The organism is Amphritea atlantica, from assembly GCA_024397875.1.
Classification (GTDB): domain Bacteria; phylum Pseudomonadota; class Gammaproteobacteria; order Pseudomonadales; family Balneatricaceae; genus Amphritea; species Amphritea atlantica_B.
Genome location: CP073344.1, coordinates 655,687 through 771,029, shown reverse-complemented (window position 1 = coordinate 771,029; position 115,343 = coordinate 655,687). Strand labels below are relative to the sequence as shown.

Sequence of the window (115,343 nt, the reverse complement as noted above, 5' to 3'; positions counted from 1 at the left end):
ATGATGAAATACCAACTGCCATAACTGCTGAAACACTCGCGCAACAGGAAGTAGACAATCACGCCAATCAGCGGTCCTTCCAGGGTACCGATACCACCCAGTACAGCGATAAAGATTGCCGCAGCGGTCCAGTTGAGCGAGAAGGTTGCCCCCGGGGATACCTGCAGCGTATTCATATACGCCACCGCACCCGCCGTGCCGGTAATAGCCGCAGCAACCACCCAGAGAATTACTTTGGTGCGCAGCACATCAACCCCGCTGGCAGACGCCGCCGCCTCACTGTCGCGGACACTGAGCAGAGCCAGCCCGAGCCGTCCGCGCATCAGCCACCAGATAACCGCCAGTGAGCCAACCCCGACCGCCAGTGCAGCCCAGTAAACCCCGGCATTGCGCAACCAGCGACTGATACCGGCCATAGTGGTAAGAGGAATACCGCCACCGGCTCCCAGCCAGTCGCTGTTAAGCACAGCGATGCGGGCCATCTCCGCCAACACCCAGGTAGCTACCGCAAAATAGGCGCCCCGTAAGCGAAACATGGGTACAGCAAAGATAAGGGCAAACAGTATTGATACGATGACGGACGCAGGCAGAGCCAACCAGGGGTTGAGGGAAAAGGTCGTAGAAACCGAGAACATCGCATAGGCTCCGATACCCACAAACACATGCTGCCCCACCGAAACAATACCGCCATATCCGGCTAACAGATTCCAGGCCAGCGCGATGGCATAGAAAGTAAACAGTTCAACCATCAATCGCTGGGTCGAATAGCCTGTAAACCAGGGCAACGCAATCAGTACGCCCAGCAATCCCAGCAAAATGATGCTTTTGATCCAGTAGGTTTTATTCACTGAGACCCCGGTGGTGTTTTCAGCTACTGCAGTCGCAGACAGATTTTCAGATTTCATGATTTACCCCCTTTAAACAGGCCCTGTGGGCGGGCAATCAACGCCAGCAGAAATACCAGATGACCAAAAAAGGGCCCAAGACCGGTATCAATCCGGGCTCCAAACAGCTGAGATACGCCAATAATCAGACCACCCATAAAGGTTCCCCAGAGATTACCCAGCCCACCCAGCACGACTGCTTCAAAGGAAAAGATCAGACGCTCAGGCCCCGATGCCGGAGAGAACGGTGTGCGCATGCCGTAAAGTACCGAGGCGATACCCACTGTCACCAGAATTAATCCGGTCATATAGGCGAACAGACGTTTGTCATTCACCCCCACCAGGCGGGCGGTTTCCTGATCATCAGCCACGGCCCTTACAGCAGCCCCCACAGGGGAGCGGTGGATCAGACGGTTGATAAACCAGAACACGGCGATACTGATCACCGCCGAGATCAACGGCAGAACACCGATACTCATACCGCCGAGTTCGACACCCTGAAGCGCCAGATCACCGGCAGGCAGACTGCGGGTATCGGCACTGAACCCCTCCTGTAACAGGTTCTGAATCACAATCGACAGACCAAAGGTCAGCAGCAGCGGCGAGAGCGGATCCCTGCCGACGACGCGATTAAACAGCACAACCTGCAACAACCAGCCAATCACAAACATCAGAGGCAGCAGCACCAGTAAAGAGGCCAGCGGTCCAAGATCAGTGCTCATGACAATAACGCTTGAGAGATAAGCGCCCAGAACAATAAAGTCGCCGTGGGCGATATTGATCATCCGCATCACCCCGAGGCTCAGGCTCAACCCCATACCAAACAGCGCATAGAGCGCCCCGAGTAACAGGCCATTAATCAAAGTTTCGATAAAAACCAGCATATCAAACTCCAAAGTAGGCGTTAGCAACCGCATGATGGTCGGCATCAGCGGCCGGACCATCGAGCACCACACGCCCTTTCTGTATACAGTAGAAACGATCCGCTTCAGCCAGCGCACGCTGTACATTTTGCTCAACCAGCACCACTGACATGCCGTCTTTACGCGCCCTGTTCAGCAAGCGATAGACCTCATCCACGGCATAGGGAGACAAACCGAGCGAGATCTCATCGCACAGCAGTAAGCGGGGATTGGTTACCAGTGCACGGGAGATTGCCACCAGCTGTTGCTGACCACCGGACAACTCCGTGGACATGCGGTTCTGCAGCTCTGCCAGCGCAGGCAGCTCCTGAAACAGCAGCTCGGTATCCCACTTACCGGGACGTCCGTGATGCTGCGCAAGTTCGATGTTTTCCCGTACCGTCAGACTGGGAAACAGCCGCCGTCCTTCCGGCACCAGAGTGACTCCCCGGGCAAGTTGCTGACGTTCAGACTGCCCCCCAACCGGCCGACCTTCAAACAGTACACTTGCGCTATCGACCTTTAGCGCGCCAACCAGTGTGCGCATCAGGGTGGTTTTACCCGCTCCGTTAGCGCCGATCAGGGAGATACACTCACCCTCTTCCACCCTCAGGTCGACATCGAACAACGCCTGAAACAGGCCGTAATACGCCGACAGGCTGTTAACCTCTAACATCATCACCTCCCGCCTGGGCTACCACAGCGTCCGCTTCTTCATCTTCAAGATCAGAACCGAGGTAGGTTTCACGCACCGCAGGCACATCGAGCACCTCTTTCGGAATACCGTCGGCAACAATCCGCCCCTCTGCCAATACCACCAGTCGTTCAGCTACCGAAACCAGCGCATGCACCAGGTGTTCAATCCAGAGCACGGTGACACCGCTTTGATTGATCGACACAATCAACTCCAGTAACTCGCCAACCTCGGCATCCGTAAGCCCACCAGCAACCTCATCCAACAGTAACAGACGCGGTTGTGTCGCGATTGCACGCGCCAGTTCGAGGCGTTTCCGTTGCAGCAGGGTCAGAGAATCCGCCCCATTATTGGCTAGTTTCAGCAAACCGGTCTTAAGCAATGCAGCGCGAGCAGACTCGCGCGCCTCATCACCGTGCAGACCGGCACCAAACGTGGCCGATACCAGGGTATTTTCATAAACTGACAACCCCAGAAAGGGTTGGGGAATCTGGAATGTCCGTGCAATTCCCCGGTGACAGCGTGCCGCTGCATCAAGTCCGGAGATATCCTCCCCCGCCATCTGAATAGAGCCGCTATCCGCCACATGCTCACCGGAAATAACACCAAACAGGGTTGATTTACCTGCTCCGTTAGGCCCGATAACGCCGACAAACTCACCTTCATTGACCGTAAGGCTCAAGCCGGGAATAACCACATTTTTCCCATACGCCTTACGGATATCACCCATCTCTAAAATCATCATCCCACCCTGCAATCAAAGCGCTTCGAATGGTCGTTCGATGGCAATTTCCGGCGCGGTTTTATTATCTGTGACATAGATCTCAGGCTTACCACCCTCTAACCGCCACTGGCCACCCGCAACCCGCATACTGGATACGTTCTTCGCCGGGCCATGACCGAAATCGAGCTTGCCTATAACAGTGTCCAGCTGCAGGGTACGGATAGCATTCGCCACCGCCTCGGGGTCTTTCGGGTCACCACTGAGTTTGAGTGCCTGAATACCCACCTCAAACAGGGCGTGTACCACTCCGATTGGCTGAGTCCAGCTACGCCCGGTTTCAGCCTGATAATTTGCAGCCAGCTCCGCCGCAGACTGACCGGTCAGGCTTGAGCTGAAGGGATACGCGGGGGACCACCAGATCTCAGTGGACATACGGTCTGCGGACTTACCCAGAGCAGCAACGCCAGAGGGAAACAGCAGCGCTTTAGCGGGAGTCATCACTTTTGGCTTAAAGCCCATCTGGGCGCTCTGGGCAACAAAGGAGGCCCACTCAGACGGGCTGAACAGACCGGTAACGATCTCAACCCCATCCTTTTTAAAGGCCTGAATATGAGCGGTAAAGTCATCCGCCCCTAACGGGAATTTACCCACCTCATGAAGCTCAAAATCCGCTGTCTTAAACACCGCTGGCATGCCGTGATCGGCATCACCCAGCGCCATCCCCGGCACGTCATTTGACCAGACCATGCCTACCTTCTTGTTCGTCGGAATAGAGTTCCAGAGACCGGTATACACCTCGGCGATATCTGCAACACCCCAGAAGAAATGAAATGCAGATTGGAAACCCACATCAGGTTTCCCCCCCATCGGAAACATCCACGCTTCCCAAGGCCCCATCGTGCTGATGCTGGGAACGCCATTTAGCTCACATTGCTGTGGGACATTTGGACCGATCGATACCTGAGACAGCATCAGATCCACCTCTTCAGCATTGATCAGATCCGCAGCCTGGTTAGACGCACGATCCGGACTGCTCTGGTCATCACGTACCAGAATCTCAACATCGTAGTGTTTGCCACTGATGGTCAGGCCATCTGCAAGCAGGCCGCGTACCTGATCAATAATGAATTCATCTGCTTCTGCAAACGGTGAAAATGGCCCTGACTGAGGACTGACATAACCAATTTTGATAACATCTGATGATGCCATCGCATCCAGTGGACTCATCATAGATGCGGCAACCGCCAGGGCCGCAGCTGACTTTAGGAAGTAACGACGCCCTATTGCAGGGCGGCTTTGCAATTTTTCTTTATTATTGTGCTTCATTCCTGCTCACTCCGATCTGTTTAACTCTCTGAATGGGGCTATTTGCTCCACCTGATGTCTATTAAGCTACACCTGAGTTCAAAACGGATCTTGTGCAGCCCGGAGAGTTTTCTTGGTCAGAACGGCACTCTTGGCTGAGCGGGAATTAAACATTTGCCAGGCCGGAAATGGGCTTTTAAACTAACATGAAAGGTATGATATTTATCAATAGAACCGTCATAAGTCCCTAATCGGGGAATGGATATTGCATTAAGAGGACGTATACAAACCAAAATATATGCTTAGCTGCTCATAGCACTTAGCATTCCGGAGGAGTAAAAATGGCGCATCCATTGTCTTACCATAAAAACAATACGGACATAGATGGAAGAACCAGTAATCAGAGTTCAGTGTTTACCACCGATAACCAGAAGGGCTCAGAAAAATTAGACTTCTGGAAAGAGGTCGTCTGTGACAGAGTTGCGCCACTGGATTTCACTGTTGAAGCAAACGGTACATTCGAAGGTGCACTGCGCTGGACAAGGATCGACGAGATACAACTGTCTGATATCAGAGCGACACCCCACGTTGCCCTGCGGACATTATCGAGTGTCAGAAAGTCCGACTCAGATGCATTCGTATTTAATCTGTTGCAGACAGGCAGATGTGATGCCTCACAAGATGGCAGGTCAGCCCGATTAAATAACGGTATGGGATGGTTCTGTAGTGCCGATCGCCCCTATGAGTTAAATTTTGATCAACCGTTTCACCTGACATCGGTGCAGATCCCCAGGCATATGATCAACCGCAATATCTCCGGCGCAGACAGACTGGTTGCCTACAACCTGTCTCACTCCAGTCAACTCTATCCTTTGGTACAGAACTATATTCTGCAACTGGCACAGCAGCGACCACAGTTTGATAAAATAACCTCAGAGAAGGTGGCATTGAATCTCGCGGAGCTGATCAGCACACTGATCGGCGAACATCTGAGCAACTATGAAGCGCCACTATCGAACTCAAAGGTGGCCTCTCTGTTACGTATACGCGCCTTTATTGAAGCCAACCTGCATGATCCGGATCTGTGTCCAACCCGGGTTGCCGAAGCGATGCGCATGTCGACCCGATATATTAATCAGCTGCTTGAGGCGGAAAACACCTCTTTAAGCCGCTACATCTGGCAACGACGGGTGGAGAGGGTCGCTACTCTGCTAAAGAACCCGGTCAACGCAGGCAATAGCCTGTCCTCATTTGCCTATGCCTGTGGTTTCAATGATATGACCCACTTCAGCAAGGCATTTCGCAAGTATTTCGGTATGAGTCCATCGGAGTACCGGAGTATCTATAACGAATAGCGTTTCAACGAGATTTTCCGCCAGATCTTTATTTGGCTTTCCAGTTAACGGGTTAGCTATCAGTTAAATTGCTGAGAGTTCTGTCATCTGAATTTATGCCTGAGCGATGAAACCGCTAGCCTCCACCAGCACTATCAAAACAGTTATGCATAAACAGGGTTCTTATAAAGAACTTATCGATAGAACTTATCGATAGAACTCATCTAAGAACTTATCCAAGAGTTCAGTTTGAAAGGTGACGCCAACCAGACCTGTTCGATGCTACCGATAGGCAGTAAACCGGTTACAAAAAATTCAGCGATATCTTAAAATATCGCAGCCCGTTGCCCGGGGTCGGAAAGTTAAACAAAACCGGGAATTCAGTGAGTTATCAGTAACCATTTCTGGCGCCTGACAACCCTGATGGAACGCAGTTTAGCGACGCCGGAACAGCGGCTGTGGCGTTGATACCGAGCGGGCATAGATCAGATCAAACACTTCGAAACCTTTTAGCGCTTCCTCAGCAGACTTATCTTCACGGATAGCAAAGGAGCTGAAACCACAGTGACGCATCGCCGCTAACTGATCCCTTAAGACATCACCAACGGCACGCAACTCACCTTCGAAACCATGGCGTGCGCGCAGCAGATAGGCCTGACTATAAGCACGACCATCACTGAAGCGGGGGAACTGAAGTGCGATCAAAGGCAGAGAGTCAAGCCAGGGCTGCAGCACATCAGGGTCATCCTCCGGATGAAGCAGCACACCGAAGTGCCCCTGCAATCTTTGACCAGACTCATCCAGCGCCTGCAGGCGCTCAAGTGATACGATCTGATAATCGCGGTTATCGGTCTCATCTTCCCCCGGCATCGACCAGAGATCATCATGCAGAACAACAGACACACCGTTCACCGTAGCAATGGTGTTTTTCATGCGGAGGCCTCCTCAAGCTTTATCTGTACAGCATCAGTTTGCGCCTGATAAACCCGTTCTTTGAAGGGGTCAAGGCCGATCCGGCTGACTGTTTCGATAAAGGATTCTTCCGCTTCACGATAGTCCAGATAGGTCTGCAGCAAGCGGTTTATCGCTTCTGGCACCTCTTCTGCCCTGAAAGCGCGGCCAATCACTTTACCCAGGGAACTGTTCTTTCCCTGAGCACCACCAATGGTTATCTGGAAAAACTCCTCACCATTTTTATCCACCCCGAGGATACCGATGTTGCCGATGTGATGATGACCACAGGCGTTGACACAGCCGGAGATATTCAGCGTCAGCTCACCCAGATCATGGAGGAAATCGATGTTATCAAAACGGTCCTGAATGGCACGGGTGACTGGCAGTGAACGGGTGTTCGCCAGAGCACAGTAATCACCACCGGGGCAGGCAATCACATCAGTCAGCAAACCCACATTCGGCTTCGCCAGGTTAATTTCTGTCAGTTTTTTCCATAACGGATAAAGATCCTGTTTACGGATATCCGGCAGCACCAGGTTCTGCTCATGGGACACGCGGATCTCACCGAAGCCATAGTGCTCTGCCAGATCAGCGACCGCGTTCATCTGCTCACCGGTAACATCCCCGGGAGGCGCACTGCTGCCAGGCTTGGTTGACAATATCACCGAGGCATAACCAACCACTTTATGGGGCTGGGTATTGCGCTGAACCCATAAACCAAATTGAGGATCACGGGCCAGCCAGGCCCCATATTCAGGATCAATCAGATCGAGTCGTTCGTAAACCGGTGGTTCAAATCCTGCGGCCACCCGCTGATACTCTTTCTCTGTCAGCTCGGCGTCACTGTCTTTGATCAACTGCCATTCACGTTCAACCTCTTTGGCAAACGTGTCCACGCCCAGCGCCTTAACCAGAATCTTGATGCGCGCCTTATACTTGTTATCCCGGCGGCCATAACGGTTATAGACCCGCAGAACCGCTTCGGTGTAGGTGAGTACGTGTTGCCATAGCAGACCTTTTTTCACCAGCTCATTGAGGATCGGCGTTCTGCCAAGTCCACCGCCAGCCATAACATCCAACAGCATCTCACCGTTGTCACCCCGATAGAGATAGAGACCAATATCATGGGCGCGCACCGCGGCACGATCACATGCCGAGGATGAAATAGCGATCTTAAATTTGCGCGGCAGAAACAGAAACTCAGGGTTAACCGTAGACCACTGCCGGAGGATTTCAGCCATAGGACGGGGGTCCATTACCTCGTCACCAGCCACTCCGGCAAACGCCTCAGTAGTGATGTTGCGCACACAGTTACCGGAGGTCTGGATGGCATGCATATCATGATCGGCGAGTAACTGCAGGATATCCGGCACCTGCTCCAGCTCAATCCAGTTAAACTGCATATTCTGACGGGTAGTGAAATGACCATAACCACGGTCAAATTCAGTGGCTATTTCAGCTAATACCCGCAGCTGATCTGCTGACAGCGTGCCATAAGGGTTCGCCACCCTGAGCATATACGCATGCTTTTGCAGGTAGAGTCCGTTTTGCAATCGCAGAGGTAAAAACTCCTCTTCACTCAGATCACCCGACAATCGTCGAGACACCTGATCACGGAACTGGCCTACCCGCGCCTGTACCAGCGCCCGGTCATATTCATCATATCTGTACACAACATCAGTACTCGTTCAGCTACTTTAGCCGCTCAGAATATACTGAGGTGTTAACCAGACACAGGCTCAATCTTTTTATTTTTAATCGAGACAGATTAACGTTGCGGCACCAACACCGCTGACAAAAGATTAAGTGCATCAACCCGACGCTTATCCCATGGATGGGAAAAACTGAGGCGCATACAGTTGCGGAACTGCCCCGATACAGAGAATAGCGGTCCGGGGGTAATAACCACCCCACGATCGAGCGCTTCGGGGTAAGCCTGCAATGTATCCACGCCTTCAGGCAATTCAGCCCACACCGATAAGCCCCCCTGCGGCAGGCTTATTCTCAAATCCCCGGGCCAGGCCCGCAGGTGTGCAATCAGCCGGTTTCGCCGTTCACGCAACTCATGGCGCTGACGGCGAAGATGGGCACCAAAACTACCATCCGCTATAAACTCGGCAACCCCTTGTTGCAGATAACGACTACTGCTCAGCTGGGTTACCAGTTTCAGTTTGATAATCCGCTCATGCCATCGGGCACCTGAGATCCAGCCCAGCCTCAAGTCCCGGGATAACGATTTTGAAAATGAGCTACAGAGGATCACACGGTTGTGTTCATCCAACGCTTTCAAAGGATCAGGCACCACCCCCAAAGCGGTATCGGCATAGATATCATCTTCGATAATGGCGAGATCATGCTGTTCCGCCAGCGCTAATAACCTCTGGCGGGCATCTTTCGGCATCAGCGCACCACCCGGGGTAGAGAAGGCTGGCGATACGACACAGGCTTTAACTTTCCAGCGTTTAAGCACCTCTTCCAGCGCCTCAATATCCATCCCCGTAGAGATTGAGGTAGGTACCTCAACAACCTGAAGACCTAACTGTTCGAGCAGCTGTAAGACACCGTAAAAACCAGGGGACTCCACCGCAACCACATCACCCTTTTCGCAGGTCGCCATCAGCGCCAGAAACAGGGCATGCTGGCAACCGGAGGTAATACACAACTCATCAATATCAACCTGCCAGCCCCGGCGTAACAGGTGCAGGGCCAACTGTTCACGCAAGCCCACATCCCCGGCGGGGGTATCATAATACTGGTAATCATCCCCCCGCTGACGCCGTAGCGCTCTGGCGACTGAGCGGTTCAGGGTAACAATTCCCGAAGGCAGTTCCCCTGCATGCAGATCCGGTAACAGGTCAAAGGCCGCACTGCGACGCATAATATCCAGCAACAGGTCACTCACTGTTACCGGCCGGGGAGCCTCGATGCGTGAACGACTGATCGGCTCCTTAACTGTTTTGGCATGTAGCGCAACAAAGTAACCCGCTTTAGACCGGGCTTCCAGCAAGCCCTGCGCTTCAAGCCGCTGCAGCGCATGCTGGACGGTTGCTTTTGACAGCGAGTGCTGTTTGCAGAGCTCCCGGATAGAGGGCAACCGATCCCCCATCAGCCAGCGTTGCTCCTCGATCCCCTTTAAGAGCCAGCTTTCGAGCTGTTGATAGAGATATTCTGCTGTCATCAGCCTATGTCCTTTTTTATTGAACTGCACGTCTGAATACATATTCAAACTGTACCTATTAACTATATTTTTTTTATACCTGTTCCCATATGAATTACAACCGTAATCTACCGCAATCACAAAATTTAGTAGATTGCCGCCATGCAAAAAATTCCTGTTATACAAGATTCAACGCCTCCCTTTGCAACCGATGGTAAGTTTCACGTTCGACTTACAGAGGGACGTTTTCAAAACCTCAGACGTCTGACCACCTGGCCAATGATCGCGCTTTTCTTCGGTCTCGCCTGGGTTCAGGTTGATGGTCAGCCGTTTCTGTTTTTCTCCTTCGAACAGCGCCGCATTACCCTCTTTGGCAGCGCACTGTCCTGGCATGATCTGCCGTTGCTGGCCGGATTGATGATTGCCGGGGCAACGCTGCTGTTTTTTATGGCGGTGGCCTGGGGACGAGTCTGGTGTGGTTTTGCCTGCCCACAGAGTGTCTGGACCTGGCTGTTTATTCGTATAGAACAGCTGACTGAAGGTCGTGCAAGTGAACGGTCTAAGACTGATCATCTGCCCCTTAGAGGCACACGACTGTTACGTCGGGTAGTCAAACATCTTCTATGGATTTTCCTGGCGGTTCTTACGGCAGCGACCTTCACCGGATATTTCGTCCCTATCCGGGAGATTGTGGCGGATGGTTACAATCTTGAAATGTCCGCAACCCTGATTGGCTGGCTGACGATTATGGCGGCGCTGACCTATGCCAATGCGGGTCTTGTGCGGGAAAAAATCTGTCTGCACGCCTGTCCCTACTCACGTTTTCAGAGTGTTATGTTTGATAATAATACGCTCACCGTCAGCTACGACGCCAAACGCGGTGAACCCCGGGCAAACCGCCGTAACGCCGATGAAAACAGCGGCGACTGTGTTGATTGCGGCATCTGTGTTCAGGTCTGCCCTACCGGTATCGATATTCGTAACGGCCTGCAGGCTGCCTGTATCGACTGCGCAGCCTGCATTGATGCCTGTGACAACGTAATGGATAAGCTTGACCGTCCACGGGGGTTGATACGTTTCGCATCCGAACGGCAACTGGAAGGCAAACAATCTCTCTTCCTGCGCCCGAGACTGGCCGGTTATGCGGCGGTAACACTCTGCGCAATCTCGGCGGTTATCTACGGCTTTACTGATACGAAAAGCTTGCTGGTTGAAGTGCGCCGTGATCGCACAGCGCTGTTTACCCAACTGGATCAAAAAACGGTCTGCAATAACTACCGTATCAAAGTAGAGGTATTTGCCCGTGATCAGGAGTTAATTAAGGTGTCCCTGTCAGGAAACCCGCAGTTTACCCTCAACGGGCCTGAAATCATTAAACTCAGCGATAACAACTCAGCCTGGTTACCCTACCGTGTTTGCGGCAGCAGTATCGAACAACCACATGCCAGACTGGCATTTGTCTTCACCGGCAACGGAGTATCTGCGACAAAAGAGACAACCTTCCTGTCGAAACTGATTTAGTCGGAACGACTTTTCTTTAGCAGAGCCTTTCTGATCTGATAACAGGGCATGACTGGTGACCGGCTGTTACAGTGCAGCCCCACATCCCAGGCCTGAAACTAAAAAGCCCGGCTACTATAGCCGGGCTTGATAACCGATTCAGAGACGTTCTATTCACTGGAGGCTCTTTTGCTATCCATCAGTTTCGATAAACTAAGTGACGTTGATTTAACCTCCCGCGTGACAACGTAAATCACATAGCGGTCAATTCCTATCTCTTCATCGAGTAACTGTTCCATTAAATGTTGAAAATCTGACAGTGTATAGCTGATGACTTTCATTACATAGTCAGAGCCACCGCCGGTCGCACTGCATTCTACGATTTCATCAACACTCAGAATACGTTTTTCAAAACGCTCAAAATTTGACCGGTTATGTGCCTTTAATGAAACAGTTACAAAAACCTTCGTCAGGTCGAGAATTTTATCAACGGCAATATCGCCCCGATACCCCTTTATGAGGCCCGCCTTTTTAAGTTTGTCCAACCGAATCCAGCATGGCGTTGGCGAAAGGCTGACCAATTCCGAAAGTCTGGATTTGCTGATCTGTCCATGCTGCTGCACGGCACTCAGAATACGGATATCCACCGCATCTAATATGACTTTTTTCATATTGTTAACTACACATTTAATCCGAATCCCCTAGATTCGAGTCTAACCACCTGAATGAGCCAGATCAAATGTTATATGTGCTAAGAATAACTGGCGCATGAATCCTGTCAAACAAAGGCTAATCTATCTGATTTGAAAATTGCGTCAACGCAGCGAAAAGATAAAAAAAAAAGGCCCCACCGGGGCCAGAAAATGCATCTTCATGCATCAAGGTAGTAAATCTGTCTGCAAAGTATCGAAGATACCGGAAGCCAATATAGTTAAACCGGTCAACGCCTCTGCCGCTCTAATTGAGTAAAAGCGGATCACCGGTTTACCGGACTGATCCGCTTACAACTTTAATGGCTCATCCCCCTGGAACGATGGTCAATGTCCCGGGAAGACAACTGTTTTGTTGCCGTTCAGAAAGCAGCGATGCTCTACATGCAGCTTAATTGCCTTTGCCAGCGTGACCCGTTCGGTATCACGTCCTTTTGCCACCAGACGCTCAGGTGTGTAGGTGTGATCCACCGGTTCCACACCCTGAGTGATGATTGGTCCTTCGTCCAGATGTTCGCTAACGTAGTGTGCTGTAGCCCCGACCAGTTTAACGCCTTTCTCATAGGCCTGATGGTAAGGTTTGGCACCTTTGAAGCCAGGCAGCAGCGAATGGTGGATATTGATAGCCCGCCCATGCAGCTTCTTGCACATATCTTCAGACAGTACTTGCATATAGCGCGCCAGCACAACGAGATCGGCTCCGGATTCCTGAATGATCTCCCACATCTGCGCTTCCTGCTGCTCTTTGGTTTCCGCAGTAACCGGCAGGTGGTAGTACGGGATATTGTACCAGTCAGCCTGTTTTTTCAGATCAGGATGGTTGGAGATGATCGCCGGAATCTCGATATTAAGTGCACCGGTACTATGACGATGGAGCAGATCCTGCAGGCAGTGATCATACTTGGATACCAGCAGCACTACCTTCGCAGGAACCGCCAGATCACGCAGTTCCCATTCGACTTCGAAAGCTTCAGCCCGGTCGGCAAGCTGGTTACGCAGATTCTCTTCCGAAAATTCACCGTCACCCCGGTAATTGAACTCGACACGGAAGAAAAAACGGTCAGTATCGGCATCATCAAAAGTATGCATCTCGTATGCATAACAGTCATTGCGATACAGACTGCTGATTATCAGATCAAGCACACCCAGCTTGGTTTGAGAACTGCCGGTAAGGATATAGGTTGGTGTATTTGTAGTCATTCTACAGGTCCTTAAATTTTATTATTCGCCAGACTGACGTTGCAGGAGATGAGGTTGCAGGAGAGATCCGTTTCGGATGATCCTCTCCTGAACTTCCCGTCTTGCCGCATAGTCAGCTGGCTGATTTATTAATACCGGGATGACCCGGATATCCGGATGCATTCACTACCTGAAAAGCCTGGAAGTGGACGCAGCCGGTCATCTCTGTGCAGTGAAACGCAGCGAGGCCTTCATGGCTCAACCTGCAGAATCAGATCGCCGCAATGGTCTTTTTAGGATCAAAGAATGGCATTTCGACAACGGTGGCTGTCGTTTTGCCGCTCGGCAGCTCAACTTCAAACGTTGTGCCAAAGTCTGCAAACGCTGAGCTGACCATAGCCAGCGCAATGTTTTGTTCCAGACGTGGAGAGAACACCGCAGAGGTCACTTTACCCACCTGCTCTCCCTCTTTTTCCAGCATCCAGCACCGGGTGTTAGGCCCTGTCAGTGCCGGACCATCAATCACCAGGCCAACCTGTTTGCGTGAGACACCCTCGTCACGGATACGTTTGAGAGCAGCTTTACCGATAAAGTCGGCTTCGATATCCAGCTCTACCAGACGATCAAGGCCCAGTTCATACGGATTGGTATTGATATCCATATCGGCATGGTAGGACAGCATACCGCCCTCGATACGACGAATTGACGATGTGTGACCTGGCTGAAGACCGAACGGAGCACCCGCTGCCATAATCTTTTCCCACAGCTCATCACCCTTCGAGCCATCCTGCAGATACAGCTCATAGCCCAGTTCGCTTGACCAGCCGGTGCGGGATACGATCAGAGGGATACCGTCCAGATCATATTCACGTAGCCAGTAATACTTCAGATCGGTGATGCCGTCGCCAAACAACGCTTTCATGATTTCACCGGACTTCGGCCCCTGCAGCTGCAGCGGTGAAACATCCGGTTCACGAATTTCAACATCCAGACCCGAGTTAATCGCGACGCCTTGCGCCCACAGCAAAATATCGCTGTCTGCCAGCGAGATCCAGAAACGGTTTTCTTCAAGACGCAGCAGGATCGGATCGTTCAGAATTCCGCCCTCAGCATTGGTAATCAGCACATATTTGCACTGCCCTACCGCACACTTGGACAGATCGCGGGGTGTCAGTAGTTGTGCAAACTGTGCTGCATCAGGACCGGTAATTTCTACCTGACGTTCAACCGCAACATCACACAGGATGGCATCGTTGACCAGGTTCCAGAAATTCTGCTCGGGATTGCCAAAATCACGCGGGATATACATATGGTTATACACCGAGAAACCGGTAGCACCCCAGCGCACGGTTGCATCAAAGTAAGGGGATTTACGAATCTGCGTTCCAAAGCCAAATTCTTCTTTTTGTTGTGTAGCCATTTTCCAGTCCTCATCGACTGCAGTCCCGTCCAATACGGTAAAACTGCACAGTGCTAAAATCGTTTGATCAGGGTAAATGATATGAGGAATTCTCAGATAGAAGGGCCTAAAGAGATGGTGAAAAAATGGAAAAACGGTCTTATTTTTCAGCTCGTATTAGTCTGTTTGGTCTATGCTTGAGCGCAGGGCTGAATCCAGGAAAAAAAAGCATGCGAGCGGCACGAAGCAGTCGGCACTGGCAGCAGAAAGTGCGGTAGCCTCCCACCGGCTAATCAATAATAAGATGAAGATGACACTGCGGTAGCTCAGGTATGAATACAGAAGAAAATCTGGAGAAAGAATAAAGCCTGAACCCTTTACGCTGACGTTGCCCGAAGGAGCACTCATCCGCTTATCTGGATTCAGGCCTGGTCGCTCCCCGGCGATGGGGGAGCAGGATGCACAAGGCTGTCTTTATATCAGAAGACTGACTCAGCATTCAAACTTCAGACTTCAGTCCCTTGTAAATGCTGAAACACATCAGCAGCAGAATTGCGGTAAAGGGTAAACCGGTCGCAATGGATCCCGCTTGCAGGGCTTTAAGCGCCTCTGAGCCACCACCATACAGCAACACTGCCGCGATCAGTCCCTGCAGCACAGCCCAGAAGATACGCTGGGGGGTTGGCGCATCCACTTTACCACCGGCAGTGATGGAGTCGATGACCAGAGAGCCGGAGTCAGACGATGTGATGAAGAACACCAGAACCAGTACGATAGCCAGTATTGAGGTGATCTGTGTCAGTGGCAGATTCTCAAGCATGTGGAACATTGCCAGTGATACATCACCCAGGCCGTTACTCAGCTGACCAATACCACCCTGCACCTGATCCAGCGCCTGAGCACCGAATGCAGACATCCACACAGCAGATACCAGCGTCGGAACCAGCAGCACAGCCGTCATAAACTCACGTACAGTCCGGCCCCTAGAGATACGGGCAATAAACATACCCACGAACGGTGACCAGGAGACCCACCATGCCCAGTAGAAAACGGTCCAGCCGGTGTAAAACTTCTCATCCTCGCGTCCTATCCAGTTACTCAGGGGAAGAATATTTTCCGCATAGCTGCCCAGTGTGCCCAGGAAATTTCCGAAAAAGACGGTCACTGAACCCGCAATAATCACAAACAGAAGCAGAGCCGCAGCAATCCCCATGTTGATGTTACTCAGGAGCTTAACGCCGCCGTCAAGGCCACGCATCACCGAGAAAATCGCAATCCCAGTGACGACTACAATAATGGCGATCTGGGTAGAGATGGAGTTTTCCACTCCGAACAAGAAGTTAAGTCCGCTGGAAGCTTGAGACGCCCCCAATCCCAGAGACGTTGCCAGACCGAAAATCGTTGCCAGGACTGCTACGATATCGATGACATGGCCAATAGGCCCCCAGGTACGTTCTCCCAGTAGCGGGAAAAATGCCGAACGAATAGTCAGCGGCAGGCCTTTATTGTAGGTAAAAAAGCCCAGTGCCAGTGCCACTACGCCGTAGATCGCCCAGGGATGCAATCCCCAGTGAAACATCGTCGCGCCCATGGCCATGGAGGCCGCTTCCGGAGTATTAGCTGCCGCACTTAATGGCGTACCCCACCAGTCGGTATAGTATGCCACCGGCTCTGCGACACTCCAGAACATCAGGCCTATGCCCATACCTGCGGCAAATAACATTGAAAACCATGACATTCTGCTGAAATCAGGTTTCGCTGTTTTCCCGCCAAGCCTGATCCTGCCAACAGGTAACAGAATCAGAGAGATACAGAATATAACAAAGATGTTACCGCTGATCATAAATAACCAGTCAAAGGTTGTGGTAGACCATACCCGCGCACCTTCCAGTATTGTTTTTGCATCTGCCGGAAACATTAGTGCCAGTACGATAAAGGTGATAATCGCCAGTGCACTGGTTGTGAACACCGGGTTATGGATATCCATCCCCAGAACCTGAACGTTATCCTGCCCCGCTTTATAGTCAGTCGTATATTGCCCGGGCAAAGGTTTGCTTCGAACTTGCTCATTCATTTTAATAATCCAGATTGTTTTTATTATGCAGTCGGCGGTAAGAATTTGCAGTATTCCGCATCCAAAAAGAATTAGAAATAACACAATTCATCCGTTAAAAATTTTTAGCAATATCAGGACTCTGAATGTCACTGTCTATTGTGGCTTTTATCGTAGGCAAGCCACTCGCTGCTGTAAAACGACATTTTCTAACCAGATTGCTTAGCTTTATGAGGGCTGTTTTGTATAAGCAGCAAGGTTCTTACGCAGATGACTTTTCTGAGAGGATTACAAACAAAGCCATTGATAATTGAGAAGTTAAAGATTATAAAGTCTATAATAAATTGAATATAAGCGGGACCGTTATATAACAAACAATAGAAACCAATCTCAGTTTATTTTTTAAACTTTTTTAACAAAACCTAAACAGATTCGCACCTTTAAGAGGAAACACTTCCAAAAGCTTTTAAAAAATCAAACATCTACGCTGTAACGAATAGATTAAAGATTAATTATCAACATATTTTAATGACTTTCATTACTGACGGTCTGATGCATAATAATAAAAAATTTTTATTCGACATAATAACTGATGCAAGTATGCTCTGGCATACCAGCCGGGATGAGGTTTACCGCTAGGGGCAGACCCCATCCCTCATTGTGACCTTCATAGAGCCAGGTTAACTTAGTCGTTCGGAAACCCGAGCCTCCGGATACTAACAACCGCCCTACTCCAGTTTAACGAGTATCAGACCGTAAGCCCCTGAGGCTCTGGAAGAGAGTATGAACGACAACACGCGGTCACTGTATTTGCCAGTAAACAAGCAATCGTCATCGGGCCAACACCTCCAGGGACAGGGGTGATCGCTCCGGCGACCTCTCTGGCTGTTTCGAAATCCACATCGCCAACAAGCCGGGTCATGCCGTCGCCCTGTTCAATGCGATTGATACCCACATCGATCACTGTCGCGCCAGGCTTGATCCATTCGCCCTTAATAAACAGAGGTTGTCCTACAGCAGCGACAACAATATCTGCGCCACCCACCAGCTCCGGCAAATTTCGCGTACGCGAATGCGCAATTGTCACTGTACAGCTCTCTTTCAATAACAATTGCGCCATCGGTTTGCCGACGATGTTCGACCGCCCTACCACTACCGCATTCAGACCCGACAAGCTACCACAATACTCGCGAAGCATCATCAGACAACCCAAAGGAGTACAGGGCACCATCGCTTTCTGCCCTGTGGCTAGCAGACCGGCATTAGAAATATGAAATCCATCCACATCTTTGGCGGGATCGATCGCATTAATCACTAATGCTTCATCAAGGTGTTCGGGCAGAGGCAGCTGAACGAGAATGCCATGAACATTCGTGTCTGCATTAAGCTGATTAATCAGTGTGAGCAGCTCGGTTTCAGATGTATCTGCTGATAGCTTGTATTCATAAGAGTTCATACCGGCTTCAATAGTCTGCTTTCCCTTTGAACGTACATAGACCTGAGATGCCGGATCCTCACCTACCAGCACCACCGCCAGACCAGGGGTAATGTTATGTTTTTCTTTCAGGTATGAAGTATGCTCGGCTACCTTTTCACGTAATGCGACGGCAAAATTCTTGCCATCAATGATCTGTGCAGTCATGTGTTTTCTTCTCGTCTCGCGCACACCGGAAATCAATTGAAAACCGGTAAAGTGGCGCATTTGTTCCTGTTATGTATGTAGTGTGCCCCCTCTTCAGGGGCTGACTACTTATCTCTATTGAACAATGTTAATCTGCTGAAGCTGGCCGGCCCGCACTGCCCCCATTTTCAGAGACCCAGACTGCATTGTTCTTTATCCCGCCAAGCGGGAAGAAATGCACCTGCTCAATACCGAAATCCGGATGGCGCTCCTTATGAGCGGCAAGCTCGGTCAGTAATTCGGTTGGTTCATAGGGCAGAAGCAACTTCGTCACATCCTTTGCCCGGCGCTGCAGTACCCGCATGCTCGGACCTACACCGCATGACAGCGCATACTTGATCAGGGTGTGCAGCTTCGCCGGCCCCGCCAGCCCAATATGGATAGGCAGATCAACCCCTTCCGCTGCCAGCCTGTCAGCCCATGCAATAACCGGAGCAGACTCAAAGCAGAACTGAGTAGTAATCGCCACGCGCGCATCCGTCCGCTCAAAAAAAGCCTTTTTCCACTTCATGGCTTGCATCACCATTCTATCTGAACCATCAGGATCTATATCGCGGTTGCCTTCGGGGTGACCGGCAATGTGCAGATTTTTGAATCCATCGAAGAGCCCCGTTTCGAGCATCTGCATAGAATCTTTAAATTCACCAACCGGGCGGTTAAGGCCGCCGCCCAGGAGGAGCGCCTGATTTACCCCTGCCTCGCCCTGATAGCGGGCGATCCATTCAGCGAGCTCCTTATGCCCGGTAATTAAGCGAGCGGGGAAATGCGGCATGACCTGAAAACCCTCATCAGCCAGACGCCGTGCAGTGCGGACCATATCCTCAATGGGTGTACCATCGATATGCGCAATATAGACGCGTGTACCGGTCGGCAGAATATCGCGGAAACTCTCCACTTTGTCTGCGGTATGAGGCATGACCTCAATCGAATAGCCACTTAAAAAATTCTCCAGCAAGCTGGATGTCTGAACCTCTGTGCTGGCATCAGTTGATTTGTGAAGAAAAGATAACAGCCCCATAAAATCGCCCTTATGTTCTGGTGGGTGGTCAAACCCTGTTATTTATTATAAATGAGCATCTGCAGACTGTTTAAAAGCAGTTTTTGCTCTCAGCTATAGATCAAATCAACATCTGATCGTCAACTATAGTCTGCAGAAAGCGCTCATTTTTTGAGCTTTTCAGTTTGTAGAAATCAGGTCGCCGCAATTGCCTTTTTCGGGTCAAAGAACGGCATTTCGACAACGGTGGCGGTTGTTTTTCCGCTAGGCAACTCAACGTCGAACGTGGTACCAAGGGCCGCAAACTCTGCGCTAACCATGGCCAGTGCAATGTTTTGCTCCAGACGCGGAGAGAACACCGCTGATGTCACCTTGCCTACCTGCTCACCCTCTTGTTCCAGCATCCAGCACCGGGTGTTAGGTCCTGTCAGTGCCGGACCATCAATCACCAGGCCAACCTGTTTGCGTGAGACACCCTCGTCACGGATACGTTTGAGAGCAGCTTTACCGATAAAGTCGGCTTCGATATCCAGCTCTACCAGACGATCAAGGCCCAGTTCATACGGATTGGTATTGATATCCATATCCGCATGGTAGGACAGCATACCGCCCTCAATGCGACGAATTGACGATGTGTGACCTGGCTGAAGACCGAACGGAGCACCCGCTGCCATGATCTTTTCCCACAGCTCATCACCCTTCGAGCCATCCTGCAGATAAAGCTCATAGCCCAGTTCGCTTGACCAGCCGGTCCGGGATATGATCAGAGGAATACCGTCCAGGTCATATTCACGTAGCCAGTAATACTTCAGATCGGTGATGCTGTCGCCAAACAACGCTTTCATAATTTCACCGGACTTCGGCCCCTGCAGCTGCAACGGTGAAACATCCGGTTCGCGGATTTGAACATCCAGACCCGAGTTAATCGCAACGCCTTGTGCCCACAGCAAAATATCGCTGTCTGCCAGCGAGATCCAGAAACGGTTTTCTTCAAGACGCAGCAGGATCGGATCGTTCAGAATGCCGCCCTCAGCATTGGTGATCAGCACATATTTGCACTGCCCTACCGCACACTTGGACAAGTCGCGGGGTGTCAGTAGTTGCGCGAACTGAGCCGCATCAGGACCGGTAATTTCTACCTGGCGTTCAACCGCAACATCACACAGAATGGCATCGTTGACCAGGTTCCAGAAATTCTGCTCGGGATTGCCAAAATCACGCGGGATATACATATGGTTATAGACCGAGAAACCGGTAGCGCCCCAGCGCACGGTTGCATCGAAGTAAGGAGATTTGCGAATTTGTGTTCCAAAGCCAAATTCTTCTTTTTGTTGTGTAGCCATTCACTAGTCCTCATTTTGTTCAATCCCGTCCGATACGGCGAAATTGCACAGCACTGAAATCGTTTGATCAGCGTAAATAATATGAGAAATTCTCAGATAGAAGGGCCTAAACAGGTGGCGCAAAAATGGATAAACGGTCTTGTTTTCGGTCCGCATTAGTCCATTTGGTCTATCGCGGACAATACCGCGTTATACCGGCAGAAAAACCATTAATATCGTTGTCGATAAACCGCTATCAAATCAAAAAAAGGGGGGCTGAACGATCAGTCAGTCTGTCAACGGATGAGGCCATTTTCAGAACCGGTGAGACTCCGGCTTTAATAGAGGTTTACTCCTGATTAACCACCTGCACTACAGACATCATCAGATCCTGATCCGGGCAGAATCCATACAACAAGCACATTTGAATATCTGTTCTGCACTGGTTGAGAGATCGGGGTGCGGTAATGGAGAAATGAAGATTTAATTCAGGCCTGTCCGTTGCGGACAGGCGAACATTCACGTGTAAAAAGGGGAAACTCAGTTCTCAGACGAACCCGCCTCCTCCACCAGCCACTCTCGAAACTGCCGGGCAATGTCCCGTTCACTATTTAAGCCCGCACTCACCACATAATATGCCTGGTCACAGTGCATCGGGCGATCGATCGCTACTTGCAGTTTTTCTGAAGCCAGCTCTGCCTGCAGCAGCTCTTTACTACCAAGCAAAAAGCCTTGTCCAGACAGGGCCGCTTCAAGTGTCAGCAGGCCGTTACCAAAACGAAGCTCTCGCAGGGAATCAGTGTGTTCGGCTTGCTGCTGTAAAAACCACTCATGCCAGCCGCAGGACTCCTTAAAACGTGACAGTGTGCTGTCCCATAACAATGTTTGTTTGGGTAATGATTCTACACTCTCAAGACTGGCAACAAGCTCTGGCGTAGACATGGGAACTAAATCAAGACTCATTAAGCGCTGTGGTGCAAGATCCTTATAATCGCCATAACCCAGTCGTACAGACACATCGATCCCCGCACGCTTTAGTTGCGAGCCTTCAAACTCACTATTACGACACTTATCTACGGTATGCAGGCTGGCCTGTAATCGCACTTCAGCTTCAGGGCAGCAAGCATAAAAACGATGCAAGCGTGGCACGATCCATTTCGTGGCGAACAAGGGTTCTGCACACACGGTAACGACACTCCGCTCTTCGCTAAAGAGACGGATATTGTCTACGGCTTGTTGCAATATTTTGAAGCCTTCATGCAACTCTGGCAACGCTGCACGTGCGGCAGGGGTCAGGCTGACCCGACGATGGTGGCGAACAAACAATTCGACGCCCAGATAAGCTTCCAGCGCCTTGATCTGGTGACTGATTGCCGCCGGGGTAACATTAAGCTCCTGAGCAGCCTTAGCGAAACTTTTGGTTCGGCTGGCAACCTCAAAATATGAGAGGGCTATCATAGGGGGGAGTCGTGACATAGCGTCTACCCTTTGGAAAAATCAGGAGCCATTAACAGGGTTCCGCAGGAACCCTTAACAGGCTGCTAACTATAGTAGCTTATCTCGTCCATGACCATCTTTTACCGACAGCTATGCAACAACTCGCCGCCCCCGCTATTGTTAATTACACGCTTCAGGTATCAGTAGCTGACGCAATGCAAATTTCTGAATTTTACCGGTTGACGTTGTTGGCAGGCTACCAAGAACAATCCTCTTAGGCGCTTTGAAACGACTCATATTACTGCGGCAGAAATCAATTATAGCGTCTTCACTTAGCTCGCTGCCCGGACGTAGTTGTACAAACGCCGCAGGCACTTCGCCCCACTTCTCATCCGGCATAGCGACAACAGCGGCAAGTTCAACTTCAGGGTGACGCTGGATGATATCCTCAACTTCCAGTGAGGATATATTTTCACCGCCCGAAATGATGACATCTTTGGAACGATCGGTAATTTTGATGTAGCCATCAGAATGCACTACCGCTAAATCACCGGTATGGAACCATCCGTCGGCAAATGCCTCCTGGGTCGCTGCCTCGTTATGGAGATATCCCTTCATAACAATATTGCCCCGGAACATTATTTCACCAACAGTTGTCCCATCGGCCGGTACCGGCTGCATTGTCTCGGGATCTAACACCGTGATCTCCTCCTGCAGCGGATAGCTTACCCCCTGCCGGCCGTTAAGCACCACCTGCTCTTCGAGTGTGCACTCGGCCCATTCATCCTGCTTAACACATACCGAAGCGGGACCATATGTCTCGGTAAGACCATAGACATGAGTCAGTTCAAATCCAAGTCGCTCCATCCGTTCCAGAACCGAAGCTGGCGGCGCAGCACCTGCAATCAGCCCATAGACCTTGTGATCGATCGTGGTTTCCTGAGTTACCGCAGCATCGGCAATCATCGAATGTACTATAGGAGCACCACAGTAATGAGTGACATGATGCTGTCTCATGAGTTGATGAATTCTTTCCGGATCAACTTTACGCAAGCAGACGCTGGTTCCACCGATCGCAGCCAGCGTCCAGGGAAAGCACCAGCCATTACAATGAAACATTGGCAGGGTCCACAGATACACCACCTTTGATGGCAAGCTCCATGAAAGTGTGTTGCTTACCGCATTCAGATAAGCACCGCGATGGTGAGTTACCACGCCTTTGGGGTTACCGGTTGTGCCGGAGGTATATCCCAGCGCAATCGCATCCCACTCATCTGCCGGCAGTTCCCACTCCAAGTCTTCTGGCTGTTCAGCCAATAATGCTTCATATTCAAGATCGCCGATAAACCGCCCTTCGCCATAGCCAGGGTCGGAAACGTTGATGACAATAGGTGCAGGTCCTTCCACCAGAGAAAGGGCTTTTTCAATGACATCCGCATACTCAGAATCCACCAGCAAAAGCCGTGTGCGACTATGATTAAGAATGAAGCCAATCGCTTCTGCATCCAGGCGAATATTGATTGCGTTCAACACGGCCCCCACCATGGGCACACCAAAATGCGCCTCATACATCGCAGGAATATTTGGCAGCATGACTGATACAGTATCTCCTCTGGATATACCAAATTTCTGCAACAGGGAAGCTAGCTGGCAGCATCGCCCATAGGTTTGGCGCCAGGTATAGGTTTTATCGTCGTATATGACAGCAGATCTGCCCGGATATACAGCAGCGGCCCGCCTGATGAAGCTGAGTGGCGACAGCGCCACATAATTAGCGGTTGTTTTATCCATCGCCTGATTAAAAGCACATAACTCGGTCATTTCATTACCACTCTTATTTTATGACTAATCAGCTACTTATCTTCAAGTTAAGTATTTACCTGGTACAAGTAGAATTTGGCTGATGGCGTCAGTATCTATTCAAAAATTCGTTGAAAGCCTGTGAAACTAAAGAATCAACCGGGCTATCCTGAAATGAAAAACCTTAACGAACCGGCTTTTCCCAGATGGGCGCTCGCTTGGCAAGAAAAGCATCTATACCTTCGCCTGCGTCAGGGCTCATCATATTATCGGCCATAATATTGCCGGCAAATTCGTAGGCGTCGGAGAGCGACATCTGTCTCTGTGGATTGAACATGGATTTACCAAACCGAACAGCAGAAGGACTCTTACTAAGGATTTTCGCCACTTTTTCCGCAACTGCGTCATCCAGCTCCGTATCGTCAACCACAGTGCTGATCAGCCCCCATTCCAGCGCAGTATCGGCATCAATAATATCGCCAGTCACCAGCAGGTCGAATGCCCGCTTAGGTGAGATATTGCGTGACAATGCGACTGCCGGGGTTGAACAGAACAAACCCACATTGATGCCCGGCACTGCGAACCGGGCCGACCTGGCAGCGATCACCAGATCACAGCTGGCGACCAGTTGACAGCCTGCAGCAGCGGCTATACCACTCACCCTGGCAATGACCGGTACCGGCAGATTAACGATGCTCTGCATGACATTACCGCAACGACGAAATAGTTCCTGATAGTAGCTATGCGTCGGATTACTGCGCATCTCTTGCAAATCATGCCCGGCACAAAATCCACGTCCCTCAGCACTCAGGACGACACACTGTACGGTGGGATCGGCGGCGATATTGTCTAATTCACTTTGCAGTAAAGTCAGCATCGCTTCGGACAAGGTATTTAATTTATCCGGCCGGTTTAAAGAGAGATAAACGGCACCGTTCTGATCGCTGCGCAGCAAAATACTCTCGTTTGACTGATTAGTACTCATAGAAACCCTCACAAAACATCAACAGTTAAGAATGATTGATCTCAACACTGGCCGTAACAGAATTCCTGATAAAACAATTTTTATGTGCATTCGCATGAATTTTAGACATTGTTTGCTGATCAGGCTGTTTATCACCTCCGAATACCACGCTGGGAGAAAGGACGATGCGGGTAATTTCCATGCCGCCTTTGGCGTTCTTTTCAAGGTATCCCTTAGGGGAGTCTTCATATGACTCAACATAAAATCCCTGAAACTCTGCAATCGCTAAAAAAAACAGCATATGGCAGCTGGAGACTGCGCTCACCAACATCTGTTCAGGATCCGCACAACCAGGATCACCTTTAAATTCCTCTGAGGCAGAGACATTAAGTTGCTGATTGCCATTCAGACTGACCTGGTGATTACGCGAGTAAGTACTGGGATCTGAAAGGTGGAGGTTTCGCTGCCAGTTTATTTTTGCTTCATGTACAGACATAACGAGAGGTCTCTTTGCTGAATTACGTTAAGCCCCACTTTAGGAAAAGCACCTATCGGTGTAAAACGATGTTTCCTAATCGAAACGCTTAGCATAGCTAATCCAAGCCAGTATTCAGTACTACCTGTGATAATCAATTTATAGTGGTCTCAGGCCAATAAATGCCATGCTCTTGCATTACAAAATCTAAACGAAATAGATAGAACTCATCGTTTTACCGGCTACCGCCATCACGCTAAGATCGCTTTCTAACTGATAACGGTTAACTTTCCAGATATCTGAGCAAGGTAGCCAAACAACAAAGAACTGGCCTGAGAGCAGAGCAGGATTAACCGTTATTCACCACTGCGGGTTTGGTACGGCTTATTTGCCAACCAATCAACAACCCCGCTTACCTAAGTTACCCCCATTCTCACCCATTGCGTGGTAATCGGGATCAATGGAGCAAGCCAGGCATGAAACAGATCGACGTTGAGTACGCAATCATCGGGGCCGGGACCGCAGGCCTGGGGGCCTATTCCAGAATAAGTCGTCAGACCGATAGCCTCGTCATAATTCAGGATGGCCCCTATGGCACCACCTGCGCGCGGGTAGGCTGTATGCCGAGCAAGCTTCTGATCACCGCTGCTGAGTATGCTCACCATATCGAAACCAGCAGTTTTTTCGGCATTAATACAACGGGCACTGTGGATGGTCGGAAGGTGCTGGAGCGACTACGCCGCGAGCGGGACCATCGATTTGTAGCGCGTAACCTGAGTTATGTGGAGAAAATCCCGGCACACCACAAGATCGAAGGCAGGGCTACCTTTATCGGTCCGGGCCACCTCCTTGTCGGCCAGGATACCGAAGTCAGAGCTAAGAAAGTCATTCTTGCCTGCGGCTCAAGGCCTGCGATTGATGATGTCTTCCAACCCATTATCTCGCGGGTGCTTACCAGCGATACAATTTTCGAGATAACAGATCTGCCGCGCTCCGTTGCGGTCATCGGTCTGGGTGTCATTGCCCTGGAACTCGGACAGGCACTCCATCGTCTGGGGGTTAAAACCTCACTCTATGGGCGCTCCGGCTCAATCGGCAGTCTCACACACCCGGTTATGAAACAGGAAACCCTGCAGATCTTCAGTAAAGAACTGGAGATCTATCCCAGCGGAACCATAGAGAAAACATGGGAAGATGAGCAGGGAGCCTGGATCCAGTATGAACAGGCAAATGGCGAGAAAGTGACCAAGGTGTTCGACCAGGTACTGGTTGCCGCTGGCAGAGTACCGAATGTAGATCGCCTGAACCTTCAGGCCGCGGGTGTCGAATGCACTCTGTCCGGCGATATGCCGTTCGACCCTGAAACCCTGACCTACCCCGGTCATCCCATTTTCATTGCCGGCGATGCAACCGACATTTTACCCGTCTGGCATGAGGCCTTCGATGAGGGACGCATAGCCGCCGATAATGCACTGAACTACCCGAATACAGTGGACAGCAAACGTAAAACGCCGCTGATGATATATTTTACCGACCCTCAGATAGCAATCGTTGGCCAGACATACCGACAGTTACAAGAGCAGGAAATTGTCATTGGCGAACTGACTTTTGATAGTCCCCGGCATATCGTCTGGAATAAAGTCGATGGGCGCATTCAAGTGTATCTGGACGCACGCACAGGCAAGATCCTTGGAGCGGAAATGCTCGGTTATCAGGCTGAGCACCTGGCACATATACTGGCACTGGCCATCACCCATCACATGACCGCCGATCAGGTACTGGAGATGCCCATCTACCACCCCAGTGCTGAAGAACTGTTACGCGATGTCTTAATCGATGCCCTGAAAAAACGATAACCAGGAGTACTCAATGCTTCTCCGCTTTGGCGGCCGACAACCAGAAGAGTAATCTCACAGCAGACAAAACCCGCGTTCCGGTGCCGACCCAGAAGCAGAGAATACGATAACTCCTGGGTCATGCATCCAGCGCGGCAGGTTCAGCGATCCGGTTATTGCTTCTGCATCACTTGCAGTTCCCCGATGATGCAGGGCAATTGCCGTTGCCGGCAGAGCAGATCAGCATGACTGCCTGAATCATCGGCCGTGGTGCCGGCCATTGCGTTAAACGCGTGGTCTACTAGTATTTATTCATTGCACCTCTATCGACTACTCGCCAGGGAGTGGTAATCAATTTCTATCCGGAAGCCAGACTGTAGTCCTTAAAAAGTGTAATCCTTTAACTGATAACTTATGGAGGATCTGCAATGAACGTTTTATTTCGGACAGTAATCTCAGCGTTGTTCGTCGCCATGCTTCTGAGTACGCCCCAGGCATTCGCAGACAGCAACAATGAGTACGCTGTCACGATCACCAATATCACCCGTGGCCAGACATTCACACCGATTCTGGTGGCCAGCCACAGAAACCACGCATTCAGTTTGTTTACCGCTGGAGAGCCTGCCAGCGAAGCGCTGGCGACACTGGCCGAAGGGGGGGATACGCAACCCCTGATGCTGCTACTGGAGGCCAACAAACAGGTCATTGATTTCACCGATTCTGGTTCGCTGCTAACGCCCGGTGAATCCGTCACGGTAACGGTCGCGGCCGGTTCGGGTGCCAGAAACATCACCCTTGCGGCGATGCTGATACCGACAAATGACAGTTTTATCGCGCTGCAATCGGTGAAGGCGCCGGGTGACGGTGAGTCGGTTACTTATTGGTCTCCGGCCTATGATGCTGGCAGCGAGCCGAATGATGAGCTTTGTTCTAACATACCCGGCCCCGTGTGTGGTGGCGAAGGCGTCTCTGCGGGTGTGAGCGGTGAAGGCTATGTGCATATCAGTGCAGGTATACAGGGAATCGGAGATTTGCTGCCTGAGCTGTATGACTGGCGAAATCCGGTGGCCATGATCACGATAAAGCACAAAGGCTGAATCCTGCTCAGCCCACACCAGGCTTTATTCTCTTTACGTGTACCCTGCTCAGGATATGCCAGTAGGAGCACTGACGCAGACACAGCGGGTGCAGGAGGACCAGCTAGCGGCAAATTCTGCGAGCCGAGCAAGCGCTGCAGAAAATGTCGCTAGCGAACCCGAACGCCTCGGTTTGAAAAGATCCGTAATGTGGTCTCACTGCGTTCGGCTCTCACCCTCCCCTCATATTTCAGACACATACAAATCGGGTCATCAGAGCTGGCTTTATTGTTTTAAATTTATCCAGAAAGAAGCCTGGCGAAAGCAATCATGACTCCTGCATTCCTGCTACGACACTAGTCTCGTGACCTTCTGTTTGAGGAGGTTATATTTATGGTTCGGTTGATCAGTTTCAACACAAATACTCAACAGATCATCTATAAAATGATGCAGAGCCCGCCGCTCAATCTGCCTGATCTTTTCCTGCTGCTCCTCTGTTAGCATGTGATACATACTTGCCGCTCCAAAGTCGCCAAAAATAATATTGGCGTGTTCGTCAAACAGGGTGTTATGGGCATACAGATCACCATGACAGACTTGCTGGTCATGCAGATGGGTAAAGACACTCGCCATCTGCTGCACAATTTTATCGATCTGTTCGATGGATAACGAAACACCCTCGGGGAAGTTGTCACGGGTACAACTCTGAAAGCATGGCGGCAACCCTAAGTTGCGATAGTGAGGTGGAATCAGGTTCATGACCAGCGCCAGATCGCCATTTTCATTCACCTGCGCCAATGGCTGAACCAGATTTGGATGGTCTCCGGCCTTTAAACAGGCGTGCAGTTCATCTTCCGGATAGCCATCAGAAGTGACCTCACCTTTAAACACTTTCACCGCAATAGCGTCAGGAAAACGGGTTTGATCCTCATTCCACACCGCCTTTGAAATCACACCTGATGCCCCCTGCCCCAACACTTCCTGCAAGGCAAAGCTGGATGGGCGTATTAACGGAACAGATTCAATCCTGAGGTCTGAGCGACTGAATGGATTACCCGAGAACGCAATCCAGGCTAGTTTCGGCAGGTCAAGCAGCTGCTCAGGGCACTCTCTCAGCTGGTTAGCAGAGATACGCACTAACTCAAGATTTGTTAACTTAGCCATACTCTGTGGCAGATGGGTTAAGCGATTACCCGCTAATGCTAACTTTTGTAACCGGGACCGCTCACCCAGAGTCTCTGGCAGGGTTTCAATCCGGTTATCCGTTAAGATCAGCCAGCGTAATCTGGGCGGTAATGCATTTTCCGGAACCCGGTTTATTTTATTCGCTTTAAAGCCCACCATCTCCAGATTGGCGCACTCACCCAGCACCTCTGGCAGTGTCTCAAAGCGGTTGTTTGAAGCAAACATGATTTTAAGCTTGTGCAGCTGCGTCAGTTCATCCGGCAATGAATCCAACAGATTGTGGGACAGATCAAGAATTTCCAGAGTATCCGCCAGTGACAAAATCTCCACTGGGAAGGTGGTTAAATTTTCTGACAATTTCAGATGCTGAATACCCGCTAATTCGCCGGATTTTAATTGCGCAAGTGTATGCAAAATAGTGAACCCATGGTGAGCCTGATACAAAATTGCGGCTAGTATACAAGCGTTATAAGGGGGTCTCTAGGGGAATGGAGGATAATGTTCGGGCTTAGCTGTTTCACTAAACGACGAAGCCCAGCGGCATGAGCTGCGCTTCTGAATTAGATGGCGGTGAGGGAGGATTACTCGTCGTTACACTCCTCGCCCTTCGGGCTATCGTCGCAAGCTCCGATGTGGTCTCGCTTCGCTCGGCTCGAACCCGCGAGGGTTATTCACAGAAAACGTTCACCCTTTCAGGGCCATCGTCGCAAGCTCCGATGTTGTCTCACTGCGTTCGGCTCTCACCCTCCCCTCTCATATTCCAGACACAAAAAAGCCCAGTCGTTAGACCAGGCTTTTTCGTTTTGAATTAGATGGCGGTGAGGGAGGGATTACTCGTCGTTGCACTCCTCGCCCTTCGGGCTATCGTCGCAGGCTCCGATGTGGTCTCGCTGCGCTCGGCTCGAACCCACGAGGGCTATTCACAGAAAACGTTCACCCTTTCAGGGCCATCGTCGCGAGCTCCGATGTTGTCTCACTGCGTTCGGCTCTCACCCTCCCGACAAATATTTACTTCGCTAAAACGACGAAGCCCAGCTGCAAGAGCTGGGCTTCTAAATAATGGCGGTGAGGGAGGGATTACTCGTCGTTGCACTCCTCGCCCTTCGGGCTATCGTCGCAGGCTCCGATGTGGTCTCGCTGCGCTCGGCTCGAACCCACGAGAGATCTCACCCTCCCGACAAATATTTACTTCGCTAAAACGACGAAGCCCAGCTGCAAGAGCTGGGCTTCTAAATAATGGCGGTGAGGGAGGGATTCGAACCCTCGATACCTTGCGGTATACACACTTTCCAGGCGTGCTCCTTCGGCCACTCGGACACCTCACCACGTATGTTGTTTACGCTGTCTTTTCAGACTTATAACCTACACGTTTGCGTGTGGGTTACCGTCGCCGTAAACATCGACGTTATCTCTGATGCCGATATCAGAGGCCGCGTACTTTAATGGAATTCAGGACTGAAATCAAACATCTGGGACGGTTTTTAGCGACTTTTTTTGGAATCCCTTAAAACGCTAACCTGACAGGGATTTCAGCGACTTAAAAAAAGAAAAACCCGTCCGGGATTACTCCACAGACGGGGGAAATCTGGCTTTAAAAAGGTCGGGGACGGGACATATCCCCAGGGCAATCCTTTTAGTCAGCCTGACGACGCAGAAACGCTGGAATATCCAGGAAATCCATGTCATCGGTACCTGTTTTACGTGACTCTGAAGCTGGTTCCGGTTCGACCACAGGGTTATCCTGTGCCCGTACAGAGTCGTTGCGGTTACGCATGACGGTTGGCAGTTCAAGCTGGCTGTAATCACTGACAGCGCTGGCAGCACGACGCGAACCTCCGGCAACGGATGCAGCATTGCTGACCACGCGGATATCCTGCTGTTCAGCACCGCCCAGCCCGGTTGCGACAACAGTTACCTTAATCTCATCGGACATCTCCGGATCGATAACGGTGCCGATCACGACGGTCGCACTATCGGAGGCAAACTCTTCGATCACCTGACCGACATCGCTGAACTCACCCAGTCCCAGATCCAGACCGGCCGTGATATTCACCAGAATACCCCGGGCTCCCATCAGATCGACATCTTCCAGCAGCGGGCTGCGTACCGCCGCTTCAGCCGCCTCAATGGCACGGTTCTCACCGCGAGCCGAACCGGTGCCCATCATCGATGTGCCCATCTCGGACATAACGGTGCGCACGTCAGCAAAGTCGACGTTGATCATACCCGGACGGATAATCAGATCAGAGATCCCCTGCACCGCGCCTTTGAGGACATCATTGGCTTCGTCGAACGCTTTCATCAGGGTGCAGTTTTTACCCAGCACCTGCAGCAGTTTTTCGTTGGGCACGATAATCAGCGAGTCAACATGCTCTGACAGCTCTTTGATTCCCTGATCGGCGATCAGCATCCGCTTTTTGCCTTCGAACGGGAATGGCTTGGTCACCACGGCTACAGTCAGGATACCCAGTTCTTTCGCGACTTCCGCAACGATTGGCGCAGCACCGGTACCGGTACCGCCACCCATTCCAGCGGTAATGAAGACCATATCCGCACCGCTGAGCATCTCCATAATCTGATCACGATCTTCCAGTGCGGACTCACGACCGATATCCGGATTGGCGCCTGCTCCCAGCCCCTTGGTGATCTCGCCACCCAGTTGCAGGACGTTGCGCGACCCCATATTGTTGAGTGCCTGTGCGTCGGTATTGGCACAGATAAATTCAACCCCATCGACATCCGATGAGACCATGTGCTGCACGGCATTACCGCCACCACCACCTACGCCAATCACCTTAATGACGGCGTTTTGCGCTATGTTATTAACTAATTCAAACATGTCCCATTCCTCCAGGTTCAGTGCCCAACCCGCACCTGTTGTATTGCTTTTTTTACGTGCTAAAAATTCCCCTGAAACCAGGCTTTCATCCGGTTCAGAACATTTGGTCGCTCTGGTAAATCCTCATCAACCGGGACAGCGTCCCCCTGCTGATGGCTATCCTGTTTGGCGTATTGCAACAGACCGATGCCGGTGGCATAGATTGGGCTGTTGAGGATATCCCCCATGCCCCGCACACCTTTTGGCAACGCCAGTCGCACCGGCATGTGGAAGATCTCTTCCGCCAGTTCTACCGCCCCTTCCATCTTTGCAGTGCCGCCGGTGAGTACAATACCGGCAGCCACTAAATCTTCAAAACCACTGCGACGTAACTCAGCCTGTATCAGCGTAAACAGTTCGTCATAGCGGGGTTCAACCACTTCAGCCAGCGCCTGACGGGACAGATCCCGGGCCGGACGGTCGCCGACACTGGGCACCTTAATGGTGTCCTCTGCGCTGGCCAGCTGCGCCAGTGCGCAGGCGTACTTAATCTTGATCTCTTCAGCATGAGGCGTCGGTGTACGTAGCGCCATGGCAATATCGTTAGTCACCTGGTCTCCGGCGATCGGAATCACCGCGGTATGTCGGATAGAACCACCGGTAAAGATAGCGATATCGGTGGTGCCGCCACCCATATCCACCATACAGACACCCAGCTCTTTCTCATCATCGGTCAATACCGCGTAACTGGATGCCAGCTGTTCCAGCACCGAACTGTCCACCGCCAGGCCGCAGCGTTTGACGCATTTCTCAATATTCTGCACAGCATTCACCGCACCGGTCACCAGATGCACTTTAGCTTCCAGTCGTACCCCGGACATCCCCAGCGGTTCGCGGATTCCTTCCTGGTTATCGATGACATATTCCTGCGGCAAAATATGCAGGATCTTCTGGTCTGCGGGAATTGCCACCGCCCGGGCAGCATCGATCACCCGTTCCAGATCATGTTCCATCACCTCACCGTCGCGTACGGCAACGATACCGTGGGAATTCATGCTGTTGATATGACTGCCGGCGACACCTACGGTGACCGAGTGGATTTTACAACCCGCCATCAGTTCGGCTTCTTCCACCGCCCGCTGAATAGAGTGCACGGTGGATTCGATATTCACCACCACACCCCGCTTCAGCCCCCGCGACTCATGGGAACCAATACCAACGATATCGATCGTGCCATCCAGGCCAACCTCGCCCACCAGACACACCACTTTCGAGGTGCCTATATCCAGTGCCACGATCATATTGCTCGTCATTGCCATATCCAGTCACATTTTAGCTATCCGTTTCTCAACTGAGAAAACGGGAATTTTGCCGGCTGTTTTTATTCCGGCCTGAATGTTATTTGACCAAACCCGGATCTTTTTACCCGGTAAAATCATTCTTTTTTACTGTCTGTAATATTATTTACAACTACAGCAAAAAATAAACCAAATAATTGCTAAAAATGGGTATTTCTTTAATACACAACATTTTAGCGGAAAATAACTGTAAACGTTTGAAGCTTTTTATCTATATCGGCAAATTCTTGCCATCTTTAGCGACAGATCCCCTGCCGCATCTGCCGTTGCGGCAAATATAACACTTCTTTGACTACCCCTCTATTTTTATCACATATCGCGACTTTTTTGTACAAAAAATATACAAATATCAAAATTTAATTTTGAATATAAATATACATATCAACATTTAATTTTGATGATTTTTAGAATTTTCAATATTTAATATTGATGATTTGTAGAAATTTCAAAAACCATTTTTGATTTTTCACAAAAAATCAAAAGACCATATTGACTAAAAAACGGCATAAAAACATGCCGATGTCATTTTATTCAACTAGAGTATATATTTTGATGTGAAAACAATCGCGGGAATCAGCGCTGATCGGAACGGTAGTTATAACCGGTGTCGACATTGCGCCAGTCCTGTAACTCCGGAGTCTGTTGCAGGTAGGTTCTGATTGATGTCCGGCCATCGGCAAGGTAGCTGCTGTCGAGGAAGTTATCCAGCACCTCACCACCCTGCGAGGCCGAGGCCTGCAGGCAGAAAGCCAGATAGCGGGGAAAAGGCAGGATATCATCCCGCCAGATCGGCCCCGCATAGTAACGTCCCACCCGCAGTTCATACTCCTGCGGCGTGATACATTTATTGAGACGGTATTCCAGATCATCATAACCGGTACACATGCGCCCCACAGAAGGCCCGCACGGTGTCTGGGCCCGGTCTAATGGTACAGTTGCCACTTCGATCCAGCGAAACCGGTGCTCGCGTTCATAGAGTTCGACAAAATCTTCCGCAGAGCACTCAAACTGGCTGCAGATGATTTCACTCCCCTCGCAAGGCTGGGTCGAGCAGGAGGCCAGTTGCAGACTCTTCGCATCGGCCCCATGGCGGCTGAGAAACACAATGCCGACTTTATTAAAAATACGTCGATAACCGGGCACCCGCACCAGCCGGAAGTTCTGGAGTGCCGGCACCGTCTGACGGGCAGAATGCTCTGATAACAGTGAACCATAGCCAACCACGGAGATCATCAGTCCAGAATCTCCAGCTGCTCAGCATCCGGGTCTGACTCTGACGCATTATCCGTCAGTTTTTTATCCAGCTCCTTCTTATTCTTCACCCCCAGCTTATGCAATGACGCGGCCTGATTCACCAGATTCCCCTTGCCACTGCTGAGTCGCTTGTGAGCGGTTTCATAGGCGGCCTGAGTGCGGCCAAGGTGACGTCCGATATCTTCCACCGACTCAACAAACCCTACGAACTTATCATGCAGTTCTCCGCCACGGCGGGCGATCTCCTGAGCAAAGCGATTCTGCCGTTCATAACGCCAGATATTATTGATGGTACGCAGAGTGACTAACAACGTGGATGGACTGACCAGAATAATGTTGCGCTCGTAGGCAAAGCTGAATAACTCTTTATCCTGTTGCAGGGCTAACAGAAACGCCCCCTCCACCGGGATAAACATCAGCACAAAATCAAGCGAACGTACCCCTTCCAGGCTCTGATACGCTTTATCACTCAGCCCCCGGATATGACCACGGATCGACTGCAGGTGCCCGGCTAATGCGCGCTCCTGCACTGCGGGCTGATCGGCAGAACAGTATTTCTCATAAGCACTCAGCGAAACCTTGGCATCGACAATAACGTCTTTATTATCCGGCAGACGGATAATGACATCCGGCATATAGCGCTGCCCCTCTTCATTGAGAGAGACCTGGGTTTCATACTCATAGCCTTTACGCAGTCCCGACTGCTCCAGCACCCGCTCGAGGATTACTTCGCCCCAGTTACCCTGGGTCTTGCTCTCACCCTTGAGGGCATTGGTCAGGTTAACCGCATCAGCACTCATCTGCTGATTAAGCTCTTTCAGTTGGGTTATCTGCTCATACAGGGAGCGACGGTCTTTGGCTTCCTTATCGTAGACATCCTCTACCTTGCGCTTAAACTCTCCCAACTGATCACGCAACGGCGTGAGCAAAGAGCCGAGAGAATCTTTATTTGCAGAGGTAAATTTAGCCGACTTCTCTTCAAAGATTTTATTGGCCAGATTCTGAAACTCACTTTTCAGCTGATCGCGCGCCTCGGTCAACAACTGCAGTTTCTCAGACTGTGACTCCCGTTCACTTTCCAGACGGCTTTCCAGTTCGGCAATGCGCGCCTGACGCTGACTCAGTAAGCGCTGCAGGTTATCCAGCTGTTCCTGCTGCTCTGCCAGTTGGTCATCCAGCTCATGCTTGTGCGCCTCAACCTGCTGCAGCCGCACCTGATCCAGCTCCAGCTCCCGTACCCTGGCACTGTTTAATCGCAGCTCCTGTTCCAGATACTGAGATCTGTCGCCCGCCATCGTCTGATCAATCTGTAAACGTTCGAGCTGCTCCTGAAGTTTCTGCCGCTCCATCTCATATTGCTGTAGCTGAGCGTTGTGCTGACTACTGAGTTTCTGTCTGGTCAGTTGCGACCAGATCAGCCCCAACAGCAGGCCCAGTACGACGCCAGTCGCTGCAGTTATCAAGGGGGTACTCAACAGTTCAGTCAGTTGGGCAGAGGTCATCGTCATTCCTGATTGATAGAGAAAATAAGCTTACCAGAAATGATATAGCAGACCGATAGACACCAGGGTCAGTGGCAGCATGATAAACAGATTCACCTTGTCACCGAACAGGCGTTGAGTAATACCCACTGAGATCGCCGGAAATGAGAGGAAAACGCTGCTCAGAGGTATCCACCATTCCAGCAGGCGGAAACCATACGCCAGCGCACCGATCAGCGTCAGCGCTCCCAGATTACCGGCCAGAATTACCATAACCGCGCCATTCCGACTTTGCATAAATGCGGGCTTGTCAGCATCAGCCAGCTTATTCAGCTGTCCGGCACTCAGTGCGGCAGACATAGAAACAAAACCGGTACACAGAAACAGAATCAGGGGTTCCAAGGGGTTACTCCACTATTACAGATATTTAAGAACGGCCATTGTAAGGGATTTTTCATCCTCAACCTATGGCATATACCGGGATGCTGCCGAAAAAATGCCACGGTTCAGCATTATCCGCCAGGTAACACGCGATTATCCTTATATGCCTCAAAAGTGATATTATCCCATGCCAAATTCGCCCGGAACCAGGCCGCGTTAACGCTCTGGCGGTCCGGGTCAGACACGTGATGTTGAGAGAAACAGAATGACCCAGTATCTGGTTGATGAGACCATTGAAGATTACGCCTTTATTCATACCGGTGAAGAGCCGCCCCTGCTGCAGGAACTGATCGATAAAACCAACGAAAATATGGGCTGGCCTCAGAAACTGTCGGGACGTTTAGTGGGCCGAACCCTGAAACTGCTGAGCGCGATCCACCAGCCTAAGGTAGCGCTGGAGATCGGTATGTTTACCGGTTACTCAGCGCTGTCTATCGCTGAAGGGATGCCCGAAGATGGTCGGCTGATCTGCTGTGAAACCAACCCCCGGGCGATAGAGTTTGCTCAGACTTTCTATGACCGCAGCGAACACGGCCATAAAATTGAAGTGATCTTTGGCCGGGCGCTGGAAACCATCGAAAACCTCGACCTGGAACTGGACTTCACCTTTATCGATGCCGATAAGCGTAACTATCTCAACTACTACAACCGGGTAAAAGAGATGACCCGTCCCGGCGGACTGATCATTCTGGACAATGTGCTCTGGTCGGGCAAAGTGGTGCAGCCAGAATCGGAAATCGACGATATTCTGGTGGAAACCAACCGGGTGATCGCTCAGGACCCGGATGTGGAAAACGTCTTCCTGACCGTCAGAGATGGTCTCAACGTTGTCCGCAAAATTCGCTAGAGATGATCCTGGCTAAGCGCCTGACAGATATGTACTCCGTTAAACTGTAGTCGACAGGACACCGTCATATGCGTTTTATCATTCGAGACACCAGCAATGGGTTCCAGATTGAACCCTGCGATAACGAAACGGCCACGCCGCCCGGCGCTGCAGATTACCTTATCGAGGACGCCGACACCCTGCTCAGACGCTATGTAGCAACAGACCGGGATGATCCGCTGTTTGCTACGCTGCAGCAGCTTCGCAGCGCTTTTCTGAAAGATCTGGATGCCATTGAAACCCGGGCGGAGATCTATGGTCTGATTCACTGGCTACTGGATGATAACGGAATCAGTGCTCAGGGCGCCTCTCTGGAAGAAACCGCCGACCGGCTCTGTGATATTGATATTGCCACCGACAGTGACCAGTATACAGATATCATCTTTCATCTGAGGGATGCGGTCGATCGGCTCTATGAGATGGAGTTGGACGATATTTAATCATTAGCATAACTTTGTTAGTAACAGGGTTTCATGTTTTAACAGGGAGGAGTAAATGCGCAAACTGCTGATAGCGACTGCTCTCCTTATCCTACTGATCACCGGTCTCTACGCTGCTCTGCCTGCGATTGCAGAATACAGCGTGCGCCAGGCACTGGCCGGGCAACAGATCAATGCCAGCTTTGAGTTACAAAGACCCGGCCTTAACCGCATCGAGATCAGCAAACTAAAACTGGAAAAGCATACACCCGATACCTCTTTCAGCCTCACCGCCGAAACAATCAGCCTGCGCTTTACCCTCTGGCAGTTATTTAATACCCACCGGGTTAAAAGCCTGACTATCGAAGCGCTGCAACTGGATCTTCAACTTGCGACAGGCTCGGCAGACGCAACCGGGCAACCAGCAGCAACGATCCCGTTGCCAGCTCCCCCACTGCCCTCCTATCTGTTAAGTCAGATACCCGCCGACAGCGTTGAGCTGGCACATTACAGCGTCAGCATCAGCAGCCCTGATTCAAACAACTTTCTGCCGCTGATTTTTTCCGGCAACCTGTCAACCGATCGAGACCGGCTCACCATAAGCGTTGAGCAGATCGAAAATGCACCGCAGCTCACAGTGAAACTGATCGCAGATCATCAGGACAAAGGCCAGCTGACTCTGTTCACCCGAGAGAATACGGCCATTGAAACGCAGTTTTCACTAGCATATCAGAACCCTCTGCTCAGCGTTCGCAGCGAAACAATCCTCTATCCGGAACAACTTCAGACGTTGCTACAACAGCCGCTGTTAAGCGCGCTGCCCGGGCTCTCCAACATCACCGCTCTGCCGGAGATATCCGGCACGGTTAGCGCTACCGGCCGTAGCGAAATCCCGCTGAACAGCCGTTTCAGTGCGGCCCGTCACCAATACCGGTTAACCAGCCAGGTTTCCCTGCAGCAACCGCTGCCCGAACTGGCACAACTGGATATACAGCAGAACTCAGACCTGACACTGGATAACGGTGAACTGGCACTGACGATAGAGAGCTTATCTGTCAGCGGTAAACAGTTTGCAACCCTGGGAAAGCAGACCGGTGCGCCAATAGTCAGCAGCGCCGCTATTCAGGCTGAGCTGGTTAACCCACTGCAACTTAAGAGCTCAGTGGAAAAGCTCAGACAAGCCGGTATTAGCGCCCTCGACCTTCCCCGGACCGATCTGCGTCTCAGGTTGCAACCGGTCACGATTAAAACACCCGGACAAGCGGATATGCAGATCAGCACCACACCGCTATCGCTGTCACTCTCTGAGATCAGCATCAATGAGCAACGCTTACAGGCCGAGCTGCACGCTGCCAGAATAGAGGGGAGCTATGACAACCACCTCCTGCCTCAGATCCGACTCCACAACCGTGCTGCAATCAGCCCGGATTCAATCATCAACCGTTTCACCCTCAACGTACAGGATCACCTGCTGGCCAGCGATACACAGATAAGTGGATCAACCACCACTCAGTGGGTAAACAACCACACCACCGGTTACTGGAAAACGGCGGTGCCCCTCAAAGGTATCGAAAAACTGCTGCGCCGTTTCAGCAAAGAGATCCCTCCGGAACTGGTATTCACCGCGGGCACCCTGCGGCAGCGGGGCTGGCTGGACCTGGCTAACAACAGCATCGCACTACGGATGTTAAACCGGACAGAAAAAGCCAGTCTCAGTTTCGATCAGACCCATCTCTACGAGATCGATTGGAATTCAGAAACGGTTAAGAACCATAGGGGTAAATTAGAGGATACCGGTCAGCTGAAGATTGCCTTTATCGATGTGGGTGTGCCACTGCAAAACTTCTCCGGACGTTACCGCTTTGAACAAAGCCCGGCGGGCCGACAGTCGGCACAACTAAACAGTAGCACTGTCGAGCTACTCGGTGGTACGGTGACTACCCTGCCGGTGAAACTGTCACTGGATAATCCCGATTTCACAACAGCAGTAGCAGTCACCGGAATCGACCTGGCGCAGCTGATCGCTCTGGAACAGCAGGAGGGACTGACCGGCAGCGGCACCCTCAATGGCCAGATGCCGATCCGGTTCAGTGAGGGCAAGCTGACCATTGAGGGAGGACAGGTTTTCAGCACCCCGGCAGGAGGCTGGATCAGATTCGAACCACCGGCGGAGTTTCTGGCCCTGACCAAGACAACTCCTACGCTGGAAATCGCGTTTGATGCGCTGCGTAATATGCGCTACGAGCGTCTGGGAATTGAACTGGATTACCAACCGGATGGGGAAGCCCTGCTGAAAACCCATCTAAAGGGACACAACCCGGACTGGAACCGGGGACAGCCAGTGGACTTTACAATTAATATTGAGGAAAACATTCCTAAATTGCTACAAGCCCTTCAATTTACAGACAAATTGACGAAAACACTGGAAAAGCGATACCGTTAACAAATGACATTCAGGCAGGGCTGCCACAACGGCATCATGAACATGCTTTACTATTGACGGAGAACAGCATATGTATATGCCAAAAACACTACAATCGCTGACATTGTGCAGTCTGATGCTGATGCTGGCGGCCTGTACACCAACAGTGCAGGTCGCCGTTCCCAATGAGCCTATCACCATCAACCTCAATGTTAAGATAAAACACGAGATACTGGTTAAGGTCGATAAAGAGATCGATAATCTGTTAGAAGAAAACAGCGAACTATTCTGAGGAGCAGCACAATGAAGCAGATAAAAAATATCCTGACATTCGCGACCCTGCTGCTGAGTCTGGTAATCACCCCCGCTGCCTGGGCGATCAGCCTGGATGACGCCAAGCGCCAAGGACTGGTTGGTGAACAACTCAACGGCTATCTGGGCGCCGTAAAAAGTACCCCGGAGGTCAATACGCTGGTTAAAACCATTAACAACAAGCGCCGGGAAGCCTACGCCGAAACCGCCCGGAACGCTGGCGTTGAAGTTAATATTATTGAACTGCGTATTGGTGAACGGCTGATTCAACGGACACCGGCGGGTCAGTATGTTCAAACCCCTAACGGACAATGGTCTAAAAAATAAACTTTAGATGAACAGGACTATAATGTGAGCACCGTTGGAGTATCAGGTAAGCCCTCATATCGTTCAAATAACACACTCGGCTTCTTCATCTGCGTCATTAGTCTCGCCGTTGCAGAGGTCTATATTGAACCGTTAATCGCTCAGAGTAACTGCGCGCTGTGTTCCGTCGTTCGCATCATACTGTTGCTGATGGCCGGACTGTTTCTGATCGGATTTCTGGTCAACCGGAGTTTCTACTTTCAGCGATTGCTGGCGACACTCCACCTGCTGTTGATAACCGCAGGCCTGGTGACCATTGTGCGCAGCCTGTTTGCCGATAGCAGCACTGTTGCTGACAGTTGCCAGCTGAGCACCTCAGCACTGCTGGAAAAAGGCAGTCTCAACGCGCTGCTCACTACATTTAACAATGCTGGTATCTGCCCCGTGCCTGACTGGCAACTCTATCAGCTGAGCGTGGCCCACCTGTCACTTATTATCCTGCTGTTTCTGCTGCTGATCGTCTGGAAAATCATGATTAAAAAAGCCCAGAGAAACCTGTTCTTCTGATGAAAAAAACTGCCGTAATACTGACCGCAGGGCTGACACTGTCAGCCCCCCTGCTGGCGGAATCAACAGAGCCGCTATCGAGGGAACAGAAAGCCCTGCTCGGCAGTGAATCAAATCCGGGAACCTTCAACTTCTATCTGGAAAACGACCTGTTTGCCGATACTGACCAGCAGTACACCAACGGCATCCGTTTATCATGGACTTCACCGGACCTGAGCAGCTATCTCGATGATAAAAGTCTGCCGGTATGGGTCAGGCGCTATAACCGCTATATTACCGCGCCGCTGGGTTTGTTTGACGATACGCCGCTGAAACAGGATGAGATCGTTCGCAACCTGGTGGTTACTCTGGGGCAGCAGATGTTTACCCCGAAAGATAGCAAGCGCACGACGATTGATCCTGATGACCGGCCCTATGCCGGCTGGCTCTATCTGGGTATGGGTTATCACCTGAAGCATAAGCAACGAATGGATTCTGCCATTATGAATATCGGTCTTATCGGTCCGGCATCACTGGCAAAGGAAGCACAGGATTTAGTTCACGATGTCCGCGGTATCGAAAAGTTTGACGGCTGGGATAACCAACTGAGTAATGAACTGGGGCTGCAACTGGTCTATGAGCGCAAATACCGTATGCCGGTCCAGCGCATCAAAGGCGACCTCGAATACGATGTAATCTGGCATGGCGGTGCCAGTCTGGGCAACGTTGCCACCTATATGAATGCCGGGGCCGAACTGCGCCTTGGCTGGTCGCTGCCGGATGATTTCGGCACGTCATCCCTGCGCCCCGGGGGCGATAACAGCGCGCCCGGCAGTCAGGACCCTCGCACCCAGAAAACCACCGGCTACAGCCGCGACCAGAACTTCGGTCTGCACGGGTTTATGGCCATCGATGGTCGCTGGGTATTGCGGGATATCTTCCTCGACGGCAATACCTTCAGCAACAGCCATTCGGTGGATAAAAATAATCTGGTAGGTGATATCACCCTCGGCGCAAGTATGCTGATAGAAGACTGGAAAATTTCCTACTCCCGGGTGTTCCGCAGTCAGGAGTTTGATACTCAGAATGAAACCCACAGCTTCGGCTCTGTTTCGGTATCTTATAGTTTTTAAAAACTATTTAGAAAATCACCACAGAGCACACAGAAAACACCGAGAAAAGCTTCTCTCTTTTAATAACGCATTCCTCTGGGCGCTTAGCATGCCCTTTGGGCTCTGTGTCCCCGGTGGTAAATCGCTTCTTTATCAGATTTCAGAAATAAAAAAGCCGGATCAACTGACCCGGCAAATAAAGAAGGTGATCTTAATCAGAACGACTGTGTCACCCGGATCCAGGCACTGCGGCCCGGCTCAGTCACCTGATAGCTGGTGCCTGTTGTGACATCACCCCTGCTTTCATGCACGGTGTAAGCCTTATCCGTGAGGTTATCCACACCCGCGATCAGGCTTAAACCACGATTAAACGCATACTGCGCGTGCATATTTACAACGCCATAGCCCGGGGTCTTGCGCACATCCTGACCGCCACAGTTAGCACTGCCACTGAGACAGATATCATTCTGACCGGCGACCAGTTGCCACTCAACGCCCATTGTCAGGCGATCTTTCTGATAATCCAGCGAGCTATTCAGCTCAAGCGGCGCAATACGTGACAGAGAGGTCTCATCATCAAGATTGTTACCCACCGTCCAGGCCAGTGAGCTGCCCAGTTGCCAGTTTTCATTCAGGGGATACGCTGCTTCCAGCTCCGCTCCATATAACTCGGCACTGACATTGCGATAGATATCCCGGCTCTTCATACCCGCCGCAACAGTTTGCTGCACAATGTAATCGTCCACCCGGTTATACCAGCCGGTAGCAGACCAGTTAACGCTATCCAGGTCGCCCTGCAGACTGATCTCCAGCTGATGGTGTTTTTCCGGTGCCAGTTCCGGGTTACCGATCCAGTCACCGCTCATGGTAAAGCGGGCCATATAACGTTCAGTGGCATCGGCGGTGCGCACACTGCGTGACAGTGTCGTTTCAACGCTGTACTGATCATTCAGACGGTGAGTCCAGCTGGCAAAACCTCCCAGGTTATGCTCAGTCCGCTCTTCACCAGCACCGGCCTCGGCTCCGGCCAGTTGCCAGATATCATCCGAGCTATAGGCTGGCATGCCCGCAGTCTCGTCTCTGCGGGTGGCTTCAGCTTTTATCAGGTCATAGCGCAGGCCGCCTTTAACAATATCATCGGCTCCGAGGACTTTTTCGCCTTCAGCAAACAGCCCCGTCTGCTTAATCTCTGCGCCTGGCCACATGATCCGCTGGGTAACACCCGCGGCATTCTGCAGCTCAGCATTACGCTCATTATTCTGGAGATCCATACCAAACGTCCAGTCGACGTCAGCCGCCCGGGCATCAAAGATCAACCTGCCCCCTTGCGTATCAGATGTTGAAGGAGCCTGCATCTGCATCATTCCGGCAGGACGCAGGCTGTAGTTATCCATGTTGTGCTTCACATCAGCGTTATACAGCTCCAGCTGCATCTGCTGCAAAACGCCCTGCTCAAACTCGTGGGTCAGTTTAAAACGGGTGGTGTCGGCATCGGCATAGGGTGAATCCATACCCGCACCGGCGAACAACACATCGTCCTCCTCCTGTGTCTCATAGCTGACCTCGATGGTGGTCAGATCGGTCAGGCGATACCCCGCCAGCAGCGATTTTGACAGGCTTTCAAAGGATGAACGGACCTCATTGCCATCACCGTCCTTGTAGTTATCTGCTTCGGTTTTATGGCCAATAACACGGATATAACCCTGATCAGATCCAGCGGCAACATCGGCCCCCAGCTCATAGCGGTCACCATTTCCGTGATAACTGACACTCAGTTCACCGCTATAGCCTTTAGCATCGAATGCGGGCCATTCTCGCTCGAACAACACCGTCCCTCCCGGGCCTCCGCCCCCATAGACGACGGTGCGATTGCCTTTAATTACCGTCACACTGTCATAGCTGTCGACCGTACTATAAGAGGTTGGCGGGTCCATCCGGTTGGGACATCCGCCATGGATATAAGCGCCATCCAGCAAAATATTCAGCTGAGTCTGACTCAGCCCCCGGATGACCGGATCGATCGCCCGCCCGCCCATGCGAATACCGGATATGCCACTAAGACTCTGCAGCAGTTCACCGCCATCGGTAACAGGCGATGCCTGTACTGCAGCGGTCTCACTCTGCAGGGTATTTTCAACCTGAGGCAGGCCCGACGTGATCTCAATGACCAGAGGTTTATCATCATGTCCGGCAAATGCCGGTGCGGAAATAGCGGCAGCAATCGCCAGCGATAACGTTGTTTTGATCATACAGGGGTCCCTAGAAAGGCAGTTATAAACTTGGCGCTATTGTAAATTCACTGCCTGCAGCTGGGGTGTGACCGGATGCCGCACACCGGTGTGTCATATTGCCGCATTCAGCTTTACTGTTCCGTAGCGGAAACCGGCCTGACACTATCGGCGCATCTGTTTCCAATAATGGAATATCGACTATTTTTTAATACATCAGCGGGCCAAAAAGCTGTATGATACGCGACCAAATCAGAGAGGCGGCTTCGCTTAAACTGAGCAAGGCTTGAATAAAGCAGGGCTCGGATAACGTGACGCCAATTAAGCCTCCATAGACGTTTTATACTTTTTTATTTACATACCTACTTTCAATTTTGATCTTCGCAGGACACACACCATGAGCGCAGATAACATCCAATCCCTGGCACAGCTGGAACAGACTGATGCATTTATTGGCCGCCATATCGGCCCAAACACCGAAGAGCAACTGTCTATGCTGGCCGAACTGGGACTGGAATCCCTTGATCAGCTGATAGAGCAGACCGTGCCCGGCAGTATTCAGCTGAAGCAGCCGATCAATCTGGACGAATGCCGTACCGAGGAAGATGTACTGGCAGAGCTGAAACAGATCGCCTCAAAGAACATTATCAATCGCTCCATGATCGGTATGGGTTACACCGATACCATCGTGCCCAATGTTATCCTGCGTAACGTGCTGGAAAATCCCGGCTGGTATACCGCCTATACACCCTATCAGCCTGAGGTCGCTCAGGGACGTCTTGAAGCACTGCTGAACTATCAGCAGATGGTACTTGATCTCACCGGCCTGGATCTGGCCAACGCTTCACTACTGGATGAAGCCACCGCAGCCGCCGAAGCGATGACACTGTGTAAGCGGATGTCCAAGGCGCGTAAAGCCAACGCCTTTCTGGTGGATGAGAACCTGCACCCACAGAGTATCAGCGTCATTCAGACCCGCGCCGAGCCGCTGGGCTACGAAGTAATTGTCGGTGATCTGGATACCCTGATTGATGAGCATGAACCGTTTGGTGTGATCGCTCAGTATCCAGGCACCTATGGCCATGTTAAAGACCTGTCAGAACTGATCGAAAAAACCCACGATAAGAAAGCGCTGTTCTGCGCCGCTGCCGATATTATGAGCCTGGTGATGCTGAAATCACCGGGCGAGCTGGGTGCCGATGTGGTATTCGGTTCTGCTCAGCGTTTCGGTGTACCGATGGGCTTCGGTGGTCCACACGCGGCCTTCTTTGCGACCCGCGATGAATACAAGCGCTCGGTCCCCGGCCGTATTATCGGCGTCTCGGTCGACACTCGCGGTAATCAGGCGTTGCGGATGGCAATGCAAACCCGCGAGCAACATATCCGTCGTGAGAAAGCCACCTCTAACATCTGTACTGCGCAGGTGCTGCTGGCCAACATGGCCGGATTCTACGCCACCTACCATGGCCCTGAGGGTTTGAAAACGATCGCTGGCCGCATCCACCGCATGGCCGATATTCTGGCTGCAGGTCTGGTTAGCGAAGGCGTTAAACTGGTTAACACCACCTGGTTCGATACGATTACCCTGGATCTCGGTGAGCAGCGTGATATCGCCTATGAAGCTGCGCTGACACTGGGGATCAACCTGCGTAAAGTCGGTACTGATCAACTGGGCATCACCTGCGATGAGAAGACCTGCCGTCAGGATATCCTGGATCTGTGGCAGGCGATTCTGGGCGCAGACAACAGCCTGGATCTGGAGGCTATCGATGCGCAACTGGTGGCAAACGGTTCTGCATCGATCCCGGCTGAACTGGTGCGCACCTCTGCGATTCTGAGTCATCCGGTGTTCAACACTCACCACAGTGAAACCGAGATGCTGCGCTACCTGAAGCGTCTGGAAAACAAAGATATCTCGCTGACCCATGCGATGATCGCGCTGGGCTCCTGCACCATGAAGCTGAACGCCACTGCCGAGATGATTCCGGTCAGCTGGCCTGAGTTTGCCAACCTGCACCCCTTCGCACCGATTGATCAGGCGGCTGGCTACAGCGAAATGATCAACTCGCTGGAACAGATGCTGATTGCGATCACCGGTTTCGATGCGATCTGCATGCAGCCTAACTCCGGTGCTCAGGGCGAATACGCCGGTCTGCTGGCGATCCGCAACTTCCATATCGCCAACAGCGATGATCACCGCAACATCTGCCTGATTCCAAGCTCTGCTCACGGTACCAACCCCGCCTCTGCCGCACTGGCAGATATGAAGGTGGTGATCGTCAGCTGCGATGACAAAGGCAACGTCGATATGGCCGATATGCGGGCCAAAGCTGAACTGCATGCCGACAACCTGGCCTGTCTGATGATCACCTACCCGTCGACTCACGGGGTGTACGAAGAGAGCATCCGCGAAATCTGCGAGATCATCCACCAGCACGGTGGTCAGGTGTATATGGATGGCGCCAACATGAATGCCCAGGTGGCGATCAGCCAGCCGGGTGAAATCGGTGCTGATGTATCCCACCTAAACCTGCACAAGACCTTCTGTATTCCCCATGGTGGCGGCGGCCCGGGTATGGGTCCTATCGGTATCAAAGCGCACCTGGCACCGTTCGTAGCCAACCACCCGGTACAGAAAATTGATGGCCCGAAAGCGGATAACGGCGCCGTATCTGCAGCCCCCTGGGGCAGCGCCAGCATCCTGCCAATCACCTGGGTCTATATCGCCCTGATGGGTCAGTCAGGACTGCGCAAAGCCACAGAAGTCGCGATCCTGAATGCCAACTACATGGCCAAGAAACTGGGTGAACACTTCCCGGTGCTCTACACCGGCCGTAACGACAAAGTCGCGCATGAGTGCATCATCGACCTGCGCCCGCTGAAAGAGATCACCGGTATCTCTGAAGAGGATGTGGCCAAGCGTCTGATGGACTATGGCTTCCACGCACCGACCATGTCATTCCCGGTGGCCGGCACGCTGATGATCGAGCCAACTGAGTCCGAGCCGCTGTGCGAACTGGACCGTTTCATCGAAGCGATGGCGGCTATCCGTCAGGAGATCGCCGATGTTGAAGCCGGTATTCTGGATGCCGAAAAGAACCCGCTGAAAGGCGCACCCCACACACTGGAAGACCTGATCGATCCGAACTGGGATCGTCCCTACTCCCCGGTACTGGGCGCCTTCCCGCTGGCATCCGTTAAAGCCAACAAGTTCTGGCCAACGGTTAACCGCATCGACAACGTATACGGCGACCGCAACCTGTTCTGCGCCTGCCCGTCGATTGAGAGCTACTCTGAAGAGTGAGTTTTTTGTCTATTAACAATTAAATCTGTGACACGCTGAATTAAGTTTGTGACAAGAGTTTAAACCAAACGGGCCCACGGCCCGTTTTTTTTGTGAACTTGATTAAAGATATAACCTGGCAGGCTTAGCGATGTATTTGATCACTCAAAAAGGCTGTTACCTCTGTTCAATCATAAAGACATCAAAGAACTTTGTAAGCTCCTCGTGTGCCGTGACGGGTAAGATAGAAGCGATATGCTGATCAGGCCTCACAATCACCACACAGCCCGCGGAGCGGTCAATGCCGCGCAGGTCATAGATGTCATTGCTTGCTTCAGCGTGGAATACCTTTTCATAGTCCCGCAGGCCGTACTTTCCTTTTGCAGGCCACAGGTAGTCATGCAGATCGTGCATCGCCAAATCCTGTTGTTGGAATACAGCATAGGTGTCAAAGACCGAGTCGATATCGGCACCCTTCGGTGTGTATTTATGCACAGGTGAAGACTCATCGTTAGCCAGGAAATCGATGAATTGATACGCCGCTGACGAGGGATCAGTGGGGGTTTGCATGTCGCCAAACAGGAAAATACGCCAGCGACCATCCGCTTTTACCAGGTGCCCCAGATGCTGGCTTCTGCCGTCAGCCACGCGAGTCGCTTCAGCCGAGTGGAAACGTTGACCAATGTTAAAGCCGGTGGCCAGATGTTGGTTTTCCTGACCTGTGCAGATGTACGACGGGTAATATTCGATCGATGTCCCGGCGACAAAACCGCTTTGTCGCTTCATAAAGGCTTCTATCTTGGCCGTGTCGACTTTTGCCTGCTCAGAGTCATCGCCTGCGGTTGGCCGGGTGGCGACCAGCCTGGATAGCTCACGGTCGGCGTCGATCAACTGCTGTGCAACTTTACGCCGTTCCGTACAGTAGGTACTCAGCAACTTGGGACGGCTTCTGCCCTGGAGAACAGCAGCTAGCTTCCAGCCCAGATTAAAGGTGTCAGGCAATGAAGTGTTCAAGCCCCAGCCGCCTTTAGGGCTGTGCGTGTGACAGGCGTCGCCGGCAACAAACCCACGGGGAATGATATCCTCAGAACTGCCTGCCGGTCGGTTGTCAAAGCGCTCGGCAATGCGTTGGCCCACCTCATAGATTGACCACCAGGCCACTTCTTTCACATCCAATGTGTAAGGGTGAAAAATCTTCTGGGCTTTTGCGATGATATCTTGCTCGTTCAATTTCATATCCGCTGCGCGCTTGTCTTTGCCGAGCAGATCCAGCTCTACATAGAACCGACACAGGTAGCCACCCTCGCGAGGGATAGTCATGACAGCGCCGTGGTCTTTGGATTGGATAAAGCTCTTAACGCGGATGTCCGGGAAATCCGTGATCAGCAAAATATCCATGACGCCCCACGCTTTGTTGGCGGAATCGCCTTGTAGAGCGATGTTCATGCCTTTGCGAACCTTGCTTCTGGCGCCATCGCAGCCCACGATATAACGCGCTTTAACCGTTTCAGTCTTTCCAGCTCCCGCGTCGTCGGTTCTCTTGAAAGTTGCTGTTATGGGATAGGCATCAAGATCCTGGGTGAGGTTATCGTCAATATTCATCTCAACCAATTCACGGCTGTAATGAGGGCTAAGGTGGGTGACCGACCTTTCCATACCATCAACCAGCAGCTCATGCAGGCGCGCCTGGTTAACAATCCCGTGTGTAAACTCTGAAAGCCCCGCCCGGGCATCGGCGATCTTGTGCGTGAGCTTGATGTTTTCGGGATTGTCCTCGTCCGGCTCCCAGAATGTGTTTTGTTTCAGCTGGTAGGTCTCTTTCACCACCATTTCGCTACTGTTAAAAGCCTCCATGATCTCCATGGTGCGACAGGAGATACCGTCCGCACGCCCAAACAGCAAGGGGCCGGATGCCATGTCAACAATACATGTTTTAATATCTTTGAACTCGGACAACTGCCGCGCCATAGTCAAACCCGCAGGACCGGTACCGATGATCAGGACATCTACTTCATTAGGCAGATCCACAATCGGTGGGTCGGGGTAAGGCTCTCTAGCCTCATCGGGAACCTGGTAATTGCCGGGTTTGAACCCATTCAGATGATATTGCATTACGCGACCCTCCAGACTAATGATCCTGCTGTTGATGCATTTAATAGTAGTTAATATGTCAATATAGTTCAGAGAATGCGACACAATATCAGCTAATGGCCAGATCGCCGCTGTGCAGCTAGGGCTCGCTTTACTCGCAGTGGCTAGAACAATGAGCAAGCTCATCTCGCTAGTAGCTAGACTTTGGCTACGCCAACTTGCTCGAAAGAGCTTATTAAAAGCGGTATGGCTGGTTTTTCAAAAAACCGCTTTTGGCAAACAGAAGACATTAGGAAGGACTTTCCAAGTCGTGACACTCAGTTTTTCTAGCTCCTCCAAAGCGATCATTCTCAGGAGTAACACGGTTGGACTCTTATCGACCCAGCGGATATTTCTGAACTTCAATGAAGTGCAATGAGGGTATGGAAAAGAGAATTTTACGCGTTTTCGGTTTAAAAATAGGAAAAATTCTTAGTCGAACATTTTCGAGTCTTAACTATCCTTGTATGGTGTAATTATTTATTGGGCGGGGAGATAAGCTAAACCTCTTATTGCATTATTTATGGTGGTGAAGAGCTGTTCTTTGCTGACACCTACTTTAGCTGCTACGCTTCAATACGACTTAATAGTACGTGCTTGAAATTATTGTTCTTAATCTCAAGGAAAAGATATGACTTCTAAGAAGATTGTTTCGAGGCAACACTGTCTAATAATTTTAGAGGCTATATTTCATTTTTTTTCTTGTTTAAACCATTTTTGTAATCAGAAAAAAAAATATACAAGCATTACGTGGTTACTTTTTTTCCTTTTTTTTTCGATGGATAGCTATAGCAATAGCAATAACGACTCTGGTGGTAAGCAAGGGTTTAAAATTACGTCGGTTAATCTTGTTGAGGTTGCCTACGCTTACGCAATTATAGATATTGAAATATTTGTAAGTGAAACTGAAAATATTAAGAAATATTTATCAGCCGATATCTTTGCGCCCAGCATAGCAAGTGGAAGCTTATCATTACATGACCTTAAGTACGGTTTTAATAAAATAAGACTGCAAATCAACCGTTCTCGATTTTCTGCTATTGAGATCGAAACCGAGACCCATGACATAACAATGCGAGTGAACCTTCGCGGAGCTGGTAACTTTTCAATTAAGGGTAAAAAATTATTTATAAAATGGCCAGGATCGGAGTATGTACACAAGCTTCTGGATAACTATCCTGGCCATGCAAATGGCTTTAACAGTGTAAGAGAAATCGTTATCAGCAGTGCCTTACCCGAAAGGCATGAAATATACAAAGCACTGCTTAAAGGGGGGGTTCCTATTGAAAAAATAAGATTTAAAAATTTTTCTCGCGCATCCTATGGCATAGGCTCCAGAGGAATTATGCAAATGTCCGAGGTTCGAAAAATCATATCTGCCGCTATTACAAATTCGAAAGAGCAATTTAATTTTATAAGCATGCCGATGATGATAGATAATTCAATTGTGATCGGAGAAAATGACCCACGCCAGAAACAGATACCAAACGGCCTGTACAATCAACTTTTGACTACTTCAATGTCTGATGCTGAGTTTTTGAATACTATTGCTATAAAATTCAAAACGCCTGAAGAGGAAGTTGACAGTATATACCGAGAAGCTCGAAGCCTTATTGACTCCGGGAAAGATAATTCATTAAAAAAGGCGAAAATCCTGCTCGATGAGCTTGTGGCTGTAGCGCCTGACTTTCCACAAGCTTACCTTGAACTTGCCCGATTTTATATGAAAAGAAACCCTGGAGAAATTGAAGATCCCAATTCAACCACTTTGATACGTGCCGAGAGAAATATACTTATAGCTAAGAATCTTGATCCGGACATGGCGGATGTTTACGTGTTACTTGGATATGTATTTACTAATCAGTTGCGCTATAAGGAAGCAGAAGCTGCATACAACAGAGCAGAGAAAATTGGTACTAATAATTTATGGCTATATGCAAACCGAGCTTTGAATTTCGAAAAGCAGGATATGATTGAAGAGGCAGCCGTTGAATATAAAAAAGTAATCAGAGCACCGCTTTCAACTGGACCTGGCAGTAATAGATATCACCCGAAAGACTTGAGTTACCGGCGCATGTTTCAAATTTATAGTACCAATAAACAGTTTAAAGAAATCGACGATCTTTACCAACGTTACTCTTTGGACTTCCCTTGGGAGCCTTGTACTTTCCTGTGGCGGGCCGAAATAAAGCTTATCCATTTAAACGATGCACAAGGGGCCATTGACAACTATCTTGCCGCTAAAAGCAAGGGTTGTAGAAAGGATACATCCATTATCTCTGTGGCGTATTTTAAAAAGTGGGCGAATCTGAAAGAGAAAAATGCTGATCAGATGGTTATACAACAGACTCTGCGGCAGGCCCAAGGGACGGCACCTAGTGATGCAGAACTGTTTTTCACCCTGGCGTCTTCGGCACATACCGCTGAACTTATTCCAGCCATAGTGCAGGAGGGCTATAGTATCGATTTACCCGATAAATCGACGCAAACCGCTCTAATGAAGTCTTTGCAGCAGGCCGACCTGGTAATCATTGAAAGACTGCTAAGCAATGGCGCCAATCCTAATTTTCTGCCTCATGAAAATATTCCTCCCCCACTGGCTATAGCTGTCTATCTAAAAAACAAAGCACTTGTGGAGTTACTGTTAAAGTATGGCGCAGACCCTTCTGAAAAAGTTCCTGGTGGTATCAGCATCATGAAATGGGCTGAAATGAACGATTACAAAGAGTTTCTACCCATATTGAAGGAAAGAGCCGGAAGTAGTATCTAATTGTGAAATTCAGAGAGGTTGTTCACAACTCGGTTGTATAGAAAGCTGTTAGTTGCGAAATCAATAACCCTTTAAACTGAGGAGCGACCCGAGCAATGTAGCCTGTGCCAGGCCCATCAGAAAGTAGCTCGGATACGTTGGACGACTCTTCCCGGTGTTATCGGCTAGACAATCTATTTTGACCGGCGCATATGGGCCAATTCCCTCCGAAGGGCAACGATGATGGTATAGCACATCAATAGCATCAGGATAGAGAACGGAATAGCCGTTGCTGTGACCCCAGCCTAAAGTGCCGACAGCCCGCCACCCATCAGCAACACGACAGCAATCAAGCCCTCGACGGCTGCCCAGAATATACGTTGCGGCCGGGGAGCATCTATTTTTCCGCCTGCCGTAATGGTATCGACGACCAGAGAACCGATACTGATGATCCCTCTCGGCAACTTCAAGTTCGTACACGCGCCGGGCGACCCCGATCAGCTGTTTAACTTGAGCAACGATCCACAGGAGCTCACTAACCTGGCCGACAGCCTGGTACACTCAGAGATGGTCGCGGCTCTGCGCCAGGAAATCGCCGATCAGGTGCACGAAGATGTACTGTGGAGCCAGCGTCGCCGTCGCCTCGTCGCCCGTTCACTGATGAAGGGCAAAATCACCTCCTGGGATTTCCAACCGATGGTCGATGCCAGTCAACAGTAAATGCGCTATACAATCGATCTGAATGATCTTGAGGCTCGCTCACGCTTCCCGCGTGTCAGCGACTAACAGGGTGTTGATGAAATAACTACCGGGGTGAAGCTATTCCGCCCGGAGCCAACATTCAGTCGGATCAAGCAAGCCACCGAAGTGGGGATTTAGCCCTGCTGGCTATCGGTGGCTAAGGTGTGACCCGCTTTCTCAGGCGGAACCCCCTGAATGATGAGTTCGCGACCCAGATACCCAAAGCGACAATACCGAAACCGATCCAGTCCACTGAAGCAGGTACCTGATCAAACAGGGGCCAGGCAATCAGTGCAGCTGCAACGGGAACGCCATAGAAGACGCTGGCAACCTGGCTGGCGCTGTTTTTCAGTAACAGAATATATAGCAGCGTGAGCGCACCGATCGAGACACCCACAGACATCCAAAAAATAGCGATCAGCAGATCCGGATGCCAGATCAACTCACCCGTTTCAAATAACGCACCCAGAATAAGCATCAGAGGCAGGGTTGCTAACACCTGCACTGCTCCCCCACTGATTAAGTTCATATCAGCACAATGCTTTTTCTGTATCAGCTGTCCAAGCGTCAGACCTGATAATGACAGCACCGCCCAGCTCAGATTCAACCAGGTTATCCCTTCAACGGCCAAACCATCAGCCACAACGAGTGCAACCCCAACCATGCCAAAAGCCAGACCAATCCAGCGTTGCTTCAATACCCGCTCCCCCAGATAAGGCCCGGCCAGCACAGTGACTAATAAGGGTTGCAATGCAATGATCAGCGCACTGACGGCCGGCTTCATACCAAGATACAGGGCATAGAAAACACCCACAGAGAAGACCCCTTGCATCAGTAAACCACTCAGTAGCAACCATCCGGGTCTTCGGGGCCATTTCACACCCAGCAAAAATGCCGCAGCAATCAACAACGCACCCGCCAGAGCAAAGCGCATTGCTAAAAAAGTAAACGGTTCGCTATATAGCAAACCCAGCTTCGCACCGACAAATCCAGATCCATAAATCAGTACAAACAGAAAAGACAACAGAACGGACTGAACCGATTGATTATGCATGATGATTCGCTCCTTACAGCCAGATGACGGTACGATTAACTCCACACTTTACATACCAGTAGGTACAAATGTAATATCAAAAAAAACTCACCCCTAAAGCACGTTTTAACCTCTCAATAATTTCTTCCGATTAATTAAGCCTTTGAGACGCCAGTAAACCAATAAAGCTTTCACAGGCGTCATTAACTGCCTGATCCTGGGATACGGCCCGACCATAAACGAAGCCCCCTTGAACAATACTCAGGGTCGCCGTCGCCAATCCCTCAGGCTGACAACCCGCAGACAGTTTCCCTTCATTCCGTGCATCAGTGTATAACGCACTCAAACGTTGCTGCAAAGCTCCAAAATAGCGTTGTAGGGGTGCCTGAAGTTCAGAATCTATCACCGAGGGATCTTGTACAATCCGACCGATACGACACCCTGTCAGGGCATGACGCGGCATCCGCAGATAAGCACTCACTTTATCCAGCCAGTCCCCTTGCGTGGTTGCAATCACGGTATCAAACTCTGTAATCAACTCATCCGCCCGTGCTTCCATCGCAGCAATCGCCAGACTCTTTTTACTTTTAAAGTGGTGATAAAAACTGCCTTTACCCACACCACTGCGCTCGAGCACATGATTCGGGCTGGTTGCGTCATAACCGCGCTCCCAGAGCAATTGCTTCATCGTATCGACTAACAGATCGCGCGTGGTTGTCATAGAAAACCTGTAATCCTGTGAATAACTATAAACATACTAGTAGGTACAGAAAAGTAATTCAAGAGAATAAGTGAAAGGCTATCTCTGAGTGAGCCTTTACTATGTTTGATGACTCTATTTAAAAGCGATGCATCACTAAAAGGGCAGAAAAGAGATAATTTATCACTCTGATCCAAATGCCATAACTGCTGCTTGAAAGCCTGTAGCGCATCCAACCTTAGTACCTTTTTAATAGTCTGAGAAACATACTTTGGTATCTCGACTCTTCCTCTTGTCCTGCTCCTGCTCTATACATGGGATAAAAAAAGAGGAGAGAACCATGTCCCTACTATCCACTCTGAAATCACTTTTTACGCCCCTGCCCGAGGGTGCGATTCGTTATAAAGGCTATACCATTTTAGCGACCCCGGAAGAAGATCGCGGTGTATACCGGCTCAGTGGTGTGATCACCAAAAAAGGGCAACAGAAAAACTTTACTCTGGTTGACCAGGTTCTGGACCAGAACCTGAGTGTAGAACGCTGGCAGCAACACGCAAAAGCCTTTATTGATCAGAAAAAACAGTACACACTGATCTGATAATCAAAAAAGGGCCTTCATAGTGTAAGGCCCTTGTGTAAGGTCCTTGTGTAAGGTCCTTTAGCTAAGTGAAACAGTTGATAGCGCTCTGTAATGTTTCCTGGCCGCTGCGTTACAGTCACCACCAAAAAGTTCTCACCAATTGTCGGCCGCATCGGTGGTCCGCCCTTTTTTAGCAAGAGCTGAAATCAAAAGTTAAGCAAAGAGCCGCTCCAGCAACATCGCAACAAGCTTATGTCAGGAATAACAGCCTGATCCCAGTGGGCTTTATGATTGATTTCCGCCTGCAACAGCTGTAATGGATCCATTGGTTTGTTGCATAAGAGCGATGGGTTAACGCTTATACTCTACGGTGTATTGTCTTCTGAAGTGGGAGATCTAAACACCTCGTTAAAGCAGGTTATCTACTCTTAAGTTGGTGTCTGACAAATCGGGGTAAAACCATTAATTATCTGAAGAGTCTATGTTTGCTTACCCAACGCGGGTTGATCAGCTTTTGCTTTACCTACCGATACCGGTTAACGGCCAATCTTCCATTTAACACCCCGCATAGTCATCTTTAATCCAACGCTGATGTTTGGTCAGATACTTCGATGGGCATAAGTCATTCAGAGGATGAATTATCTCGCAAGCTGAAGCGCTTAATTACAGGCGCTCTAATCATTAGCTATAGGCGAAAAAAAGCCCGGCGAATCTGGCCAGGCTATTTCGTCACAGGCAGTGTTCTTACCTCCCTAAAGGTGCCTTATCGCTAACTCAACCAAGCATTTTCAGACTCTCGTCCATCGCGTTGATAAAGAAATCTACCTCCTCTTTACCCCACCCCAGTGATGGGCGAATTTTGAGGGTGCCGGGGAGGGATTTACCGATCATAACGTTGCGTTGGATCATCTCTTTGATCAACTGCTCAGTCTCTTCTGCCGCTGGCGTGCGTTCCTTCCGGCAATTCACCAGCTCAATACCCACCAACATACCGCGACCGCGGACGTCGCCGATCAGAGAGTGTTTCTCAGCCAACTGGCGGAGTCCTGCACGTAACTGATCGCCAATGTCGTTGGATTTCTGCACCAGTTTTTCACGTTCGATTACGTCAAGCACCGCCATCCCTGCGGCACAGGCAACGGTATTGCCACCAAACGTACTGAACAGAAGTGGATGGGTGCCACCAATGAACTGTTTCATCATCTCGCTGGAGAGAATCACTACACCTAGCGGGTGGCCGTTAGCGACTGGCTTGCCCATGGTAATGAAGTCCACCTTTTCCGGGTTTAGCCCAGCGCCCATGAATCCCCAGAATGTGCCCATTCGTCCAAGACCTGCCTGCACCTCATCGGCGATAACATAGCCACCGGCAGCGTGGGTCTTATCGGCCACGCGGTCAAAGTAACTGTCGGGCGGCGTGATCACACCATGGGCACACATGGCCGTATCGAGCATCAGCACGGCGGGCTTAAATCCACGGCGGGCTAACGCGTCTATGGCGCGGTCAGCATCTGCCGAGTAAAGGGCAGCGGCCTCGGGGCGGTCAGCGTATGGACCATTGTACATATCCGGCTCTATCAGGCACTCGATCTGTTTCGGATGCAGAGCTTCGGGCAGGTGCTGCCATGATTCAGGAGAATATTTTGTCGTCAGCTCGGTACAGCCATGATAGGCGTTATCAAGGACCAACCCGCCTTGATGGCCGCTTAAAGACTGCGCGATCTGTACGGCGAGATCGTTGGCTTCGCTGCCAGAATTAACAAAGATGCAGGTGTCCAGATGCTCGGGGAGATCTTTAGTCAGTCGTGCCGCGTAGTCAGCCACAATGTCACACATATAGCGTGTATTTGTATTCAATGCCTCGGCCTGACGAGCGATGGCTTTGACGATATGGGGGTGGCAATGGCCCATCTGTGGCACGTTATTGTAGGCATCAAGGTAGGCGGTGCCATCCGCGCTGTACATCCAGCCGCCCTGAGCCCGCGTGATGTGGAGTGGTTGATCATAAAAGTGCCAGATTTTGCCCAGATGCTGTTCGCGGTGTTGAACCAACGCTTCCTGATGGTTTGAAAACGGCTGTCCATTATTATCGATCGGGCTGTAAACAGGGAAACGCAAGGCGTCACGCAGTCGACGGGTTACAGTCTCTTGCCCCATTTCGTTGAGTTTGAAGAGCATCTTCGTAAAGAAGCGGTCTTCCAGGTGCGTGCCGGCCTCTGGGTCGTTGAGCTTGCGGAAGTTGATGATGAGGGAGGCCATCGCCAGTCGCAGACGCATGACATCAAACAATAGATCAACCTCCTGCCCGGTGAGCGGGTAGGCGCTGTCATATCCCTGGGCAACATGCAGCAAGGGGCGGATAGGATCTTCCTCGCCTTCGGCGTACGTCTCCGAGATGGTGACGATCTCTGCCAGAATGCTGTTAAAGGCGACGTCCCCAAAATCCAGAATCGCTGCGATTTGAGTTGGGTCGTCATGACTGACCATTACATTGGCGTCGTTAGCGTCCTGATGGACCAGTTGACAGCGAGTTCTCTTCAGAGCGGGTAGCGTGTGCTGCTCAGCTTTATCCAGGGTGGAGGTCAGCAGATCGCGCAGCTCCCCCTCTGGCAGGCCGGGAAGCATGTCCCGTAATTGCAGACAATGCCCCAGGTCCCACAGATGCTGGTTACTGTCCGCATAGGGGTGATAAAAACTTTGTAGCGCCGCGTTCATCCGTCCCATGGTGGCACCGATGTTAAAGTAGTACTCATCGCAATAGGCTTCTGGTGTATCTTCCACAACACGCCCATCCATAAACGCAATCAGGCGGATCATATGCCGCTCACCACTCAGATCCGAGGTGATCCACTCGTAGGCGTTGCCTTGCCGGGTCGCAATAACAGGAGGAACGACCAGCGTAGGCTCTTGCTCAAGGATATGCTCGACCGCCTTGATCTGGAGGTCAACGATGCCTTCAGGCTCCTGAGCGTTGGAAATTTTGATAACCCCCTGCGGCCCTTCTTCGTTACGAACCAGCCAGGCAAGATCACGTTCGCTGTTCAGTGCAGTGAAGCACCCTTCCAGTCCATACAGTTCCCGGACCAGAGATTTTATCTGTGACAGTTCAAACTGAGGCGGATTTCGGTTAGCCAGAGATGAGTGTTTCGTCATGTTGTTATCCTTTCAAGAATAGGTATTCGCTGTTTGCCTGGCCCGTCTCAGACCATTGAGACTATTCTGAGATGATAAAGAAAGGAAGAAAATAACCCCTGTGACGTAATTTACAGAGGGCAAACGCGGAAAAATACCCTGCAGAGGGTATACCTCTTTGGCTCGGAGAGATTCAGACTTTCAGCAGTGTATGGAAGGTTGTGTTGCGCGGCGAGCGGGAGCCCGGCTGCTAGCCCAACAGACCCCTTTGTTTGGTTTCCACAAAAACAATACGAGATCAGTTATGAATGCGACGATTGAAGCAATGCTGGAAAAATACAATGTAACGCCACAGACCCGTGCCTTTATTGAAGCAGGCCACCAGAAGATGTTTATTGACGGTCAGTTCGTCGATAGCGAGGATGGGACAACGCTGAATGTTGAGGACCCTTCCAATGGTACACACTTGCTGACAGTGCCCAGAGCGACCCTGGGCGATTTGGACCGGGCCGTCGCAGCAGCCAATCGCGCATTCCGTAGCGGCCCATGGGCAGAGATGAAACCGAATGAACGTCAGGCGCTATTATTCCGCATGGCCGATGCGATGGAAGCTCACGCCCAGACCCTGGCAGAACTGGAAGCGATTGACGCGGGAAAAGCGATCAGCGGTTGCCAGGAAGTGGATATTGCCGGGTCGATTGACTTTCTGCGTTACATGGCCGGTTGGGCAACTAAGATTGAAGGCCATACCCGCAATGTCTCCTGTCCGGGTGAAGCGTTTGGTTTTACCCTGAAAGAACCTATTGGCGTTGTCGGTGCCATTGTTCCATGGAACTGGCCACTGAATATGGCGATCTGGAAAATGTGTGCCCCACTGGCGGTAGGTTGCACTATCGTACTGAAACCCGCAGAAATCACGCCGATGAGCATTATCTATCTGATGAAGATCTGGCAGGAAGCTGGATTGCCGGATGGTGTGATTAATATCGTTATCGGTACAGGTGTCGGAATTGGCAGCCCGCTGGCCAGTCATCCGGGAATCAATAAAGTGTCCTTCACCGGGTCAACTCCTGTTGGCAAGCTGGTGGGTAAAGCGGCTTTGGAGAACATGAATCCTGCAACGCTGGAGCTGGGGGGTAAATCTGCGATGATCGCCTTTGATGATGCCAAGCTAGAGGATATCGTCACGGGGACACTGCAATCCGTCTTCTTCAACTCGGGTCAGACCTGTTCTGCAGGATCGCGCCTTTACGTTCAACGCGGTCTGTATGACCAGGCCGTTACTGCGGTGGCAAAAGCGGCCAACGAAATGGTGATTGGCGACCCGCTTGATACGAGCATTACACAAGGACCACAGATTAGCCGTGGCCAGCTTGATAAGATACTGAACTATATTGAATCGGGTAAAGCCGAAGGCGCCCGACTCGTATGTGGCGGTGAGCAGGCAGATCGCCCGGGCTACTACATGCAGGCGACCGTATTTGCAGATTGCGACAACTCAATGAAGATCGTTCGCGAAGAGATTTTCGGCCCGGTGCTCGCGGTCATTCCTTTTGATACAGAAGAGGAAGCCGTGCGCTTAGCGAACGATTCTGATTATGGTCTGACGGCCTCGGTCTTTACCCAGGATGTCAGCCGGGCACATCGAATAGTTAAGAAAATGGAAGCCGGTACGGTCTTTGTTAACACCCATGATGCGATGGATTCTTCTCTGCCGTTTGGTGGTTACAAGCAGTCGGGTATCGGCCGTGATCTGGGACCTGAGCAACTGGAGCACTTCCTACAGGTAAAAACAGTGATCATGCAGTTATAATAAGTTATTCGTTGCCGGGGAAGCTTGTATGTCCTGTAACGTATAGTGGCAGGACAGACAAGTGAGGTACTGATGAGCAGAACAATACACCCGACAGCCTTGACGATGATCGCCCGGTTGTCCAACAGTCTGACCCAGCTCGTTCCACAGATCGGTAGTGATGATTTTCCTCAGTTACTGATCGAGGTTATCAAGCAATTGGTTCCTGCCGATGAGATGACACTGATTCTATTCGAGGATAAGCCGGAATTTCTGGTGTCGGAAAAGACCGAGAAAATAGGTAATCAGTCAATTGATATGTATCTTGCGGGAGCCTACTTGCTGGACCCGTTTTACCGCGCGAGTGTCGAGCTGAAACAAAGCCAGTTTTTCACCTACGGTGAGCTGGTCCCCGACGGGTTTCGTCAGAGCGAGTTTTACAAGCAGTATCTGGTTAAGATCGGACTCGAAGATGAGTGTGGATACCTGATTATCTTCCCAGGGGGACAGTTTCTGCATCTGAGTATTGGGCACGGCGTAGGTAGTACGGCCCGCTTAAGCCGTTCAGAACGGCAACTGCTTGAAACACTGACGCCCCTCATCGATATGTTATGTCAGCAACACTGGGGCGACCAGCTGTCGAAACCCCTCAATCGTCAGTTAGATCAGGCACTGGCCAATTTCGGCTCATCAAAACTGACGGAACGGGAGTGTGCCGTTATCCGTATGGTATTACAGGGATATTCCCCGGCTTCCATTGCCGACAAGTTGTTTATCTCACCGGGAACCGTGCGGGTTCACTTGCGCAACAGCTACCGAAAGCTTGATATCGGCTCTCAGGTTGATCTGCATAATCTGTTCATGGGGGCTTTGATGCGGTTTGAACAATATGAGGGCGGCGATCCGCTAGAGGGCTTTTTCTGATAGCCACCGCTTATCTGTGCCACGCCACCAAACAGAGCCACGCAGTCGCCGACGGACGAACCCTCCTCCCTCGCTTGCCGTTCATACCAAAGTAACCGCTTATCCAGGCCTGTCAGTAACCAAGATCCAGCGCATCAGTTTGATCTTGGTTAAGGTTAACGCAGACAAGCGCTCAGGCAGAGCGTACAGAAGCCAGGTAAACACTACACAATATCGCTACAGCCCCGGTGAATTGCAGGAGAGTCATCGCTTCATCAAGCCACAGATACGCGAACAATGCCCCAAATACCGGCTCACTTCCCATCAGCAATGACACTTTCGTTGGCGAAATTTTACGCACAGCATAGTTTTGTACAAAGAAAGCAAACAGTGTACAGCATGCCACCAGATAAAGAGTCATCCACCAGAAAGAGAGGTCTGCAGGTATATCTGACAGGTTAAACTCTGTCTGCATAATCAGCAGTACAAATGCCCCCAGGCCGACAATCATTGACTGAATCGCCGTCAGACTCAGGGTCGTAATCTGTTTACCGAGCGTCAGCTGTTTCGTCATGGTCACCATCAGGGCTCGCAGCAACGCCGCTGCCAGAATCAACCAGTCCCCGTGATTCAGGGTCAGGGTTAGCTGACCACTATATGTGAGTAGATAAACCCCCGTCACACTGAAAACAGAGAGCAGCAGATAGTAGCTGTCCAGCGGCTTTCGATTAACCACGACCTCCATAAACGCGGTGAGAATAACCGACAAACTAATTAAGAAAGCAGCATTGGTCGCCGTCGTTTCAGAGATACCGACGATCTCACAACAAAAGATGGCAAACAGAATACCCCCTGACGGAATGGCAACGTGCCAGTCAGCGTTGCGGTTAGCACGAAAATCCCTCACCAGAGGAACAATCAACAGAGCAAAGGTCAGCAGAACGCGGATTGCCATAAACATAAAGACACTGGAAAACAGCAGTGCACTTTTAGTGACCCCATAGCTGGAACCCCAGAAAATGGCTACCAATAACAACAGCATCTCGGTGAGCGGCAAGCGCAGCTTTCCTCTGCACCAGGCAGATGATCGGCAAGGTAAAGTCATCATTCGCCAGCCTTTTCAGTGAAAGCGATAACCACGACATCCCGGACACCGCCTGTTTCTGAGTTCATTCCACCGGTTACACCCAGGTAAACATACGCGGTGATGGTGGCTATAGCGCGAAAAGCTGAGGCGTTCTGCATGATGTTTTCCTTAAAAATATGGCCCGATAAAATGCAAATAACGGCGCATTACGTTGACACCAGGAATGATAGCCACTTATATTTCTGGAACAATAGATCTAAAAAGCAAAGGATAATTGCGATGTGAACAACAATGAACTGATTCCTCTACTCACAGAAATGGCTGTTTTTGTTGCTGTAGCAGAGGAACAAAACTTTACTAAAGCAGCGAAAAAACTGGCAATGGCGACCTCTTCCGTCAGCCGCTCAGTCAACAGACTGGAACAAAGTCTGAACATAAAACTGCTCGAACGAACCACCCGACAAGTTCGCCTGAGCGTCGCAGGAGAAGAGGTCTATCAACAATGTAAACACATGCTGGAATCGGCCAAAGCGGCCATTCAGGCCGCACAAAGCACGCAGGATGTCACCACGGGCACCCTGTCGATCGCGGCACCAAAAGCCTTCGCAAAGCAGATTTTGTCCCCGCTGGTATTCGATTTTTGTCAGCTGTATCCCGGAATCAGGGTAAATCTGAACGCAACAGACCGGTTTATTCATCCAGTCAGTGAAGACGTCGATGTGATTTTTCGACTGATTCACCAGCCATTAGAAGGACTCATAGCGAAAACATTAACCCATTCAGCATTAGTCATGTGCGCCAGCCCTGCCTATCTGGAAGGTGCGGGAATACCCACCCACCCGCATGAGTTAATTCATCATCAGTGCATTACATTAGGCGAAGAAGCCGCTGACGATCACTGGACGCTCAGCAAAGCTCAGCAGAAAATCACCATCAAAATCCATCAGAGGTTTGCTTCCAATCACAGCGAAATTCGAAAAGACGCAGCACTTCGCAATATGGGCATCACCATTTTTCCAGACTTTGCCGCGCAACAGGAGATACAATCAGGCGCATTAATACAGGTCTTACCCGACTGGCATATCTCAGGAAACTATCAGGGCCAGGTGATTCTACAATATGCACAATCCCGCTTCATCCCAAACCAGATTCGGGCTTTTGTCGATTATATGGTCACCGTATTTGGCGACCTTCACCCTGAGAAACGAAACAAATAGCGATTCTGAACAGTCCGGTTTTCGGCCCGGTCAGGATAGAGCAACAAGTTAAAACAGAACTTTTAAGCAGAAGCTTAAAAACAGAAAAGGCCGCTCTGGTGAGCGGCCTTTTTATGCCTTTCAGACATCGCTTTGCCGGATAAATAGCAGCGATAACAACCCTCTCAGGGTCTGCAACACCTCTGGGCTAACAATGGCTAATCGTCTTAGTTACGCATCAGCGCTTCAATCGAAGTGGGCTCACCATTGAGGGTAATGGCACCGTCCTGAAGAATCAATTTTGCCGTTAATCCAGAATCATCCGCAACAAATTTGTTGCTCATCGCGGCCATCATCGCGACTTCCGGAGAAAGCTCAGTCACGCTATTAGGAATGGCGACTAAGATATCCAGATCAACCTGCTGCAAAAGTTTCAACGCGGCTAACGCGCCACCGGTCTGCAGTTCAGAGATAAATTCCTCAGTGATATCTTTGGTTAACACAGTGTTAACGTGAGATTTCAGTGCACCATCATTCACGTCTGAGTGCACCCAGAGGTTTATCGCCAGGTCTTTTTTCAATAGTGCTAACACTTGCTCTCTGAGAAACTGTTCATCCATCCCAACCATACCCGGATCAACAGAGCCAGATTCGGACATTTGTTCTGCCAGCGTTTTAGAGTACTCAGTCAGCTTCGCTATCGGCATAAAGGGTGTGTCCGCAAAGCTGGTCCCGATGCTCACATTTTTCAGCGAAACATCCCTGTTTGTTCGGTTATTCAAGGCCGCGGGAAGCGTAAATTCAGTTACATTAAAGCTACCTTTGCCGCTGTACATACCATTTTTAATATCGCCATTAGAAACGAAGGAGACACCTTTAACAGAAAGGGGGTCGCCCAGCTTTGGGGATACAACCGTTATGTTATTTACGTTAAGCGCGCTATCACCCAGAAAATATTTCTTTTCGTACATCGAGCCATCCAGCGTCAGGGTTGACTCGCTGATGCGAACGTCTACCCCGGCAGTATCCAGAACGGTAATGGGTGAGAACTGTCCAATGAGTTGTATATCTGACAATGAAGCATTAGCCGTAGAATTCATGCTGCCACCATCAGATGTTATTCTGGCTCCCTGCTCAGTGATTATCTCGAACGGATTAATGTTCATCTGAGAGGTTGTGGTCCCCGTCAGACTAATATTACCTGCAATAGTGACGGGCTCTTTACCTTTAAAGGCTGCCCGGATCTGCTTATCCTGAAGCCCCATATTTTTCAGATTGCATGAATAGTCGAAACTGAGCATTTTGTGCACACCGCCACAGCTAAGTACTATTTCACCAATGGCGAGGTCTTTTTCCAGCTCAGGATTGGTAACCCATTTATATTCAGCATAGGTTGTAGAGTAGCCACGCTCATACGTCACAATGTCCATTTTTCCGTAGCGTGATTGTGAATTCAGATCAGCGACTGACCGCTTAGCTTGTGACTCGGCAACATACCCTGTTACATAAGGCAGCCCACCGGCTATCGCTGCAACGGCAACCAGACCAACAATAATACGTTTCTTCATTTTTCATCCTGGTTAAAATTTTTAGGAATAAGCTTTAGTAAATATCCATATAAACACGCAGTATTGAGACAGGCACTGTTACATGAAATCGGTAAAAATTATCTCGCTTGGAGCAGCTTAACTACTCGCCACCGCTTTACTCTGAAACAGATGGTCCGTGCACAGGAATACACTGAGAGTGCATCTGAGTAAAAAACTGGCTAACTGACTGAGTTGAAATCACTTTGAAAAAGTCCTTTTCATATGGCTCCCTGTATAGCGTCTGTGCACATCATTCAATGATAATGCCCCAGCGTAGGGCTATTTTACGGGTAAAATGCGACAAAAAGAAACCCGATTGACAATAAACCGATCATGTATGTAAATGGGGCGATTCCTGAGTACAGGGAGTCGCTTTTATCTCAGCTAAGCCGAAACACAGCTGGCGATTCATCGCCGCACTTTCGGGTAAGACAATCGAAGTTTTTCATTGCGGGACGCGCAAGCCCGCGGCCATATGACCCGAACACAATAAACTGATCGGGATCAATAAAGCATCCACAAACTCCAATCAAACTGGCAACTCTTAAAATCCGTTATACACTGGAAAGTCTGTCGATCTAATAAAGGAGCGATACGCAATGCAGCCAGTCCATCCGCAAGTACTCGTCATAACCAAGCTCCAGCAACGGGCGATGCAGCTAAAATCGCTACGGGCGCTATCCAGACAGCAGTCGCTGAACATGGCAGCCCATGAGCAGGGCTTCAATGATTATCAGCACTATCTCGACGTAGTCCGCAAGCAAGCTATCCAGAAGATGCTGAGGCAAAGCGGCCGGCCACAGATACAGTGAATATTTTTCGGGGCCTATAACGAACTCCTCTGAACCGACAGCCGATCAAACCGGCTGGCCGTTATACTTATTTCCGGCCCCTCCAGACCCGAATACAGCCAGGTTCATCTTTTACCAGCACTCTACTCAAAGCGCTATCGCGCTGAAGGTAACGATTACAGAGGTGATCGAACAACTCGCGTTAACCAAAGTCCACCAGAATATTTTGGAGATGCAGCCGAAGGCTGCGTTCGGACAAATGAAATGATCGGACTCGCGTAGCGATCGGGCTTCGATCCTCAATCCTTTAGGCTCAGTGGTCAAAAATTGCCACGGCTCTGACGAATCCAGCTGAGGCTTTCTCTATCTTGTATGGAAAGCAGGACACGATAAAGCCGTATGCAGGCAGAGATTCCAGATTGGAGAGTTTTTCCATCTGTCCATACGCAATATCCCGTCCCGCTTTATGACCTTCCCAGACGATAGCTGGATTTTTTTCTTCGCTAAACCGCTTCGCGGTAAAACTGAAAGGGGCATCCCAGCTCCAGGCATCAGTACCAACAACCCGCACCCCCTGTTCCAGTAAAAACAGGGTTGCTTCCCGTCCCATGCCAACCCCAGCATCCAAATATTCAGGCTGCCCATAGAGCATTCCGGCCCGGGTATTAACCAGAACAATATCCAGAGGCTGAAGACGATAACTGATCCGCTCCAGCTCATCCTGAATGTCCTGAGCCGTTACCACATAGCCATCAGGAAGATGGCGAAAATCCAGTTTCACCCCCGGTTGTAAACACCATTCCAGAGGCAGCTCATCGATGCCCCAGGAAGGCTTCCCACCATCGGTGGTGGAAGCATAGTGCCAGGGCGCATCCATATGGGTTCCACTATGAGTGGTCAACACCAAATCTTCAGCGGCCCAGCCCTCCTTGCCCGGCAGATCCGCTGCGGTTAATCCGGGAAACATCCCAAGTAAACTGGGTAAACCCTGCTGATGATCTTTATAATCGATTTTCGGTAGCAACGGAGGTGGATCGGTATAGGGATTGTTATTCAGGCTGACTGACAGATCCACAATCCGTCGACTGGGTGTAATTAGATTACTCATAGACACCTCCCTGAGAAACACGCTGATCAATGGCACCAAAAACCGTCTCATTACCAGCATTGAAAACTTCCATACGAATCTGATCACCGAACTGCATAAATGAAGTTGTCATACTGCCGGACTCAATCATCTCCAGTGCCCGCCTTTCAGCGATGCAGGATGAGCCTCTTCGGGAATCTTTATTGGACACGGTTCCTGAACCAACAATCGTTCCCGCCCCCAGGTTTCGGGTGTATGCCGCATGCGCAATCAGTTCGGCAAAACTGAAATCCATTTCTGCCCCGTTAGGATGACCAAACCACTGTCCATTCCAGGTCACTGACAGAGACAGACAGACCCGCCCATCCCGCCAGTATCCATCAAGCTCATCGGATGTCACCGCTACCGGAGCGAAACTGGATGAGGGCTTTGCCTGAATAAAACCAAACCCGCTGCGTATCTCTCGCTGAATAAAACTACGCAAACTGACATCATTCACAATGGAGATCAGCCTGACATGTTCCAGCGTCTGGTCCACCGGACACCCCATAGGGACATCATCGAGGAAAACAGCAAATTCGCCTTCAAAATCGATATTATGATTTTCACTCGGTAGCCGAATCGGATCATTGGCACCGATAAAGGTATCAGACGCTCCCTGATAGATCAGCGGAATCCTCTCGTCATCCTGAGGGGGTAAATTAAAAGCTTGTTGAATCAGATTCCCATGATTAAGAAACGCTGAGCCATCCAGCCACTGATAAGACCTCGGCAAAGGAGCCATCGCCGCAGCACTGTCAAACGGGAAAGCACTGCCAACCGTGCGCTCATTGAGTTGTTCATAGAGCGGCTTAAGTGCCGGAGTATAGACGTCCCAGTTCTCCAACAGCCGTTGTAAACCGGGCACTATATGCTGGATATCCAGAGCCTGGCTGAGGTCTCTGGAAACCAGCACCAACTGCCCGTCACGCTGGTCATTCTTTAGGGTTGCAAATTTCATAATAGATCCTGTTAGCCGGGGATTCAGACGACTGCTTTAGCCGTCAACTGCGACTGAGCAGTTTGTTCGACAGGGATAAACAGTGACAAAACACTTGCGATAAGCAGAGAAGCGGAAGCGGTATACAGCCAACTGCTGTAGTCTCCCGTCATATCAAACAGGCGTCCGGCAATATAAGGTCCGATCGCTCCGCCAACCAGGAAGACGGCATACACTGCACCATAGGCAATCCCATACACTTTGCGGACGAAAAGACGCCCTACAAGGAAAGAGATCAAGTCAACTTCAGAGCCAATAGCCAGACCCGTGATAATAGCCCCCAGCTTGGCATACTCAGCCCCGCCGAGGCCCAGCGTTAACAGTCCAGCGCTGGCAACCAGAAACACACCAGCGGTGATATAGGCGGCAGAGAAACGGTCAAGCAACGCACCGGTGATCAGACGTCCCACTATTACCGACACACCGATTAATGAAGCTACAGCCCCCGCCTGCGGAGGTGTCAGCCCACTATCTGTGAGCATAGAGAAGAAATGCGCTACGGTGCCCAGTACCGCCACCGCCGTTAAGAAAAAGATAATACACAGGTGATAGAAACGGGGAGTGTTGAACAAGGTCACAGCAGAATACTGTTCTTTCTCGGTGCTGATTTCAGTATCTTTGGCGCCTCTCAGCAGTAACCAGATCACTGGAATAGAGATCAGTACAACAGTTCCCAGCGCAAAATAACCGCTTCTCCATCCATGTTCCGCAATGTAAGGAGCCAACAGTTTCGGCAGCAGTATCGCCCCAGTCCCCGTACCCGTCAGAATAAGCCCCAACGCTTTACCCCGGTTTTTTTCAAAGGCCACAATCACCAGACGCGTAAAAGGCAGAGGGGTTGAGCCCGCGGTCAGCATAGACATCACTGAAATAATGATCAGATAACTGGTGAGATCAACGGTAAACAGACCAAGAGCAAAAAATGACGCCGCCAGACAAGCTAAACAGACAAACGCAACCCGGGCACTACCAAACCTGTCCACCAGCCAGCCGGTGGGTATCACCATCAAAGCAGCGCAGGAAGTCCCCACCAGAGCCCCCAGGGATGAGTCTGCTCGTGTCCAGCCAAACTCAGCGGCAATCGGTTTCATAAACAGGCCGATGGAATAAAAATAGATTGAGCTCACCCCTACGGAAATGCCAATAAAGGTGGCCAGTAATAATCGCCAGTTTTGCATGAATTCAGATGAGGATTTCATACCTCACCTCCTTTTTTAAGGATTGATCTGTTAGAAAGAGAATCCAATATAGTCGGAGTGCGGTACGTATTGCGCGACCGATAGCAGATAGGTTTCATAGTTAAATTTCCTCTTTATTTTTGTTATTTGCTGTATCAGAAGAAAATAATAGATAAACTTAATATATAAAAAAAATCATATTTTACGATATCTATCATCAACTTTTTTAGATAATTATAAAGAAGGACACACTATGCGTTTTCACCATTTGGACCTTAATTTGTTGGTTGCTCTGGACGCTATGTTAACGGAAAAGAATGTTACCAGGGCTGCAGATAAGCTTAATGTCAGTCAATCTGCCGCCAGCGGCTTACTGGCTCGCCTGAGGGAATATTTTGATGATGAGTTGCTGGTCAAAACCGGCAGGAAAATGATCGCTACACCGCTAGCGATCTCACTTGAGGAGCCGTTAAAGCGTGTATTGCTTGATATCCAGACAAATATCGTCAGTAACAAGGAATTTAACCCTGAGACATCCACACGACATTTCAGAGTGATGGCATCTGACTACGTAACCAGCGTCTTTCTGGCCCCCTTTTTTAACCATATTCAGCCTCTGGCCCCGAATATGACATTCGATATAATTCCAAACAACAACCAGTATGAAGAGTTACTTTCCAGGGGCGATATAGATTTTTTAATCCAGCCTGATGTTTATATGACCGCTAATCACCCGAAGCAGCTACTGTTCGAGGATCATTATGTCTGCGTGGTGTGGGAGAATAATCCCTGGGTCGGGAATGAAATGAGCTATGACCTCTATCTCAGTCTGGGTCACATCGTAATTAACCTGGGCGAAAACAGAGCACCCAGTTTTGAAGAGGACTACGCCCGAAAATTCGGCAATGCCAGGCTGATTGAAGTCTCTACCAGTAACTTTAATACACTGCCACATCTATTGAATGGCACCAACCGGGTAGCGATTATGCATTATCGGTTGGCCCGGATATACGCTGATACCATGCCACTTAAAATTCTTGATGTACCCGGAAAAATCCCCAATCTGAAAGAGTATATCCAGTGGAACAAAATACTCGACAGTGATCCGGCGCATCAGTGGTTGAGAATGCAGAGCGTAGCTCTGCTGATGGATGCTAAATAAAAAATGAGGAGGCCAAACCTCCTCGAAAAAGACGGTAAAGAAACCCGGGCTCTTAAATTCCTAGGGATAACAAACCGCCCTCACCTACAAAATTATCCAGCTGAACACTGATCAATCAGAAAGAATAGTTCACACCCATGGCATAACTGTTGCCAACGGACAGATCTGAGACCTTATCGTGCATATAACGTGTATACCAGATTGCATTATCCGAAAGGGTGTAATCATACCCCACTGTCAGAGTGTCCCTTTTAAGATCCGCCCCCCAGCTTCTGTCCATCGTGCTGTTGGCAAAAGAGGCTTTGGCGACTCCCGGTCCCGCAGGGACAGATATGCCAAACTGCGCCATCTTAATCTCATAGTTTTGCGCACCACCCGCACGCATACCTTCCACTTTAGAACGGCTCAGCTGACCAAAGAGTTTAAACGTTTTGAAATCATAGGATGTACCCAGTTGTCGGGTACTGTATTGCTGTGCTGTAAACACCGGAAACGCTGTAGCCAGTGTAGTCAACGCCATTGGATACGTTATCGATGCATCAGTAATCTTCTCTACCGACAGAACCGCAGCAAAAGGGTATCCGCCGACAGTGATACTTCCCCCCATCCTTTCTCCCCGGGTACTGTCTTCATCCGGCGCATATGACAAAGATAAAACAGCACCGGCCAGTTTAGGGGTAGTATAATTAATGGTGTTATCCCAGCCGCTATCGCTGCCGCCCATGCCAGTAGACATCGGCTGGGCGGGACTGCCTACATAGTTATGCATAAAACTAGGACTAAATTTAGGCGACGCGCCAAACGGGTTAAAACGAATGGTATTAATAAAGTTCAGGGTGCTGATCCGGCCCAGACGTATAGAACCAAACCCACCTTTAATCCCGGCCCATGCAGCGCGACTAAACGCTCCTTCACCATCAAGGCCACGGGTTATGTCTCCATCATCAAGTCGGAAAAAACTGGCGATTTCAGCATTCAAGGTTAACGATTCACTCAGCGGTGCATTCGCGCGTACTCCGGCATAAGATGTTGACAGCATTCCACCGTCCACTTCAAACTTAGAATCCTGACCGCTCAGTTGATGAGAGTGTACGCCAATATCAAGGTTGCCAAAGTAATCGATATTATAACTATCCTCTGCATAAGCGGTGTGACTAACACCGAAGGCAGCACCCAATATAAGCGGATATACCCTCCCTCCAATCTCTCCGGTTTTTAAATATTTTAAGCAACCCAAAAACTGGCTATCATTTATTTTTATTATCATTCGCTTAGCTCCGATATTATTATTTTTTGAAACACTCAGGCTAAAAATACTAAGTGATGGGGAACTAACCGAAAAATCGAATATCACGATATCAAGTATCAACTTTTTCAGATATGAGAGTGAAAGAAAACAACTTTTTAATGATATTAATTGACTAAAGCATAAGCTGTCGTTTTCCACCTAAACGGGGACAAACAGCCTAAGGCTTCGTTCGGAGAACTCAAAACCAGAACTTGGCACCTCCTCTGTGCAGCCGAGCATTGCAGCTTAGAAATGGGTTGAGCGAGAACTGTCTGAGGCTGTTTTTTTGGCCGCCTCTTTTCTCCAAGAAGCGCTCAGCAAGGCGGAACAGCCGGCATAGAATTATGCAATATAGAACGGTCAACAGTCGTATATCGTGATCAAGTCGCTGCTGGTACCCAAAGGGCATGCTAAAGCAGCTCCTACAGTCCCCACCCAATATTCACTTCCCAGCTAAAGTGGTCGCCCTTTACCGCTCTTAACTCCTCAGTGCTCTTAGCATGCCCTTTGGGTACTGTGGTGAATCATCTTCAGGGCAGTGTAAATTCCAATGAACTTCGACTTCATCGCTACGGAGTACCCAGAGGGCATGCCTGCCTCGCTCCCACAGAAAAACTGCCAAAGCGGACAAGCGGCCGAAGGCTGCGTTCGGACAAATGAAATGATCGGACTCGCGTAGCGATCGGACTAGCCAGGCTTCGCTTTACCCCACCCGATACTCACTCCCCAGTTCACTAATCCCCAGGCCGCTCTTTTTAATCACCCTGAGTTGCGCCGGAATGCGTTCCTTCATCGCTTCGATATGACTGATCACGCCGATCATCTTGCCGGAAGCGTTGAGGTTGTCCAGTGCGTCGAGGGCGATATCCAGGGTTTCGCTGTCCAGGGTGCCGAAGCCTTCATCCAGGAACAAGGAATCGATGCTGGTTTTATGGCTCACCAGATCGGAGAGCGCCAGTGCCAGCGCCAGACTCACCAGAAAACTTTCGCCGCCGGAGAGGGTTTTGGTATCCCGTTCGATATCCCCCTGCCAGGTGTCCAGCACACTCAGTTCTAACCCGGCATCCTGTTTGCGCTTCAGCAGGTAACGGCCATGCAGCCGCTCCAGCTGCTGGTTGGCCAGGTGCACCAGATTATCCAGCGTCAGCCCCTGAGCGAATTTACGGAATTTATCGCCTTTTTGTGAGCCAATCAGTGAGTGCAGGTATTGAATGTCATCATAATGCCCGGTGTACACACTGATCTCATCGAACAGCGCCTGCTGATCTTTGCGGCGGGTCTGGTCTGAGGTCAGTTCGTTACTGATCTCCCCCTCCCGCTTCGTCTGCTGCTCAACAGTGCTATTCAGTTCACTGATCTGCGCGTCGATATCCGCTTTGGTTTTTTTCTGATAGTCCTTCGCCAGTGGATTTTCCAGTACGTTTTTCAACGCCTGTTCGGCGTTATCCAGCAGCGCCGTGGCACGTTCAAGCTCGCTATCCAGCTGCTGTTTCTGCTCCAGAAGCGCCTTCCGTTCAGGCTCTGACAGCAGTGCCTGCTGGAATGCCGCTTCACTGTTGAACGGGCTTTCGGACAATGCGGTTAACCAACGGGTCCTGCGTTCTTCCAGTCGGGTGTCTAACGCGTTAAGTGCTTGCTGCTGGCTGTTCAGCTCTGCAAGCAGGGCTTTATGCGCACTGGATAACCGGTGGCTGCTCTCCTGCGCTGCCTTGTAGTCGGTCTCGGCAGACTGCAGTTGAATCTGACTCTCTCTGCGTGCTTCGCTAACAACCCGTTCGCCAAACATCTCACTACGCTGCAGTTTCAGTCGTTGCAGTGACAGGCTCAGTTGTTGTTGTTCCTGCTGCAGCTGGACCAGCTGTTTTTCATGATCGTCCCGCTGTTTCTGGCAGTGATGCTGCTCGATGCCGAGGCGATTCAGGTGGCTGCTGAGTTGTTCTTTCTTGCCGCTAAACGCGTCCCATTGCTGTGCATCCAGCCGCTTGGCCGCCAGCCACTGTTGCAACTTTTCGGGCTCTGGTGAGCGGTAGCCCTGTTCGGTTAACTGCGCCGCAAACGACTCACGCTGAGAGATAAGCTGGTCTGATCTTTTGGCTTTTTCCTGTTGCGCTTCCAGCAGAGTTTTAGACAGATTCGCTATCGCCTGTTCATTTAACGCCAGCCTGTTTTTAAGTTGTTCAGCATTGCGCTGGGCGTTATCCCATTGCTGTCTGGCGTCGTCTCTCTGTTTATTCAACGTTTTAAGCTGCTGAATCGCAGTTATAGATTGTTGCCGTTTTTCCTGCTCAGCGGCTTCGTACTGCTGCAGACGTTGAGTATCACTAATCGGAAAACCGAGCTTAAGAGGTGTAGCGGTTTGCTGCCACTGCTGTTCCAAACCAGACTGTTCAGTCTTAATCACGTTTAACCGTTGAGCTAACTCCTGCAGATGACGTTCAACAGAAGCCAGTGCCGTAGCGGTATCCTGCCCCTGCTCTGTTATAGCAGTCAGCTCTTGTGTTGCTTCATCTCGGTCTTTAACTGCCAGAGACAGATCAGTTACTTGACCGTCAAGTTTTGGGTGTTCCAGTGCACCACATAACGGACAGGCATCACCCGATTTCAGGTCTATGCGGAACTGAGCCAACTGTTCATCCTGAGTAACTAGTTTGCTCAAAGCGCTTACCAACTGTTTCTGTTTTGTATATCGCTCCAGAAGCTGTTCACGAGACTGTTTTAACGTCGCCTGACGGGCCTGTTCGCGCTTTTCGCTTGCCTGTTTTTCCTGCCGTTCTACTTCGAGCTGCTGCCAGCGAAGACTGAGTGGCTGCAACTCAAGCAAGCGGGTGTAATCAGTATTTAACCGCTCCCGCTGCTGCTCTAACGCATCAATATCCCCATGTTCACTGGCCGCGACAGAGGTGCTGTTGGCCTGCTGCCACACCTGCTCCAGTTTGCCCGTCTCCGTCACCGCAGTCTGATACTGTTTCTCGTCTGCGGTATGTGAGTTCTGTTGCTGCGTAAACTGTTGCTGCAGTCCGGTTTCTTTTTCGATCAACCGGTTTAAAGCGCCCTCTTCCGACAGGATCTGCCCAGCCAGCACCTGCCACTGACCCAGATACTGTTTTAACGATCCGTCGGCCCGGTGTTGCAGCAGATACTGATCAACCGTCCCGAGTGCCTGAGTCTGGTTTTTGATCTGCTCGTTGAGCGAAGTCAGCTGCTGTTGGCAGGTGTCCCTCTTCGTAACAGCCTCTTTAATCCCGTTATCTTTTTCGTTGAGCTTAGCCTGTTCAGAACTGATCGTCTGATCCAGCGGGACCACCTGTTCGTTGATCAGTCGCTCCTGCAGGTCGTGGGCCTGCCGGACCTCAGCCAATCGATCCTGTTGCTGCAGGAAGGTTTTCTCTGCGCCCTTCATCTGCTCTTTAAGAACCTGCTCGGACAGCTGTTTTTCGTTGTATGCCAGCTGACTGCTATCCAGCTGTTTCCGGTCATCCTGCATCAGGGTGTAAGACGTGCGAAGTTGCTCAGCGGGCTCGCTCTGTTGCAACCGTAACAGTTGCGGTTGCGCATGCGTGCGCTGTTCTTTGACTGAATGCAGGCGCTCTGTGTTAGCCGCTCTGTCCTGTAACGCCCTGTCATGCTGCTGCCACCAGTTAAGCTGGGCATTGGCAGCCGACAGTTTCACTTTTTGCTCTGCCTGCCGTTGCTGCAGCTGGGTTAACTCGTCCTGCAATCGCTGGGTATCCTCTGCGCTGAGCAGCTGCACCCCTTTCGCCTGCGAGTTCAGCTCGGCCAGCTTTTGCTTAGCCTCAGAAAAGTGCAGATGCACCCGCTCGGAGATCTGTCCGTAGATCTCGGTGCCTGTCAGCTCTTCGAGCAGTTCCGCCCGCTCGGCTTCCCTGGCATTGAGAAAGGCAGCAAACTCCCCCTGGGAGAGCAGCATCGATTTGGTAAAGCGGGAGAAATCCAGACCGGTGATCTGTTCAATGGTGTCATTTTTCTGCTTTACCTGAGTCGCCAGCACAGTGCCGCTGACCACTTCTGCCAGCTCCACATCCGCCTGTTGCAGGTTACCATCGGCCTTGCCCCGTGAACGGCGCATGCTCCAGTGAGCACGGTACGCTTTACCTTTCACCTCAAACTGTACTTCTGCCGAACACTCTGCCGTGCCCCGGGTCATAATCTCATTGGTGGACGCGGTGATCTGACCTAAACGGGGGGTCTGGTGATAGAGCGCCAGACAGATCGCATCAAGCAGAGTGGTTTTACCCGCCCCGGTCGGGCCGGTAATGGCAAACAGCCCGTTATCCACAAACGGGGACTGGGTGAAGTCGATCTTCCACTCTCCCCTGAGGGAGTTCAGATTCTTAAACTGGAGCGTTAAGATCTTCATATGTTCTGCTCCGGATTCTGAACCTCTGACAGAATCTGTCGAAACTGCTCTGTTATCCGGCCGAGTCGCAACTGCTCCGTTTCACTGTCAAAGTTTTCCAACTCCAGTCGCTTGGCAAACACATCTTCAGGGGTTAACTCCGCCAGGGTTTCACGTTCAATCTGCTGCAGCGTCTGTCCGGCAGTATTGCGTGAGCGCCTAAGCTGCAGCACTTCAACCGGCAGATCGTCAGTCAGCGCCTGAACCCGTTGCGGCAGGTCTGACAAGTAATCCTGCGTTTCAACCTCTATACACAACCAGACAGGCTGATCAGAGGACACCGTTTCAAACGCTTTCAAACGGGCCTCGATGGTGCTGAGATCCCCTTTTATGACACCCATCGGCTGAAAAACAGGTACATCAAGAGGCTCAACAGAAACCCGTTTACTGCCATTAAATTCAACTAGCACCACTTGTTTCGCGGTTTTAAGTTCATCAAAACTCAGCGGGATGGGTGATCCGCTATAACGAATATGCTCTGACTTAGCGACGATCTGCGGCCTGTGGATATGTCCCAGAGCGATATAGTCCGCCGGAGGAAAACCATCCGCGGCAAAGCCATCCAGAGTGCCTATATAGATATCACGCACCGAGTCCGACTGACTCACCCCCAGCGCGGTCAGATGACCAGTGGCTATAATAGGAACATCCAGCTGTTTTTCCGCTCTGAGCGTCAGCGCGGCCTGATACAACTGATGATAATGCTGCTTTATCGCCTCACCTAACGCCTGACGTTTCTCCAGACCGGACTCACCCGCGTTACTTCGAATCACATCCCGGGGGCGGATAAAAGGGATCGCACAGAGAATAGCCCCCGTTTCTCCCTGGTGGTTATTCAGTTCAATAATCTGTTCAGATTGCTGCTCAGCGCTGTCTGTAGCGTCGTTTGTAATCTCAGGCGTGACGACACTGGCAACCACATGGGTATTCAGACAGGCCACCAGCTGTTTCGATTCATTGAGGGTCGATACTGAATCATGGTTACCCCCCAAAGCCACCAGCGTACAATTCAATCGGCTGATGGCGACGATAAAGCGATTGTACATCTCCCGTGCATAACTCGGCGGTGTACCGGTATCGAATATATCACCGGCAACGATCACCGCATCGATATCATGGGCCGTGATCTGTTCCAGCAACCAGTCGAGAAAGGCCTGATGTTCAGCCTTACGGGTTTGAGTAAAAAAACTCTGGCCCAAATGCCAGTCAGAGGTATGCAGGAGCTTCATGCAGATCATCCTTAACCATCAAAAAAATAGAGGCATAGACTATCACACTGGCCACGCTCACCAGATCGGTTTTTTAGTAAAATCAATCAACCTCCGCGAGGTTTTCTGTCCGTCTAACAGGAACATTGATAGCTCATCTAGCCATTCTCAGAACACAGGTCATAGTTTTCAGTTGATCTATTGCTAAGATATCAGGGGAGGTGTGAACAAACCCGTAGAGAACCAGCGTACTTATTCATACCGTCCTCGATTCAAATAAATTACCAGGGATGATAATGAAGTCCAATCCACAGAGTCACCAATCACTGTACCGTTCTATCCGCCACCGTTATCTGCTGGGCGTTTTGATTATTGCGGTTCTCTCAACCGCTGCCTATTACACCCTGCTGTCATCTTTGTCTGATTCAGAAAGCACCGCCTACATCGTCAACCTTTCGGGTCGTCAGCGCATGCTGAGTCAGCATATCGCTCTGGATGCTCACCGTATATATGATGCCATGCTTGCCGGCAGCCCTGCATCAGATGAACTGACTTCTCAGATGAGGAGAAATATCCATGATATGGAAGCGGCAAATCATAAACTATCGTCAGGCTTACTGTCGGAAAACTGGACCGTTGATCTATCCACTCCCTGCAGGGAAATCTATTTTGGCAGGATGAATCTTTATGCCAGGGTAGACACATACCTTAACCTTGCTGCGATGCTACTGAGCAGTAGTCGTCATAAGGATGCCCAGTTATATTTTGAACAGATCAACAACTCGTCTGAACAATTGTTAACAGACCTGAATACCGCAGTTAACCAGTATCAGTTGGAGGGGGAGCAGCGCCTCAACAGACTTGAAAATCTTGAACTGCTTGTCTGGATTACTACGCTGATCGCATTGCTTTTGGAGATAGTGTTTATCTTCAGACCGATGCTCTCAATCGTCTACGCCTCACTGAAAGCCCAGACTGAAGCACTGGAAAGTCTTGAAGAGATAGTAGAATCACGCACTTTAAAGCTGGAAATCAGCAATAAAAAACTTAAAGATATCGCCACTCATGATCCGTTAACCAAGCTCAGAAACCGCCTGACCCTCGAGAGTGACATAGAATCCTTAATCGGGTTGAGTAAAACTCATCAGATTCACTTTGCCCTCTGTATGATCGATATAGATCACTTCAAGCACGTAAATGATTCCTATGGCCATCAGGCAGGTGACTACATCTTACAAGAACTGGCGCTGCTGCTGAAACAGGAAACACGGGAGTATGATCATATCTATCGGGCCGGAGGCGAAGAGTTTGTACTGGTGCTGAATAGAATTGATTTTAAAGAGGCAACCGATAAACTTGAGAGGATACGCTTGGCAATTCAGCAAAATACTTTCATATACGGTGATAACATCATCCCATTAACCATAAGCGCGGGTATCTACCACAGTAATCAGTTTGTGCTATCTAAGGTCCATGATATTTTTCGGATTGCAGATACGGCACTATATGCTGCTAAACATGCTGGCCGAAACTGTATTCGTATTGCACAGCGCGAAAACGACGATATCAGCCTAGCAAAAGAAAGCAGTACGGTTGATAACTGATCTGTTTATAACTCAAAATATAAATTCAGGAAATTAATGGATGCCATTCGATATTACCGCTGTTGTGAATATCATGGGATTATCGGCAGTGGCGGTATTTGCCATCTCCGGTGCGCTGGATGCCGCCCGTCAGAAGATGGATATTCTCGGCTTCATGCTAATCGGCACTGCAACCGGGCTGGGAGGCGGCACGCTTCGCGATCTGGTGCTGGGCAACCTGCCGGTGCTCTGGATTCGGGAACCTATGTGGATCATTATCTGTCTGGTGGCATCCGCCGTCACTTACTTTATCGCACCTAAACTGGTTTCGCTTTCACGTGCGCTGATCTGGATGGATGCTATCGGTATTGCACTTTTTGGCGTAGTGGGCACTAAGATCGGACTCGATTTTGGCACATCGCCTCTGATTGCCGTGTGTATGGGTGTAATGACCGGCAGCTTTGGCGGTATTGCCCGGGATCTGCTCTGTGGCAGCAACCTGACACTGATGAATGAAGAACTGTATATCACCACCATGATGGCAGGGTCTGTCACCTATCTGACGCTTAACTCATTCAACCTGCCCAACAGTTACGATCTAGTGGGCGGTTTTGTGGTAGCTTTTGTGCTTCGGGCGCTGGCGATCCGGTTTCATATTAAACTGCCAAATATCTATCGCAAAACGCAACAGGACTGAATTAACGCCTCCCCCCCAAAAAAAGGCGAACACACGGTTCGCCTTTTTATCACTCACTTTGCTACTTCAATTAGCTTACCATTCGTTCAAAACTGCTCCGGGAAAATATTCCCTGAGTATGCGGTTCTGAAACGAATCATTAAAGCGACAGTTTATGATAATAATAAACCGCTCAAATGGCTGGCTGGCATCAAGCGGCTTCACACCACTGACACTGTGGTAGATCTGATCATCGCGTATATGCAGGATCTCTCCCGGCGCCAGGTCACCCGAGATAATCTCCTGCTGCCCCTGTTTATCAAACGACAATAAACTGGTTCCGCCACTGACATTTTCACGGTTAATCACCAACACACTGAGAAACTGGCTGCCATCCTTATGGATCCCCTGCCCCTGTAACGGATCAGTTAACGCGTTCCCCCGCACACCATTTATCTGCATCAGAATAGGTTCGCCAGGCTGAATATCCCAAAGCCCGGCCCAGCCTTTGATAAACTCAGAGACATCTTTGCGCCGGATAAAGTCATCTTCCAGCGGCGCATAGTGGCGGACTTTATCCGCCATGGTTTCAGCATCATTAAACGCACCCGCCTGGGCCATCGGACAGTCCGGCACGACAACAGGCTCACCGGACTGATTCAGATAGAACCAGGACATCCGCTTCCAGCGGCTGTCCACATAAGGATCCCGGGGGAGTTGTTTCAGATAGGGTAACCAGCCCTGCAGGTTAACCCGGTGGTGAACATCTGTTTTGCTCCAGCTACCACAGCGCACCGCTTCATATACCCGGTCATCCCAGTATTTTCCTGGCGACTGAACGTCTGACTTTTGATAAATACCCTGCTGTGGAATATAGGTTTGAGGGAGGTTCTGAACAGTATTATTTACGACTGACGTTTCCATAGTATTATCACTCCTGTGAGATAGAAACCGCTGCAGAATGCAGCAAATAGAAGCAGAAGGTCCGGCACACACCGAACCTTCTGCTTCTATTTGTAGCAATTTAAACAGGCGTTAAAAATGACGTTGGCGTTTTTGTGAAAAACGATATGGATATTATTCAAACCAGAATGCCCCGATTCAGACCCAGGGCCGAAACAGCTGAAGACGCGACACGGGTTGTCGGGTATATGCAAAAGCTCGGCGAATACCAGAAGATGTCCGATACAATCACAGCGACAGCGGCTGACATTCATCGGTTGCAGAGAGAGAAAAGAGGTGAAGTTCTGTTCGGGGAATATGATGGTGTCACGATTGGCTTTATCTATTTCTATCAAAACTCATCGGCGCTCACTGGCCAGACAGGCTTTGTATATCCCCTGTTTGCAGCCAGGTTAAGCAGTAAATCTGCCTCATAGGGAGCTGTTTATCAGAACGTTTTTGACTGCCACCAGAATTAAGGCGTTTTAATAATCAGTAAACTACAGACCTGCTAGTTAAAGAATATAAAGCCGGACCCGATCACTGTCAGCGCCGCAGAATAACTATCCGCTGCAGGAGAAAAAACGGTATCCTTAGGTTAAATGTGTCTATATTCACAGTAAGCTACTGAGATATTTTTTAAATAAACATGAACACACATCTGCAATCAAACCCACAGACTCAGATCAATAGCAAACAATCATCCACAGTTGTCGGTGGCTGGTCTGTGGCTGTCGGGCGGGCGCTGGATTCTCTGGGATACAATGGTGCTGAACTTCTGCACGCAGCGGGTGTGGATATATCACAAAAGCGCAATACGGATGTTCGCTTCAGCTCCGACCATACCCGCGCGCTCTGGGCTCTGGCACTCACAGAAACAGGTCAGGAGAATATCGGTTTACAGGTTGCGCGCTATGTCTGCCCCACTACCTTTCATGCCCTGGGTTTCTCTCTGTGGGCCAGCAACAGTCTGTTCGATGCACTCCGGCGAATGGTTCGCTTTGAAGTATTGCTCAATGACGGCTGCCACTTATCTTTGGATAAAATCGGGGAGGAAGATTTTGATTTCATCATGACCGTCCGGCACTCCGATAGCCGCCCGTTGGTTGCCCCTGAAGGGGTCGATTATTTTCTCGGCGCAGTGGTGAAGATGTTCAGGGATATGTCTGATGACGAGTTTTCTCCTGCGGCGGTCAGCTTTACCCGCCAGAAACCGGACAACCCCGGGTTATGGGAGCGTTATTTCAACTGCCCCGTCAGCTTTGGAGCGCCCGACAACCGGTTACAGTTAAGCGCTGATTCACTGATAAAAGACCTGCCAACCGGGAATACACTGTTGGCAGAGCAGAACGATAAACTGGTTGAAGACTATCTTCACCGTTTACAGATGGCCGATCTCTGCGGGCAGGTCAGAAGTGCACTGATAGACCTGATGCCACTGGGACTGACGACACTGGAAGCGGTTGCCTCTGAGTTAAAGATGGCGCCCCGAACACTGCAATATAAACTCACCCAGTCTGGCACGACGATTCAAGCGTTACGGGATCAGATCCGCGAAGAGCTTGCCCGAAAATATCTGCAACACTCCCGCCAGAGTATTACCCAGATCGCCTATTCTCTGGGGTTCTCAGATCCTGCACACCTGAACCGGGCCTTTAAACGCTGGAGCGGAGAAACCCCGACAGCGTTCCGTGCCCGTCACCTTTAAGAAAACGTTCACCACAGAGGACACAGAGGTAAATATTTAAAATCTTCTTAACCGCTTTTCTCAGTGCTCTTAGCATGCCCTTTGGGTACTGTTGCTCTGTAGTAAAAACCTTAACCGCGTTCCGATCCAGACTTCTTTAAAAACTGTTCACCACAGAGGACACAGAGGTAAACCTTTAATATCTTCCTAACCGCTTTTCTCAGTGAGCTCTGTGCCCTCTGTGGTAAAAATGCTCTTCCCCCCTTCATCTGTGGCCTCTGTGGTAAAAATTCGCTGTACAGATCAGCCCTGTCTTAAATGGTAAAAGCTTTGCTTTAAATGGCAAAGGCGATTCAGGAATCCACCCTATACTCGCTTCCTATGGAAATAACTTCCGTTGAATAAATCAAATAACAAAGCGAGTTGAGGTGAGTTATGGGCGAACTGGTTCTGGCAGCAAAAGTAACGCATGTGCCTTCGATGTTTATCTCCGAAAAAGAGGGGCCACTGCACGGTATTCGTGAATCAGCGATACAGGGGCTGCGCCGTATTGGTGATATGTGCCGCGAGCTTAAAGTGGATACCATCGTGATTTCGGACACCCATTGGCTGGTGAATGCTGGCTTTCATATTAATGCTAAACCCGATATGTCCGGGGTGTTTACCAGTACTGAGTTCCCACACTTCCTCAATAATATGGAGTACAGCCATACCGGTGATCCCGAACTCGGGCAGCAAATTGCTGAGATCGCTACAGCCAATGGCGTCACCACTCTTTGCCACCACGATGTTGATACGCTGCAGCTGCAATACGGCACTCTGGTTCCGTTACGTTATCTGGGTATCGGCAATGATATTAAAGTCGTGTCTGTCGCGGGCTGGATGTATGACGCCGATCTGGAAGAGTCGAAGCAGGTAGGCGAAGCGATTCTTGAGGCGATCAACAAGTCAGATAAGCGGGTGGCCTTCCTGGCCAGTGGATCGCTGTCACACCGAATCCCACCGAACAAAGTGGTCGGCGACTACATGTTTAAAATCAGTGAGCCACTGAATCAGGAAACCGATCTGATGGTGCTGGATATGTGGAAATCAGGCAAGCACAAAGCGTTTCTCGATATCCTACCGAAATACGCTAAAGACTGTGCCGGTGAAGGCGGTATGCACGACACAGCAATGCTGTTCGGCCTGCTGGGCTGGGACAAATATGAAGGCTGTGCAGAGATTATGACCGAATACTTCCCCAGCTCCGGCACCGGACAGTGCAACGTAGTCTTCCCGGTCTGAGCAGTATTAAAGAGTTAAAAAAGCCGTTCTCTGAACGGCTTTTTGCTTTAGTCCACAGAGGATTTAACAAGACTATCAGTAAGGCTATCGGTCGCAATAATCCGCGAATTACGCTCATTTCGGTAGACGAATTCAGCCGGATTATCGGTAACCGTTTCAGCCTTAGCACGGGCATTCAGAATCAGTTCGTGATGCTCCGACTTACTACACACAGGATCAGCATTGTGCATATCCCCGGTCAGCATATAAGCCTGACAATGACAGCCACCAAAATCATCTTCCTTTTCATCACAACTTCGACAGGGCTCTTTCATCCAGCCATCGCCACGAAAGTGGTTAAACCCCGGACTTTCATCCCAGATCTGCTGTAACGTCATCTCTGTCACATTAGGAAACTCGATCGGCAGCATGCGTGCGCTGTGACAAGGTAACGCCTTACCATCCGGCGTTACCGTCAGAAACACCTGGCCCCAACCGTTCATACACTTTTTGGGCCGCTCTTCATAGTAATCCGGCGTGACAAAAATCAGTTTAATCGGATTGCCCGCCGCGGCTAGTTTATCCCGGTATTCATTGGTGATCCGTTCAGCCCTTTCCAGTTGTTCACGGGTTGGCAGCAACTGTTTAACATTTTCAACAGCCCAGCCATAGTACTGACAGGTGGCCAGCTCAACGTAATCCGCTTCAAGTTCAACACAGAGCTCAATGATGCGGTCGATCCGGTCAATATTATGCCGGTGCGTGACAAAGTTCAGCACCATAGGATAACCCTGTGCCTTGACCTCCCGAGCCATCTTCAGTTTTTGCTTAAACGCTTTCTTTGAACCCGCCAGCATAGTGTTAACTGACTCGTCACTGGCCTGAAAACTGACCTGAATATGGTCCAGCCCCGCCTGTTGAAACTCTGCCATCTTTCGCTCATTCAGGCCCACCCCTGAGGTGATGAGGTTAGTGTAATACCCCATCTCACTGGCTCCGGCGATCAGCTCTGTCAGATCCTGTCGCACCAGCGGTTCACCACCAGAGAAGCCCAGCTGCACCGCCCCTAATTCTCGTCCCTGCTGGAAAACATCGAGCCATTGTTGGGTCGTCAGCTCCGTCTCAAAATTGGCAAAGTCGAGGGGGTTAGAACAGTAAGGGCACTGCAACGGACACTTATAGGTCAGCTCGGCCAGCAACCAGAGTGGCTGGCCATGGGTTGGGACACTGCTTAAGGACGGTGCCTGTGAAGGCTGACCGTTACAGGGTGATCCAGAGTTGCTCACGGGCGTCTCCTAAGAAATCCAGAATATCACGGTCGATCCCCTCAGCATCGGGAAACTTGGCCTGCAGTGTCTGGATAATATCCGCTGCAGTCCGCTGACCGTCCACCAGCGCCAGCACTTCACCGGCCGGGCCGTTCAGCTTAACCATGCCTTCCGGATAGAGCAGCACATAGCTGTCCTGCGCCTTCTCCCACTGGAAGCGGAACATCCAGTTGAGCACCGGGGTCTGATCCGGCGTTATCGCGGGAGCGTTCGCCGGGCTGCTCATGCAAACAATCCTTTGTGGTAAACCTTCTCGTCAGTCACCGTATGATACGGTGGACGTTTAAGTTCATAGGCCATGGTCATCGAGTCCAGCATGGTCCACAGCACATCCAGTTTAAACTGCAGGATGTTGAGCATCTTTTCCTGCTGTTCGCGGGTTTTATAGTAATCCAGGGTGATCTCCAGCCCATGTACCACATCGCGGCGAGCTTCGGTCAGACGGTTACGGAAGTACTGATAGCCCTCCTCTTTAATCCAGGGATAGTGGCCCGGCCAGCTGTCCAGACGATTCTGATGGATCGTTGGTGCAAACATCTCTGTCAGCGAGGAGCTGGCGGCTTCCTGCCAGCTCGCCCGGCGGGCAAAGTTGACATAGGCATCCACGGCAAAGCGAACACCGGGCAGCACATGCTCCTGCGACAGAATCTCTTCACGGGTCAGGCCCACTGCTTCACCCAGCTGCAGCCAGGCTTCGATACCACCGACCGCGCCATCATAGCCATCATGGTCCAGCACCCGCTGCACCCAGTGACGCCGCACATCGCGGTCGGGACAGTTGGCCATAATCGCCGCATCTTTCACCGGAATCGAGATCTGATAGTAAAAACGGTTAGCGACCCAGCCCTGGATCTGCTCTTTGGTGCAGCTGCCGTTATACATGGCAACGTGATACGGGTGTTGCGTATGGTAGTAAGCACTTTTAGCCCGCAACGCCTGCTCAAACTCATCCCGGCTCATGGGTGGCTGGACATCTTTCATCTGTGCATTCATGGTAAAACCTCTCAGAGTTCTATACCCATTCCGTCCCAGGAGACTTCGATACCGTGGGCGACCACTTCGGCCCGCTCCGGAGAGTCTTCATCCAGAATCGGATTGGTATTGTTAATATGGATCAGCACTTTCCGGGGTTTTTCTAACGTATCCAGAAAATCGATCATGCCACCCTCACCGGTGTCTTCGTTACGGGACTGCGCCAGATGGCCCATGGTGACGCCGAGCTTATCGCCAACACCTGAGGTCAGCAGCTCATCGTCACGCCAGATAGTGCCGTCAACCAGCAAGCAGTCCGCGTCTTTCATAATCGGTTTAAGGTGGGGCTCAATCTGGCCGAGGCCAGGGGCATAGAACAGAGTTTTGCCGCTGCGGGTATCTTCTATCAGGATACCTATGTTGTCCCCTGGATGAGGATCGTTGCGATGCGGTGAATAGGGTGGTGCACTGCTGAGCAGCGCAACCGCTGTCAGTTTCAGTTCGGGTACCTGAGGGATCACAAAGCTGTTAGTGCCCTCTTCTACCGATCCCCCGACAGGAATGCGGTTGCGTTTAATGCCGCCATTCCAGTGTTCCAGCATCTTGAAGATGGGAAAGCCGGTGGTCAGATCCTGATACACCATATCGGTACACCAGACCTCATGGGGGCAACCTTCACGCAGCATCAGCAGACCGGTGGTATGGTCGATCTGACTGTCCATAAAGACAATCGCCGCAATACCGGTATCGCGAATCGCACGATTCGGCTGCATCGGCGCAAAGTCAGCCAACTGCTGGCGGATATCCGGGGAGGTGTTAAACAGAATCCAGTCTTCACCGTTGGCACTCACCGCGATGGAGGACTGAGTCCGGGATTTTGCATTGAGAGTTCCGGCCCGATAGCCGACACAGTTGCGGCAATTACAGTTCCACTGAGGAAATCCGCCGCCCGCTGCGGAGCCTAATACTTGTATTTTCATTGTTATTCTTCTGTGTTGTAACTATCAGGTTTCTGATCAGTCATATTGGGCAAAAAAATTTCACCTACACAGAGACAGCAACAGCCATGCCATAAAATAAACCATTGATTTTAATAAGGTATAAACAAAAAAATCATTCACTAGCACCGGAAGCAACACTCTGTTCTGGCCAACATGCGACACACTGACTCAGATACAATGTGTTAATACAGCGTTGCAAAAACCTTATTCAGGGGCAAAAAAAACCATGCGCATGCATGGTTTTCAGGTCACAAAACAGAACATCTCTAAGACATAGAATCCAACTGCCCGGCGGCTTCATCAATGAAGAGGTTATACTTTTTTATCTTACGGTGTAATGTTGAACGGCTAATGCCCAACGCCTTTGCCGCACGGGTGACGACCCAGCGATGTTGTTCAAGCACTTGCTCCAACTCTTCCTTTTCAGATAGCGTCTGCGGTTCCGTCCCCTCCTCTGCCACACCCGCCATCGATACCATGCGGGATGGAGGAGCATAAGAAAACTGGTCTGCCTGATGTTCAATAGTGGCAGGTTCGGCAAACACCTCATCAGGCAGGTCATCAAGCTGAATAAGATCTCCCTCACGCATACACATAGCGTACTGGAGTACATTTTTCAGCTGACGGATATTGCCCGGCCACTGATAGCGACACAGTACTTTCAAAGCCTCGGGAGCGACCTGTACGTTTTCAGCATTCTCTTCATCCAGACAGAGAGCACGCAATACTTTCTCGATAATAACCGGCTGGTCTTCCCGTTCGCGCAAACTTGGCAAAGCAACCTGAAAACCACTGATGCGGTAGAACAGGTCTTCCCGGAAATCGCCACTGCTGACCAGCTCTTTCAGATCACGGTGAGTCGCACAAATAACATTCAGACTGACCTTTACAGGGTTCACCTCGCCCAGCGGGATGATCTCACTTTCAGCAAGCACTCTGAGCAAACTGGCTTGCAGCTCGATGGGCATGTCGCCGATTTCATCGAGAAACAGGGTGCCGCCATTACTGGCCTGAATCTTACCCACCTTGCCGGTTTTCAATCCCCCGGTAAAGGTACCGGCACCATAACCAAACAATTCACTTTCAATCAGCGATTCAGGAATCGCAGCACAATTAAGCGTTATAAACGGCTTGTCTGCACGCTCACTGCTTTGATGCAGCGCCCGGGCCCACACCTCTTTACCGGTACCGGTTTCTCCCTGCAGCAGGATGCTGATACCCTTGTTCACGATACGCTGACAACGACTGGCCTGCTTCAATAACAGCGGCTCTTTTCCTGCTGCATTAAACAGAGGTGAATCCTCAGCCTGATTTCCGGCAACCTCTGTTTTAGCCGCGAGACTATTAGGTTCCGAGCGTTTTGACAGAGTACTCTGAGAGGATTTCGCCTGCGTTTCAGAGGCTGAATGATGTAACAGGGTCGCAAAAAGTTTTAGCGACTTAGCATTAATCCGGACGTAAAGTTCGACGACATCTGATGACTCCAGATGCTCTGAATTATGGCTGAATGCTTCCTGAAACTTGCGACCGACTAATTCATAACGGTCCCGGCACCCCAGTGTCAGCAGCAGCGGCGTTGTCGCAGCGATAATTGTATCGCTGTCATTGACCGCAATAAGCGCTGTTGTCTCGGGTCGAAGCGGAGAAAAGGATAAGCTGATGACACGCTGATGTGCATACGCATTTTTAAAAACGATCGCCTCAATTTCATCTGCGGTCTCACACACAAGATTGAGCGCTAAAGCCTGATAAAGTCGGTTTCCAGACGCATAGGTAGAGATATCCAGGGCTCCAAATGGCGTACCATCCGGAGAGATTAACGGCGCAGCGGAGCAGCTGAAATTATGCAGATTAAAGCCATAATGCTCTTCAGCAAACACGGTTACTGGTTTGCACTCGGTTAAACAGGTTCCAAGGCCATTCGTACCGACCGTTTTTTCTGACCACAAGGTTCCCTGACGCAGACCTTTCTGCTCCAGATCATGACTAATATTGGAATCCGCATAGGATTTAACAACCACACCTTCAGTGTTCGTTATCAGAACCGCATAACCACTCTGCTTTGATACTGTTCTGATCTTATCAAACACCTCTTCGGAATCGCTCAACAGCTTTTCCATCGGTTCCCGGCGCTGCCTGACTTCAGACTCAGAAAGCGAAACCAGCTCTACATTGGCGTCTGGGGTCATCTTGTATTGATCACGACACCGTTCCCAGGAGCTCTTAATATACTTATCAGTAGCGGTATCGGTATCCCTCTCTTCTGGCTCCTGTATGTTTACAGACTTCGCATTCTTATCAGAATAACCTGTATTTGAAGACATCAATTCACCTGTTCACTCCCCGCCTTCGCAATTCAACGCCAGACAGGGATCATTTTTATATTTATTTAGTGTCAAGTTGTACAAGCCCACAGTATCCCTAAACTACTCCTTTTACCCTATGTTAAAACTATACTTTGGCACAAAAAACCTCTGTTAAATATAGCATACATTCATTGAGCCCCTGTAAAGAGGCCACTCAGCCGTCACATCGCCCTTCACGATCGATCCAGCACTTTCCTTACCCGCCATTATTACAGAAGCAACAGATAACAAAGAAGCGCGAAAGACGCGCTCAAAACTCTGCCCTGGATAAGCAGATATGGAAGAAGCAAACACGATCCAAAACGGATTTATTTGACGCCATAACGATTCAGTATGTCTGCCAATGAACCATCATTCTTCATCTCGGCCAGTAGCTGATTAAAACGATTACGGGAGTTATCATCTGACTTGCGTAATCCCAGCGCATAATCGTAATTCAGTCCGGTGCTGAGAACAGCCTCGGCATCAAACACCTGTAGCTGTCCATGACCGGTCTGAAACCATCCTGCGGAAACATTGGTCACTACGGCGGCGTCAATTAGCCCATCAGCCAGTGCCTGCAAACGGCTGGCTTCATCAGGAAAGCGTACGGCAATACGGATATTGTTTTTAGTTAAAGCATGGGATGCAATGCTGCCCGGCGACACCCCTACCACCAGCGGTTTAAGATCATCGATACTATTGATAACCGGGCCGTTATCACGGGTAACCAGCTTAAACTCAAGACGTAGATAGGGTTCTGTGATCAGCAGATATTTTGAATCGCCACCTTTAAGCCGGGCAACACCAGCATAAAAATCACAACCCACTTTCTTAGCCTGACGCTTAGAAAAGATCCAGGAAACATTCAGAGATACGCCTAACTTTTCAGCGATAGCCCTTGCCACATCGATCTGCAGGCCTTCAGGTGTATCAGCCTGCTTAGAGAATGGCATCTGTTCCGGATTTGCACACAGATTAATTTCACCACTTGCTCTGATCTCACTGATTGCCTGCGAATTTGCAGCCGGACTTATAGCGATAAACGTCCATGCGATAAAACTGATAATCACTGAACTCAGTCGTTTATGAAATCGGGGCGTCAGTCTTTTTATTTTTATACTCATATCGGACCTCACGGTTTGACTGGTTGTTACTTTTCTTCACTTAACGACAGGATATAGGTCACCAACTCCCAGCGTTCTTCGGGTGTGAATGTCCTTTTCCACGGTGGCATGACTAATGAACCGCGTTTTTTTCCTTTTGTGATTGTTTTAAAAAGGTAATCTGCATCAAACTCACGTCCCTGAAGTTTCCTGGCTTTTCCTCCTGAGCCCTGATGTCCATGACAGTAAACACAGGTCTGATTAAACCGGTGCTCACCATTGGCAACTGAACTGTTCTCTTTACTAAAGACTTTCGCCTTCATCTCGGCAATATACTCAGGATCTTCCTGAGCTTTTTTCTTTGCAGTTTTTCCATCATCGCTAACCGGCGGCGCCACGGCATAAGTGACCCCACTCAGCAGTGTAATCAGGAATACGCTATAGCGTATCGATGTTAATAACTGAACTGACATAACAGTACTCTCCCACTCAATCATCTGAAAAAAGGGGGCAGCGGCTACGCCACCCCCAATGCGGAACTAACTAGTCTTCCAGGGTAAATGCAACCAAGGCTGCACCACCGGGTAATCCGCTGACTTCAGGGAAAGCACTCGCCATAAATCCTGGCGCATGGGAACCAAATCCGGTTGAAGCCAGAATGTACTGTTTACCCTTAACTGAGTAGCTGACAATACCGCCACGAAGACCGGAACCGGCATTGAAGTTCCAGATCTCTTTGCCATTCTCTGCGTTATATCCGTGGATCACACCGTAGGGGTCACCATTAAAGACCAGGTTACCGCCGGTAGTCAGAACACTACCCAGACCGGGAAGCGGGTAATCAACAGACCATTTCAATTTACCGGTGATCGGGTCACGTGCATCCAGTCGGGCTGAAGCTTTCTTGCCCGGAGGCGGAACCGCCACCAGCTTACTGACCCCCAGATAGAGACCGGCGATACCGACACTCTCATGTTCCTGAGGTGCAGGAACGACAACGTTACACACCTCCATCGCGTTGGTGTACCAGAGACCTGTATCGGGGTTATAGGCTCCATGATTCCAGCTACGGGCACCCAATAGATAAGGACAGATCGTGGTTTCTTTACCTTCAGGCATATCAACCCGGCCAATCAGCTCACCGGTTTTAGGATCGATACCTTTAACAAAGTTGATATTCTCCGCCAAAGGCCAGACGTTCTCGACCTTACCGGTAGCTTTCTCCAATACAAAAACGTAACCACTTTTGTTGAGATGTACTAAAACATCTTTGCCGTCGACATTCAGACTCAGTGCTTCATAAGCTGAATCATAGTCCCAGACATCATGCGGAATCTCCTGATAAGCCCATTTCAACTTACCCGTTTTAGGCTCGAGAGCCAGCAGGCTGGCACTGTATTTGTTATCCCCTTCGCGCTCTGCACCATAGAAATCAGGCGCCGCATTTGAAGTACCGATAAAGATGGTGTCAGTTTTTTTATCGTAGGTACCCGGCAACCAGGCACCGCTTCCGCCAACTTCACCGGAATCGCCTGGCCAGCTTTTCGGATCATCTTTTTTCAGAATATCGAAGGTCCACATCCTTTCGCCGGTAATCGCATTGACCGCGAAGATTTTACCCTGAGTTGGCTGGTCACCACCGGTGGTTCCGCCGAACAGGACATCTCCCGCCAGCTGTGGTGGAGAGGAGAACAGGCAGCCGTAGCACTTTTCCTGATCGGTAATCTGAGTTGACCACTTTTCTTTACCAGTTTTCTGATCAAGCGCAATAAAGCGCCCGTCGAGAGACCCGACATAGACGTTCCCATGGCCGACTGTGACGCCACGACTTGCGGCCACATAGAACACCTCATCAACAATCGCATCCAGATCAGCCTGATAGTGCCAGATCTGTTTACCGGTCGCCGCTTCCAGGGCAAATACGTTGTTATTTGGCCCGATATAATAAGCAATGCCATCAACCACGATCGGCGTTGCCTGCAAGCCCATCTGAATATCGCCCGGCTGATGAATCCAGGCCACTTTAAGCTTATCAATGTTATCCGAGTTGATCTGATCCAATGGGCTATATCGCCATGCATCAGACGTTCGGTGGTATTGCGGCCAGTCATCAGGGCTTTCTGAAGATGCATTCACAGCCGAAGCGCACGACAAGGCAAGGGTCGACGTAATACATGCGGATAGCGCTAGTTTTTTTATTTTAATCACTTCTCGATCTCCATCTATCAATATCATGCAGACCCACCCGGGTAAGTCCGCCACTACACATCAGAGAGCAACGCAACATGCAGGCCAATATCGAGAACCCTTGCCACAAAAAAAACTAATGCACTGATATATAAGTACTTTTAATCAAAAAAAGACGACACTGCGGAGAACTCCAGAGATTTGTCTGAACAATGAATCCAGCATGACAACACAAATCGTGTCAGGGAATGACACAGACTGTATTACAGAGCAGTGTGAGCTGAGGGGCGTTTACAACAAACCGACCGACAGACAAACCCGGCAGCTCCCCCGGCTAACGAGACTTTGTGTGTCGGTGCAGCTTCTGTCCCGATGAAGCAGGAATTCTGAGCATAGGAAGACTCTTTCATGACCAGGCGGGTACGATCTTTGCTTTACTCATTCATGACATTTCAAGTCACGTTATGCATTCATCTATAAATGAGGAAAATAAAATGAACTGGACAAAACCAGCGTATAAAGATCTGAGAATTGGTTTCGAAGTCACAATGTACTTCGCACACCGCTAAACCGGCAGGAAGTACCGCTTAAAACATACGTGCCCCGCCCCTGCTTCATTGCGGGGGTTCTAAACCCTGCAACAGCAATACCCCCATCACTCGTTAATGATCCCTGATCCACGCTGATAGTGTCTGCCTGGCACACTCTGACTCGAATACTGATACACACTGATGCAGAAGACTTCCGCCTCATATTAAATAAATGCCCTGTTTCCACCGCTATTACAGACTTGCCGCAAGAATCCACTAACTGGCACGGGAAATGCGTTTATGGGAGTTCACTGTTCATAAACCATGGAGTATCAACATGAAAAAAATAAAAATATTAACCGCATCACTGTTTTTATTTTCCCTTTTCATCCAACAAAGCCAGGCGGGTATACCCGGTATGCGGGGTAGTCAGCATCTGGGATTCACCGTCCCAAATGTTGAAGAAGCAACTGCTTTTTTTAAAGATATCATCGGCTGCGAATCTTTTTATTCAATTGGTCCTTTTGGTCCATTTGATAATGACTGGATGACAGAAAACCTGAATGTAGACAAAAAGGCAGTGATTTCCACCGCCCATCTGATGCGTTGTGGAAATGGTGTAAACCTTGAGATCTTTCAGTACACATCTCCAGATCAAAGAAAAACCCTTCCGCGTAACAGTGACATTGGTGGGCACCACCTTGCATTCTATGTAGACGATATGGCCACCGCTGTTAAATATCTGGAAGATAAAGGGATAAAAGTGCTGGGCAAGCCACATACCTTTACTGATACCGGCATGAAAGGTCTGACCTGGGTGTACTTCATGGCGCCATGGGGCATGCAGCTGGAGATTGTCAGCTACCCATTTGGCCAGGGGTACGAAAAAGAGATGGGGGGCAGAATGTGGGACCCACGCTACTAATAGCGCTTCAGAAAACTAATAAGGTTACTAATAGCATTACCTTCGGGTAATGCTATTAAAAAATGGTACAGGTTATGAAAAAAATATACGCACTGTTCCTCATCCTCATAAGCTCGTTACTCAGCTCAGCAGCAAACGCTCATTTCTCCCATTTTGAGCCAAGAATCATCCATCTGTATGAAGCAAACCAGGACACTATTATTCTGATGCGCATGCCGCTTCCCCTGATTCTTCTGGATGACAGCTGGAAAGGGATGGACAGTAAACAGGAAGTTCCTTTTACACAGAGAATATCCGCAGCAGACACCGTCGAGTATCTGATCAATCACAATGAGATCCGGGAAAATCTGGCAGAGTTAAAAACCCTGATCACAGCAGGATACAGCATCAAAAAAAATGGGCAGCAGCAGCTCTATCGTGTTGAGGCAATCAACATATTTAACTCAGACAGCCGCAAACCCTTCAGTAGTTTAGACACAGCCCAGAGCAATTTTAACGGTGACGTCAGTATCAGCGCAGATTCCCGTTCACTGTTTGATGCAGGACTGGATATCAGGCTAAGGCTACCTGATACCTCATTGATCAACGATGAAATCACCATCAGCAGTATTCTGGGTGATAAATTCAATGCCATTAATCGTCTCGCCAATATCATTAACCTCTACAGGGATGACGAAAAAACATCTGCAACAACGGTGGGGATTCTCGACTACTCAACCACCCGCCAGCCTTCGCTGACAGCACGACTGATTGATGGCTTCAGCAGCGGCTTCAGCCATATACTGATTGGCACCGACCATATCCTGTTTATACTGCTACTATTTTTCAGTGCTAGCGGTTTTATCAGGCTGCTGTCTCTGGCCACAGCGTTCACCATCGGACACTCATTCAGCCTGCTGTTCGGCAATAACCTGGCGATTACATCGCCTGCATTTACACCGGGGATCGAACTGTTGATTGCCCTGACAATCTGCGTCACCGCAATCCTGTTACTGTGCAAAAAAGCGCAGCATATCGGCACCACTCCGATACTGATTATCGGTGTTATTCACGGCTTTGGATTCTCATTTGTCTTTAATGAACTGGCACGGGAGGGTTCTCAAACCAGTCTCAGCAATCTGCTTTCGTTCAATGTCGGTATCGAAGCGGGCCAGCTGTTTGTCTATGGTCTGGCATTTGTACTGACCGCACTGATCAGAAAGCATCTGACCTCTGCCAGACCGATTCACGTCTACGTCTCGTTGTTCACCCTGGTGGTGTCGGCCTACTGGATAGTGACCCGTTCAATTCCACTGATTGAAACAATGCAAATCTGAGAGGCATCCGTTTACAGAGAGCGATAATAAAATAAAAAGCACAACAACCGTTTAAACACAGAGAACACAGAGATTATGTGTAAAAATACTGGCTGCTATTGGGATATAATCTGAACAAATGGGAAAGCGGAGTGTGTTGCCATACAAGTTACTCAAACTCCGCAAGTCAGGGCTGGCTCCTCAGGGTTGTCAGCTCCTTAGCCAGGCCTAAATAAAGTCTACCCGCCTGACTTTGACCGCCCTACCAAGCCTTTCTGAGGATCATAGCCCCACACCGCCAGACTAAAAAATAGTATAAAGGCCCCGCTGACGACCCCAAGTGATAGCCAGTTAAACTGGCCATACAGGGCAAAACGCACCAGCTCTACGGCGTGACTAAAGGGGTTGTACTGCGCGACCTGATACACCAGCTCTGCACCCGCCTCTTCCAGTTTCCACAGCGGGTAGAGCGCCGGCGAGATAAAGAACATGGGGAAGATTACAAAGTTCATCATCCCGGCGAAATTCTCCAGCTGTTTCACCGATACCGAAAGTAACAACCCCAGCGCCCCCAGCATCAGCGCGGCGAGGATAAACGCAGGCAGTGCGGTGAGCGCACCATAGAGCGGGATATCCACATCAAACAGCCAGCAGATAATCATAAAGCTGTACACCTGCAACAGCGATAACAGTGTCCCGGCCATCAGTTTACTAAACAGGATATACCAGCGCGGCAGTGGCGCTGTCAGTAACAGACGCATCAGCCCCATCTCCCGGTCATACACCATCGACAAAGATGACTGCATACCGTTGAACAGCATCACCATACACAACAGACCCGGCGTGATGTACACCTCATACTCGATATAAGATTCATACGGGGGGATAACCGCTACCCCGAAGACATTCTGAAAACCGGCGGCAAACACCAGAAGCCATAAGGCGGGCCTCACCAGTGCTGAAAACAGACGCCCTTTCTGACGCATGAACTTGCTGGTCTCGCGGGCGGACAGTGCGCTGAATGCATTGATCGCATGCATGGAATTCACAGACTGCCTCCCGGATTCAGTTGGCAGCGCCCCTCATCATGATCACTGCCGAGCACATCGAGGTTATTCATCGGATGCAGGAAACCATCAATGGGCGCACGCCCGATGACACGGTTCAGCGAGGTGAGGAAAACGGGTTGTCTGAGCTGATTGTTCCAGGGGCGGAAGTTCAGCGGATAGCCTTTGGCACCATCCAGCTTAAACGATTCAGAACGTATCGTATGAAACAGTGATTCAGCGGTGACAGCGCGGTTATCAGACGTAGGCAGATCGAGCATTGCCTGGGCAATCACCTTCACCGCTAACCAGGCTGACCAATCGAAGCCGGTCATCTGCCGCTTCGCTTTCTTTTTAAAACGTTTGTTGACCTGAGGAGCACCATTACGCTCCCAGGCCCAGTGCCACCAGTCTGCCACCAGCCCGGATGCACCGACCACTGGTCGTGGTTTAATGATGGAGTACGGCACATCGACGGCAAACTCTCCCCTGCTATCGACAACATAGACCACATCATAATCATACTTAGCGGTTAACAGGGCGATATTGTTCTGGTAGCGCTGGCGGGGGTCATTCCCCAGCGTGTATGACTTAAGGGCGACCAGATCGAGACCAAACTTTTTGGCGGACGCCTGTAATGAATCGAGATAGCGCTGATCGGCTTCCGTATCACTGTGCAGCACCAGCACCTCTTTCCATTTTTTAGAGATCAGGTACTGCGCCATCGCATCAGTCAGCATCCGACGGCTAGGTGCTATATGCAGCAAATTAGCGTAACAGTCTGCATCCCGCAGGTTGTTTTCAAGGGCACTAAGGTTAAACAGAACAGTACCGCTACCCTGTGCAGCATCAGCGGCCAGTTTTACCCCCTCAGCTGGAAGATCCAGTAATAAAAACTGCGTGCCTTCAGCCTGCAAACGCCGCATAAGCGCAGGCAGGCGGCTAAGTTCATCGACATCATATTTAGCCAGCTCAAACTTCACACCGTTTTTCTGCGCTGCAAAGCGGGACTCTTTCATCGCCAGCTCAACGGCCGTATCGAGTCGACCCCAGGGTTGAGCCTGATAACGGGCATCGATGACGTCTTCCCGGTAACGGGGATCGTTTGCGTATTCAATCAGGGCGATGCTGACTGTCTGAAGCTCCGCTGCCGATACCGAGGATGACAAAAGCAATGCCAGCAATAAGACAGCCCGCCTGAGACTCATCGACCCGAGGCTTATCTGGGTACAAGTCGGCGTAAAACACAACATCAGTCATCTACCACAACATCGTGGGGCACCCGCCCTGCGGGTACCGACCTGATCACTTTCAGACGCTGCGTATCAATCACCGCCAGATCATCACTCTTGCCATTGGTGACATAGAGCCGGCTCTCGTCATGGTTAAGGGTAATTCCCCAGGCCCGTTTGCCCACCAGAATATAATCGATCACTTTGTTAGCCGCTATATCAACCACCGCCACATGATTAGCCCCACCCAGTGTGATGTAGGCTCGTTGACCATCTTTGGTCATCACCATACCAACCGGAGAGATACTTTCCGCACGCACGCCTCGCAGAGAAAAAGTCAGCTCAGCGACGGGCTGATAAGACTCCGTATCCAGAATCGAAATGGTACCGCCCACCTCGTTACTGACCCAGAGCTGCTTCTGATCGGGGGTCAGCAGCATCCGTCGGGGGCGGTTGCCCACCACAATATTCTCAATCAGTTCACGACTCTCTACATCAATTACATGGACCATGTTAGCGACCTCAGAGGTCACGTAGACCCGGCGATTATCCGCAGAGACCAACACCCCTTCCGGTTCTTCACCCACTTCAATCTCGGCCACTTTCCTGTCATCTTCTAATGAGTAAACGGTGACCAGTCCATCATCTTCGTTAGAGGCATAGAGGTATTTCTCATCCGGTGACAGATCGAAGCGGTCAGGGTCTTCACCGATCTCAATACTCTTTTGGACTTTAAGCGTCGCCACATCGATCACATCGATCGCATCCGCATCACCACAGGCAACATAGAGCAGTGCGCCATCTTTACTCAGCTTCATCGCCCTTGGGCGTTCACTGGTTTTAATCGCCGTTACTTTATCCATACTTTTTGCTTCAAATACGGTGACCCGGTCATCTTTTTCACTGCTGACAAAAACATATCCACTTTTTGCCTGACTCTGATGTGCCACTAACAACAGCGATACCAGCGCCACCGATTTAAAGGTTTTAACAAGCATGTTCATGCACGACTCCAGCCGTTTTATTGAGATTGATCAGGTGTAAAAATGCGTCTGAAAGAGAGACTCCGCTATCCTCTCCAGCCAGTAATTTGTCGGGGGATGAGTCAGCCAGAATCTTACCTTTGTCGAGCACCACGACCCGATCAGCCTGCTGAATCTCTTCGACTATATGGGTGCTCCAAAGCACCGCCAGATCCCGCTCTTTACACAGGGAGATGACATGATTAACCAGCGACTTTCTGGATTCCGGATCCAACCCAACGGTGGCTTCATCCATCAATAACAGCCGGGGCCGGTGTAGCAGGCTGCGGATCAGCTCAACCTTGCGCCGGTTGCCGCCACTGAGACGGCGCACTGGCTGGTGTCGCACTGCACTCATATCAAAGCGCTCTAACTCACTGGCAATACGCTGTTCTGCCTCTGATCGGCTGAGCCCATGTAACAGGCAGTGAAATTTAAGGTTGCCCTGAACCGTCAGATCGAGGTCCAGGGTCGACTGCTGAAATACCACGCCGATAGAGGCAAGTGCCGCAATCGGATGACAGCGGATATCATGACCACACACTTGTATCTGGCCACTATCACTGTTGAACAGACCGGTTAACAGCTGAAACAGCGTCGTTTTGCCCGCACCATTTTGCCCCAGCAGCCCCACAAACTGTGATGACTGAATCGCCAGACTAATCTCATTCAGTGCTTTAACAGCCCCGTAGGTTTTACTGACATCGGTCAGCTCCAGTGCGGCTTCTGATTGCATTATTGTCCCCCGGCGACCGACTTCAGCCCAGGACCAGAGAGCGCCCCTTCTAACAAGCCGGAATACTCGCAAAGCAGATCGATTTTCCAGCGTTGTAGCCTGCTATCATCAGGCAAACGAGGGCGCGCTATATCAACCGGTTTATCCAGAATCACCATCCCCGGTGCTGAGGAGAGGAACAGAATCCGGTCCGCCAACTGAATCGCTTCATTCAGATCATGGGTGACAAAGATAACCGTCGGTTGCTGCTCCACCCATAACTCACTTAACAGTGAACGCAGGTTATCCGCATTGGGGGCGTCCAGTGATACAAAGGGCTCATCCAGCAGCAACAGATCCGGTTCGGTCAGAAAAGCCCGGGCGATACTGACTCTGCGCTGCATCCCGCCCGAGAGGTGTTTTGGATAGAGATCGGATTTTCCCGCCAGCCCAACCTTTGTCAGTATCGCCTCGATGTCAGACTCAGTGGTGTCAGGCTTCACCAGACGCAGGTTATCAGCCACCGTTAACCAGGACATCAATCTCGGCTGCTGGAATATATAGCCGATCTTACAGCCGGGCTTACCGGTCAGAGGCCTGCCATTAAACTTAATCTCGCCGGGTGCACAGTTTTGCAATGCCGCGATCATATTCAGCAGAGTCGTTTTACCCGCACCTGAAGGGCCAACCAGCGCGACAAACTCACCCGGCGATACGCTGAAGGACAGCGGTCCCAGCACTTTGTCCGGACTGTTGGCATAGAACTTACTCTGGAGGGCAATATCAAGACTGACCATGATATCCCCCCCGCGCGATGTAACGATCCAACGGACGCATAATCAGTCCCTCAATCACCAGTATGATGGCTGCAAACGCCAGGGTATAAGCCAGAATGCTGGAGATATCAAAAAACTGGAAATAGGTGCCCAACTGAAAACCTACCCCATCACTGCGACCCAATAGTTCAACCACTAACACTATTTTCCAGATCAGCGACAGACCCGAACGGGCTGATGCCATGATGAAGGGGTAAAGTTGGGGCAGGTATACTTTAAAGAAATAACGAAGTGGAGAGACTTGAAATACCTTCGCCACGTCCAGCAGATCCTGGTCAACTACCCGGGCACCTTCCCGCACCATCACCACAACGGTCGGGATTTTATTAATCGCCACCGCGGCAATGGCTGCCGCTTCCACCAGACCAAACCAGACATAACAGAGCATAATAGTGACTAAGGCCGGTACATTAAGGGCGATGACCAGAATAGAGTCGCCCGCCACGTTCAACCGGGGAAACGCTCCCATCATGATACCGATCATCACACCCAGCGCCATCGCAATGGCAAAACTAAGCAGCACCCGCACCATGGTCACCATCAGATGATGCAACATATCCCCCTCAAACAGGTGGGTGCGAAAACTGGCAAACACTTGCAGCACACTGGGCAAGCTGCTGTCATCCAATAGCATCGCTGCAAACTGCCATACGGAAAACAGTATTACCAGAGGCAGCGCCGCCAGCACCAGGCGTTGTATTCCGGGAACAATCACTTACTCCCTCCTGAATCGACCTGCACCACACCCTTGTCAGTGCCAGGCACCCAGAACAGAGATCTATCCAGTTTTACAGCGCCGCCGGTGAGCTTTTCGCCCCCCTCCCGAGCCATAATGGCGTAGAGCGTTTCCAGCGAATCCAACTCTTCAATACCAAACTGCAGCTGAACACCTGAGCGATAACCCGCTTTAAGCGCTGCAAAAATCTGGTCATTTTCAGCCCGGGTCAGCGGTCGAATACGCTGCCATTCCGCATCTGACGCCAACAGTATCTGTCTGGCTTCCCGGGACGCCCTTAAAAAGTTACCTAGCTGCTCGCTTTTATCCTCTATCAATGCCTCAGTGAAAACCCAGCCCAACAGTGGAATCTGATAGTTAACCCCCAGCCCACGGATCATCTCATCCACACTGATAATCGGTTTAAACCCTTTCGCTTGGAGCCTGGCACTGTAGTGCCAGAAATTAAGACTCAATGGCAGTTTTCCGTCATACATTAACTGATTCAACAGGGGTGGCGCGGCGAAAACAGGCTCGACAACCTCTAACAGATCTCTTCCCGTTGCCTGTTTACTATAGGCCTGCAACAGTAACCAGCTTTTATCAACCGAGCCACCAGCGACGCCCAGGCGTGTATCCTGAATATCGTTAAGGGATGAAACTGGACTATCCGGCTGGGCATAAAGTCCCCCGGTTGCCGCTGAGACCGGCGAGAAGCCAAACATCCTCTGATTAAGCCGCTGCCGGTTAACCCATACCCAGTCACTGTAGATAAGATCGACGGCATCGCTTTGCAGTGCAACCGAACTGGCGTTTTTGCCCGCAACAGGGGTCACTTCAAGGGAAAATTGGTATTTCTCATCAAGCTTATGATGGCGTATCACATCCATCTCCCAATTGACTGTACCGAACTGCAATACAGCAACACGCACGACGGGTAGTGATTCTGCAAAAGAGAGCGCGCAAGGCAGCAGTCCAACAGTGACAAGAGACAAGGTTACTACACCGGTTTTGCCTGCTTTAATCAGAGCACGTCTGATCCGCTCAATCTTAACCAGGATAAAACTTACTGAACAAAAAGCAGAAAATAGGATTTTCAAAACAGCACTCCCAGATATCAGATGACGGGCAGCTAACAACATTCACTCTCTCCTGAACCTTAGTTCATCAGCCACCCTATGAGATAAAAAAGCCCGGCATATTGTACAAAACACCCTGAAGGGGAAAGGGTAAATGAGGTATCGGATACAACATGCCGGACAAATAGCTTACGAAATTACAATGAATAAGCTGATATACATCTCACAACTAACACTCGTAATTACAGCAATAACAGTACCAAAATCATAAACTATTGATAACTGTACGAAATAACTAATTTTTATATAAAAATAATCATCAGACACTATCCTTGAGCAACAGACTGTCGCAAGTGTGTGCGACACAGAGTCTTAATAAAACCAATACGCTTTAGCGGAAGTTAATTATAAAAAAACAGAATTAACATTTAGTCATTCAGTATAAAAAAGCACAAAAACAGATCTCTGTTATAAAAATCCTGTTAATAAGTATATTTTATAGTTACGCCACACTATGAGTCACCGGATTGAAACAATCTGTTTCACATGCCACTCAACATTTTATAAACAACGTCAGGACAATGCTTATTAAAAGAATCACAATCAAATAACAACCCATTGATTAACATAAGAAATTAAACAAATAAACGTATCAACAATAACAAAATAAAACATAGATTGGCATACTCCCTGCTCTTATCCCACCGGGTCGATGTTAAATCAACTTTCACGCGTCTGTATTGATCAGAACAAAAAAGTGAAAACCCCGTTAATAAATCTAACTATAAATTCCGTTGGGGAGTAAATATATGAGTTTCAAAAATCCATCCAAAAAAAAACTGACAATGGTCAGCCCGGTTAAATCACTGAGCGCCATGATTATTCTGTCAGGAATAGCGACTACTGCATCAGCCGATATTCTGATCGGTGAAACCGATAGTACGAAACTATCTATGTATGGCCTGCTGGATGCGGGTATCCTCTATCAGGATAAAGTATCTGCTGACGGTGAAGAAAAGGTCGGCCTGGAATCCAGCGGCCTGACTCCCACCATTCTGGGTTTTAAAGGCTCCCGCTCGTTAGATAACGGCATGAATGCCTTTTTTAATCTTGAAGCTCATTTCGACCTGGATACGGGTATGTTTCATGGTAGCGGCGATGCGTCGACAGACAGCGATGATGGTAGCGGCACTCTACTCTTCCGCCGACAAGCCAATCTGGGCGTAAACGGAGATTGGGGTACCGTCATTATCGGCCGCCAATATGGCCCTGGTTTACTGGCTCATCTGGGTACAGAGCCCCGCGCGTTTAAGGAGCAGTTCTCTAATGTATTCGCCTGGGCCTATAGTCAGTATTTCTCAAGCATCAATGCCGCGACTACCACCGATGGCCGTAATGCCAATAATGATGTGGGCATCTTCTTCAAAAATGCCGTCCAGTACCGCAACAATATTAACGGTCTGGACTTTGGTGTCATGTACTCTTTCGGTGGTCAGGAAGGTTCTCAAAAAGAGGGAGATGTTATTGCCATCGGTGCGGCCTATAACACCGGCCCAGTAACGCTGTCCGGTTCTTATCAGAATATGCGAGACCAACAAACTGCTGAAGATATTATTACCAGCTGGGGAGTCGGAGCCGCCTATAACGCCGGGGATCTGAACTTTAAAACAAACTATTTAGCTACCGAAAACAATGATGCTAACGGCGTTCTGGTACTGGATCTGGAATCTGTCAGTGCGGGTGTCGACTGGCAGTGGAATGAGAAAAACAGCGCAACTCTCGCGTATTACATCAATAAGGATAAAGCGCCAAGCAAGAGTGTAGAAACTAAATCTCTGGTGTTGAGTAATGAATACACCATTGGTGAATCCACGACTGTTTACGCTCAGTTAGCCCATGTAGACGCAGATGATATGGGACTTATTTCACAGTACGCCACCTCAATCGTTGCCAGCCCTGCTCCTGCAGGCGAAACAACCACACTGATCAACGTCGGTTTTAACTTCGCGTTCTAACGCTCCTTAATCCTGCACGCCCCTCGGAAGTTTACTTCCCTGGGGCTTTTTCTTTTGCCGCACTAACAAATTAATCTGTGCATAACCTTCATCGCACCTTCGTCTCCTCTAACCTCGCCCCCCTAACACCACCTTATTCAACACTACCTTCTTCACCGCTACAACCGTCTGTAAATCTCCCGAGCCAGTAGTTCTTTACACAGAAGACACAACAGAGCAAGTAAAATGCCCGGCACTAGCGACCCGCTGGTGACTCAGTGAATAATGGATTGATTCAGGTTCGGTGATCGCAGCAACAGTGTTGGCTGTATCTATCTACAATACCCGATCACACGCAGGCAGCCTGACTCTGGTGATTAAGCCCGCTTTACGAAGCGCGTTGGTTTAAGCTTAGGAAGCAAAAAATATTGGCAAGTGAATGGCTAAAGCCGGACGGAAAAATAATGACAGCGTAACAGTGAAGACAACCACCGTGATAGATCGGTACTCAGTCTCTGTGTTGTATAAAAGCGGTTTCCCAGTCTAACCGGGTAACAGCCGTGGTTAATCTGCTCCGCTAAAACAAAAAAGGCACGCCCGAAAGCGTGCCAAAGAGTTACACCGAGTGAAACAGGTTGAAGCGGTCAGATCGCCTTTTTCTTCATTTGATCAGCGATGTAGTCGGCCTGACGAATCGCCAGAGCTACAATCGTCAGCGTCGGGTTCTCAGTACCACTGGTGGTAAACTGACTACCGTCAGAAACAAACAGGTTGTTGATATCATGCGCCTGCCCCCAACGGTTAACCACACCATCTCTGGCATGCTCACTCATCCGGTTGGTACCCATATTGTGACTGGCCGGATAAGGTGGCAGATTATTCACCTTCAGCGCACCCACCGCATCGAACAGCTCTTTAGAGCGATCATAGGCATGATTACGCATTCGGGTATCATTGATATGATCGGTTTTGTAAACAACCGGAACCGGCAGACCGTACTGATCTTTTTCAGTCGGATGCAGGGTGATGTTGTTAGATTCTACCGGCATGTCTTCACCACAGATCCAGAAGCCGGCCATTTTATCGTAGTTAGCCAATGAGTCCGCTAATTCGCGTCCCCAGCCCCCCTTACCCGGATTGAGGAAAGCAGACATAAATGGCAGACCCAGGTGCAGAATTTCCAGCTCATAACCGGCAACATGTCCGCGACCTGGATCGTTGTTTTTCCACTCATGCACAATACCGGGCACAACCGTACTCTTATACATATGCACAGGTTTTTCGAACTCAGCATAGACACCACCGGTGGTGTGGGTCATATAGTTCTGACCGACCTGACCCGAGGAGTTCGCCAGACCATCGGGGAACATTGATGAAGCAGAGTTCAACAACATACGAGGAGACTCGATAGAGTTACCCGCGACAGCAACCACCCGCGCTTTTTGCAGATGCTGATTACCATCTTTATCGGCATAGAGTACGCCGGTTACCTTACCGCTGTTATCATGCTCGATCCGCAGTACCATGGATTGCGGACGAACCTCAGTTTTACCAGTCGCCTCCGCTTTAGGAATCTCAGTGTACATGGTTGACCACTTAGCACCGATGCGGCAACCCTGCATACAGAACCCGTTTACCTGACAGGATGGACGGCCATCACGGGTTTCGGTATTAATCGCCAGAGTCGCCTGCTCGCATTTAGCACCGATACGGTTGGCACCCTCTTTGACCACTTTATAGTGGCTACTCTCACCATGGAAAGGCATACCGGTGGCTTTTGTTCCACAGACACCCATCTTCTTTTCAGCCTTTACGTAGTAAGGCTCCATCTCTTTCAGCGTCACCGGCCAGTCAAGCACATTGGCACCAGGCACAGTGCCGTTGGTGGTTTTCATCTTAAATTCATGTTCCTGAAAACGCATCGCCACGCCAGCCCAGTGCATCGTCGCACCACCAACACCTTTTACAATCCACGCGGGCAGGTTCGGAAAGTCTTCTGCAATCCGGGCAGGGCCAACGACATACCGCTTATCCAGCCAGGAAATTTTTCCGAACATTTTCCATTCATCATTTTCGATATCATCCAGTTTGAAGCGTTTACCCGCCTCCAAAACAACGGATCGGATACCCTTTTGCGCCAGTTCATTTGCCAATGTACCGCCACCCGCACCGGAACCAATGATTACCACCAGGCTGTCATCATTTAAATCAAATTTAGTAGACATCGTTATTCCTCTCTTCAGATCCAGTCAATATCGTTATAACCACGGTTGATATAGCCGCCTTTTTCCCAGGCAGAGCCACCATAGCCAAAGCGAGGCCACAGATCGGGGTTGTTATAGATGCCCATCATCAATGCACCTTTAATATTCTGAAAGAAAGGATCAGACTCAATATGCTTCAACACTGAAGCACGATCTTTTTCTGACTTAATGTCGATATAGTTCATACCGAACTTCTGTGAAGCAATTTGATCCAGCGACTTAACACCTGCAGAAAGTTCTGATAATTTTTTATCATCAGTTGCTGCGGCATCAATCATCGGCGATAAAACCTGAGTGTAATATTTATCCTCTAATGTATCGTGTGGATAAATATCCCGGGCCATTTTCAAAAGCGAAACGTTTGCCTTCTCGCCAATTTTTTTAGCGGCATATGAATCAGGTGAAAACAGGCCTCCGCCAATAACAACGGCGGATGCGGCTACTGCATATGAACCGGTTTTGGACAGGAAGCGTCTGCGATTCATACAGACCTCATCTGCTTTGCCCTTAGTGGCGCTAACAGATGGTGATAATTCCTTCTTATTTTTATTCATAATAATCTCCAGGATTAACACTATTTTTTTAATCTGAATAATGAACAGATTAAAGAATTAAAACTCCACACTCAAATACACTAAATATAACGTTCTATATAGTTATTAAGATAAGAATCAAAACCCGCGAGTGATTTCAAAACAAAATGATCACCGGACTGATTCATCAACTTAGCTAATGAAGTATGCTTACCTTCAATAATAAATGGATTCAACTGACACTTTTCATAAAATGCATTCGAGATATTCCACATAACCGGCAGATCGCCATCACATAAAATAACCGCATGCATTAATAGCGCCATATCCCGGCCATCCGTACTGGCCACAGGGCTGATAATTTTTTTCCAACGCTGTGCGGTGCCTGCTATTTTCCGGCCATCAATCACAACATTAAAATCACCATCGCAGAATGCACCATCAATTGCAGAACACTCTCCTTTAATGCCGTTCTCAGCAAGCCAGCCTAAAATTGCATTACAGATAACCAGATAGCTATCCCGGATACTCATCTGGCCTTTTTTGCACTTGATCACCAGAGACAGGTTAATGAAGCCATCATTCTGAGGGGTTAACTCGCCACCCGTACTTCGCACAACCACCGGCCAGCCCTGTTCAGCACAATAGTCACTGGCCTGCTGAAAGTTACTCCGGTTGGTAGCACTCTTAGGCACGACCAGCGCCTGTTTACTCCGCCACAAAGCATAACCACATTGCACCTGCCCCGTCAGCACCTGATCAAACAGGTGCTGTTCAAGCTCAAGACCTTCTGTGATATCAACAGGGGTATTGCGCTTTATCTTAGCGATTTGGCGGCGCCCGTTGATTGCCAGGCTATTCACTTTCAATCTCCCGACACAGGTCGGTCAGAAAATCGGCAGCCGGGCCACCGTCGACACCGCGATGATCGAATGTCAGGGACAATCCCATCATCCGTTTAGTCACCAACTGACCATCCTCAATAGCCACTTCATTGTAGGTTTCACCAATACCCAAAATAGCCAGTTGGGGAAGGTTGATAAGAGGCGTAAAAAACCTGACCCGGCTGCGACCGATATTGGTCAGGGTAAACGTACCGCCCTTCATCTCAGGCACCGTCAACTGACCATCTTTTGCCCGGTTAAGCAGCTCGCGACGGGCATTCGCTCGCTCCTGAATATCTTTCTGTTCAGCTGAAAACAGCGCTGGAGCCATCAGTTTTCCACCGGGTAATCCGATGGCGTAACACAGATCGATATTGCGATAGATAGAGATCTCGTTGTTTTCAATACGTCCGTTTAGCACCGGATGCTTACCCAGGACGTTCACCACATAATCGGCAAGCAGATCCTCAACCGAGATGTTAATCCCCTGCTCTGCCATTTTTTCTTTGCGGCGCCACATATTATCGACGCAACAGACCGCATGGTGAGTCAGCTGTGCAGCCTCATCAAGGCTGCGTCTCATATTGTTGGCAATCATGCCTCTCAAGCCCTTGAGAGGCGTTACCCTGATTGTGTCTGAGGCTGTCATCTGTATCTCCCGATCAACTACCAATGGTGGCAACTTTCTGGCCTTTTTCGACAATTTCATCCACATCGTTGATGATCTTTAAGACTCCGGAAGCGGTCGCTTCAAGTTCATACTGAATCTTCTCAACCATCAGTTCTGCGATTACATCACCCTCTGCAACCTCACCACCATCACTGGCCAGCCAGGATGTGATAACGCCCTCAGAGTCCTCTTCCCACATATCCACGGGTACAATTACGTCAGTTGTCATTTTTAGTCTTCCTTCATTTTGTTAAAAGCTGCGATAATTTTTTCCGGGCTTGGTAGCGCCCATTGTTCCATAGGACGGGCAAACGGAATTGGAATATCCGGGTATGCCACTCGCTGAGGCGCCGCTTTCAAGGGAACTCCGGCCTCGACCACACTGGCAATAATCTCAGCTGTCATCCCATAGCTGTGATAATCCTCATCCACGACAATCAGGCGGCCGGTCTTCTTAACTGATTCAATCACTGTGTCACGGTCCAGCGGTGCCAGTGAACGCAGATCAACGACTTCGGCACTTACACCCTGTTCTTCAAGAATCCGTGCGGCTTTCAAACCGAAGTGCACCCCGGAGGTGATACCCACGATAGTCACATCGGTACCCGGACGGGTGACAACCGCTTTGCCCAGCTCAACCTCATAGGCGGCTTCAGGCACATGCACAATCGCCTCTTTTTCAGTACCCAGCCAGCCCATCCCCTGAAGCGCCTTATGGAACATAAACACCACCGGGTTAGGATCACGAATCGCCGCAATCATCATCCCCTTGGCATCGTACGCATTGGATGGCGCAACCACTTTCATACCGGGCAGATGGGCAAAGGTGGCATGGACACACTGAGAGTGCTGACCACCATCGGAGTAACCACCACCGGTTGAGGTCATCAGCACCATTGGCACGGTGACGTTACCGCCTGAGAAATAGGTATTCTTCGCCATCATGTTATAGATCGCATCGAAGCAAACACCGAAGAAATCGACAAACATCAGCTCGACAACCGGTTTCATACCATCCGAAGCAGCGCCCACTGCGGCACCGATAAATGCGGTTTCTGAGATCGGCGTATCGCGGACACGCTCACTACCAAACTCTTCATGCAAGCCCCGGGTATTACCAAATACGCCGCCCAGCTCGCCAATGTCTTCGCCCATAACAAACACTTTGTCATCAGTGCGCATCTCCTGAGCAATCGCTTCAGCCATCGCCCGGGCGATCGTCAACTTGCGTTCTTTTTCTTTTACTTGAGTCATTTTTATATCTCCTGGATCCTGACCTGATTTCGCCTTACCGATTAGACAAAGACTTTTTCCATCGCCTCTTCAGGCGCGGCATATTCACTGTCACGGGCAAACTGAATTGCTTCGTCAACCTTTGCATGCGCCTCTGCGATAAATGCAGCATCTGCGGCATCAGTCAGAATACCCTCGGCCATCAGGCGTTGTTTCATAACAGGAATGGGGTCTATCTTCTGAAGGGCCTCTTTTTCACCCGCCGGGCGATAGGTTTCACCATCACCCATAAAGTGACCGGCAAGCCGTGAGGTTTCTATTTCAATCAGGGTTGGTCCCTGACCCTTGCGGGCACGGGCGATCGCTTCTCCCACCACATCAAAGATGGCGACCGGATCGTTGCCCTCAATAAACTCTCCCGGCATACCATAGGAAACGGCACGGTCAGAGTTCCGCTCAATTGCAGTACTGGCACGCTTGGAAACAGAGATCCCCCAGGAGTTATCCTCAATAACGAAGATCACCGGCAGATTCCAGACACCCGCCATGTTCAGCGCTTCGTGAAACGCTCCCTGATTGGCGGCGCCTTCCCCCAGATAAGCCACTGCGACACCACTCTTCTTCTGCATTACCCGGGACAAAGCGGCACCAACCGCAGGGCCGACACTCTGACCGATGATCCCTGAACAGGAGAAGTTAACGTTGGCATCAAAGATGTGCATATGCCCGCCACGACCCCCACTGAGGCCGGTCTTCTTACCGAAAATCTCCGCAGCCATCGCTTTAAGATCAACCCCTTTAGCGATAGCAACATGATGAGGACGGTGAGTAGAGGTCACTACATCTTCTGCGGTCAGATGGGCACAAACCCCTACGGCACAAGGCTCCTGACCATTAGAAAGATGCATCTCACCGGGGATTGGGCCATTAGCCATATTGAATGCCGGCGTTTTACCTTCCATATATATCTTTTCAATCGCTTCCTCAAAGAAGCGACTAATAAGCATGTGCCTGTACATCCATACCTGTTGTTCCTGGCTCGGTTTCATATCATGCTCCAAAATATCAGTTGTTATTTTTTCTATACCACTGAAAAAGCAAACCCTATGCCACAAACATAAGAGATTGATTTAAATACGTTTTTTATAAATTAATTCTTTTCCAACCGAGAATTGCTCCGCTTTTTAAATCAGGGTGACGCACCCCATGCGACACTCTGTTCCACCCCCCGGAAAAAATGGAGGTACGACACAACAGACGGATCGTTTTTCAGACCGATAACAGGTGGAAATCGCTATAACAGCAACAGGGGAAGATAGAGGGTCGGAGCAGCGGTTTAATGATGGCCACAGTGCCAAATGAAAGGTAATAAAAAGCCCGGCTCATCTGAGCCGGGCTTTTTAAGCGAACTTTTTAACCAAATTTGTTAATCGAGTTCATTAATCAGCCTTGGTTATAAACGCTGTTCTCTGAAAACAGGGGCATCATTACTGCTTTTGTGCCAAAGCCAGCTGTTCTGCCATCTGAGATTTCAGCTCAGCCACCTGCTGTTTGAACGCGCTGCGTTTTTTCCTGGCGATCGTCTGCACCACGGGAATCGGTGCGGTCATCGCATTCACCGGACGGCCATTGACATGCAGTTCATAATGCAGATGAGCGCCGGTAGATCGACCTGAGTTACCGGAAGCGGCGATCTTCTGCCCACGGGACACCTTCTGGCCTTTGCGAACATAGGCTTTACTCAGGTGCAGATAGCGGGTTTTATATTTCCGATTGTGCTGAATTTCAATATACAGCCCGGCATAACGATGCTTGATCACCCGGGAAACCACACCATCCCCCGCCGCCAGCACCGGCGTACCAATACGCACCGAAAAGTCTGTGCCGTTATGAGGGCGAATCAGGCCGGTGACCGGATGTTTACGCTTGGGGTTAAAACTGGAGGAAATGCGGTAACGCTTCGTCAATGGAATTCGCTGAAACGCTTTTTCCAGACTCTCACCGTCGGCATCGAAATAGTTATCGTCAAACAGAAAAGCCGACTGTTTACGAATAGCGCCATCGTAAACGAAGCCCTCGATAACACTGTTACCGGTGTACTCGCCGTTTACATACTGCCGGGAAACGGCTAGCTGAAACCGATCCCCTGCGCGCAGATGGCTTCTGAAGTTCATCCGTTCTTTCAACAGACTGGTCACCTGGTAAGCTTCAGCGATTCTCACGCCTATCCTTTGCATTGAACGGGGCAGATCCCCCTGCACCTCACCCGCGAAGATTTCCCGACGGTAGCCCCCCTTTTCGATAAACTCCCTGAACTCGAAATCGCCTTTTTCTCTGCGATCAAAAACCACCTTGTAGGTCAGCCCTGAACGGAAGATAAACTGTTTCAGATCACCCTCAGTATCGAGGTTAAACCCCAACTGATGGCCCGGCTGAATAGTATCCAGCGCTAACACGTTAAGATCCGCTTCCATCAGCTTATAGAGGGTTGTCTGTGAGAGATGCAAAAGATCAAAAATGGTACTCAGGGTATCGCCTTTTTGCACCACATAGCTGATCTCCGGGTCCGGATCGCTGAGCGGATCGGTACTCGTTTCAGAAAGCTCATCGGCAGCACCGGAATCACTTTCCTCAAGATCGAGCGCGAGGTTACTGCGAAACTGCCCCGGTGCTACCGGCACCGCAGAGGAGTTATCCGCGACCATCAGGGAAACGATCAGAATAAGCGAAGCACAGCCAAGCACAATACGATGCGGGGTTGGCAGATGACTCAGCAAAGTCATGGCTGTACTAAAAGACGACTTCAGTCGTGAAGTAAGATTCCCGGTTTTCAAACGTTGCCACTCTGCCTGATACTGTTCAACTTTAATCTTTGCTCCCATAGCTGATGCTGTGACCACCATCCGGGACGATTGTTCAGTGAATTATGCCTGAAGTGGGATGGAATTTCCTGTCAAAGCACCCCGGGGAAACCTTTGTATGCGACAAAAGATCCCCCCACTACGACAGCCTCCGCCAATAGTGGTGTATAAAAATGGCTGTTAGCCAATCTTTTTCAGCTCTGTTTTATACAACGCCGCTTTATCGATATAGGTTTGTGTATTGGCATAAAGACCGGCACGGGCCTCATCAGGCAGGGTTTTCACAACCTTTGCCGGTACACCGAGGATCAGCGAGTTGTCCGCAAATATTGCCCCCTCGGTTACCAGCGCACCCGCGCCTACCAGACAGTTTTTCCCGATAACGGCACCGTTGAGAATAACCGCCTGAATACCGATAAGAGAACCCTCTCCAACCGTGCAGCCGTGCAGCATCGCCTGATGGCCGATGGTAACGTGATCGGCAACGGTCAGAGGAAAACCCGGGTCCGTGTGCAGCACTGCGCCATCCTGAACGTTACTGCCGACACCAATAGTGATCGGTTCACTGTCACCCCGCAGTACCGCTTGCGGCCATACAGAAGCGTTTTCCTTCAGAATGACGTCACCAATCAGTGTCGCCTCTTCTGCAATAAAACAGCTGTCATCAATGAGCGGTGTTTTACTCCCCAGCGCGTAAACGGCCATATCAGACTCCTTGGTAATCATTGTTAATAAAACAGGCTATGCATTCACCGCGTCAGACTTCACTGACCGGTGCCGGCACTCTTTATACTGTCCGCCAGTATGACAAAGTACGGAGAGAGCCTGCAATAAAACTAAATCTCCCCGCATCCATCCTGCTGATCCGGCTATTGATTGGCAATGATAATTTCCACCATATTGCTCTGTTGCCGTGCCAGCCGGACGGTCATATTGTTCAGCTGCAGGGTTTCCTCTGCCTGATCTGCGGCCTCGGTGGCAGCATTGCTGATCATATGGATCTGTTTATTAACCTCCTGTGTCGCGGTGTTTTGCTGTTCGCTGGCGCTGGCAATCTGAATGGTCATACTGTTGATCGATTCGACTGCGCCAATAATCGATGTCAGGTTAGCGCCCGCTTCCTCAATCCGGGTGACCGTCGTATCAGCCAGCGACTGCACCTCCTTCATGGTTTCCGACGTGCCACTGGTCGCCTCCTGCAGCTCCTGGATAATGGTGCTGATTTCACTGGTGGATACCCGGGTGCGTTGCGCCAACGAGCGGACTTCATCGGCGACCACCGCAAAACCGCGGCCATTTTCACCGGCTCGGGCGGCTTCAATAGCGGCATTCAACGCCAGCAGGTTGGTCTTGTCGGCAATATCGTGAATCACATCAACCACTTTATCGATCTGAGTACTGCGTTGCTCAAGACCCTTGAGGTTTTCACCTATCCGGTCGATGGCCTGATCCAGAGACCTGATTGCAGCGACCGCATTAACGACAATATTATTACCCTGGCGGGCATTCTGTTGTGCCTGCTCTGACTGATCCCGGGCTTTTACCGTGTTATTCGCAACATCACTTGTGGTGGCCGTCATCTGTTCAACAGCAGCGGCAATTTGCACCAGCGCAGCCTGTTGCGACTGGATATTGCCAAAGGTTGAAGCCATCACCCGGGCCGAGCTTTGCGAACTTTTTTCCACCTCACCCGAGGCATTCTGGATACGCCTAAGGATCGCGTCCAGCTGGGATAGCAGCATGCACTGCACCAACTCCAACTGGCCAATATCATCTGCAGTACCGGTATAGATCAGCTGTTTAATCGGGTGACTGACAATCTGACGGCTGCTATTCACAAGCTTTTTGAACCGATGGGTCAGCCATTTACAGCCCAGGATGGCCAACAGAGCACTGGCACTCGCGGCCACTACCGAAGCGGCTGAAAGTGAATGCCACAGCATCCAGCCCACGCTGGGCACAAGACTGATCAGCATGACAAGGCAGAGACGGTTATCCAGATCGGGTTGCTTGCGACTCAGGGCCTTAGGCATTTTCCCCAACCGGCGCTGCTCATACACATCTGCGGCACGGGCAACGGTCTCTGCTGTGGGCTTACGGTAGATACACTGATATTCAGTGATCTCACCGTCCTCGATCGTTGGAATGATGTAGGTATCGAACCAGAGATCCTGATTGCTACGA

Annotated in this window: 94 protein-coding genes, 1 tRNA gene, 3 other RNA genes and 1 pseudogene (2 of these 99 only partly in view); 29 read left to right on the top strand and 70 right to left on the bottom strand. The window is 50.2% G+C overall.

Annotation, left to right across the window (positions count from 1 at the left end; all coding sequences use genetic code 11):
• The 5 genes in view from KDX31_03460 to KDX31_03440 are tightly spaced (at most 12 nt apart) and all read right to left on the bottom strand, a layout consistent with a single transcriptional unit that may run on beyond the window.
• A protein-coding gene (locus tag KDX31_03460; protein ID UTW04086.1) for a branched-chain amino acid ABC transporter permease crosses the window boundary here: on the bottom strand, positions 1-905 show its 5' portion. It extends 112 nt beyond the left edge of the window; only the first 905 of its 1,017 coding nucleotides appear in the window; it begins with the start codon at positions 903-905; its stop codon lies off the left edge, out of view.
• A complete protein-coding gene (locus tag KDX31_03455; GenBank protein UTW04085.1) occupies positions 902-1,768 on the bottom strand; it encodes a branched-chain amino acid ABC transporter permease in 867 nt (288 codons plus the stop codon). Before KDX31_03455 ends, KDX31_03460 begins: the two co-directional genes overlap by 4 nt.
• 1 nt (position 1,769) lies before the next feature.
• Positions 1,770-2,465 carry an ABC transporter ATP-binding protein gene (locus tag KDX31_03450; protein UTW04084.1) on the bottom strand — a complete coding sequence of 232 codons (696 nt, stop codon included), beginning with the start codon at positions 2,463-2,465 and terminating at the stop codon, positions 1,770-1,772.
• Positions 2,449-3,225 carry an ATP-binding cassette domain-containing protein gene (locus KDX31_03445; GenBank protein UTW04083.1) on the bottom strand — a complete coding sequence of 259 codons (777 nt, stop codon included), beginning with the start codon at positions 3,223-3,225 and terminating at the stop codon, positions 2,449-2,451. The genes KDX31_03450 and KDX31_03445 overlap by 17 nt, the downstream gene beginning before the upstream one ends.
• Positions 3,226-3,237: 12 nt before the next feature.
• A complete protein-coding gene (locus KDX31_03440) occupies positions 3,238-4,530 on the bottom strand; it encodes an ABC transporter substrate-binding protein (GenBank protein UTW04082.1) in 1,293 nt (430 codons plus the stop codon).
• Between the two features lie 320 nt (positions 4,531-4,850).
• Between KDX31_03440 and KDX31_03435 the strand changes: the two genes are divergently transcribed.
• Positions 4,851-5,864, top strand: a complete 1,014-nt coding sequence (locus KDX31_03435; GenBank protein UTW04081.1) for a helix-turn-helix domain-containing protein — start codon at positions 4,851-4,853, stop codon at positions 5,862-5,864.
• 414 nt (positions 5,865-6,278) lie between these two features.
• Here KDX31_03435 and KDX31_03430 read toward each other — a convergent pair whose 3' ends face one another.
• The 3 genes from KDX31_03430 to KDX31_03420 form a co-directional block, all read right to left on the bottom strand.
• Entirely contained in the window at positions 6,279-6,776 is a 498-nt protein-coding gene (locus KDX31_03430) for a DUF934 domain-containing protein (GenBank protein UTW04080.1), read from the bottom strand.
• Positions 6,773-8,470, bottom strand: coding sequence for a nitrite/sulfite reductase (locus tag KDX31_03425; GenBank protein UTW04079.1), 1,698 nt, complete (start codon positions 8,468-8,470; stop codon positions 6,773-6,775). Before KDX31_03425 ends, KDX31_03430 begins: the two co-directional genes overlap by 4 nt.
• Before the next feature lie 95 nt (positions 8,471-8,565).
• Positions 8,566-9,975 (bottom strand): PLP-dependent aminotransferase family protein, encoded by a 1,410-nt coding sequence (locus KDX31_03420; protein ID UTW04078.1) that lies wholly within the window; start codon positions 9,973-9,975, stop codon positions 8,566-8,568.
• 141 nt (positions 9,976-10,116) lie between these two features.
• Between KDX31_03420 and ccoG the strand changes: the two genes are divergently transcribed.
• Positions 10,117-11,475, top strand: a complete 1,359-nt coding sequence (gene ccoG / locus KDX31_03415; GenBank protein UTW04077.1) for a cytochrome c oxidase accessory protein CcoG — start codon at positions 10,117-10,119, stop codon at positions 11,473-11,475.
• A 149-nt stretch (positions 11,476-11,624) separates the two neighbouring features.
• On the opposite strand, the gene KDX31_03410 is transcribed toward ccoG, so the two are convergent.
• The 11 genes from KDX31_03410 to KDX31_03360 all read right to left on the bottom strand — a co-directional run bounded on the left by KDX31_03410 (position 11,625) and on the right by KDX31_03360 (position 25,492).
• Entirely contained in the window at positions 11,625-12,125 is a 501-nt protein-coding gene (locus KDX31_03410) for an Lrp/AsnC family transcriptional regulator (protein UTW04076.1), read from the bottom strand.
• Positions 12,126-12,491: 366 nt separating this feature from the next.
• Positions 12,492-13,364: a formyltetrahydrofolate deformylase gene (purU, locus tag KDX31_03405; protein UTW04075.1), complete on the bottom strand. Its 873-nt coding sequence runs from the start codon at positions 13,362-13,364 to the stop codon at positions 12,492-12,494.
• 250 nt (positions 13,365-13,614) lie between these two features.
• Positions 13,615-14,763, bottom strand: a complete 1,149-nt coding sequence (locus KDX31_03400) for a glycine cleavage system protein T (protein ID UTW04074.1) — start codon at positions 14,761-14,763, stop codon at positions 13,615-13,617.
• Between the two features lie 478 nt (positions 14,764-15,241).
• Positions 15,242-16,816, bottom strand: coding sequence for a BCCT family transporter (locus KDX31_03395; GenBank protein ID UTW04073.1), 1,575 nt, complete (start codon positions 16,814-16,816; stop codon positions 15,242-15,244).
• 727 nt (positions 16,817-17,543) lie between these two features.
• Positions 17,544-18,437: a bifunctional methylenetetrahydrofolate dehydrogenase/methenyltetrahydrofolate cyclohydrolase FolD gene (gene folD / locus KDX31_03390; GenBank protein ID UTW04072.1), complete on the bottom strand. Its 894-nt coding sequence runs from the start codon at positions 18,435-18,437 to the stop codon at positions 17,544-17,546.
• A 127-nt stretch (positions 18,438-18,564) separates the two neighbouring features.
• Positions 18,565-19,494, bottom strand: coding sequence for a methylenetetrahydrofolate reductase (locus KDX31_03385; protein UTW04071.1), 930 nt, complete (start codon positions 19,492-19,494; stop codon positions 18,565-18,567).
• 173 nt (positions 19,495-19,667) lie between these two features.
• Positions 19,668-20,816, bottom strand: coding sequence for a glycine cleavage system protein T (locus tag KDX31_03380; protein UTW04070.1), 1,149 nt, complete (start codon positions 20,814-20,816; stop codon positions 19,668-19,670).
• Between the two features lie 519 nt (positions 20,817-21,335).
• Positions 21,336-22,271: a LysR family transcriptional regulator gene (locus KDX31_03375; GenBank protein ID UTW04069.1), complete on the bottom strand. Its 936-nt coding sequence runs from the start codon at positions 22,269-22,271 to the stop codon at positions 21,336-21,338.
• A 141-nt stretch (positions 22,272-22,412) separates the two neighbouring features.
• Positions 22,413-24,053, bottom strand: a complete 1,641-nt coding sequence (locus tag KDX31_03370; protein UTW04068.1) for an acyl-CoA synthetase — start codon at positions 24,051-24,053, stop codon at positions 22,413-22,415.
• 163 nt (positions 24,054-24,216) lie between these two features.
• Entirely contained in the window at positions 24,217-25,017 is an 801-nt protein-coding gene (locus tag KDX31_03365) for an enoyl-CoA hydratase (GenBank protein ID UTW04067.1), read from the bottom strand.
• Between the two features lie 25 nt (positions 25,018-25,042).
• Positions 25,043-25,492 carry an OsmC family protein gene (locus tag KDX31_03360; protein UTW04066.1) on the bottom strand — a complete coding sequence of 150 codons (450 nt, stop codon included), beginning with the start codon at positions 25,490-25,492 and terminating at the stop codon, positions 25,043-25,045.
• A gap of 455 nt (positions 25,493-25,947) precedes the next feature.
• Between KDX31_03360 and KDX31_03355 the strand changes: the two genes are divergently transcribed.
• Both KDX31_03355 and KDX31_03350 read left to right on the top strand, forming a co-directional pair.
• Positions 25,948-27,327, top strand: a complete 1,380-nt coding sequence (locus tag KDX31_03355; GenBank protein UTW04065.1) for a dihydrolipoyl dehydrogenase — start codon at positions 25,948-25,950, stop codon at positions 27,325-27,327.
• A 407-nt stretch (positions 27,328-27,734) separates the two neighbouring features.
• Positions 27,735-28,403 carry a spondin domain-containing protein gene (locus KDX31_03350; GenBank protein ID UTW04064.1) on the top strand — a complete coding sequence of 223 codons (669 nt, stop codon included), beginning with the start codon at positions 27,735-27,737 and terminating at the stop codon, positions 28,401-28,403.
• 327 nt (positions 28,404-28,730) lie between these two features.
• Here KDX31_03350 and KDX31_03345 read toward each other — a convergent pair whose 3' ends face one another.
• The 10 genes from KDX31_03345 to KDX31_03300 form a co-directional block, all read right to left on the bottom strand.
• The gene (locus KDX31_03345; protein ID UTW04063.1) at positions 28,731-29,981 is read right to left on the bottom strand and encodes a protein kinase; all 1,251 of its coding nucleotides are present in this window, start codon (positions 29,979-29,981) and stop codon (positions 28,731-28,733) included.
• Positions 29,982-30,132: 151 nt separating this feature from the next.
• Positions 30,133-30,256, bottom strand: a non-coding RNA gene (locus KDX31_03340) — RtT sRNA.
• Positions 30,257-30,380: 124 nt separating this feature from the next.
• Positions 30,381-30,518: non-coding RNA, RtT sRNA (locus tag KDX31_03335), on the bottom strand.
• Between the two features lie 109 nt (positions 30,519-30,627).
• Positions 30,628-30,757: non-coding RNA, RtT sRNA (locus KDX31_03330), on the bottom strand.
• A gap of 47 nt (positions 30,758-30,804) precedes the next feature.
• Positions 30,805-30,892 (bottom strand) — tRNA-Ser (locus tag KDX31_03325).
• Between the two features lie 308 nt (positions 30,893-31,200).
• Positions 31,201-32,406 (bottom strand): cell division protein FtsZ, encoded by a 1,206-nt coding sequence (ftsZ, locus tag KDX31_03320; protein UTW04062.1) that lies wholly within the window; start codon positions 32,404-32,406, stop codon positions 31,201-31,203.
• Positions 32,407-32,465: 59 nt separating this feature from the next.
• Positions 32,466-33,704, bottom strand: coding sequence for a cell division protein FtsA (gene ftsA, locus KDX31_03315; GenBank protein ID UTW04061.1), 1,239 nt, complete (start codon positions 33,702-33,704; stop codon positions 32,466-32,468).
• A gap of 612 nt (positions 33,705-34,316) precedes the next feature.
• The gene (locus tag KDX31_03310; GenBank protein ID UTW04060.1) at positions 34,317-34,976 is read right to left on the bottom strand and encodes a gamma-glutamylcyclotransferase; all 660 of its coding nucleotides are present in this window, start codon (positions 34,974-34,976) and stop codon (positions 34,317-34,319) included.
• Positions 34,976-36,505 (bottom strand): DNA recombination protein RmuC, encoded by a 1,530-nt coding sequence (rmuC, locus tag KDX31_03305; protein ID UTW04059.1) that lies wholly within the window; start codon positions 36,503-36,505, stop codon positions 34,976-34,978. The genes KDX31_03310 and rmuC overlap by 1 nt, the downstream gene beginning before the upstream one ends.
• A gap of 24 nt (positions 36,506-36,529) precedes the next feature.
• Positions 36,530-36,880, bottom strand: a complete 351-nt coding sequence (locus KDX31_03300; GenBank protein ID UTW04058.1) for a hypothetical protein — start codon at positions 36,878-36,880, stop codon at positions 36,530-36,532.
• Between the two features lie 244 nt (positions 36,881-37,124).
• Between KDX31_03300 and KDX31_03295 the strand changes: the two genes are divergently transcribed.
• The 7 genes from KDX31_03295 (at position 37,125) to KDX31_03265 (ending at position 42,943) form a co-directional block, all read left to right on the top strand.
• Positions 37,125-37,766 (top strand): class I SAM-dependent methyltransferase, encoded by a 642-nt coding sequence (locus tag KDX31_03295; GenBank protein ID UTW04057.1) that lies wholly within the window; start codon positions 37,125-37,127, stop codon positions 37,764-37,766.
• 68 nt (positions 37,767-37,834) lie between these two features.
• Positions 37,835-38,245 carry a hypothetical protein gene (locus tag KDX31_03290; protein ID UTW04056.1) on the top strand — a complete coding sequence of 137 codons (411 nt, stop codon included), beginning with the start codon at positions 37,835-37,837 and terminating at the stop codon, positions 38,243-38,245.
• Positions 38,246-38,300: 55 nt separating this feature from the next.
• Positions 38,301-40,667 (top strand): YdbH domain-containing protein, encoded by a 2,367-nt coding sequence (locus KDX31_03285; protein UTW04055.1) that lies wholly within the window; start codon positions 38,301-38,303, stop codon positions 40,665-40,667.
• A 70-nt stretch (positions 40,668-40,737) separates the two neighbouring features.
• On the top strand, positions 40,738-40,938 hold the full coding sequence (locus KDX31_03280; protein UTW04054.1) for a YnbE family lipoprotein: 201 nt from the start codon (positions 40,738-40,740) through the stop codon (positions 40,936-40,938).
• A gap of 11 nt (positions 40,939-40,949) precedes the next feature.
• Positions 40,950-41,285: a YdbL family protein gene (locus tag KDX31_03275; protein ID UTW04053.1), complete on the top strand. Its 336-nt coding sequence runs from the start codon at positions 40,950-40,952 to the stop codon at positions 41,283-41,285.
• 24 nt (positions 41,286-41,309) lie between these two features.
• On the top strand, positions 41,310-41,831 hold the full coding sequence (locus tag KDX31_03270; GenBank protein UTW04052.1) for a disulfide bond formation protein B: 522 nt from the start codon (positions 41,310-41,312) through the stop codon (positions 41,829-41,831).
• A complete protein-coding gene (locus KDX31_03265) occupies positions 41,831-42,943 on the top strand; it encodes a lipid A deacylase LpxR family protein (protein ID UTW04051.1) in 1,113 nt (370 codons plus the stop codon). Before KDX31_03270 ends, KDX31_03265 begins: the two co-directional genes overlap by 1 nt.
• Positions 42,944-43,137: 194 nt before the next feature.
• Here KDX31_03265 and KDX31_03260 read toward each other — a convergent pair whose 3' ends face one another.
• Positions 43,138-45,171: a TonB-dependent copper receptor gene (locus tag KDX31_03260; protein UTW04050.1), complete on the bottom strand. Its 2,034-nt coding sequence runs from the start codon at positions 45,169-45,171 to the stop codon at positions 43,138-43,140.
• Between the two features lie 376 nt (positions 45,172-45,547).
• Here KDX31_03260 and gcvP point away from each other — a divergent pair, with 376 nt between their 5' ends.
• On the top strand, positions 45,548-48,454 hold the full coding sequence (gcvP, locus tag KDX31_03255; protein ID UTW04049.1) for an aminomethyl-transferring glycine dehydrogenase: 2,907 nt from the start codon (positions 45,548-45,550) through the stop codon (positions 48,452-48,454).
• A gap of 156 nt (positions 48,455-48,610) precedes the next feature.
• On the opposite strand, the gene KDX31_03250 is transcribed toward gcvP, so the two are convergent.
• Entirely contained in the window at positions 48,611-50,545 is a 1,935-nt protein-coding gene (locus KDX31_03250) for an FAD-dependent monooxygenase (GenBank protein UTW04048.1), read from the bottom strand.
• A 649-nt stretch (positions 50,546-51,194) separates the two neighbouring features.
• On the opposite strand from KDX31_03250, the gene KDX31_03245 reads away from it, so the two are divergent.
• A complete protein-coding gene (locus KDX31_03245) occupies positions 51,195-53,333 on the top strand; it encodes a hypothetical protein (protein UTW04047.1) in 2,139 nt (712 codons plus the stop codon).
• Between the two features lie 173 nt (positions 53,334-53,506).
• On the opposite strand, the pseudogene KDX31_03240 reads toward KDX31_03245, so the two are convergent.
• Positions 53,507-53,752, bottom strand: a pseudogene (locus KDX31_03240) (BCCT family transporter).
• Here KDX31_03240 and KDX31_03235 point away from each other — a divergent pair.
• A complete protein-coding gene (locus tag KDX31_03235) occupies positions 53,730-54,032 on the top strand; it encodes a hypothetical protein (protein ID UTW04046.1) in 303 nt (100 codons plus the stop codon). The pseudogene KDX31_03240 and the gene KDX31_03235 sit on opposite strands and share 23 nt — an antisense overlap.
• Positions 54,033-54,210: 178 nt before the next feature.
• Here the strand turns inward: KDX31_03235 and KDX31_03230 are convergent, their stop codons facing one another.
• On the bottom strand, positions 54,211-55,107 hold the full coding sequence (locus KDX31_03230) for a DMT family transporter (GenBank protein UTW04045.1): 897 nt from the start codon (positions 55,105-55,107) through the stop codon (positions 54,211-54,213).
• Positions 55,108-55,237: 130 nt separating this feature from the next.
• Complete coding sequence (locus KDX31_03225; protein ID UTW04044.1) at positions 55,238-55,807, bottom strand: TetR/AcrR family transcriptional regulator; 570 nt, start codon at positions 55,805-55,807, stop codon at positions 55,238-55,240.
• A 319-nt stretch (positions 55,808-56,126) separates the two neighbouring features.
• Here KDX31_03225 and KDX31_03220 point away from each other — a divergent pair, with 319 nt between their 5' ends.
• Complete coding sequence (locus KDX31_03220) at positions 56,127-56,384, top strand: hypothetical protein (protein UTW04043.1); 258 nt, start codon at positions 56,127-56,129, stop codon at positions 56,382-56,384.
• Between the two features lie 756 nt (positions 56,385-57,140).
• Here KDX31_03220 and KDX31_03215 read toward each other — a convergent pair.
• Positions 57,141-59,519 carry an aminotransferase class III-fold pyridoxal phosphate-dependent enzyme gene (locus tag KDX31_03215; GenBank protein ID UTW04042.1) on the bottom strand — a complete coding sequence of 793 codons (2,379 nt, stop codon included), beginning with the start codon at positions 59,517-59,519 and terminating at the stop codon, positions 57,141-57,143.
• 283 nt (positions 59,520-59,802) lie between these two features.
• On the opposite strand from KDX31_03215, the gene KDX31_03210 reads away from it, so the two are divergent.
• Positions 59,803-61,311 carry an aldehyde dehydrogenase family protein gene (locus tag KDX31_03210; GenBank protein UTW04041.1) on the top strand — a complete coding sequence of 503 codons (1,509 nt, stop codon included), beginning with the start codon at positions 59,803-59,805 and terminating at the stop codon, positions 61,309-61,311.
• 72 nt (positions 61,312-61,383) lie between these two features.
• A complete protein-coding gene (locus tag KDX31_03205; protein ID UTW04040.1) occupies positions 61,384-62,214 on the top strand; it encodes a hypothetical protein in 831 nt (276 codons plus the stop codon).
• A gap of 172 nt (positions 62,215-62,386) precedes the next feature.
• Here the strand turns inward: KDX31_03205 and KDX31_03200 are convergent, their stop codons facing one another.
• Positions 62,387-63,298 carry a DMT family transporter gene (locus tag KDX31_03200; GenBank protein ID UTW05286.1) on the bottom strand — a complete coding sequence of 304 codons (912 nt, stop codon included), beginning with the start codon at positions 63,296-63,298 and terminating at the stop codon, positions 62,387-62,389.
• Complete coding sequence (locus tag KDX31_03195) at positions 63,298-63,438, bottom strand: hypothetical protein (GenBank protein UTW04039.1); 141 nt, start codon at positions 63,436-63,438, stop codon at positions 63,298-63,300. Before KDX31_03195 ends, KDX31_03200 begins: the two co-directional genes overlap by 1 nt.
• Positions 63,439-63,561: 123 nt before the next feature.
• Between KDX31_03195 and KDX31_03190 the strand changes: the two genes are divergently transcribed.
• Positions 63,562-64,497 (top strand): LysR family transcriptional regulator, encoded by a 936-nt coding sequence (locus KDX31_03190; GenBank protein ID UTW04038.1) that lies wholly within the window; start codon positions 63,562-63,564, stop codon positions 64,495-64,497.
• A 206-nt stretch (positions 64,498-64,703) separates the two neighbouring features.
• On the opposite strand, the gene KDX31_03185 is transcribed toward KDX31_03190, so the two are convergent.
• Entirely contained in the window at positions 64,704-66,044 is a 1,341-nt protein-coding gene (locus tag KDX31_03185; protein UTW04037.1) for a DUF945 family protein, read from the bottom strand.
• A 620-nt stretch (positions 66,045-66,664) separates the two neighbouring features.
• Here KDX31_03185 and KDX31_03180 point away from each other — a divergent pair.
• Entirely contained in the window at positions 66,665-66,877 is a 213-nt protein-coding gene (locus tag KDX31_03180) for a hypothetical protein (GenBank protein UTW04036.1), read from the top strand.
• A gap of 292 nt (positions 66,878-67,169) precedes the next feature.
• On the opposite strand, the gene KDX31_03175 is transcribed toward KDX31_03180, so the two are convergent.
• From KDX31_03175 to KDX31_03165, 3 genes are read right to left on the bottom strand one after another with little or no spacing between them, the layout of a single operon-like run.
• Entirely contained in the window at positions 67,170-67,964 is a 795-nt protein-coding gene (locus tag KDX31_03175) for a cyclase family protein (GenBank protein ID UTW04035.1), read from the bottom strand.
• Positions 67,957-68,943, bottom strand: a complete 987-nt coding sequence (locus KDX31_03170) for a fumarylacetoacetate hydrolase family protein (protein UTW04034.1) — start codon at positions 68,941-68,943, stop codon at positions 67,957-67,959. The genes KDX31_03175 and KDX31_03170 overlap by 8 nt, the downstream gene beginning before the upstream one ends.
• A gap of 23 nt (positions 68,944-68,966) precedes the next feature.
• The gene (locus KDX31_03165) at positions 68,967-70,181 is read right to left on the bottom strand and encodes an MFS transporter (GenBank protein ID UTW04033.1); all 1,215 of its coding nucleotides are present in this window, start codon (positions 70,179-70,181) and stop codon (positions 68,967-68,969) included.
• 232 nt (positions 70,182-70,413) lie between these two features.
• Between KDX31_03165 and KDX31_03160 the strand changes: the two genes are divergently transcribed.
• Positions 70,414-71,322, top strand: coding sequence for a LysR family transcriptional regulator (locus KDX31_03160; GenBank protein ID UTW04032.1), 909 nt, complete (start codon positions 70,414-70,416; stop codon positions 71,320-71,322).
• A 115-nt stretch (positions 71,323-71,437) separates the two neighbouring features.
• Here the strand turns inward: KDX31_03160 and KDX31_03155 are convergent, their stop codons facing one another.
• The 3 genes from KDX31_03155 to sbcD form a co-directional block, all read right to left on the bottom strand.
• The gene (locus KDX31_03155) at positions 71,438-72,499 is read right to left on the bottom strand and encodes a porin (GenBank protein UTW04031.1); all 1,062 of its coding nucleotides are present in this window, start codon (positions 72,497-72,499) and stop codon (positions 71,438-71,440) included.
• 814 nt (positions 72,500-73,313) lie between these two features.
• Positions 73,314-76,988: a hypothetical protein gene (locus KDX31_03150; GenBank protein UTW04030.1), complete on the bottom strand. Its 3,675-nt coding sequence runs from the start codon at positions 76,986-76,988 to the stop codon at positions 73,314-73,316.
• Positions 76,985-78,256: an exonuclease subunit SbcD gene (sbcD, locus tag KDX31_03145; GenBank protein UTW04029.1), complete on the bottom strand. Its 1,272-nt coding sequence runs from the start codon at positions 78,254-78,256 to the stop codon at positions 76,985-76,987. Before sbcD ends, KDX31_03150 begins: the two co-directional genes overlap by 4 nt.
• Before the next feature lie 275 nt (positions 78,257-78,531).
• On the opposite strand from sbcD, the gene KDX31_03140 reads away from it, so the two are divergent.
• Together KDX31_03140 and KDX31_03135 are read left to right on the top strand one after the other, a co-directional pair.
• Positions 78,532-79,839: a diguanylate cyclase gene (locus tag KDX31_03140; protein ID UTW04028.1), complete on the top strand. Its 1,308-nt coding sequence runs from the start codon at positions 78,532-78,534 to the stop codon at positions 79,837-79,839.
• A 40-nt stretch (positions 79,840-79,879) separates the two neighbouring features.
• Positions 79,880-80,515 carry a trimeric intracellular cation channel family protein gene (locus tag KDX31_03135; protein UTW04027.1) on the top strand — a complete coding sequence of 212 codons (636 nt, stop codon included), beginning with the start codon at positions 79,880-79,882 and terminating at the stop codon, positions 80,513-80,515.
• Positions 80,516-80,590: 75 nt separating this feature from the next.
• Here the strand turns inward: KDX31_03135 and KDX31_03130 are convergent, their stop codons facing one another.
• Positions 80,591-81,418, bottom strand: a complete 828-nt coding sequence (locus KDX31_03130) for a 2OG-Fe dioxygenase family protein (GenBank protein ID UTW04026.1) — start codon at positions 81,416-81,418, stop codon at positions 80,591-80,593.
• 146 nt (positions 81,419-81,564) lie between these two features.
• On the opposite strand from KDX31_03130, the gene KDX31_03125 reads away from it, so the two are divergent.
• From KDX31_03125 to hpaD, 3 genes are all read left to right on the top strand, one after another.
• Positions 81,565-81,873: a hypothetical protein gene (locus tag KDX31_03125; protein UTW04025.1), complete on the top strand. Its 309-nt coding sequence runs from the start codon at positions 81,565-81,567 to the stop codon at positions 81,871-81,873.
• Between the two features lie 212 nt (positions 81,874-82,085).
• Positions 82,086-83,144, top strand: coding sequence for an AraC family transcriptional regulator ligand-binding domain-containing protein (locus KDX31_03120; protein UTW04024.1), 1,059 nt, complete (start codon positions 82,086-82,088; stop codon positions 83,142-83,144).
• A 414-nt stretch (positions 83,145-83,558) separates the two neighbouring features.
• Positions 83,559-84,407, top strand: a complete 849-nt coding sequence (hpaD, locus tag KDX31_03115; protein ID UTW04023.1) for a 3,4-dihydroxyphenylacetate 2,3-dioxygenase — start codon at positions 83,559-83,561, stop codon at positions 84,405-84,407.
• Positions 84,408-84,454: 47 nt separating this feature from the next.
• On the opposite strand, the gene pqqE is transcribed toward hpaD, so the two are convergent.
• The 8 genes from pqqE to KDX31_03075 all read right to left on the bottom strand — a co-directional run bounded on the left by pqqE (position 84,455) and on the right by KDX31_03075 (position 93,373).
• Positions 84,455-85,672, bottom strand: coding sequence for a pyrroloquinoline quinone biosynthesis protein PqqE (gene pqqE / locus KDX31_03110; GenBank protein UTW04022.1), 1,218 nt, complete (start codon positions 85,670-85,672; stop codon positions 84,455-84,457).
• Complete coding sequence (pqqD, locus tag KDX31_03105; protein UTW04021.1) at positions 85,647-85,940, bottom strand: pyrroloquinoline quinone biosynthesis peptide chaperone PqqD; 294 nt, start codon at positions 85,938-85,940, stop codon at positions 85,647-85,649. Before pqqD ends, pqqE begins: the two co-directional genes overlap by 26 nt.
• The gene (gene pqqC, locus KDX31_03100; GenBank protein ID UTW04020.1) at positions 85,937-86,707 is read right to left on the bottom strand and encodes a pyrroloquinoline-quinone synthase PqqC; all 771 of its coding nucleotides are present in this window, start codon (positions 86,705-86,707) and stop codon (positions 85,937-85,939) included. The genes pqqD and pqqC overlap by 4 nt, the downstream gene beginning before the upstream one ends.
• An 11-nt stretch (positions 86,708-86,718) precedes the next feature.
• Positions 86,719-87,666 carry a pyrroloquinoline quinone biosynthesis protein PqqB gene (gene pqqB / locus KDX31_03095; GenBank protein ID UTW04019.1) on the bottom strand — a complete coding sequence of 316 codons (948 nt, stop codon included), beginning with the start codon at positions 87,664-87,666 and terminating at the stop codon, positions 86,719-86,721.
• 287 nt (positions 87,667-87,953) lie between these two features.
• Positions 87,954-90,011, bottom strand: a complete 2,058-nt coding sequence (locus KDX31_03090; GenBank protein ID UTW04018.1) for a sigma-54-dependent Fis family transcriptional regulator — start codon at positions 90,009-90,011, stop codon at positions 87,954-87,956.
• 350 nt (positions 90,012-90,361) lie between these two features.
• Positions 90,362-91,159, bottom strand: a complete 798-nt coding sequence (locus tag KDX31_03085; protein ID UTW04017.1) for a transporter substrate-binding domain-containing protein — start codon at positions 91,157-91,159, stop codon at positions 90,362-90,364.
• A 26-nt stretch (positions 91,160-91,185) separates the two neighbouring features.
• The gene (locus KDX31_03080) at positions 91,186-91,611 is read right to left on the bottom strand and encodes a cytochrome c (GenBank protein ID UTW04016.1); all 426 of its coding nucleotides are present in this window, start codon (positions 91,609-91,611) and stop codon (positions 91,186-91,188) included.
• Between the two features lie 70 nt (positions 91,612-91,681).
• Positions 91,682-93,373: a PQQ-binding-like beta-propeller repeat protein gene (locus tag KDX31_03075; GenBank protein UTW04015.1), complete on the bottom strand. Its 1,692-nt coding sequence runs from the start codon at positions 93,371-93,373 to the stop codon at positions 91,682-91,684.
• 446 nt (positions 93,374-93,819) lie between these two features.
• On the opposite strand from KDX31_03075, the gene pqqA reads away from it, so the two are divergent.
• The 3 genes from pqqA (at position 93,820) to KDX31_03060 (ending at position 96,096) form a co-directional block, all read left to right on the top strand.
• Positions 93,820-93,894, top strand: coding sequence for a pyrroloquinoline quinone precursor peptide PqqA (gene pqqA / locus KDX31_03070; GenBank protein UTW05285.1), 75 nt, complete (start codon positions 93,820-93,822; stop codon positions 93,892-93,894).
• 298 nt (positions 93,895-94,192) lie between these two features.
• The gene (locus KDX31_03065) at positions 94,193-94,780 is read left to right on the top strand and encodes a VOC family protein (protein UTW04014.1); all 588 of its coding nucleotides are present in this window, start codon (positions 94,193-94,195) and stop codon (positions 94,778-94,780) included.
• 74 nt (positions 94,781-94,854) lie between these two features.
• Complete coding sequence (locus tag KDX31_03060; GenBank protein ID UTW04013.1) at positions 94,855-96,096, top strand: HupE/UreJ family protein; 1,242 nt, start codon at positions 94,855-94,857, stop codon at positions 96,094-96,096.
• Between the two features lie 218 nt (positions 96,097-96,314).
• On the opposite strand, the gene KDX31_03055 is transcribed toward KDX31_03060, so the two are convergent.
• Genes KDX31_03055 through KDX31_03025 form a run of 7 tightly spaced genes read right to left on the bottom strand, consistent with a single transcriptional unit; the run spans position 96,315 to position 102,636 of the window.
• Positions 96,315-97,115: an ABC transporter permease gene (locus KDX31_03055; protein ID UTW05284.1), complete on the bottom strand. Its 801-nt coding sequence runs from the start codon at positions 97,113-97,115 to the stop codon at positions 96,315-96,317.
• A 5-nt stretch (positions 97,116-97,120) separates the two neighbouring features.
• Positions 97,121-98,329, bottom strand: a complete 1,209-nt coding sequence (locus tag KDX31_03050) for an ABC transporter substrate-binding protein (protein ID UTW04012.1) — start codon at positions 98,327-98,329, stop codon at positions 97,121-97,123.
• Between the two features lie 44 nt (positions 98,330-98,373).
• Positions 98,374-99,351 carry a PQQ-dependent catabolism-associated beta-propeller protein gene (locus tag KDX31_03045; GenBank protein ID UTW05283.1) on the bottom strand — a complete coding sequence of 326 codons (978 nt, stop codon included), beginning with the start codon at positions 99,349-99,351 and terminating at the stop codon, positions 98,374-98,376.
• Positions 99,341-100,111 carry an ATP-binding cassette domain-containing protein gene (locus tag KDX31_03040; protein ID UTW04011.1) on the bottom strand — a complete coding sequence of 257 codons (771 nt, stop codon included), beginning with the start codon at positions 100,109-100,111 and terminating at the stop codon, positions 99,341-99,343. Before KDX31_03040 ends, KDX31_03045 begins: the two co-directional genes overlap by 11 nt.
• Positions 100,111-100,887, bottom strand: a complete 777-nt coding sequence (locus KDX31_03035; protein ID UTW04010.1) for an ABC transporter ATP-binding protein — start codon at positions 100,885-100,887, stop codon at positions 100,111-100,113. The genes KDX31_03040 and KDX31_03035 overlap by 1 nt, the downstream gene beginning before the upstream one ends.
• Positions 100,874-101,641 (bottom strand): ABC transporter permease subunit, encoded by a 768-nt coding sequence (locus tag KDX31_03030; GenBank protein ID UTW04009.1) that lies wholly within the window; start codon positions 101,639-101,641, stop codon positions 100,874-100,876. The genes KDX31_03035 and KDX31_03030 overlap by 14 nt, the downstream gene beginning before the upstream one ends.
• Complete coding sequence (locus KDX31_03025; GenBank protein ID UTW04008.1) at positions 101,638-102,636, bottom strand: ABC transporter substrate-binding protein; 999 nt, start codon at positions 102,634-102,636, stop codon at positions 101,638-101,640. Before KDX31_03025 ends, KDX31_03030 begins: the two co-directional genes overlap by 4 nt.
• A gap of 893 nt (positions 102,637-103,529) precedes the next feature.
• Here KDX31_03025 and KDX31_03020 point away from each other — a divergent pair.
• Positions 103,530-104,735 (top strand): porin, encoded by a 1,206-nt coding sequence (locus KDX31_03020; protein UTW04007.1) that lies wholly within the window; start codon positions 103,530-103,532, stop codon positions 104,733-104,735.
• Positions 104,736-105,358: 623 nt separating this feature from the next.
• On the opposite strand, the gene KDX31_03015 is transcribed toward KDX31_03020, so the two are convergent.
• From KDX31_03015 to KDX31_02970, 10 genes are all read right to left on the bottom strand, one after another.
• Positions 105,359-106,939: a GMC family oxidoreductase gene (locus tag KDX31_03015; GenBank protein ID UTW04006.1), complete on the bottom strand. Its 1,581-nt coding sequence runs from the start codon at positions 106,937-106,939 to the stop codon at positions 105,359-105,361.
• Between the two features lie 14 nt (positions 106,940-106,953).
• Positions 106,954-107,532: a gluconate 2-dehydrogenase subunit 3 family protein gene (locus tag KDX31_03010; GenBank protein UTW04005.1), complete on the bottom strand. Its 579-nt coding sequence runs from the start codon at positions 107,530-107,532 to the stop codon at positions 106,954-106,956.
• Between the two features lie 80 nt (positions 107,533-107,612).
• Complete coding sequence (locus tag KDX31_03005) at positions 107,613-108,374, bottom strand: lipoate--protein ligase family protein (GenBank protein UTW04004.1); 762 nt, start codon at positions 108,372-108,374, stop codon at positions 107,613-107,615.
• Entirely contained in the window at positions 108,367-109,050 is a 684-nt protein-coding gene (locus KDX31_03000; protein UTW05282.1) for a 2-oxo acid dehydrogenase subunit E2, read from the bottom strand. Before KDX31_03000 ends, KDX31_03005 begins: the two co-directional genes overlap by 8 nt.
• A gap of 7 nt (positions 109,051-109,057) precedes the next feature.
• The gene (locus KDX31_02995; protein ID UTW04003.1) at positions 109,058-109,294 is read right to left on the bottom strand and encodes a lipoyl domain-containing protein; all 237 of its coding nucleotides are present in this window, start codon (positions 109,292-109,294) and stop codon (positions 109,058-109,060) included.
• 2 nt (positions 109,295-109,296) lie between these two features.
• On the bottom strand, positions 109,297-110,319 hold the full coding sequence (locus KDX31_02990) for an alpha-ketoacid dehydrogenase subunit beta (GenBank protein UTW04002.1): 1,023 nt from the start codon (positions 110,317-110,319) through the stop codon (positions 109,297-109,299).
• A 41-nt stretch (positions 110,320-110,360) separates the two neighbouring features.
• A complete protein-coding gene (locus tag KDX31_02985; GenBank protein ID UTW04001.1) occupies positions 110,361-111,347 on the bottom strand; it encodes a thiamine pyrophosphate-dependent dehydrogenase E1 component subunit alpha in 987 nt (328 codons plus the stop codon).
• A 438-nt stretch (positions 111,348-111,785) separates the two neighbouring features.
• On the bottom strand, positions 111,786-113,003 hold the full coding sequence (locus tag KDX31_02980) for a peptidoglycan DD-metalloendopeptidase family protein (protein ID UTW05281.1): 1,218 nt from the start codon (positions 113,001-113,003) through the stop codon (positions 111,786-111,788).
• Positions 113,004-113,339: 336 nt separating this feature from the next.
• A complete protein-coding gene (locus KDX31_02975) occupies positions 113,340-113,864 on the bottom strand; it encodes a gamma carbonic anhydrase family protein (protein ID UTW04000.1) in 525 nt (174 codons plus the stop codon).
• A 164-nt stretch (positions 113,865-114,028) separates the two neighbouring features.
• A protein-coding gene (locus tag KDX31_02970; protein ID UTW03999.1) for a PAS domain-containing protein crosses the window boundary here: on the bottom strand, positions 114,029-115,343 show its 3' portion. Its footprint extends 248 nt past the window's final position; only the last 1,315 of its 1,563 coding nucleotides appear in the window; its start codon lies beyond the right edge, outside the window; its stop codon occupies positions 114,029-114,031.

What these genes read in the sequence shown, in the direction of transcription:
- KDX31_03400 (UTW04074.1), bottom strand. Translation starts at nt 14,763, where the DNA reads ATGGCTACACAACAAAAAGAAGAATTTGGCTTTGGAACGCAGATTCGT.
- KDX31_03205 (UTW04040.1), top strand. Translation starts at nt 61,384, where the DNA reads ATGAGCAGAACAATACACCCGACAGCCTTGACGATGATCGCCCGGTTG.
- KDX31_03150 (UTW04030.1), bottom strand. Translation starts at nt 76,988, where the DNA reads ATGAAGATCTTAACGCTCCAGTTTAAGAATCTGAACTCCCTCAGGGGA.
- ccoG (UTW04077.1), top strand. Translation starts at nt 10,117, where the DNA reads ATGCAAAAAATTCCTGTTATACAAGATTCAACGCCTCCCTTTGCAACC.
- KDX31_03420 (UTW04078.1), bottom strand. Translation starts at nt 9,975, where the DNA reads ATGACAGCAGAATATCTCTATCAACAGCTCGAAAGCTGGCTCTTAAAG.
- KDX31_03020 (UTW04007.1), top strand. Translation starts at nt 103,530, where the DNA reads ATGAGTTTCAAAAATCCATCCAAAAAAAAACTGACAATGGTCAGCCCG.
- ftsA (UTW04061.1), bottom strand. Translation starts at nt 33,704, where the DNA reads ATGGCAATGACGAGCAATATGATCGTGGCACTGGATATAGGCACCTCG.
- KDX31_03015 (UTW04006.1), bottom strand. Translation starts at nt 106,939, where the DNA reads ATGTCTACTAAATTTGATTTAAATGATGACAGCCTGGTGGTAATCATT.
- KDX31_03395 (UTW04073.1), bottom strand. Translation starts at nt 16,816, where the DNA reads ATGAATGAGCAAGTTCGAAGCAAACCTTTGCCCGGGCAATATACGACT.
- KDX31_03310 (UTW04060.1), bottom strand. Translation starts at nt 34,976, where the DNA reads ATGATCTCCGTGGTTGGCTATGGTTCACTGTTATCAGAGCATTCTGCC.
- KDX31_03210 (UTW04041.1), top strand. Translation starts at nt 59,803, where the DNA reads ATGAATGCGACGATTGAAGCAATGCTGGAAAAATACAATGTAACGCCA.
- KDX31_03280 (UTW04054.1), top strand. Translation starts at nt 40,738, where the DNA reads ATGTATATGCCAAAAACACTACAATCGCTGACATTGTGCAGTCTGATG.
- KDX31_03165 (UTW04033.1), bottom strand. Translation starts at nt 70,181, where the DNA reads ATGAAATCCTCATCTGAATTCATGCAAAACTGGCGATTATTACTGGCC.
- KDX31_02985 (UTW04001.1), bottom strand. Translation starts at nt 111,347, where the DNA reads ATGAAACCGAGCCAGGAACAACAGGTATGGATGTACAGGCACATGCTT.
- KDX31_03375 (UTW04069.1), bottom strand. Translation starts at nt 22,271, where the DNA reads ATGTCACGACTCCCCCCTATGATAGCCCTCTCATATTTTGAGGTTGCC.
- pqqD (UTW04021.1), bottom strand. Translation starts at nt 85,940, where the DNA reads ATGAGCAGCCCGGCGAACGCTCCCGCGATAACGCCGGATCAGACCCCG.
- KDX31_03450 (UTW04084.1), bottom strand. Translation starts at nt 2,465, where the DNA reads ATGATGTTAGAGGTTAACAGCCTGTCGGCGTATTACGGCCTGTTTCAG.
- KDX31_03410 (UTW04076.1), bottom strand. Translation starts at nt 12,125, where the DNA reads ATGAAAAAAGTCATATTAGATGCGGTGGATATCCGTATTCTGAGTGCC.
- KDX31_03290 (UTW04056.1), top strand. Translation starts at nt 37,835, where the DNA reads ATGCGTTTTATCATTCGAGACACCAGCAATGGGTTCCAGATTGAACCC.
- folD (UTW04072.1), bottom strand. Translation starts at nt 18,437, where the DNA reads ATGACTGCACAGATCATTGATGGCAAGAATTTTGCCGTCGCATTACGT.
- KDX31_03055 (UTW05284.1), bottom strand. Translation starts at nt 97,115, where the DNA reads ATGCATGCGATCAATGCATTCAGCGCACTGTCCGCCCGCGAGACCAGC.
- KDX31_03380 (UTW04070.1), bottom strand. Translation starts at nt 20,816, where the DNA reads ATGGCTACACAACAAAAAGAAGAATTTGGCTTTGGAACACAAATTCGC.
- KDX31_03355 (UTW04065.1), top strand. Translation starts at nt 25,948, where the DNA reads ATGAAACAGATCGACGTTGAGTACGCAATCATCGGGGCCGGGACCGCA.
- KDX31_03260 (UTW04050.1), bottom strand. Translation starts at nt 45,171, where the DNA reads ATGATCAAAACAACGTTATCGCTGGCGATTGCTGCCGCTATTTCCGCA.
- KDX31_03265 (UTW04051.1), top strand. Translation starts at nt 41,831, where the DNA reads ATGAAAAAAACTGCCGTAATACTGACCGCAGGGCTGACACTGTCAGCC.
- KDX31_03080 (UTW04016.1), bottom strand. Translation starts at nt 91,611, where the DNA reads ATGTCAGTTCAGTTATTAACATCGATACGCTATAGCGTATTCCTGATT.
- KDX31_03170 (UTW04034.1), bottom strand. Translation starts at nt 68,943, where the DNA reads ATGAAATTTGCAACCCTAAAGAATGACCAGCGTGACGGGCAGTTGGTG.
- KDX31_03035 (UTW04010.1), bottom strand. Translation starts at nt 100,887, where the DNA reads ATGGTCAGTCTTGATATTGCCCTCCAGAGTAAGTTCTATGCCAACAGT.
- KDX31_03085 (UTW04017.1), bottom strand. Translation starts at nt 91,159, where the DNA reads ATGAGTATAAAAATAAAAAGACTGACGCCCCGATTTCATAAACGACTG.
- KDX31_03440 (UTW04082.1), bottom strand. Translation starts at nt 4,530, where the DNA reads ATGAAGCACAATAATAAAGAAAAATTGCAAAGCCGCCCTGCAATAGGG.
- KDX31_03370 (UTW04068.1), bottom strand. Translation starts at nt 24,053, where the DNA reads ATGACCGAGTTATGTGCTTTTAATCAGGCGATGGATAAAACAACCGCT.
- KDX31_03090 (UTW04018.1), bottom strand. Translation starts at nt 90,011, where the DNA reads ATGTCTTCAAATACAGGTTATTCTGATAAGAATGCGAAGTCTGTAAAC.
- KDX31_03245 (UTW04047.1), top strand. Translation starts at nt 51,195, where the DNA reads ATGACTTCTAAGAAGATTGTTTCGAGGCAACACTGTCTAATAATTTTA.
- KDX31_03125 (UTW04025.1), top strand. Translation starts at nt 81,565, where the DNA reads ATGGATATTATTCAAACCAGAATGCCCCGATTCAGACCCAGGGCCGAA.
- KDX31_03455 (UTW04085.1), bottom strand. Translation starts at nt 1,768, where the DNA reads ATGCTGGTTTTTATCGAAACTTTGATTAATGGCCTGTTACTCGGGGCG.
- KDX31_03180 (UTW04036.1), top strand. Translation starts at nt 66,665, where the DNA reads ATGCAGCCAGTCCATCCGCAAGTACTCGTCATAACCAAGCTCCAGCAA.
- KDX31_03130 (UTW04026.1), bottom strand. Translation starts at nt 81,418, where the DNA reads ATGGAAACGTCAGTCGTAAATAATACTGTTCAGAACCTCCCTCAAACC.
- KDX31_02990 (UTW04002.1), bottom strand. Translation starts at nt 110,319, where the DNA reads ATGACTCAAGTAAAAGAAAAAGAACGCAAGTTGACGATCGCCCGGGCG.
- KDX31_02980 (UTW05281.1), bottom strand. Translation starts at nt 113,003, where the DNA reads ATGGTCGCGGATAACTCCTCTGCGGTGCCGGTAGCACCGGGGCAGTTT.
- pqqB (UTW04019.1), bottom strand. Translation starts at nt 87,666, where the DNA reads ATGAAAATACAAGTATTAGGCTCCGCAGCGGGCGGCGGATTTCCTCAG.
- rmuC (UTW04059.1), bottom strand. Translation starts at nt 36,505, where the DNA reads ATGACGATGACCTCTGCCCAACTGACTGAACTGTTGAGTACCCCCTTG.
- hpaD (UTW04023.1), top strand. Translation starts at nt 83,559, where the DNA reads ATGGGCGAACTGGTTCTGGCAGCAAAAGTAACGCATGTGCCTTCGATG.
- gcvP (UTW04049.1), top strand. Translation starts at nt 45,548, where the DNA reads ATGAGCGCAGATAACATCCAATCCCTGGCACAGCTGGAACAGACTGAT.
- KDX31_03365 (UTW04067.1), bottom strand. Translation starts at nt 25,017, where the DNA reads ATGAGTACTAATCAGTCAAACGAGAGTATTTTGCTGCGCAGCGATCAG.
- KDX31_03275 (UTW04053.1), top strand. Translation starts at nt 40,950, where the DNA reads ATGAAGCAGATAAAAAATATCCTGACATTCGCGACCCTGCTGCTGAGT.
- KDX31_03040 (UTW04011.1), bottom strand. Translation starts at nt 100,111, where the DNA reads ATGCAATCAGAAGCCGCACTGGAGCTGACCGATGTCAGTAAAACCTAC.
- KDX31_03215 (UTW04042.1), bottom strand. Translation starts at nt 59,519, where the DNA reads ATGACGAAACACTCATCTCTGGCTAACCGAAATCCGCCTCAGTTTGAA.
- KDX31_03350 (UTW04064.1), top strand. Translation starts at nt 27,735, where the DNA reads ATGAACGTTTTATTTCGGACAGTAATCTCAGCGTTGTTCGTCGCCATG.
- KDX31_03295 (UTW04057.1), top strand. Translation starts at nt 37,125, where the DNA reads ATGACCCAGTATCTGGTTGATGAGACCATTGAAGATTACGCCTTTATT.
- KDX31_03135 (UTW04027.1), top strand. Translation starts at nt 79,880, where the DNA reads ATGCCATTCGATATTACCGCTGTTGTGAATATCATGGGATTATCGGCA.
- KDX31_03385 (UTW04071.1), bottom strand. Translation starts at nt 19,494, where the DNA reads ATGGGGCTGTTATCTTTTCTTCACAAATCAACTGATGCCAGCACAGAG.
- KDX31_03235 (UTW04046.1), top strand. Translation starts at nt 53,730, where the DNA reads ATGGTATCGACGACCAGAGAACCGATACTGATGATCCCTCTCGGCAAC.
- KDX31_03220 (UTW04043.1), top strand. Translation starts at nt 56,127, where the DNA reads ATGTCCCTACTATCCACTCTGAAATCACTTTTTACGCCCCTGCCCGAG.
- KDX31_03430 (UTW04080.1), bottom strand. Translation starts at nt 6,776, where the DNA reads ATGAAAAACACCATTGCTACGGTGAACGGTGTGTCTGTTGTTCTGCAT.
- KDX31_03010 (UTW04005.1), bottom strand. Translation starts at nt 107,532, where the DNA reads ATGAATAAAAATAAGAAGGAATTATCACCATCTGTTAGCGCCACTAAG.
- KDX31_03060 (UTW04013.1), top strand. Translation starts at nt 94,855, where the DNA reads ATGAAAAAAATATACGCACTGTTCCTCATCCTCATAAGCTCGTTACTC.
- KDX31_03250 (UTW04048.1), bottom strand. Translation starts at nt 50,545, where the DNA reads ATGCAATATCATCTGAATGGGTTCAAACCCGGCAATTACCAGGTTCCC.
- KDX31_03160 (UTW04032.1), top strand. Translation starts at nt 70,414, where the DNA reads ATGCGTTTTCACCATTTGGACCTTAATTTGTTGGTTGCTCTGGACGCT.
- KDX31_03050 (UTW04012.1), bottom strand. Translation starts at nt 98,329, where the DNA reads ATGAGTCTCAGGCGGGCTGTCTTATTGCTGGCATTGCTTTTGTCATCC.
- KDX31_03075 (UTW04015.1), bottom strand. Translation starts at nt 93,373, where the DNA reads ATGATATTGATAGATGGAGATCGAGAAGTGATTAAAATAAAAAAACTA.
- pqqC (UTW04020.1), bottom strand. Translation starts at nt 86,707, where the DNA reads ATGAATGCACAGATGAAAGATGTCCAGCCACCCATGAGCCGGGATGAG.
- KDX31_03045 (UTW05283.1), bottom strand. Translation starts at nt 99,351, where the DNA reads ATGCTTGTTAAAACCTTTAAATCGGTGGCGCTGGTATCGCTGTTGTTA.
- KDX31_03435 (UTW04081.1), top strand. Translation starts at nt 4,851, where the DNA reads ATGGCGCATCCATTGTCTTACCATAAAAACAATACGGACATAGATGGA.
- KDX31_03225 (UTW04044.1), bottom strand. Translation starts at nt 55,807, where the DNA reads ATGACAACCACGCGCGATCTGTTAGTCGATACGATGAAGCAATTGCTC.
- KDX31_02975 (UTW04000.1), bottom strand. Translation starts at nt 113,864, where the DNA reads ATGGCCGTTTACGCGCTGGGGAGTAAAACACCGCTCATTGATGACAGC.
- KDX31_03120 (UTW04024.1), top strand. Translation starts at nt 82,086, where the DNA reads ATGAACACACATCTGCAATCAAACCCACAGACTCAGATCAATAGCAAA.
- KDX31_03065 (UTW04014.1), top strand. Translation starts at nt 94,193, where the DNA reads ATGAAAAAAATAAAAATATTAACCGCATCACTGTTTTTATTTTCCCTT.
- KDX31_03445 (UTW04083.1), bottom strand. Translation starts at nt 3,225, where the DNA reads ATGATGATTTTAGAGATGGGTGATATCCGTAAGGCGTATGGGAAAAAT.
- KDX31_03195 (UTW04039.1), bottom strand. Translation starts at nt 63,438, where the DNA reads ATGCAGAACGCCTCAGCTTTTCGCGCTATAGCCACCATCACCGCGTAT.
- KDX31_03140 (UTW04028.1), top strand. Translation starts at nt 78,532, where the DNA reads ATGAAGTCCAATCCACAGAGTCACCAATCACTGTACCGTTCTATCCGC.
- KDX31_03175 (UTW04035.1), bottom strand. Translation starts at nt 67,964, where the DNA reads ATGAGTAATCTAATTACACCCAGTCGACGGATTGTGGATCTGTCAGTC.
- KDX31_03285 (UTW04055.1), top strand. Translation starts at nt 38,301, where the DNA reads ATGCGCAAACTGCTGATAGCGACTGCTCTCCTTATCCTACTGATCACC.
- ftsZ (UTW04062.1), bottom strand. Translation starts at nt 32,406, where the DNA reads ATGTTTGAATTAGTTAATAACATAGCGCAAAACGCCGTCATTAAGGTG.
- sbcD (UTW04029.1), bottom strand. Translation starts at nt 78,256, where the DNA reads ATGAAGCTCCTGCATACCTCTGACTGGCATTTGGGCCAGAGTTTTTTT.
- KDX31_03200 (UTW05286.1), bottom strand. Translation starts at nt 63,298, where the DNA reads ATGACTTTACCTTGCCGATCATCTGCCTGGTGCAGAGGAAAGCTGCGC.
- KDX31_02995 (UTW04003.1), bottom strand. Translation starts at nt 109,294, where the DNA reads ATGACAACTGACGTAATTGTACCCGTGGATATGTGGGAAGAGGACTCT.
- KDX31_03185 (UTW04037.1), bottom strand. Translation starts at nt 66,044, where the DNA reads ATGAAGAAACGTATTATTGTTGGTCTGGTTGCCGTTGCAGCGATAGCC.
- purU (UTW04075.1), bottom strand. Translation starts at nt 13,364, where the DNA reads ATGACTACAAATACACCAACCTATATCCTTACCGGCAGTTCTCAAACC.
- KDX31_03360 (UTW04066.1), bottom strand. Translation starts at nt 25,492, where the DNA reads ATGTCTGTACATGAAGCAAAAATAAACTGGCAGCGAAACCTCCACCTT.
- KDX31_03230 (UTW04045.1), bottom strand. Translation starts at nt 55,107, where the DNA reads ATGCATAATCAATCGGTTCAGTCCGTTCTGTTGTCTTTTCTGTTTGTA.